The 113,964-nt window shown below is 63.2% G+C and carries 104 protein-coding genes and 3 pseudogenes (2 of these 107 only partly in view); 65 read left to right on the top strand and 42 right to left on the bottom strand.

Going from position 1 to position 113,964, the window contains the following annotated elements; all coding sequences use genetic code 11:
• The 6 genes from HU766_RS10095 to HU766_RS10070 all read right to left on the bottom strand — a co-directional run.
• Positions 1-1,088, bottom strand: partial view of a cyclopropane-fatty-acyl-phospholipid synthase family protein gene (locus HU766_RS10095; RefSeq protein WP_186656045.1) — the 5' portion only. 175 nt of this gene lie to the left of the window's left edge; the window shows 1,088 of its 1,263 coding nt (coding positions 1-1,088); it begins with the start codon at positions 1,086-1,088; its stop codon lies beyond the left edge, outside the window.
• Complete coding sequence (locus tag HU766_RS10090) at positions 1,063-1,872, bottom strand: DUF1365 family protein (RefSeq protein WP_186656042.1); 810 nt, start codon at positions 1,870-1,872, stop codon at positions 1,063-1,065. Before HU766_RS10090 ends, HU766_RS10095 begins: the two co-directional genes overlap by 26 nt.
• Entirely contained in the window at positions 1,869-3,116 is a 1,248-nt protein-coding gene (locus HU766_RS10085) for an FAD-dependent oxidoreductase (protein WP_186656039.1), read from the bottom strand. The genes HU766_RS10090 and HU766_RS10085 overlap by 4 nt, the downstream gene beginning before the upstream one ends.
• Before the next feature lie 6 nt (positions 3,117-3,122).
• Entirely contained in the window at positions 3,123-3,875 is a 753-nt protein-coding gene (locus HU766_RS10080) for an SDR family NAD(P)-dependent oxidoreductase (protein ID WP_186656022.1), read from the bottom strand.
• Complete coding sequence (locus tag HU766_RS10075) at positions 3,872-4,294, bottom strand: nuclear transport factor 2 family protein (protein ID WP_186656007.1); 423 nt, start codon at positions 4,292-4,294, stop codon at positions 3,872-3,874. Before HU766_RS10075 ends, HU766_RS10080 begins: the two co-directional genes overlap by 4 nt.
• Positions 4,295-4,399: 105 nt before the next feature.
• Positions 4,400-4,846, bottom strand: a complete 447-nt coding sequence (locus tag HU766_RS10070) for a PAS domain S-box protein (protein ID WP_186656005.1) — start codon at positions 4,844-4,846, stop codon at positions 4,400-4,402.
• 154 nt (positions 4,847-5,000) lie between these two features.
• Here HU766_RS10070 and HU766_RS10065 point away from each other — a divergent pair, with 154 nt between their 5' ends.
• Entirely contained in the window at positions 5,001-5,888 is an 888-nt protein-coding gene (locus HU766_RS10065) for a MerR family transcriptional regulator (RefSeq protein ID WP_047583150.1), read from the top strand.
• Here the strand turns inward: HU766_RS10065 and HU766_RS10060 are convergent.
• Complete coding sequence (locus HU766_RS10060; RefSeq protein WP_186656003.1) at positions 5,866-7,461, bottom strand: sensor domain-containing diguanylate cyclase; 1,596 nt, start codon at positions 7,459-7,461, stop codon at positions 5,866-5,868. The two genes, HU766_RS10065 and HU766_RS10060, sit on opposite strands and share 23 nt — an antisense overlap.
• Before the next feature lie 313 nt (positions 7,462-7,774).
• On the opposite strand from HU766_RS10060, the gene HU766_RS10055 reads away from it, so the two are divergent.
• Genes HU766_RS10055 through bcsC form a run of 9 tightly spaced genes read left to right on the top strand, consistent with a single transcriptional unit; the run spans position 7,775 to position 21,484 of the window.
• Entirely contained in the window at positions 7,775-9,265 is a 1,491-nt protein-coding gene (locus HU766_RS10055; protein ID WP_186655991.1) for a BcsE family c-di-GMP-binding protein, read from the top strand.
• Positions 9,262-9,447 (top strand): cellulose biosynthesis protein BcsF, encoded by a 186-nt coding sequence (gene bcsF / locus HU766_RS10050; RefSeq protein WP_186655988.1) that lies wholly within the window; start codon positions 9,262-9,264, stop codon positions 9,445-9,447. The genes HU766_RS10055 and bcsF overlap by 4 nt, the downstream gene beginning before the upstream one ends.
• Entirely contained in the window at positions 9,440-11,059 is a 1,620-nt protein-coding gene (gene bcsG / locus HU766_RS10045) for a cellulose biosynthesis protein BcsG (protein ID WP_186655985.1), read from the top strand. The genes bcsF and bcsG overlap by 8 nt, the downstream gene beginning before the upstream one ends.
• Positions 11,056-11,274 (top strand): cellulose biosynthesis protein BcsR, encoded by a 219-nt coding sequence (gene bcsR / locus HU766_RS10040; protein ID WP_033698437.1) that lies wholly within the window; start codon positions 11,056-11,058, stop codon positions 11,272-11,274. The genes bcsG and bcsR overlap by 4 nt, the downstream gene beginning before the upstream one ends.
• Positions 11,271-11,978, top strand: a complete 708-nt coding sequence (bcsQ, locus tag HU766_RS10035; RefSeq protein ID WP_033698435.1) for a cellulose biosynthesis protein BcsQ — start codon at positions 11,271-11,273, stop codon at positions 11,976-11,978. Before bcsR ends, bcsQ begins: the two co-directional genes overlap by 4 nt.
• A complete protein-coding gene (gene bcsA, locus HU766_RS10030) occupies positions 11,975-14,584 on the top strand; it encodes a UDP-forming cellulose synthase catalytic subunit (RefSeq protein ID WP_162525058.1) in 2,610 nt (869 codons plus the stop codon). The genes bcsQ and bcsA overlap by 4 nt, the downstream gene beginning before the upstream one ends.
• Positions 14,581-16,863, top strand: a complete 2,283-nt coding sequence (bcsB, locus tag HU766_RS10025; RefSeq protein ID WP_186655968.1) for a cellulose biosynthesis cyclic di-GMP-binding regulatory protein BcsB — start codon at positions 14,581-14,583, stop codon at positions 16,861-16,863. The genes bcsA and bcsB overlap by 4 nt, the downstream gene beginning before the upstream one ends.
• Positions 16,863-17,978 (top strand): cellulose synthase complex periplasmic endoglucanase BcsZ, encoded by a 1,116-nt coding sequence (bcsZ, locus tag HU766_RS10020; RefSeq protein ID WP_186655965.1) that lies wholly within the window; start codon positions 16,863-16,865, stop codon positions 17,976-17,978. Before bcsB ends, bcsZ begins: the two co-directional genes overlap by 1 nt.
• Positions 17,966-21,484, top strand: a complete 3,519-nt coding sequence (gene bcsC, locus HU766_RS10015) for a cellulose synthase complex outer membrane protein BcsC (RefSeq protein WP_186655962.1) — start codon at positions 17,966-17,968, stop codon at positions 21,482-21,484. Before bcsZ ends, bcsC begins: the two co-directional genes overlap by 13 nt.
• A gap of 66 nt (positions 21,485-21,550) precedes the next feature.
• Here bcsC and HU766_RS10010 read toward each other — a convergent pair whose 3' ends face one another.
• Complete coding sequence (locus HU766_RS10010; RefSeq protein ID WP_186655959.1) at positions 21,551-22,441, bottom strand: LysR family transcriptional regulator; 891 nt, start codon at positions 22,439-22,441, stop codon at positions 21,551-21,553.
• Entirely contained in the window at positions 22,438-22,590 is a 153-nt protein-coding gene (locus HU766_RS10005) for a hypothetical protein (RefSeq protein WP_186656125.1), read from the bottom strand. Before HU766_RS10005 ends, HU766_RS10010 begins: the two co-directional genes overlap by 4 nt.
• Between HU766_RS10005 and HU766_RS10000 the strand changes: the two genes are divergently transcribed.
• The 4 genes from HU766_RS10000 to HU766_RS09985 all read left to right on the top strand — a co-directional run bounded on the left by HU766_RS10000 (position 22,589) and on the right by HU766_RS09985 (position 27,301).
• On the top strand, positions 22,589-23,443 hold the full coding sequence (locus HU766_RS10000) for an NAD(P)-dependent oxidoreductase (protein WP_238338593.1): 855 nt from the start codon (positions 22,589-22,591) through the stop codon (positions 23,441-23,443). The two genes, HU766_RS10005 and HU766_RS10000, sit on opposite strands and share 2 nt — an antisense overlap.
• A 25-nt stretch (positions 23,444-23,468) precedes the next feature.
• Positions 23,469-24,254, top strand: coding sequence for a fumarylacetoacetate hydrolase family protein (locus tag HU766_RS09995; protein WP_186655956.1), 786 nt, complete (start codon positions 23,469-23,471; stop codon positions 24,252-24,254).
• A 147-nt stretch (positions 24,255-24,401) separates the two neighbouring features.
• Positions 24,402-25,526 carry a DUF4062 domain-containing protein gene (locus HU766_RS09990; RefSeq protein ID WP_186655945.1) on the top strand — a complete coding sequence of 375 codons (1,125 nt, stop codon included), beginning with the start codon at positions 24,402-24,404 and terminating at the stop codon, positions 25,524-25,526.
• A gap of 5 nt (positions 25,527-25,531) precedes the next feature.
• Positions 25,532-27,301, top strand: coding sequence for an alkaline phosphatase family protein (locus HU766_RS09985; RefSeq protein WP_186655942.1), 1,770 nt, complete (start codon positions 25,532-25,534; stop codon positions 27,299-27,301).
• Between the two features lie 138 nt (positions 27,302-27,439).
• Here the strand turns inward: HU766_RS09985 and HU766_RS09980 are convergent, their stop codons facing one another.
• The 3 genes from HU766_RS09980 to HU766_RS09970 all read right to left on the bottom strand — a co-directional run bounded on the left by HU766_RS09980 (position 27,440) and on the right by HU766_RS09970 (position 29,336).
• Positions 27,440-27,769 (bottom strand): hypothetical protein, encoded by a 330-nt coding sequence (locus HU766_RS09980; RefSeq protein ID WP_033698419.1) that lies wholly within the window; start codon positions 27,767-27,769, stop codon positions 27,440-27,442.
• Between the two features lie 221 nt (positions 27,770-27,990).
• Positions 27,991-28,632: a 3-oxoacid CoA-transferase subunit B gene (locus HU766_RS09975; protein WP_033698417.1), complete on the bottom strand. Its 642-nt coding sequence runs from the start codon at positions 28,630-28,632 to the stop codon at positions 27,991-27,993.
• Positions 28,633-28,640: 8 nt separating this feature from the next.
• A complete protein-coding gene (locus HU766_RS09970; protein ID WP_186655939.1) occupies positions 28,641-29,336 on the bottom strand; it encodes a 3-oxoacid CoA-transferase subunit A in 696 nt (231 codons plus the stop codon).
• Between the two features lie 685 nt (positions 29,337-30,021).
• Here HU766_RS09970 and HU766_RS09965 point away from each other — a divergent pair.
• From HU766_RS09965 to HU766_RS09900, 14 genes and pseudogenes are all read left to right on the top strand, one after another.
• Positions 30,022-32,376 carry a tetratricopeptide repeat protein gene (locus HU766_RS09965; protein WP_186655936.1) on the top strand — a complete coding sequence of 785 codons (2,355 nt, stop codon included), beginning with the start codon at positions 30,022-30,024 and terminating at the stop codon, positions 32,374-32,376.
• A gap of 105 nt (positions 32,377-32,481) precedes the next feature.
• A complete protein-coding gene (locus HU766_RS09960; protein WP_186655933.1) occupies positions 32,482-33,456 on the top strand; it encodes an AAA family ATPase in 975 nt (324 codons plus the stop codon).
• 13 nt (positions 33,457-33,469) lie between these two features.
• Positions 33,470-34,411 carry a DUF58 domain-containing protein gene (locus HU766_RS09955; RefSeq protein ID WP_186655930.1) on the top strand — a complete coding sequence of 314 codons (942 nt, stop codon included), beginning with the start codon at positions 33,470-33,472 and terminating at the stop codon, positions 34,409-34,411.
• Positions 34,408-34,917, top strand: coding sequence for a DUF4381 domain-containing protein (locus HU766_RS09950; protein ID WP_186655927.1), 510 nt, complete (start codon positions 34,408-34,410; stop codon positions 34,915-34,917). Before HU766_RS09955 ends, HU766_RS09950 begins: the two co-directional genes overlap by 4 nt.
• Positions 34,904-35,896, top strand: a complete 993-nt coding sequence (locus HU766_RS09945) for a VWA domain-containing protein (protein WP_186655924.1) — start codon at positions 34,904-34,906, stop codon at positions 35,894-35,896. The genes HU766_RS09950 and HU766_RS09945 overlap by 14 nt, the downstream gene beginning before the upstream one ends.
• 1 nt (position 35,897) lies before the next feature.
• On the top strand, positions 35,898-37,493 hold the full coding sequence (locus HU766_RS09940) for a VWA domain-containing protein (protein WP_186655921.1): 1,596 nt from the start codon (positions 35,898-35,900) through the stop codon (positions 37,491-37,493).
• Positions 37,493-38,800 carry a BatD family protein gene (locus HU766_RS09935; RefSeq protein WP_186655920.1) on the top strand — a complete coding sequence of 436 codons (1,308 nt, stop codon included), beginning with the start codon at positions 37,493-37,495 and terminating at the stop codon, positions 38,798-38,800. Before HU766_RS09940 ends, HU766_RS09935 begins: the two co-directional genes overlap by 1 nt.
• A 42-nt stretch (positions 38,801-38,842) precedes the next feature.
• The gene (locus HU766_RS09930; RefSeq protein WP_186655917.1) at positions 38,843-39,844 is read left to right on the top strand and encodes an HAD family hydrolase; all 1,002 of its coding nucleotides are present in this window, start codon (positions 38,843-38,845) and stop codon (positions 39,842-39,844) included.
• Positions 39,845-39,944: 100 nt separating this feature from the next.
• A complete protein-coding gene (locus HU766_RS09925) occupies positions 39,945-41,510 on the top strand; it encodes an arylsulfatase (protein ID WP_186655914.1) in 1,566 nt (521 codons plus the stop codon).
• A 157-nt stretch (positions 41,511-41,667) separates the two neighbouring features.
• Complete coding sequence (locus tag HU766_RS09920; protein ID WP_238338595.1) at positions 41,668-44,124, top strand: fused MFS/spermidine synthase; 2,457 nt, start codon at positions 41,668-41,670, stop codon at positions 44,122-44,124.
• A 119-nt stretch (positions 44,125-44,243) separates the two neighbouring features.
• Complete coding sequence (gene aspT, locus HU766_RS09915; RefSeq protein WP_186655901.1) at positions 44,244-45,932, top strand: aspartate-alanine antiporter; 1,689 nt, start codon at positions 44,244-44,246, stop codon at positions 45,930-45,932.
• A 55-nt stretch (positions 45,933-45,987) separates the two neighbouring features.
• Complete coding sequence (locus HU766_RS09910; RefSeq protein WP_186655891.1) at positions 45,988-47,847, top strand: diguanylate cyclase; 1,860 nt, start codon at positions 45,988-45,990, stop codon at positions 47,845-47,847.
• A gap of 47 nt (positions 47,848-47,894) precedes the next feature.
• Entirely contained in the window at positions 47,895-48,563 is a 669-nt protein-coding gene (locus HU766_RS09905) for a DUF3313 domain-containing protein (RefSeq protein ID WP_186655882.1), read from the top strand.
• A 241-nt stretch (positions 48,564-48,804) separates the two neighbouring features.
• Positions 48,805-49,080: pseudogene (locus HU766_RS09900) on the top strand (IS5/IS1182 family transposase); the annotation flags it as partial.
• Between the two features lie 208 nt (positions 49,081-49,288).
• Here HU766_RS09900 and HU766_RS09895 read toward each other — a convergent pair.
• A complete protein-coding gene (locus tag HU766_RS09895) occupies positions 49,289-50,743 on the bottom strand; it encodes a TrkH family potassium uptake protein (RefSeq protein ID WP_186655880.1) in 1,455 nt (484 codons plus the stop codon).
• Between the two features lie 230 nt (positions 50,744-50,973).
• Here HU766_RS09895 and HU766_RS09890 point away from each other — a divergent pair, with 230 nt between their 5' ends.
• Positions 50,974-51,408, top strand: a complete 435-nt coding sequence (locus HU766_RS09890; RefSeq protein ID WP_186655878.1) for a YeeE/YedE family protein — start codon at positions 50,974-50,976, stop codon at positions 51,406-51,408.
• A gap of 2 nt (positions 51,409-51,410) precedes the next feature.
• A complete protein-coding gene (locus HU766_RS09885) occupies positions 51,411-51,842 on the top strand; it encodes a DUF6691 family protein (protein WP_186655876.1) in 432 nt (143 codons plus the stop codon).
• Positions 51,843-51,874: 32 nt separating this feature from the next.
• Here HU766_RS09885 and HU766_RS09880 read toward each other — a convergent pair.
• A pseudogene (locus HU766_RS09880) lies at positions 51,875-52,151 on the bottom strand (transposase); the annotation flags it as partial.
• Positions 52,152-52,512: 361 nt separating this feature from the next.
• On the opposite strand from HU766_RS09880, the gene HU766_RS09875 reads away from it, so the two are divergent.
• A complete protein-coding gene (locus tag HU766_RS09875) occupies positions 52,513-53,343 on the top strand; it encodes a hypothetical protein (RefSeq protein ID WP_186655874.1) in 831 nt (276 codons plus the stop codon).
• Positions 53,343-54,068 carry a hypothetical protein gene (locus tag HU766_RS09870; protein ID WP_186655871.1) on the top strand — a complete coding sequence of 242 codons (726 nt, stop codon included), beginning with the start codon at positions 53,343-53,345 and terminating at the stop codon, positions 54,066-54,068. Before HU766_RS09875 ends, HU766_RS09870 begins: the two co-directional genes overlap by 1 nt.
• 46 nt (positions 54,069-54,114) lie before the next feature.
• Here HU766_RS09870 and HU766_RS26180 read toward each other — a convergent pair whose 3' ends face one another.
• The 4 genes and pseudogenes from HU766_RS26180 to HU766_RS09855 all read right to left on the bottom strand — a co-directional run bounded on the left by HU766_RS26180 (position 54,115) and on the right by HU766_RS09855 (position 56,360).
• Positions 54,115-54,267: a sigma factor-like helix-turn-helix DNA-binding protein gene (locus tag HU766_RS26180; protein WP_346656664.1), complete on the bottom strand. Its 153-nt coding sequence runs from the start codon at positions 54,265-54,267 to the stop codon at positions 54,115-54,117.
• A 110-nt stretch (positions 54,268-54,377) separates the two neighbouring features.
• Complete coding sequence (locus HU766_RS26175; protein ID WP_238338592.1) at positions 54,378-54,824, bottom strand: hypothetical protein; 447 nt, start codon at positions 54,822-54,824, stop codon at positions 54,378-54,380.
• A 7-nt stretch (positions 54,825-54,831) separates the two neighbouring features.
• Positions 54,832-55,171 (bottom strand): annotated as a pseudogene (locus HU766_RS09860) (flagellar biosynthetic protein FliP); the annotation flags it as partial.
• 274 nt (positions 55,172-55,445) lie between these two features.
• Entirely contained in the window at positions 55,446-56,360 is a 915-nt protein-coding gene (locus HU766_RS09855; RefSeq protein ID WP_238338591.1) for a LysR family transcriptional regulator, read from the bottom strand.
• A 204-nt stretch (positions 56,361-56,564) separates the two neighbouring features.
• Between HU766_RS09855 and HU766_RS09850 the strand changes: the two genes are divergently transcribed.
• From HU766_RS09850 to HU766_RS09840, 3 genes are all read left to right on the top strand, one after another.
• Entirely contained in the window at positions 56,565-57,590 is a 1,026-nt protein-coding gene (locus HU766_RS09850) for a zinc-dependent alcohol dehydrogenase family protein (RefSeq protein ID WP_186655868.1), read from the top strand.
• A gap of 513 nt (positions 57,591-58,103) precedes the next feature.
• Complete coding sequence (locus HU766_RS09845) at positions 58,104-59,486, top strand: hypothetical protein (protein ID WP_186655866.1); 1,383 nt, start codon at positions 58,104-58,106, stop codon at positions 59,484-59,486.
• Positions 59,486-60,841, top strand: a complete 1,356-nt coding sequence (locus HU766_RS09840) for an aminotransferase class I/II-fold pyridoxal phosphate-dependent enzyme (RefSeq protein WP_186655864.1) — start codon at positions 59,486-59,488, stop codon at positions 60,839-60,841. Before HU766_RS09845 ends, HU766_RS09840 begins: the two co-directional genes overlap by 1 nt.
• Positions 60,842-60,902: 61 nt before the next feature.
• Here the strand turns inward: HU766_RS09840 and HU766_RS09835 are convergent, their stop codons facing one another.
• Entirely contained in the window at positions 60,903-62,204 is a 1,302-nt protein-coding gene (locus tag HU766_RS09835; RefSeq protein WP_186655844.1) for an MFS transporter, read from the bottom strand.
• Positions 62,205-62,270: 66 nt separating this feature from the next.
• Positions 62,271-63,584 (bottom strand): L-fuconate dehydratase, encoded by a 1,314-nt coding sequence (locus HU766_RS09830; RefSeq protein WP_186655842.1) that lies wholly within the window; start codon positions 63,582-63,584, stop codon positions 62,271-62,273.
• A 101-nt stretch (positions 63,585-63,685) separates the two neighbouring features.
• On the opposite strand from HU766_RS09830, the gene HU766_RS09825 reads away from it, so the two are divergent.
• The 18 genes from HU766_RS09825 (at position 63,686) to ureG (ending at position 83,668) form a co-directional block, all read left to right on the top strand.
• Positions 63,686-64,633 (top strand): LysR family transcriptional regulator, encoded by a 948-nt coding sequence (locus HU766_RS09825; RefSeq protein WP_033698387.1) that lies wholly within the window; start codon positions 63,686-63,688, stop codon positions 64,631-64,633.
• A gap of 34 nt (positions 64,634-64,667) precedes the next feature.
• On the top strand, positions 64,668-65,633 hold the full coding sequence (locus tag HU766_RS09820) for a LysR family transcriptional regulator (RefSeq protein WP_186655840.1): 966 nt from the start codon (positions 64,668-64,670) through the stop codon (positions 65,631-65,633).
• 164 nt (positions 65,634-65,797) lie between these two features.
• A complete protein-coding gene (locus HU766_RS09815) occupies positions 65,798-67,339 on the top strand; it encodes an altronate dehydratase family protein (protein ID WP_033698382.1) in 1,542 nt (513 codons plus the stop codon).
• A gap of 35 nt (positions 67,340-67,374) precedes the next feature.
• Entirely contained in the window at positions 67,375-68,955 is a 1,581-nt protein-coding gene (locus HU766_RS09810) for an aldehyde dehydrogenase (NADP(+)) (protein WP_186655838.1), read from the top strand.
• Between the two features lie 16 nt (positions 68,956-68,971).
• A complete protein-coding gene (locus tag HU766_RS09805; RefSeq protein ID WP_047583135.1) occupies positions 68,972-70,042 on the top strand; it encodes an Ldh family oxidoreductase in 1,071 nt (356 codons plus the stop codon).
• A 26-nt stretch (positions 70,043-70,068) separates the two neighbouring features.
• A complete protein-coding gene (locus HU766_RS09800; RefSeq protein WP_186656122.1) occupies positions 70,069-71,286 on the top strand; it encodes a fumarylacetoacetate hydrolase family protein in 1,218 nt (405 codons plus the stop codon).
• A 99-nt stretch (positions 71,287-71,385) separates the two neighbouring features.
• Positions 71,386-72,693, top strand: a complete 1,308-nt coding sequence (locus HU766_RS09795; protein WP_238338590.1) for an MFS transporter — start codon at positions 71,386-71,388, stop codon at positions 72,691-72,693.
• Between the two features lie 147 nt (positions 72,694-72,840).
• Positions 72,841-74,490: a VRR-NUC domain-containing protein gene (locus tag HU766_RS09790; RefSeq protein ID WP_033698377.1), complete on the top strand. Its 1,650-nt coding sequence runs from the start codon at positions 72,841-72,843 to the stop codon at positions 74,488-74,490.
• Positions 74,487-76,748 (top strand): ATP-dependent DNA helicase, encoded by a 2,262-nt coding sequence (locus HU766_RS09785; protein WP_186655834.1) that lies wholly within the window; start codon positions 74,487-74,489, stop codon positions 76,746-76,748. Before HU766_RS09790 ends, HU766_RS09785 begins: the two co-directional genes overlap by 4 nt.
• Positions 76,749-76,946: 198 nt before the next feature.
• Positions 76,947-77,861, top strand: a complete 915-nt coding sequence (locus tag HU766_RS09780) for a tyrosine-type recombinase/integrase (protein WP_186655832.1) — start codon at positions 76,947-76,949, stop codon at positions 77,859-77,861.
• A gap of 242 nt (positions 77,862-78,103) precedes the next feature.
• The gene (locus HU766_RS09775; protein ID WP_033698371.1) at positions 78,104-78,937 is read left to right on the top strand and encodes an urease accessory protein UreD; all 834 of its coding nucleotides are present in this window, start codon (positions 78,104-78,106) and stop codon (positions 78,935-78,937) included.
• Positions 78,938-78,947: 10 nt separating this feature from the next.
• Positions 78,948-79,250 (top strand): urease subunit gamma, encoded by a 303-nt coding sequence (locus HU766_RS09770; protein ID WP_033698369.1) that lies wholly within the window; start codon positions 78,948-78,950, stop codon positions 79,248-79,250.
• 19 nt (positions 79,251-79,269) lie between these two features.
• Positions 79,270-79,587, top strand: a complete 318-nt coding sequence (locus tag HU766_RS09765) for an urease subunit beta (protein ID WP_186655819.1) — start codon at positions 79,270-79,272, stop codon at positions 79,585-79,587.
• Positions 79,584-81,287 carry an urease subunit alpha gene (gene ureC, locus HU766_RS09760; protein ID WP_186655811.1) on the top strand — a complete coding sequence of 568 codons (1,704 nt, stop codon included), beginning with the start codon at positions 79,584-79,586 and terminating at the stop codon, positions 81,285-81,287. Before HU766_RS09765 ends, ureC begins: the two co-directional genes overlap by 4 nt.
• A 10-nt stretch (positions 81,288-81,297) precedes the next feature.
• Positions 81,298-81,795, top strand: coding sequence for an urease accessory protein UreE (ureE, locus tag HU766_RS09755; protein ID WP_186655809.1), 498 nt, complete (start codon positions 81,298-81,300; stop codon positions 81,793-81,795).
• A gap of 18 nt (positions 81,796-81,813) precedes the next feature.
• Positions 81,814-82,359: a HupE/UreJ family protein gene (locus HU766_RS09750; RefSeq protein ID WP_033698361.1), complete on the top strand. Its 546-nt coding sequence runs from the start codon at positions 81,814-81,816 to the stop codon at positions 82,357-82,359.
• On the top strand, positions 82,359-83,033 hold the full coding sequence (locus tag HU766_RS09745) for an urease accessory UreF family protein (protein WP_186655807.1): 675 nt from the start codon (positions 82,359-82,361) through the stop codon (positions 83,031-83,033). Before HU766_RS09750 ends, HU766_RS09745 begins: the two co-directional genes overlap by 1 nt.
• Positions 83,034-83,044: 11 nt before the next feature.
• Positions 83,045-83,668, top strand: a complete 624-nt coding sequence (ureG, locus tag HU766_RS09740; protein WP_033698357.1) for an urease accessory protein UreG — start codon at positions 83,045-83,047, stop codon at positions 83,666-83,668.
• Positions 83,669-83,700: 32 nt separating this feature from the next.
• Here ureG and HU766_RS09735 read toward each other — a convergent pair whose 3' ends face one another.
• From HU766_RS09735 to mcpP, 11 genes are all read right to left on the bottom strand, one after another.
• Positions 83,701-84,429, bottom strand: coding sequence for a thioredoxin family protein (locus HU766_RS09735; protein ID WP_095064404.1), 729 nt, complete (start codon positions 84,427-84,429; stop codon positions 83,701-83,703).
• A gap of 96 nt (positions 84,430-84,525) precedes the next feature.
• Complete coding sequence (locus HU766_RS09730; protein WP_186655805.1) at positions 84,526-86,727, bottom strand: sulfatase-like hydrolase/transferase; 2,202 nt, start codon at positions 86,725-86,727, stop codon at positions 84,526-84,528.
• A 137-nt stretch (positions 86,728-86,864) separates the two neighbouring features.
• A complete protein-coding gene (locus tag HU766_RS09725) occupies positions 86,865-88,145 on the bottom strand; it encodes a hypothetical protein (RefSeq protein WP_033698353.1) in 1,281 nt (426 codons plus the stop codon).
• A gap of 46 nt (positions 88,146-88,191) precedes the next feature.
• A complete protein-coding gene (locus HU766_RS09720) occupies positions 88,192-88,950 on the bottom strand; it encodes a hypothetical protein (protein ID WP_186655803.1) in 759 nt (252 codons plus the stop codon).
• Positions 88,951-88,995: 45 nt separating this feature from the next.
• Complete coding sequence (locus tag HU766_RS09715) at positions 88,996-89,676, bottom strand: C39 family peptidase (protein WP_033698351.1); 681 nt, start codon at positions 89,674-89,676, stop codon at positions 88,996-88,998.
• Between the two features lie 64 nt (positions 89,677-89,740).
• Positions 89,741-91,240, bottom strand: a complete 1,500-nt coding sequence (locus HU766_RS09710) for a heme utilization protein (RefSeq protein WP_186655800.1) — start codon at positions 91,238-91,240, stop codon at positions 89,741-89,743.
• 51 nt (positions 91,241-91,291) lie between these two features.
• Positions 91,292-91,864, bottom strand: a complete 573-nt coding sequence (locus HU766_RS09705) for an adhesin (RefSeq protein ID WP_186655799.1) — start codon at positions 91,862-91,864, stop codon at positions 91,292-91,294.
• 1 nt (position 91,865) lies between these two features.
• Complete coding sequence (locus HU766_RS09700) at positions 91,866-92,303, bottom strand: hypothetical protein (protein ID WP_033698346.1); 438 nt, start codon at positions 92,301-92,303, stop codon at positions 91,866-91,868.
• Positions 92,304-92,601: 298 nt separating this feature from the next.
• Positions 92,602-93,153, bottom strand: a complete 552-nt coding sequence (locus HU766_RS09695; RefSeq protein WP_186655796.1) for an AAA family ATPase — start codon at positions 93,151-93,153, stop codon at positions 92,602-92,604.
• Entirely contained in the window at positions 93,150-93,716 is a 567-nt protein-coding gene (pnuC, locus tag HU766_RS09690) for a nicotinamide riboside transporter PnuC (RefSeq protein ID WP_033698341.1), read from the bottom strand. Before pnuC ends, HU766_RS09695 begins: the two co-directional genes overlap by 4 nt.
• A gap of 108 nt (positions 93,717-93,824) precedes the next feature.
• Positions 93,825-95,459: a methyl-accepting chemotaxis protein McpP gene (gene mcpP, locus HU766_RS09685; RefSeq protein ID WP_033698339.1), complete on the bottom strand. Its 1,635-nt coding sequence runs from the start codon at positions 95,457-95,459 to the stop codon at positions 93,825-93,827.
• Positions 95,460-95,757: 298 nt separating this feature from the next.
• Between mcpP and HU766_RS09680 the strand changes: the two genes are divergently transcribed.
• Both HU766_RS09680 and HU766_RS09675 read left to right on the top strand, forming a co-directional pair.
• Entirely contained in the window at positions 95,758-96,588 is an 831-nt protein-coding gene (locus HU766_RS09680; RefSeq protein ID WP_186655793.1) for an undecaprenyl-diphosphate phosphatase, read from the top strand.
• A 1-nt stretch (position 96,589) separates the two neighbouring features.
• Positions 96,590-96,994: a DUF1294 domain-containing protein gene (locus HU766_RS09675; protein WP_186655789.1), complete on the top strand. Its 405-nt coding sequence runs from the start codon at positions 96,590-96,592 to the stop codon at positions 96,992-96,994.
• An 8-nt stretch (positions 96,995-97,002) separates the two neighbouring features.
• Here HU766_RS09675 and HU766_RS09670 read toward each other — a convergent pair whose 3' ends face one another.
• Both HU766_RS09670 and HU766_RS09665 read right to left on the bottom strand, forming a co-directional pair.
• On the bottom strand, positions 97,003-97,362 hold the full coding sequence (locus HU766_RS09670; protein WP_033698336.1) for an MmcQ/YjbR family DNA-binding protein: 360 nt from the start codon (positions 97,360-97,362) through the stop codon (positions 97,003-97,005).
• Complete coding sequence (locus tag HU766_RS09665) at positions 97,355-98,257, bottom strand: LysR substrate-binding domain-containing protein (protein WP_033698334.1); 903 nt, start codon at positions 98,255-98,257, stop codon at positions 97,355-97,357. Before HU766_RS09665 ends, HU766_RS09670 begins: the two co-directional genes overlap by 8 nt.
• A gap of 131 nt (positions 98,258-98,388) precedes the next feature.
• On the opposite strand from HU766_RS09665, the gene HU766_RS09660 reads away from it, so the two are divergent.
• Positions 98,389-99,000 (top strand): FMN-dependent NADH-azoreductase, encoded by a 612-nt coding sequence (locus tag HU766_RS09660; protein WP_033698333.1) that lies wholly within the window; start codon positions 98,389-98,391, stop codon positions 98,998-99,000.
• Between the two features lie 45 nt (positions 99,001-99,045).
• On the opposite strand, the gene HU766_RS09655 is transcribed toward HU766_RS09660, so the two are convergent.
• The 4 genes from HU766_RS09655 to HU766_RS09640 form a co-directional block, all read right to left on the bottom strand.
• Positions 99,046-100,251, bottom strand: a complete 1,206-nt coding sequence (locus HU766_RS09655) for an NAD(P)/FAD-dependent oxidoreductase (RefSeq protein ID WP_186655786.1) — start codon at positions 100,249-100,251, stop codon at positions 99,046-99,048.
• A gap of 83 nt (positions 100,252-100,334) precedes the next feature.
• Entirely contained in the window at positions 100,335-101,390 is a 1,056-nt protein-coding gene (locus tag HU766_RS09650; protein WP_186655783.1) for a DJ-1/PfpI family protein, read from the bottom strand.
• A 38-nt stretch (positions 101,391-101,428) separates the two neighbouring features.
• Positions 101,429-102,031 (bottom strand): cupin domain-containing protein, encoded by a 603-nt coding sequence (locus HU766_RS09645; RefSeq protein ID WP_186655777.1) that lies wholly within the window; start codon positions 102,029-102,031, stop codon positions 101,429-101,431.
• A gap of 39 nt (positions 102,032-102,070) precedes the next feature.
• A complete protein-coding gene (locus tag HU766_RS09640) occupies positions 102,071-104,023 on the bottom strand; it encodes an FAD-dependent oxidoreductase (RefSeq protein ID WP_186655774.1) in 1,953 nt (650 codons plus the stop codon).
• Positions 104,024-104,199: 176 nt separating this feature from the next.
• On the opposite strand from HU766_RS09640, the gene HU766_RS09635 reads away from it, so the two are divergent.
• From HU766_RS09635 to HU766_RS09610, 6 genes are all read left to right on the top strand, one after another.
• Positions 104,200-105,243: an ABC transporter substrate-binding protein gene (locus HU766_RS09635; protein ID WP_095064408.1), complete on the top strand. Its 1,044-nt coding sequence runs from the start codon at positions 104,200-104,202 to the stop codon at positions 105,241-105,243.
• Positions 105,224-106,039, top strand: coding sequence for a class II aldolase/adducin family protein (locus tag HU766_RS09630; protein WP_273027699.1), 816 nt, complete (start codon positions 105,224-105,226; stop codon positions 106,037-106,039). The genes HU766_RS09635 and HU766_RS09630 overlap by 20 nt, the downstream gene beginning before the upstream one ends.
• Before the next feature lie 186 nt (positions 106,040-106,225).
• Complete coding sequence (locus tag HU766_RS09625) at positions 106,226-107,113, top strand: EamA family transporter (protein ID WP_047583026.1); 888 nt, start codon at positions 106,226-106,228, stop codon at positions 107,111-107,113.
• Between the two features lie 55 nt (positions 107,114-107,168).
• Entirely contained in the window at positions 107,169-107,489 is a 321-nt protein-coding gene (locus HU766_RS09620; protein WP_186655770.1) for a YbjQ family protein, read from the top strand.
• Positions 107,490-107,627: 138 nt separating this feature from the next.
• Positions 107,628-107,816: a hypothetical protein gene (locus HU766_RS09615; RefSeq protein WP_033698317.1), complete on the top strand. Its 189-nt coding sequence runs from the start codon at positions 107,628-107,630 to the stop codon at positions 107,814-107,816.
• 138 nt (positions 107,817-107,954) lie between these two features.
• Positions 107,955-108,266: a hypothetical protein gene (locus HU766_RS09610; protein WP_047583027.1), complete on the top strand. Its 312-nt coding sequence runs from the start codon at positions 107,955-107,957 to the stop codon at positions 108,264-108,266.
• A 46-nt stretch (positions 108,267-108,312) separates the two neighbouring features.
• On the opposite strand, the gene HU766_RS09605 is transcribed toward HU766_RS09610, so the two are convergent.
• A complete protein-coding gene (locus HU766_RS09605; protein ID WP_033698313.1) occupies positions 108,313-108,645 on the bottom strand; it encodes a hypothetical protein in 333 nt (110 codons plus the stop codon).
• A 297-nt stretch (positions 108,646-108,942) separates the two neighbouring features.
• On the bottom strand, positions 108,943-110,091 hold the full coding sequence (ampC, locus tag HU766_RS09600) for a class C beta-lactamase (protein ID WP_186655768.1): 1,149 nt from the start codon (positions 110,089-110,091) through the stop codon (positions 108,943-108,945).
• 109 nt (positions 110,092-110,200) lie between these two features.
• On the opposite strand from ampC, the gene HU766_RS09595 reads away from it, so the two are divergent.
• A complete protein-coding gene (locus HU766_RS09595; protein WP_186655765.1) occupies positions 110,201-111,193 on the top strand; it encodes a bile acid:sodium symporter family protein in 993 nt (330 codons plus the stop codon).
• A 43-nt stretch (positions 111,194-111,236) separates the two neighbouring features.
• On the opposite strand, the gene HU766_RS09590 is transcribed toward HU766_RS09595, so the two are convergent.
• Together HU766_RS09590 and HU766_RS09585 are read right to left on the bottom strand one after the other, a co-directional pair.
• Positions 111,237-111,830: a DUF4157 domain-containing protein gene (locus HU766_RS09590; RefSeq protein ID WP_047583028.1), complete on the bottom strand. Its 594-nt coding sequence runs from the start codon at positions 111,828-111,830 to the stop codon at positions 111,237-111,239.
• Positions 111,817-112,380, bottom strand: a complete 564-nt coding sequence (locus HU766_RS09585; protein ID WP_186655763.1) for a TetR/AcrR family transcriptional regulator — start codon at positions 112,378-112,380, stop codon at positions 111,817-111,819. Before HU766_RS09585 ends, HU766_RS09590 begins: the two co-directional genes overlap by 14 nt.
• Before the next feature lie 88 nt (positions 112,381-112,468).
• On the opposite strand from HU766_RS09585, the gene HU766_RS09580 reads away from it, so the two are divergent.
• Positions 112,469-113,200 (top strand): SDR family oxidoreductase, encoded by a 732-nt coding sequence (locus HU766_RS09580; RefSeq protein ID WP_186655761.1) that lies wholly within the window; start codon positions 112,469-112,471, stop codon positions 113,198-113,200.
• Positions 113,201-113,228: 28 nt separating this feature from the next.
• The gene (locus HU766_RS09575; protein ID WP_186655757.1) at positions 113,229-113,843 is read left to right on the top strand and encodes a 2-hydroxychromene-2-carboxylate isomerase; all 615 of its coding nucleotides are present in this window, start codon (positions 113,229-113,231) and stop codon (positions 113,841-113,843) included.
• Here the strand turns inward: HU766_RS09575 and HU766_RS09570 are convergent.
• A protein-coding gene (locus tag HU766_RS09570; RefSeq protein WP_346656662.1) for a hypothetical protein crosses the window boundary here: on the bottom strand, positions 113,816-113,964 show its final stretch. 151 nt of this gene lie beyond the right edge of the window; only the last 149 of its 300 coding nucleotides appear in the window; its start codon lies beyond the right edge, outside the window; its stop codon occupies positions 113,816-113,818. The genes HU766_RS09575 and HU766_RS09570 overlap by 28 nt on opposite strands.

The following is a 113,964-nucleotide window of genomic DNA, read 5'->3' as shown; positions in this document are numbered from 1 at the left end:
AGGTTTTCGCGCCAATGCTGCAAGGTGTGGGCATAGTCCAGGCCAAAATCCTCCAGGTGCACAAGGTTGAGTGCAGTCTGCCGGCTGGCGGTGTCCAGCATCACGCTCAGCGAGGGCAGGGCGCCACCGGGGAAGATGTAGCGCTGGATGAAGTCTACCGAGCGCCGTGCCTGGGCATAGCGCTGGTCGCGGATGGTGATCGCTTGCAACAGCATCAGGCCTTCGGGCTTGAGCAGCGAGGCGCACTGACGGAAGTACACCGGCAGGTAACGGTGCCCGACAGCCTCGATCATCTCGATCGATACCAATTTGTCGAAGCTGCCTTGCAGGTCGCGGTAGTCTTCGCGCAGCACCGTCACGCGCTGCGCCAGCCCCAGGGCCTGAACGCGCTGCAAGGTATGGGTGTACTGGGCTTCGGAGAGTGTCGTGGTGGTGACCCGGCAGCCGTACCGAGTGGCAGCGTGGATTGCCAGGCTGCCCCAGCCGCAACCAATCTCCAGCAGGTGATCGTCAGCGCGCAGTTCGAGCTTCTGGCAGATGCGCTCCAGCTTGTGCAACTGGGCGTGCTCCAGGGTTTGCCCGGGGTACTCGAACTGGGCGGCAGAATACATCATGGTCGGGTCCAGTAGCCGCTCGAACAGGGCATTGCCCAGGTCGTAGTGCGCCAGAATGTTGCGCCGGGCGCCGCGTCTGCTGTTGCGGTTGAGCCGGTGCAGCAGGCGCAGGGCAGGGCGACCGAAGCGGGCCAGGCCACCTTCGAGCGCATCGAGCACTTCCAGGTTGGCGACGAACAAGCGCGTCACCAGTGCCAGGTCGGGGCTTCGCCAGTAGCCATGGATGTAGGCTTCGCCCGCGCCGATCGAGCCATTACCGGCGATCAGGCTCCAAGTGGCGTCATCGAGGATCTCCACCTCGGCCTGGAGCAGGCTTTCGGCATCACCGAAGCTCCACTGCTGCCCGTGGCTGAGCAGACGCAGGTGGCCGTGGCGCAGTTTGCCCATCTGGGCCAGCACGGCGCTTCGTGCCAGCCCTCCGAGCAAGGGCGCAAGGCCGGCGAACTTGCTAACGCTCAGGGTGGGATTCGACATGTTCAGGGTCCTCGCAAGGTTGGCCGAGCGCCAGGTCACCCTGGCGGGTGGTGTGGTCATGGACGGGGGTGCGTTTGAACAACAGGCGCAGCGCTTGCCAGTAGATGGCCAGAACGGTGTGCAGGCTCATCCAGGGAAAGGTCAGCACGTAGCGGCGCAGCGCGGGTGCATCCAGTGGCTGGCGCTGCAAGGTGAGGTCGGCCTCGAACACCTTGCGGCCGCCTTGCCAGTTCTGCATGTGAATGCGTACATGCGCCGCGTCCAGGCTGAAGCGCAGGTGATAGTCCATGTCCAGGGGCATGAACGGCGACACATGGAAGGCCTTGGCTACGGTGAAGTGCTTGGCAAGGTTGCCCTGCACCGGCAGCACGTAGTGAAAGCGTTCACGCCACGGCGTGTTGCGCACCTCCAGCAGAATCGCCGCCAGGCGCCCGTCGCGGTCATGGCAGAAGTAGAAGCTCACCGGGTTGAACGACAGCCCCCAGCAACGCAGTTGCGTGAGCAGGCGCACCGGGCCTTCGGGCATATGCCCTGTCGCCTGGTGGACCAGCAAGCGTGCGGCTTGGGCCAACGGCTCGCCTTGGCGGGTCAGCGCGGGCAGGTAGTCGGTCTCGCGCCAACACAGCGGTGCCAGGCGCCAGCGCCCCAGCCAGAGAGACAGTTTCAGCAGCCAGGTTTGCTCGTCCAGGTCCAGGTAGAACATGCCGATCCGGTAACGGAACGCGTGGCGCCGCGGCGTCAGGCGCCGGTGGCTGACCCAGCCCAGGCAAAGGCTGCTGTTCACAGCTGCTCTCCAAAGTGCGCGGCCACTTTCAGCGCGCTGACTACCCCGTCTTCGTGAAAACCATTACCCCAGTAGGCGCCACAGAAGTAACTGTGTTGCTGGCCCTGCAACTGCGCCTGGCACGCCTGCGCGGCGGAGGCCGCAAGGCTGTACTGCGGGTGGGCGTACTGGAAGCGGGCGATGATCTGCGCCGGGTCTACCTGCGCGGTCTGGTTGAGGCTCACGCAGAAGGTGGTCGGCGCCTTGATGCCTTGCAGCAGGTTCATGTTGTAGGTCAGCGCCGCGGGGGCCTGCTCTGGGCCGCCCAGGCGGTAGTTCCAGCTGGCCCAGGCGCGCCGGCGGCGTGGCAGCAGACGGGTATCGGTGTGCAGCACCACGTCGTTGCTGGCGTAGCCAATGGCGCCGAGCACGGCGCGCTCTTGTGGGCTTGGGGTGTCCAGCAGCGCCAGGGCCTGGTCGCTGTGGCAGGCGAACACCACATTGTCGAAGCGTTCGCTGCCGGCAGCGCTGACCAGGGTGACGCCACCTTCGTCGCGGCTGACGCGGTAAACCTTGCAGTTGAGGCGGATGCGTTCGGCAAACGGTCGGCACAGCGGCGCAACATAGCCGCGCGAACCCCCTTTGATCACCCGCCACTGCGGCCGTTGGGTGACCGACAGCAAGCCGTGGTTGCGACAAAAGCGCACGAAGAATTCAAGGGGGAAGCCGAGCATGTCTGCGCGGGACATCGACCAGATGGCCGACCCCATTGGCACGATGTAGTGGTCGATGAACCGCCGCCCATAGCGGTGCGCCTGAAGGTAGGCGCCCAGGGTGGTGTTGGCGTCGATGCGCTGGGCGTCGAGGTCGGCGACTGCCTGGCGGTTGAAACGCAGAATATCCCGTAGCATCCCCCAGAACCCTGGGGACACCAGGTTGCGTCGTTGGGCGAACAGTGTGTTCAGGTCATGACCGTTGTATTCCAGGCCGCTGATCGGGTCATGCACCGAGAAACTCATCTCGGTCGGCTGCGAGGCGACCTTGAGCTGGTCGAGCAACCGGATGAAGTGCGGGTAGGTCCAGTCGTTGAAGACGATGAAACCGGTGTCTATTGCATGGCGCTCGCCTTGCCAGATCACATCGAAGGTATGCGTGTGCCCCCCGACCCATTGCTCGGCCTCGAAAACCGTCACTTCGTGCTTGCGTGACAGCAGATGGGCGCAGGTCAGCCCCGCGATGCCACTGCCGATGATTGCTATACGCATGGATCATCATTCCTGTTCATGACGGGCAAGGCGTTGGCCCAGTGCCAGGCGCAGGCGCGCGGGCAGCGCCCCGAGCAGGCGCAACGCCCAGGTAAAAAAGCCGGGGAAATTGATTTCCAGCGGGCGGCGCTGCAGGCGCCTGGCGATATGCTGGGCTGCGCGCTGCGCGGGCCACAGCTGCGGCATGGGGAAATCGTTGCGCCGGGTCAATGGCGTGTCGACGAAGCCGGGGCTGACCAGGGTGACCGCGATGCCCTCGTGTGCCAGGTCGATGCGCAGTGACTCCACCAGGTAACGCACCGCAGCCTTGGACGCGCCGTAGGCGCCAGCGCGAGGCAAGGCCAGCCAGCTCACCGAACTGCCCATCACCACCAGGTGGGGACGTTGGCCGGCGCGAAGCAAGGGCAGTGCCGCCGCCAGGCAGTAGCTGGCACCCAGCACGTTGGTGCGCAGCACACGTTCGACCAAGGCCGGATCAAAATGGCCCGGCTCCAGGTATTCGCAGGTGCCTGCATTGAGAATGGCCATGTCCAGCCCGCCCCAGGCCTGCTCGATGCGGGCAGCGATAACGGCCACCTGCTGCGGGTCGTCAATATCGCCAATGGCCAGCAATACCTGCCCGGGGAACCGTTCAGCCAAGGGGGCAAGGCGCTCCGCGTGGCGACCCCCCAAGGCAACCTGGTGGCCTTGCTCCAGCAGTATCTGCGCGAGTGCGGCACCGATACCGCTGCTTGCGCCGGTCAGCCAGCAGCGGCTCATGCCAGCCTGCCTTTGAGCCAGCGAATAGCACTGCCCATGACCGGAAGGTGTTCATACAGCAGGGCGCCGGCGTCGAAATAGTCCTGGTGAAAATGCACGCGGTCGTGCCAATGCAAGCAGCTGCAGCCTTGCAAGGTGATCTGCTGGCCGCGGGCCAGGCGTGGGTGGCAGAACTGCAGGGTCCAGCGCAGGTAACCCTGCCCGGGCCTCACCTCGTCGGCGCTGGTGAAGGCATAGCGGATATCGTGGGCGTTGGCGTACAGCTGCTCGAAGTAGGCCCGCAGCGCCGGCAGCCCCTGTATCTGATGCAGGGGATCGCGAAAGGTGACCTCTTCGCTGTACAGTTTTGCCAGCGTGTCGAGGTTGCCCCCATCGAGGCTGGCGAAGCGCTCGGCGAATTGCTGTAGGTACGCTGACATGCTGGGCTCCAGTCAATCCTGTACAACTATGCTTTGTTGTACAGGTATAGCTGAAGTCTAGGTCTTAATCTATACAAATTAACGATCGTGTATAGGTTTTTTGGGTCAGCCCTTGGCCTGGCCCAGTTGCCGGCGCAATTCAGCCACTTCCGCCTCCAGCTCGCGAACCTTCTCCTCGGCGAATACCTGCGCTGTGACATCGCGCTGAATGCCGATGTAGTACGTCAGCTGGTCCGCTTCGTTGTGCACGGGCGTGATGGACAACTCGTTCCAGAACAGGCTGCCGTCCTTGCGGTAGTTGCGCAGTACCTGGCAGCAGGGGCGACCTTCGCGGATTGCCTCGCGGATGGTGGCGATGGCCACCTGGTCATGATCCTCGCCCTGAAGAAAGCGGCAGTCCTGGTAGAGGATGTCGTCGGCGCTGTAGCCGGTCAGGCGCTCGAAGGCCGGGTTGACGTAGATAAGGATGCTGTCATTGCCCTCCTGCTCGGCGACGACGACGCCATCGTTGGAATGCTCGACCATCAGTTGCAGGAGTTTTGCGTTGATCATAGGGCCCACCCACAGAAATCTCGTATGCGATATGCGCAGCGTAGCCTCTGTGCAGAAGGCTTCGGCGCCGTGTGCTGTATGATGAACCAAGGTTGCTCGCCGCAGAAGGTGCAGATGGGTTTAGAATAGGGCACCCCCCGGAAGCCCACTCGCCATGACAGACGCCACCCCACCCGATTTGCTACCCATGCGCGACGTGGTCAGCCTGACCGGCATCAATCCGGTGACCTTGCGTGCCTGGGAGCGGCGCCACGGGCTGATCCGCCCGCAGCGCACCGAGGGCGGCCATCGCCTGTACACGGCCCGGGATGTGCAGCGTATACGTGACATCTTGCGCTGGACCTCCAACGGCCTGCCCATCAGCAAGGTCGGTGACATGCTCGTAGGCCAGCCTGAGGCGTCTGTGCAGCCGCATTCGGCCTTTGACGATTGGCGCGCCGCCGTAGTACGCGCAACCCAGGCATTCGATGCGCAGGCGCTGGAAGGGATCCATGGCCAGTTGTTCACACTCATGCCCAAGGCCACTGTACTGCGTGAAGTGCTGATGCCGGTGTGGCATGAGCTGGCTTCAGGCAGTGCGTTCGGCCAGCGTAGCCAATGGCTGTTTCTCGATACGTTCCTGCGCGCCCGCTTGCTGCTGCGCCTGCAGATGAACCAGCCCGATGCGCCGCGCGTACTGCTGGCGGGCACCGAAGGGCAAGCCGAACTGCAAGTGTTGTGTGCCGGGCTGCTGTTGAGCGGCGAGCAACAACGCATCGAGGTGCTCGGCTGCGGGCAACCGCTGGAAGAGCTGCCCCTGTTGTGTGCGGCGATGCAGCCGGCGGCACTGGTGATTGCGCTGCAGGCACCGGTTGGCCCGGTGTTGGCCAGGCGCCTGCGCGCGTTGCAGATGGAGATTGCCTGCCCGCTGGCGCTGATAGGCGCAGGCCTGGCGGGCTCTCAGGCGGCGTTGCAAGGCATTGCGTTGTGCCTGCTGGACGAGCAAGGCGCCGACGTCGCGGGCAAACTCAACGCCTTGCTCAGCGGCACCCTGGATTTCTGACCCAGGAAGGCACGCGATCTTCAGCTACCACACGGTTACGCCCATTTTCCTTGGCCAGGTACAGGCGCTCGTCGGCACGCTTGAGGATGGCTGCGGCGGTGGGGGTCTCTGTACTGCGGTAAGCCACACCGATAGATAGCGTCAGCGTGCCGACCTGCTTCATGGGCGTGGCGCTCAGCGTCGAGCGAATACGCTCGGCGACCTCTTTCGCAGTACTCGGCCCGGTGTTCGGCAGCAGCAGGCAGAACTCTTCGCCGCCGGCCCTGCAGGGCAGGTCCCCTGCACGGGTACAGTCACGGATCACTTGCGCCACCTGCTGCAGGGCCAGGTCGCCGACATCATGGCCGAAGGTGTCGTTTACCCGCTTGAAGTGGTCGATATCCAACGCCAGTACCGCATAAGCCTGCTGCGATGCATCCAGGGCCTCGAGTGCCGCCTTCATCGCACGCCGGTTGCCCAGGCCTGTCAAGAGGTCGGTTTCGGCGGCGGCGTTCAAGGTGCCGATCTTCTGTTGCAGGTGTTGCGCCTGCATCACCAGTGCCTGGCGGATCGCCGCAGCCTCTGCGTACCAGGCATTGATCGCGGACAGTTCTGCCGTTGCATTGGGCGCCGAAAGGTCGATGGCATGGCCGGCCAGCGCACGTAACGGGCGGGTGATCAGCATTGCGCCGAGCAGTATCAGAGCAAAACCAACCACCCCGGCCGGGATGATCTTGATCAGCATGTCGCGCATCAGCTTGGCCAATGGCGCCAGTGCCTGTGCCCGCGGTTGTTGCACCACCACAGCCCAGTTGGAGCCTTGCACATGGGCAAACCCGGCGAGCATCGGTACCCCTCGGTAGTTGACGGTCTCCAGGGTGCCGTTTTCACCGTGCAGGGCGATGTCCACCGTTTCGCTCCAGCCGAGCACTTCACCGATGCGCTGTTGGTCGGGGTGGTAAAGCAAGCGGCGGTTGCCGTCGGCGACGAAGGCGAAGGTGCCATCGAGGTGATGTTCGCCAATCAGCGAATGCATCACGCCACGCTGCTGCAGGTACACCGAACCGCCCACCAGTCCAAGAAACTGGCCGGCCGGGCTGAAGATCGGCTGCGACACGAAGACGATGAGCTTGCCGTTGGCCGCGGTGAATGCCTGGCTGACCAAGGGCTGCCGTTGTTTGAGTGCTGCGTGCAACTCAGTAGACGCCACCGTCGAACCGATCTGCACCCCGGGCGGGTATGCCTGCAGGATCTTGCCTGCAGGGTCGGTGATCAGCACGCTGTTCAGTTCCGAGTCCTGGGCCTGCAAGCGAAGTGCTTCCTCCTCCAGCAAGGCTGGGTTGGCAATGTCGCGGCCCAGGCGCTGGCTGCTGTATTTCAGGCGTTCATTGACCGAGTACAGGAACCCATCGATGCTGGAGGCCACCTTGAAGGCATAGGCACGGTTGGCTTCTAGCGCCGAGTGGACCAAAGCATCGCGTTGCACGCCGTAGGCCGTGATCAGGCCATTGCACAGGGTGCCCAGCACGGCAAGTAGAACGAAGCTCAAAATCAGGCCACGCAGGCCGATATGTGATGACAGAATGTTGCCCATGAGTACGTCGTAAGCCTCAACTGCTGGAAATGCTGGCAGAAGCTTAGACAGGAATCGGGTTGTGCACCGAAACCAAGCCAGGCCCCCCTTCCCCATACGCCTCACAGGCCTTACCGAACATCTCCTTGCAATTAATTACATTTGCGCGCGCCAGCATTTTGCCTTCGTGCTGTAAGATTGACGGTTATGCTCAATCGCATGCTGATTTGCTATTTTTTTGACGAAGATCAAAGTGCCACTGTAGCGCGCATGCCATATTCCTCCCGAAATCCGTTTCAATTCTTAATTTAGAGCCAGTGTTTTGACGAATGGAATGCCGTTGTTGGCAATCTCCGGCTTAGGCGCCGAAAGCAGCCAGCTTCATCTACAAGGACTGTATTGGTTGGCCTGTGACACCGCAGAAGACGCCACCTTGCTCTGCCGCCAGGTGGTGGAGGGGTTGCCCGAACCAACGCGGGCAGCCCTGATCGCCGATGCGCAAGGCATGGGTGATGTGCTGAGTGCACTGGATGCCGCAAAGGGCCCGGGCGAGCTGGTGCTGTATGAAGCCAACCCTAACGCCACCCTGCACCTGGTCGATGATCTGCCCCGTCTCGATGTTCCTGGCCGTGTGCTTGTCGTGCTGGCGCCTGCCGGTGCTTGGGCAGACGGCAAGGTCGAGCGCTGGTGCGAGGCGCTGCGCCCGCTGTTGTTGGCCGAGGCGGCGCTGCTGCTGGTCATCAGCGGTGGCCAGAGTGCCGGCCTGGTGGAGCGCCTGCGCGTGTTCAACCAGGGCGTCGACGGCCTGGCCCAGGTGTATCGCGGCAAAGGCGGGGTCCGTTACCTGCAGCACTTCTGGAGCAACCCGCTTGGCAAAGCGGGCACCCGGGACATGGAGCTGGTGCGCCTTGACGCGGGGTTTGCCGTTGCCGGTACGCCGCAGGCGCCCACCGATACCGGTGGCGATGAGCTGTTGTGCCTGGCCCAGCGGCCGGTCCTTGAAGGGGCGCCTGCCTTCTCCGAGCACTGGCAGGTCTGCGAAAGCCTCGACGAACTGGCTGACCGCGCCAGCCGAGCGGTGTCCGCCACGGTCATTTTCGCCATGGATGGCGGGCAGCGCCTGGACAGCCTGGCGCGCCAGCTGCACCGCTTGCGCCAGTTGCGTGGCAATGCCTTGAAGCTGGTAGTGCGCGAAATGGCGCCCACCTTGCGCTACCAGGATGAACAACTGCTGCTGGCCTGCGGCGCCACCCAGATCGTGCCGTTTGGCGCCAGCCTGTCACGCTTCCTGACCATGGTGGAAAGCATCCAGGGTTATGTCTGGCGCCGACACCTGCCGACCGACTTCGATGCCTTGCTCACGCGTTTGCGGCCACTCGCGATCTGCGGCTTGGTAGCGCCTGATGCGTTCGCCGAAGCAGTGCAGAACATGTGGCACGGTGTGCGTAACGGCGAAATCGTCCACCAGTTGCTGGTGCTGCGCCCGGCCCCAGGCCTGACTCCCCTGCAGGCATGCTCGCGTACGGTGTTCCGCCGCGACGGCGACATCGCTTGTGTGGTCGGGGAGGTGTTGTTCCTGTTCCTGTTTGCCTGCCGTTCCGAAGGCGTCGAACAGGCGCTTGATCACATCTTCCAGTTGTCATGGAAAGAGCTGTTCATCAGCCAGGAAGTGCTTGCCGGCGTCGACAGCCTGGCCGCCCCGGCCTTCCTCGATAACCGCTCGCCGCAGCCGCCGCGGGTCGATGCAGCGGCGCAGTTGCCCACGCAAGCGCGGCCGGCACTGGCGCCGCGCCGGGTCGCCCTGGGCAAGCGGGGCGCAGTATGAACTTCGCGCAATTGCTGCAAGTGATCGCCCTCACTGCGTTGGTCACCTTGGGCCTGGCCTTGCTGGTGGTGCGCCTGCGCGCAGTGTTGCGCGGCTGGTTGCACCGCCGCCTTTCCCCTCGTTACCTGAAACCGCTGGGCGTACGCCACCGCGCTGCACGCCAGGAACCCCGTAATGACTAATACAACCGTCACGCTCCCGGTTCTGGCCCGATGGCCTGGTCTGGGAGCGTGGAACCTCTATTTTCTGGCCAAGTTCCTGCTGGTCGCTCTGGGCATGCTCGACTTCCAGGCGCTGCCGAACCTGTTGTTCGCAGCGTTTCTGCTGATCCCGTTGCCGGGCAAGTGGTTGCGCATTGCGCGCCAGCTAGCGGCGCTGCCGATTGGCATCGCGTTGTTCTACCAGGACACTTGGTTGCCGCCGTTCAGTCGCCTGCTGGCGCAGCCGGGGGTACTCGATTTTTCGTGGAACTACTTGCTCGAACTGCTGGGCCGTTTCATCAACTGGAACCTGATGGGCGCGCTGGCACTGCTGTTGGTGGGGTATCTGTACCTGCGCCATTGGCTGCGCCTGAGTACCCTGAGCCTGTTAGGGCTGGGCTGGCTGGCCGTCGGCGGGCTGCCGTCACTGGGGTTCACTGCGGGCCAGGCGCCCGGCACGGTGACTACCAGCCCCGCTGCGCAGGCGCAGGCCACGGCGGTTGCCGACAACGCCACGCTCGACGGCTGGCTTGAGCAGTTCTTCGCCAGTGAGCGTGAACGCGTAACGGCGTTCCCTGCCATGAATGCCGAGGAGCAGCCGTTCGACCTGCTGGTGATCAACATCTGCTCGCTGGCCTGGGATGACCTGTCGGCCGTGGGGCTGCGTGACAACCCGCTGCTCTCGCGCCTGGACGTGGTCTTCGATCAGTTCAACTCGGCCACGTCCTACAGCGGGCCGGCCGCCATCCGCGTACTGCGTGCCAGCTGTGGGCAGTCGTCCCACGCGGGCCTGTACCAGAGTGCCCCGGAGCAGTGCCTGTTGTTCCAGAACCTGGCCAGGCTTGGCTTCCAGAGCAATACCTTGCTCAACCACAGCGGGCGCTTCGACAACTTCATCGGCGATATCACCCAGCAGCACATGCCGCAACCTGGCCTGCGCAACACCGATTTCCCGCGGGCACTGGTCGGCTTCGACGGCTCGCCGATTGCCAGCGACCTGGACGTGTTGCGGCGCTGGTGGGGCCAGCGTAAAGGCACGCCGGCCGAGCATGTGTCGCTGTTCTACAACAGCATCAGCCTGCATGACGGCAACCGCATCGTCACCGCCGACGGCGGCACCCGTGTGGCCGACTACGCCACTCGCGCCAACCGCCTGTTCGGCGAGCTGGGCACCTTCCTCGACGAACTGCAGCACAGTGGCCGCCGCGTGGTCGTGGCCATCGTCCCGGAACATGGCGCCGCGCTGCATGGCGACCGCATGCAGCTGTCGGGCATGCGCGAAATCCCCACCCCGTCGATTACCCATGTGCCGGTTGGCCTCAAGTTCATCGGCATGGGGCAGCCTGCGCGCAGCGAGCCGCTGCGGGTCTCGGCGCCCACCAGCTACCTGGCGTTGTCCGAGCTGATATCGCGGGTGTACGCCGGCCTTGGCCAGCAGCAGCCATTGGACGTGCCCAGCCTGCTGAACGACCTGCCGACCACCGAACAGGTCGCGGAAACCTCCGGTGCGCAGGTCTTGAACTACCAGGGGCGCGCCTACATGCGCCTGCAAGGCCAGCCTGACTGGCAGCCTATCCCCGAGGAGAGCCGATGAAGCCTGGCAACGCTGACCCTGCCGACCGTAGTGACGACATTGCCCAACTGCGCCAGCACCTGGATATGCCGGACCTGAACTATCAGGATATTTCCATGCTGGTGGGGGTTCAGCAGGCCTTGCAGCGCTGGCCGTTGCTGGGTGAAAGCTGCCGGTCCAGTGCCCAGGATGGGCTGCTCATGCCTGCACCGAAGCGCGAGGCGGTGTTGCCATGACCAGCCTGGCGTTGCACGGCGTGCGCGGTGGCCTGGGGCGCAGTGCCTTGCTGGCCGCGCTGGGCTATGCGCTGCAGGGCGTGGGTGAGCGGGTGCTGTTGATCGACCTGTGCCCGGACAACCTGCTGGGGCTGCATTTCAACCTGCCGCTGGAGGCGCGCGAGGGCTGGGCGCTTGCCGAGCGGGAAGGGCGGCCGTACACCGACGCTGTATACGAGGTGCTCGATGGGCTGTGCCTGATGCCGTTCGGCAATGCACCTGGCGATGCGCTGCACCCGGCGGCCGACGCTGCAACCTGGGCCGCTCGCCAAGTTGAACTGGCCGAACACTTCGACTGGTTGCTGTTCGACGTGCCGCAGTTACCGGCCGCGACTGCGGGCCACTGCGTCGAGACCGATGTGCAGGTGCTGGTGGCCGAGGCCGAAATGGCCAGCCATCTGCTGCTCGGGCGCCGCCCCATCGAGCGCTACGACCTGCTGCTGATCAACCGTTACGACCCGGCCAGCCGCTTGCAGAGCGACCTTCTGATGGTGTGGCGCGACCTGTTCCGTGATCGCTTGCCCCTGCAGGTGGTGCACCGCGACGAGGCCTTTCTCGAGGCCTTGGCGTGCAAGGCCCCGCTGGGCCATTACGCGCCGCAGAGTCTGGCCTGTCGGGATGTGCAGAGCCTGGCAGTGCGCTGCCTGACGAGGCGGCAGTCGTGACCCTGAACCCTCTGTCGGCTTACGCCTGGTTCACCACACGCGGCGCGCAGCGGCCGGTCGCCTGGCTGTTTACCTTGGGTGTGGCGCTGGCTGTGCTGTTCTTGCGCCTGGAGTCGCCCGCCTGGCAGGCCCTGTTGGCCGAGCGTCAGCGCCTGTACCCGCAGTTGGCGGGCAAGCGCCCGAGCCTGGGCGACCCCGTGCGGGTGTTGATCCAGAGCCTGTGGCTGCTGCTACGGCGCCAACCGCTGCCACGCCAACCAGGGCCGGCCAGCAAGGCCTGGCGTGCCGTGCGCGGCCACTGGCACACCACGCGTCAGAGGGTGCAGCACTACCGTGGCCGGTTGATCGACCGGCTGCAACAGTTGCCCGCGCGCTATCGGGCCAGTGCCTTCAAGCAGGCAGCTTCGGCACGCCTGCGTGGCTTGAGCGTATTCGCCCGCTGGGCCTTCTATGGTGTGCTGACGCTCTGCGCCTTTGGCCTGGCCTTGCTGTGCGTGACCGAGCCGTTCGGCTACCTGGCACAGTTGATGTTCATCTGCCTGCTTCTGGGTATCGCCATGCTGGTGCGGCACATGCCGGGCCGCTTTCCGACCCTGATGTTGATCGTGCTGTCGACCATCATCTCTTGCCGCTACCTGTGGTGGCGTTATACCTCGACACTGAACTGGAACGACACCACGGACCTGGTGTGCGGGGTGATCCTGCTGGCTGCCGAGACCTACTCGTGGTGCGTACTGATTCTGGGCTACATCCAGACCTGCTGGCCGCTGCAGCGCAAGCCAGCGAACCTGCCGGCCAACCCCGGGCACTGGCCGACGGTCGACCTGATGATCCCCACCTACAACGAAGACTTGGCGGTGGTGCGCACCACAGTGCTGGCCGCCCTGGGCCTGGACTGGCCACGCGAGTGCTTGCGCATCTACATTCTCGACGATGGCCGACGCGATGCGTTCCGCGCCTTCGCCGACGAGGTCGGCGTGGGCTACATCGTGCGCCCGGACAACAAGCACGCCAAGGCCGGCAACCTCAACCACGCGCTGGGTGTGACCGACAGCGAGCTGATCGCCATCTTCGACTGCGACCACGTGCCGGTGCGCTCATTCCTGCAAATGACGGTGGGCTGGTTCCTCAAGGACCCGAAGCTTGCGCTGGTGCAGACGCCGCACCACTTCTTCTCGCCAGACCCGTTCGAACGCAACCTGGGCTCGTTCCGCCGCCGGCCCAATGAAGGCGAGCTGTTCTACGGCCTGATCCAGGACGGTAACGACATGTGGAATGCGGCATTCTTCTGCGGTTCATGCGCGGTACTGCGGCGTACGGCGCTGCAAAGCATTGGCGGCTTTGCCGTGGAGACCGTGACCGAAGATGCCCACACCGCCTTGCGCATGCACCGCCAGGGCTGGTCTTCGGCCTACCTGAGCATCCCCCAGGCGGCGGGCCTGGCCACCGAGAGCCTGTCGGCGCACATCGGCCAGCGTATTCGCTGGGCGCGTGGCATGGTGCAAATCTTTCGTACCGACAACCCGATTTTCGGCCGCGGGCTGAGCCTGTTCCAGCGGGTGTGTTACGCCAACGCCATGCTGCACTTCTTGGCCGGCCTGCCGCGGCTGGTGTTTCTGACTGCGCCGCTGGCGTTCCTGTTGCTGCATGCCTACATCATCTATGCCCCTGCCTTGATGATCCTGCTGTACGTATTGCCGCACATGATCCACGCCAGCCTGACCAACTCGCGCATGCAGGGCAAGTACCGGCAAACGTTCTGGGGCGAGGTCTACGAGACCGTGCTGGCCTGGTACATCGCCCGTCCCACCACGGTCGCGCTGTTCGCGCCGAAGAAGGGCACCTTCAACGTCACCGCCAAGGGCGGCCTGATGGAGCAGGGGCAGTTCGACTGGCGCATCGCCCAGCCTTACCTGTGGCTTGCGGCACTCAACGTGGCCGGCCTGGGCTTTGCCGTGTGGCGGCTGTTCACCGGCCCCACGGCGGAAGTCGGCACGGTGATCGTCAGCTCGCTGTGGGTGGTCTACAACCTGCTGATCATCGGCGCCGCCGTTGCCGTGGCCGCCGAGGTGCGCCAGGTACGCCGCGCCCACCGGGTGCAGATGCACTTGCCGGCGGGGCTGGTGCTGGCCAGCGGTCACGCCTACCCCTGCACCCTGGTCGATTACTCCGATGGCGGCGTCGGCCTGCAGTTGCACCAAGGCCTTGCGCTCAAACCCGGGGCGCAGGTACGCCTGCTGCTCAACCGTGGCCAGCGCGAGTTTGCCTTCCAGGCCAGCGTCACCCGTACCGTCGGGCAACACGTGGGCCTGGTGTTCCACGACCTGAGCCAGCAACAGCGCATCGACCTGGTTCACTGCACCTTTGCCCGTGCCGATGCCTGGCTTGGCTGGCACCAGCAACACGAGGCCGATCGCCCGCTGCGCAGCCTGGTCGAGGTGCTGAAGCTGGGCGCTGTCGGTTACCTGCGCCTGGTCGAGCACATGCCGCCGTGGCTGCGGACGTGGTTGCGCCCGCTGCGCGCGCTGGTGCATTGGCTGGCCAGCTACAGGCCCCGCACGCCGCGGCCTATCCCTTTCATGAACCCTGTTGATCGAGACGCATGATGACTGGTTATCCCGCGCGTACCTGGAGCCTGGCGATGGCGCTGTTTGCCGCCTTGTCGCAGAGCGCCGCTGCCGCCTCCGAAGCCCCGCTTGCCGAGCCCGTCGTACCCAAGGTGCCGAGCTGGCCGGTTACGAAAACCTTCGAGCAGCTCGGGCATGCGTCCGACAGCCTGCTGCTGGGGGTGCGCAATAGCGAACACATCGAGTTCGGCCTGCGTCGCGACCGCCTCGCCACCGACGCCACCTTGCAGCTGAACTACACGCCTTCGCCCGCGCTGTTGCCGAACCTGTCACACCTGCGCGTCTACCTCAATGACGAGTTGATGGGGGTAGTGCCGGTTGAGAAGGAGCAACTTGGCCAGCGCGTGCGCCGCCAACTGCCCCTGGACCCGAAGCTGCTCAGCGACTTCAACCGGGTCCGCCTGGAGTTTGTCGGGCATTACACCGACATCTGCGAAGACCCGGCGCACAGCGGCCTGTGGCTGAACCTGAACCGCAAGAGCCAAGTGCAGTTGCACGAGCAGGCACTGGCGCTGGACAACGACCTGGCGTACTTCCCGCTGCCGTTCTTTGACGCGCGCGACACCGGCAAGGTCGAGCTGCCGGTGGTGTTCAGTGGCGTGCCGAGCTTGGGTGAGCAGCGTGCGGCCGCTATCCTGGCGTCTTACTTCGGCAGCCAGGCCGGCTGGCGCAAGGCAACCTTCCCGGTGCTGTACAACCGCCTGCCGGCCAGTGCCGAAACCCCCAAGCCGAGCATCGTGTTTGCCAGCAATGAACGCCGCCCGGCATTTCTCGCCGACCTGCAGCAGTTTCCGCTGGTCGACGGCCCGGTGTTGCAGATGATCGACCATCCGCATGACCGCTTCAGCAAGGTGCTGTTGGTACTGGGGCGCAACGATGACGACCTGATCAAGGCCGCTTCGGCGCTGGCGGTGGGCAACAACCTGTTCCGTGGTGCCCGAGTGCAGGTCGAGCAGATGACCGCGCTGCAGCCGCGCAAGCCCTACGACGCGCCAAACTGGACGCGCACCGATCGGCCGGTGCGCTTCGCCGAACTGCTCGACTACCCCGAGCAGCTGCAAGTCAGTGGCCTGCAACCGCGGCCGGTGACGCTGTCACTGAATTTGCCGCCAGACTTGTTCGTCTGGCGCAACCAGGGCATCCCGTTGCGCACGCTGTACCGCTACACGGCACCGGCAGTGACTGACGAATCGCGCCTGAGCATCAGCGTCAATGACCAGTACATCACCAGCATGCCGCTGGTGGGCAACGACCGGCGCGGCGGCACGCTCGAGCAGGTGCGCCTGGCGGTGTTGTCCGGTGACAGCAGCGCACTGACCGAGAAATCGCTGGTGCCGGCGTTGAAGATCGGTGACCGCAACCGCTTGCGTTTCGATTTCAGCTTTGCCAGCACCCTGGGCAGCGCCCAGCGCGATCATTGCCAGACGTCGCTGCCGGTGGATGTGCGCGCGGCGATCGACGAAAACTCGACCATCGACTTGTCCGGCTACCACCATTACATCGCCATGCCCGACCTGCGCGCCTTCGCCCGCAGCGGCTTCCCGTTCAGCCGCATGGCCGACCTTTCCGAAACCCTGGTCATCATGCCGGCAACGCCCACGGCGATGCAGGTTGGCACCTTGCTCGATGCGGTTGGTGGGCTGGCCGGGCAAATCGGTTACCCGGCGCTTGGCCTGAAGCTGGTCGATGACTGGAAGCAGGCAACGGCCGCCGATGCCGACTTGTTGCTGATTGGCAGCTTGCCCGAGGCCTTGAGCGATGCGCCTAACCTCGGCCTGCTGCTCAGCGCCCAGCGTGACTGGCTGCTGCAAGGCCGTAGCGCAGGGTTGCCAGGCAGCCAGCGCTTCGACACCGCGCCGGTGGCCGCGAGCAGCCGTGTGGCGGTCAGCGCGCAGGCGCCGATCGCGGCCATCACCGGGTTGAAATCGCCGTTCCACGAGCAGCGCAGCGTCGTCGCCCTGCTGGCCAACAGCGACAGCGATTACGCATTGCTGCGCGACGTGCTGGGTGATGTGGGCAAACTCGATGCCGTGGCCGGTTCGGTGACGCTGGTGCGCAGCAGTGGTGTCACCAGCCAGTTCGTCGGCGAGCACTACTTTGTCGGTGCGCTGCCCTGGTGGATGTTGCTGTGGTTCCACTTGTCCGAGCACCCAGTGTTGCTGGCGGCGATCGCGGCCCTTTGCGTGGTGCTGTTTGCCTTCTTGCTGTGGCGGGCTTTACGCTGGGCAGGCCGTCGTCGCTTGGGCGAGCGCGGGTGATGGTGCGTCCGTTGCTGGTAGGGCTGGTCGCCTTGGGCTTGCCCGTTTTCGCCAATGCCGCACCCGCCTGCCCGTGGCCGGCCTGGGAGCGCTTCAAGGCCGAGCTGGTGAGCGTGGACGGGCGGGTCATCGACCCGAGCGATGAGCGCCTGATCACCACCTCGGAAGGGCAGAGCTATGCGCTGTTCTTCGCCCTGGTGGGCAATGACCGGAAGGCGTTCGCGCAGGTGCTGGGCTGGACCGGCAACAACCTCGCCGAGGGCGACCTGGCGCGGCACCTGCCAGCCTGGTTGTGGGGGCGCAAGGGCCAGAACCAGTGGCAGGTGCTGGATGCCAACAACGCCAGCGACGCCGACCTGTGGATTGCCTACAGCCTGCTGGAGGCGGGGCGGCTTTGGGAGATGCCTGCCTATACGCAACTGGGGCAGCACATGCTATGGCGCATCGCCGCCCAGACCGTGCGCAAGCTGCCCGGCCTGGGGGTGATGCTGCTGCCTGGTGACTACGGCTTCGAGGATGCCAACGGCACCCGCTTGAACCCAAGCTACCTGCCGCTGCAGGTGTTGGACCGCTTCAGCCTGGTGGACCCGCTGTGGGGCGAACTTGCCGCCAACACGCGGCGTCTGTGGCTGGCTTCGTCGCCAAAGGGCTTCGCCCCGGACTGGCTGCTGTGGACGCCGGCCGGTGAGCTGGCTGCGGACCCGCAGCATGGCAACGGCGGCGACTACGACGCCATTCGCGTGTACCTGTGGGTCGGCATGCTGGCCGAGGGCGCAGCGCAACGTGCCGAACTGCTGGCTCATTATGCCCCGATGGCGGCAGTGACCGCACACCAAGGGCTACCGCCAGAACGCGCTGATGCGCACAGCGGTAACACCAGCGGCCATGGCCCGGCGGGGTTCTCTGCAGCATTGCTGCCATTGCTGGCCGCGTCGCCAGCGCACGTTGCCAGCCTTGCCGCCCAGCGTCAGCGCCTGCACGAGCAGCCAGTCGAGGCCAAGGCCTATTACGGCCAGGTGCTGGCGCTGTTCGGCCAGGGCTGGGATGAAGCCCGTTACCGTTTTGACCCGCACGGCCGCTTGTTGCCGGCCTGGAGCGCGCCATGCAGCGAATGATTGGTGTGGTGATGCTGGCGACGCTGGCGTGCCAGGCCGTAGCGCAACCCAAGGATGCCGCTGAACAGCGCCAATGGCTGCTGGACCAGGTGCGTCGGGGCGAGGCATTGCACCGTGACGATCTGGTGCGCGATGCACTGGGCCGCCTGCAATTGCTGGAGCCGCGCAACCCGGACGTGCTGCTGGCAGCCCTGAGCCTGGCGTTGCGTGACAAGAACACCACCGAGGCCCAGCAGTTGCAGGCCCGGATCACTGCCCTGGCGCCTGGCAGCCTGCAGGCACGCCAGGCCACGCGCCTGCTTGCGCTGCAGCAGCCAGAGGCCGTGCGACGCTTGCAGCAGGCACGCCTGTTGGCCGTTACCGGGCGCAATGAAGAAGCGCTGGCGGCGTATGAGCACTTGTTTGCGGGTGAACCGCCCAGCCTTGAGCTGGCCCTTGACTACTGGCGCGTGCGCGGCAACCTGCCAGGCCAACGCCCTGAAGCCATCCGCCAGTTGCAGCAACTGGACCGGCAGTACCCCGGCAGCGCCGGGCTGCGCCAGACCCTGGCCGGTTGGCTGTTCGCTGAAAACCGCGACCGCGAAGCGCTGGCGCTGCTCGATCAACTGTCGCGAGACCCTGGCGCACGCGATGCCGCTGCCCAGCGCGAGTTCGACTACCTGTCCGGGCAGGCGGTGAGCACCGCCAGTGCGGCGGCCTGGCAAGCTTTCCTGCAACGCTACCCAGCCTCGCCGCTGCTGGCCCAGGCCAGCGATAACCTGCAACAGCAGCGCAAACTGCTGGCCGACCCGTCCTGGCAGGCTGGCCAGCAGGGCAAGGCGTTGCTCGACAAGGGCCGTAACGCCGAAGCTGAAGCACAACTGCGCCGGGCGCTGCGCCAATATCCGGACGATGCCAGCCTGTACGGTGCCCTGGGTTATGCGCTGATGCGCCAGAGCCGCTACCAAGACGCCAACGCTGCGTTCCGGGCGGCCAGCGTCAAGGAGCAGGACACCTACTGGATCAGCCAATGGAAAGACCTGGAGTCGTCCAGCCAGTATTGGGCGCTGCTCAACAAAGCTGAGCGGGCATTGCAGGCAAACGACCTGCGAGGCGCGCGCGCCCTTTACCTGCAGGCACGCCAGCAGCGTCCCAAGGATGAATACGCCTTGCTGGGCCTGGCGGATGTCGCGCTGGCAGAGGGCGATGCGGCAGCTGCCGAGCGCCAATTCCTGCAGGTGCGGCGCATGGCGCCGGATAACGAAAGCGCTGTGCGTGGCCTGATGCGTGTGTACCAGGCGCAGTCGCCAGACAAGGCGCAGGCATACCTGGACAGCCTGCCGCCACGCCAGCAAGCGCAGTTCGCCAGCCTGCGCCGCAGCCTGGAACTGGCGCGCCTGCGCCAACAGGGTGATGAAGCCCTGCAGCGCGAAGACTGGCAGGCGGCCAGCCAGGCGCTGGGCCAGGCAACTGCCTTGGCCCCCGATGAGCCTTGGCTGGTTTATCAGCTGGCCAACAGCTTGCGTCACCAGGGGCGCACCGCCGAGGCCGACGCAGCATTCGCCAGGCTGGTGCAGCACCAGCCACTCGACCCGGCAACCCGCTATGCCCACGGTCTGTTCCTGGAGTCCAGCGACCGTGATGCCTTGGCTCTGGACAGCCTGGGCGCGGTACCGCAGGCGACCTGGACCCCGGACATGCACGCGCTGCAGCAGCGTATTCAACGGCGCATGACCCTGGCCTCAGCGCAACAGCTGCAGGCACAAGGCCGTGGTGCCGAGGCAACAGCTTTGCTGGAAGCCAGTCTGGCGCGTGGTGAAGGTAGCCCGGATGACGTGATGCTGTTGGGCGACTGGGCAGCAGCGCGCGGTGAACCTGGCAAAGCGCGTGGTTATTACCAGCGTGTACTTGCCGTGCAGCCTGGGCGTGCTGATGCGCGGCTTGGGGTGATGGAAAGCGCCGTGGCCGAAGGCAACCTGGCGCAGGCCCGGCACATGCTGGGCGTGCAGGTGCCACAATTTGCCGCTGATGACAGCAACGCCCAACGGCGTTTGGCGGCGGTCTGGGTCGCCTTGGGCGAGCACGAGCAAGCGGCGAGGCTGCTCGACCGGATTGCCGCGCAGCAGGCGCGCCCCGATCCATTGCTGCGGCGCGACGCCGCCCGCTTGGTGGCGCAGGATGACCCGCAACGGGCGCTGGACCTCTATGCGGCGGCCATGGCCGATGCGCAGTTGCTCGACCGCGCCGCCGTGTCGCCACGCGACGACCGCGCGCTGACACTGGCCAGCCGCGAGCAGGGCGCCGATGACTGGCTGGCGCGCAGCTTGCGCAGCGACGTCGATGCCCTGTATCGCCAGCGCAATACCCACGTGACCCTGATGCATGACTACGGCTGGCGCGAGGATGACGGTACGCCGGGCACGTCCGAGCTGAGCACCCAGTCGACCTTGTTGCATGTCGATACCCCCTGGCAGGACGGCACCGCCTTTGCGCGGGTAGAACGTATCGGCATGGATGCGGGCTCGTTCGAGCAGAACGATCAGGGGCGTTACACCCCCGACTTCGGCAGCTGCCAGTTTGTTGGCCAGACGGCTGACGGAAAATCGCTGCCCGCGTGTACGGGCGGCTCGCAGACAGCCAACGGCAGTGTGCTGGCGCTGGGTTGGCAGGGCAGCCGCTGGGCCTTCGACCTGGGCACCACCCAGGGCTACGCAGTCAACAACTGGCTGGGTGGGGCAACGGTCAACGGCGACCTGGGCCAGGTCGGCTGGTCACTGACCGCTTCGCGGCGGCCAATGAGCAACTCGCTGCTGTCGTTCGCCGGGGCACGTGACCCGGCAACCGGCGTGCGCTGGGGCGGGGTCACGGCCAATGGCGGCACGCTTGGCCTGAGCTGGGACCAAGGGGGCGATAACGGCGTCTGGGCCAGCCTGGGGCACCACTGGCTGTATGGCGAAAACGTCACCGACAACCAGCGCACTCGCGCCATGGCCGGCTACTACCACCGCCTGGTGGAGAAAGCCGACGAGCGCGTACGCGTTGGCCTGACGCTGATGCACTGGCGTCACGACAAGGACCTGGGCGGCTACAGCCTGGGGCAGGGCGGCTATTACAGCCCGCAACGCTACACGTCGGTGGGCGTGCCGGTCAGTTACGCCTGGCGCAACTACGACTGGTCGTTGCTGCTGGAAGGTTCGGTCGGTTGGTCCCAGGCCCACAGCGGCCGCAGCCGCCTGTACCCGGACGCGCACATCAACCACAAGGTACTGGCGCAGTATGACGTGCGCTCGAACATCGATGCCATGAACGACGCCAGCGACAGCAGCGGCCTGGGCTACCGCCTGCGCGGCCTGTTCGAACGCCGCCTGAGCGACCACTGGGTGCTGGGGGGCGGGTTCGATTGGCAGCACAGCGATGACTATGCTCCGAGCCATGGCATGCTGTACCTGCGCTACCTGTTCGAGCCGTGGCGGGGCAACCTGGCGCTGCCGGTGGCGCCGCTTGAGCCGTACAGCGAGTGGCGTTGAGGCACGCTGCCCCTAGTGTGGTGTTTCGGAAACACCACACTAGGGCGACCGTACACCAGGGATGCGCTACTCAGCCGTGCGTTCCAGTGTGCGGTCTTCGCGGACGAATGCAATGAAGCGCTGGCTTGCCAGGGCCAAGTATTCACCGCGTCGCCAGCACAATCGAAAGTCCATGTGCTGCGCGGGTTCGAAGGGAATGCCGACTAGCCCTGGTGTGCATTGCTGCACCGAACGCAGCAGGGTGGCAATACCGACGTTGTCTTGTGCTGCCTGGATCACCAGCGAAACGAAGTTGCTCTGCAGTGCAGTCCGGTACCGCACGCCCTGCGTGGCGACGAATGCGTCGAGCATGTGCCGTTGCAGGAATGTGCTGTCGAATACGGCCATCTCGACGTCCTGCAGATCGCCAGGTTCAAGATGGGGCAGGGTGGCCAGGGGATGGTCCGCGTGCATGCACAGCACCATTTCATCCTTGCCCAGCAGTACTGACTCCCAGGACGGGATGACGCGCCGCGACTCGAGCAGCGCCACATCGATTTCACGCCGCTCCAGGCGCTGGCTGATGTCGTCGGCGCTGCCTTCCAGCACGGTCATGACAACGCCTGGGTAAGCCTTGCGAAAACTACTCAGCAGCCTAGGCAGATAATAGAGGCCGAACATCGGCGGGATACCCAGGCGCACCTCGCCGCTTTGCAGGTCCCCCATGTCGCGCAGTTCTTGGCGAGCCGTGTCGAGTTCTCGCAGCACCGAATCGATGCGGGCGAGGAAGCGTTCGCCTTCTGCGGTCGGCACTACACGGCGGCCAGCGCGGTTGAACAGCATCATGCCCAGCTCTTCCTCCAGGCGGGTAATCGCCATGCTCAATGCCGGTTGAGCGATGTGCAGGCTTTTCGCAGCCTTGGTAAAACTGCCCTGGCGATTGACCTCGACGCAGCAGCGTAGCGCTTTCAGGTTCATGCCACCGCTCCATAACAAAATGTGATCGCGAGCATCATAACAATATATTTTTCATTATGAACAAGCCTGTCTAGGATGTGCTGCTCAACCACCAGGGGCCGCATGATGACCATCGCTTTTATCGGTTTGGGAACAATGGGGCTGCCCATGGCAACCCACCTGCTCAGCGCTTACCCGGGCTTGCTGGTGAGTTCTGCCAGCGGTCAGGCGTATGCGGCGCTTGAGCGTCTGGGCGCGCAGCCGACCGATGAGCGTAAGGCCTTGGCCGCTTGCGACACGGTGTTTCTCTGTTTGCCCGATGACCAGGTTGTCGAGCAGGTGCTGTTTTCTGCCCAGGGCCTGGCGCAATGGATGCGCCCTGGCAGTACGGTGGTCGATACCAGTACCCTCGGGTATGCCCAGACCCTCGACATCGCGCGCCGCCTCGCCTCGCTGGGCGTGCGTTTCATGGACGCCCCTGTCTCGGGTATGGCCCAGCGCGCTGGCGACGGCACGCTTACCGCCATGTGTGGTGGCCAGGCCGAGGTCGTTGAACAGATGCGTCCTTACCTGCAGACCATGGCATCGACCATCCTTCATATGGGCCCGGTGGGCAGCGGCCAATTGGCCAAGCTGATCAACCAGTTGCTCTACAACATCAACATCGCAGCACTTGCCGAAATCCTGCCCATGGCCTGCAAGCTGGGCCTGGATGCCCAGCAGGTCAGCCGCGTGGTCAACACTGGAACCGGGCGCAGCCACGCTTCGGAATACTTTCTGCCGCATATTCTGGCCGGCAGCTTCACCAGCAGCTACCCGCTGCAGGATGCCTACAAGGACATGCGTCACGGTGCACAGCTGAGCGCCGAGATGGGCCTGCCACTACCGGTGTTGGCGGCTGCCACCGCGACCTACCAGACGGCACTGCTGCAAGGCCATGGCAGCCAGGACAAAGGCGCCATGATCAAAGTATTCGAGGCGCTGCTCGATGTGCAATTCCGTACCCCACCTGCAACCCATTGACCCGCCCACTCAGCCAGAGGCCTTGATGACTCCTTCGACGTTCACGCCCCAGCCAACCGCCGATGCCCTGTTGCGCGCATGGCGCAGCGGCGACCTTCTGCAGTGTTTGCCCGCGCACCTGAAACCCGAGACCCTCGACCAGGGATACGACGCTCAGGATCGGCTGTTCAGTACGGCGGGTGGCCAACGTGTCGGTTGGAAACTTGGGGTCGGCAGCCCAGCGGCCATGCACGCCGGCAAGCTGACACGGCCGCTGGTTGGGCAACTCGATGCTGCGCGCTGCCACCCAAGCGGGGTCAGGGTACCGTTGCCGGCGCTGACGCCGGTCACTGTCGAATGTGAAGTTGCGTTCGTGCTTGACCGCGATGTACATCCTGAACCGGGGCGCGCACCGACAGCTGACGATATCCGTGCCACCTGCGTAACCTTCGAGGTCGTCCGCTCACGCTTTGTTGATCGCAAAAGTGTCGGCTGGCCGAGCTTTGTGGCCGACAACGTCGGTTTTGAAGCGCTGGTCATCGGGGAGCACATTTGCAGTGGCATCGACGATAGATTGCTGACTGAACTTGCCGCGACCGCGGTCGTGCATCTGGATGGCGTGCCACGGGCGCGTGGTTTGTTCGGCGATGCCGCGACAGACCCGATGCATTCGCTGGCAGCGTTGTATGCCCATGCGGCTGAGCGCGGGCAGGTTCTGCGTGCGGGCGATATCGTCTCGACAGGCGCCATGTGCGAACCGTTCGACCTGGTTGGCACTGGCCATCATGTCGCGGTGAAGTACTTTGACAAGGAACTGCTGTTCAGTGTTTAGCGGCCAAACTGCATGAGGCTTCACTGATTGCCGATAGGAATACCCTTCGATGCTTTTAGACACGGCCTTCGCCTGATCTATGCTTGGGGCGAAAACCTGTTATCGATCAAAGACTGTTGAGGCCTCGCACGTGGGGCAGGAGCAAGGATGGCCCAGTCAAAGAAAATCAGCGTCATGCTGTCCAGTCGCTGCAACGACCGTTTTCCCGCTGGCAGCGATCAAACCCTCAGCAGTATCCGCGCGCAGCTCAAGCGTGAGATAGAAGGCACGACGCTGTTCGGCAAACAACTGTTCGAAGTCTGGATCAACGAAGATGCCCCCCCAGCCGATGGCATGCAGGACAGTTGGGACGCTTGTTTACAAGCCGTGCGCGATTGCGATGTGCTGTTGGTGCTGTCCAATGGCAATGCCGGCTGGGCCAGTGGTGACGGTGACATCGGCATCTGCCATGCGGAGTATATGGAAGGGCTTGCCACCACGCGCGGGAAGGTGCGCTTCATCGCCATGCCGAATATTCCGATCGGTGATAGCCGGGAAGCTGAGGCAGCACGTAATCAGCGCTTCCAGGCGTTTATCGCGCAACAGACCCCGTTCAGGGGGGGAATGGTCTCTACTGTCGAGCAGTTGCGCGACCGCGTTCAGGAAGCGCTGCTCGACGCGGTGGTGGTTCTGACCCAGCGTGGGGTAACCGCTGCCGCTTCGAGCCGCTTCGACATGGGCCAGGCGCTCGATTGGACACGGATGGACTTTCGTCAGCGCAAACGCGCGATGGAAACGGTGTTGCTGCAGGCGCTTACGGGTGGCGAAGCCCCTGTGGGCGATGCGTATGCCATTGTTCCAATGGCCGACGTGAATATCGCTGTGTTTGTCCATGCAATCCCGGCTGCGTTCACCGTTGCCGCTGCGCGTGAGTTGGTGGGTAAACCCTTTCTACGTGACCATGAGCATGCTCATTTATTGCAAGGCGGGCATGGGCCGTTGCACCTGATTGCCTGCCATCGGGGGGCTACAGAGCATCAGGCCACGGCGTTGCTGGGCTTTGCTGATGCAACCGTGGTCAGCGGACCCTTCGGTGTGTTTGTCGCCGATGATGTACAGAAGGTACAGTTTGCCTTCCTGGCCAACTGCCGCGATGCGTCGCAAACGCGCCATGCGCTGCAGCGCTTCAGAGAATGGCTGGACCAGACCGGTGAAGCGCAGAGGCTGGCCAAGAGAGCCGTTTCGCGCGCCAGAATTGTCAGCGTTATTGCTGCCGAGCTTGAGGGGAGATAACAGGGATGTCCAAAGCACGCTTTACCGTAGGGCCGGTGTTGTCTTTTCGCGGCGTCAGTGAAACCGGGCAGTGGCAAGTGACTGCGTTGGTCGGGGTTGCACAGGGTTCTGCATTCCCCGCGCTGGTTATTGAAGGGCGGGCATGCGCTGCGCCGAAGGTGTTGCTGGAGCATGGCAAGGAAACCATCCTTCGCTATGACCTGAGCTGCGAGCAACAGGCCCAGGAGCGAACGGTGCAATTTGGTGCAGCGCAGGGCGGGCCGCAATGGCAGTTCTCCGTGCCCGGCCGAGACTATGCGCCGAGAATGGCCTACGTCTCTTGCAATGGCTTCTCCGACCCAAGTGGCATGCGCAAGTTGGTGCGCCCTGAAAACGCCGTCTGGGCTGACCTGATCAGTAACCATGACAGTACGCTGCGCGATGCAGGTTACGTGCTGGACAAGGAGCAGCTTTGGCACGAAGCCCGTATCCATGACAAGGGCTTGAAGCGCTTTCAATTGCTGTTGATGGGGGGCGACCAGATTTACTTCGATTCGATCTGGGAAGATATAACAGCGCTCAAGAAATGGGTCGGGCTGTCGCGCAAGGAGCAGTTGGCATTCAAGGTAGGCGTGACGCTGGAGAGGGAGATCGAATCTTACTATTTCGGGCTCTATGCCAAGCGTTGGCTGCCGGATACTCGGCGTGACTGGGGCCAGGCCAAGCCGAACCTGGATGCCGCTGATGCGATGGCGAGAATCCCCACGGTGATGATGTGGGACGACCACGACATCTTCGACGGCTGGGGGTCTTACAGCCCCGCCATGCAACACTGTGAGTTGTTCCAGGTGATGATGCGCCACGCGCGCAAGGCGTTCTGGGTGTTTCAGTTGCAGCATGCCCTGGATGACTTGCCGCCGCTGCAAGGGCTGAAGCGTGCAAATGTTTCCCAGCAGGACCCTCAGTACGAGCCGATAGCATGGGGCACACGGCTGAAAGGGGACCGTTTGGCCTTGCCACTTCTGGATGGCCAACCGGGCTTCAGTTTCGGCTTTCACATAGGGCCGGTATCACTGTTCGTGGCTGATTTGCGCACCGAGCGTTCACGCACCCAGGTGATGGGGGCCGCGACGTGGGCTGCCATGCAGGCTTGGCTCGGCACACTGCGTGACGGTGAGCCTGCTCATCCGGGGAGCAAATGCCAGCACCTGATCTTCATGTCCTCGGTGCCAGTCGCGCACCCCAAACTGTCGCTGGCTGAAGGGTTACTCGATACCTTCGGCCAGGACCATGTGCTCGACAGCAATGCTGACGACCTCAAGGACCATTGGTCGCACGGCGATCACGAGGGCGAGCGCAAGCGCCTGCTGGAATCGCTGACCCGGATTGCCGAGCAGAGGCTGCTGCGGGTATCCATCGCTTCTGGGGACGTGCACGTCGCGGCGTGGGGCAGCTGTTATCGCCGAGACATCCCGCCGACCTCGAACTGGGCGCAGATTCAGCAATTCACCTCGTCGGGTGTGGTGCATCCTTCGTTGATCGGCGTGGCCGAACGGCTGTTTCTGCAGTTGCTGAACCATACCGCGAGCAAGGTCCAGTCCATCGATGTGCAGCACTGTGTCGAGATGATGCTGTTCCCAGGGTTCAATCGCTATGTGATGCCATCCCGGAACTGGTTGGCGTTCGAGTTGGACATGGGCAGTGAGGCCGGTAGCAAGCTGTGGGCGACCTGGCGCTGTGAAACGGAGGCAGGGTTTTCCAACCACTTGCAGGCGGTGCATCCGGCTCAGAAGTAGAGCGTGCCAACAAATCCTGGCCTCAGTGCAGCCGATAGGCATCCTGCGCCATTGCGAGCATCAGATTGGCTCACTCGGCTTTACCCTGATCAGACCAAGGTCGGTGTTTGGGGGCAGGCGAACGCCCGCCCCGCCAGATCAATCTACCCGCACGAACACGTTCTTGGCCATGTCACTGCCACCAACGGCTTCCAGGCGCTTGCCGCCATCCAGTACGCGAACGTTGATCAGGGCTACCCCGTCCTTGTTGCGAGCAGTGACCACATCATCTTTGCGCTCCCACTCGTCAACCTTGACCTTGTTGCCGTTGGCGATGATGTAGTCGCTCGAGAACTCTACCGTCTGCTTGGGACCCTGGAAGCCCATCACGGTGGTGGTTTGTTCGTAAGTGCCTTCCAACGCGTCGCCGCCGCAGCCGGCCAGTACGCAGAACGGCAACGCCATGAGCACGAATTTGAGTTTACGCATGAGATTTCCTTATCGGTTGGTGGTGATGTCGGCGGGTCAACCCATGGCGGCCGTTGATTCAATCAAGACCCGCCATGCGCTGCCTTACAGGGGGCAGAGCTTACCTGAGTGACGCCGAGGTATCACGAAATGTCATCAACGCCTCTCACCAACGCGCACGTGGCCCAGCTTGGCCAAGTAGAGGCGCCCGGGGATTCCAGGCGTCATACGGGCAGGGTGGATTACCTGAACAGCGGCACGCCGCTGAGCTTCTGCAACTCGTCGAAGTCGATGTCGGCGCAGATCTCTATCACCTGCAGCCCATCTGACGTCACCTCCAGCACGGCCAGGTCGGTGTAGATGCGGCTTACGCAACCGATACCGGTCAGCGGGTAGGTGCACTCGGGCACGAGCTTGCTTTCGCCGGACTTGGTCAGGTGGTCCATCATCACGAACACTTGGCGGGCGCCCGTGGCGAGGTCCATCGCACCGCCTACAGCTGGGATCGAACCTTCGGCGCCGGTGTGCCAGTTGGCCAGGTCGCCCTTGACCGACACTTGGAAGGCGCCCAGTACGGCGATGTCCAGGTGGCCGCCACGCATCATCGAGAAGGAGTCGGCGTGATGGAAGAAGGCACCGCCGGTGAGCAGGGTCACGTGCTGCTTGCCGGCGTTGATCAGGTCATCGTCTTCTTCTCCCGGCGCAGGGCTTGGGCCCATGCCCAGCAGGCCGTTTTCGCTGTGCAGGAATACTTCCTTGTCGCCCAGGTAATTGGCCACCAGGGTCGGTGCGCCGATGCCCAGGTTTACATAGGCGCCTTCCTGAATGTCTGCGGCCACGCGCTGGGCCATCTCGGTACGGGAGAGTTTTCGGGTGATGGTCATGGCAGGCCTCAGACAGCGTTGGCGATCGAAGAAGCGGCAGCGCCGGAGACGGCGACCACGCGCTGGACGAAGATACCCGGGGTGATGATGTGTTCCGGGTCCAGTTCACCGAGTTCGACGATCTGGTCAACTTGGGCGATGGCGGTCTTGGCGGCCATGGCCATGATCGGGCCGAAGTTGCGGGCGGCCTTGCGGTAGATCAGGTTGCCCCAACGGTCGCCCTTGTGCGCCTTGATCAGCGCGAAGTCGGCGTGCAGCGGCATCTCCAGAACGTACTGGCGGCCGTCGATTTCACGGGTTTCCTTGCCTTCGGCCAGCAGGGTGCCGTAGCCGGTCGGCGAGAAGAACGCACCGATGCCCGAGCCCGCAGCACGGATACGCTCGGCCAGGTTGCCTTGCGGTACCACTTCCAGCTCGATCTTGCCGGCCCGGTACAGTTCATCGAACACGTAGGAGTCGGACTGGCGCGGGAACGAGCAGACCACCTTGCGTACGCTGCCCGCCTTGAGCAGCGCGGCAAGCCCGACCTCACCGTTGCCGGCATTGTTGCTGATGATGGTGAGGTCGCGGGTACCGGTGGCGATCAGGGCATCAATCAGTTCAGACGGCATGCCGGCAGTGCCAAAACCACCGACCATGATGGTCGAACCGTCGGTGATGCCTTCCACCGCGCTGGCGATGGACTCAAACGTTTTATTGATCAAAGCGAGCTCCTGGTTTTTCCTGGAGTGTGGGTTATCGACCTTGTCTTCGCGTGGCGAAGCGGTGGGCCAATCAGCACCTAGGAATTGTTGGGTGACTGCGTACTAGCGTGCCGCAAGATCGTGCACAAGTAGAGGGAGCTAAGCGGATTTTGTGCGATTATCGAACTGTTGTGCGATGTGTGAGTAGAGTTCAGGCACTGCCGCCGGCCTTCAGGCTGAAGAGGAAGATCTCACCTGAACCCGCTTGGAAGGCATTCACTCGGCGCTCCCGTTCTTTGGTGGCTACGCTGCCATCGAGGAACTGGTAGGCGATGCGCTTTTCCGCGCGCAAGAGCGTCGGGGCAGAGCGGTTGAAGGGTCATCCTGAGCCTCATCGGGGCGCTTGAGCGGTTGTGCGTTATGCCGATTCAGATCAGTCACAGACCAGACGGGAAATGCCGGGTGCCATGGGGATCGTCTACCGGAAAAGTGCTGCAACCTCAGGTGTCGGCGTTGCCCGTCGTGGCTTGTGGTCCAGCCGTTGGCTTGTTTCAAGGCGACAGCGGTTGGCCTGAGGAGCCTGATTTTTCAGCGTATTGACCTTTCGTTGTCGGCCCCATGCGCTAGCCTGATCACGCAGGCATAGGCGCATGGCGCCAGAAGAGCCCAAAGGGCCGATTGTTCGCGTTGACCGTGGAGCTAAGGGATGGGGCGTCGTACCGACAAGAAGGACCTGGGTGGGCAATTGAAGGCTTGGTGGTGTGTGGCGGTGTTGATCACCCTGGTGCTCGGCCCGTCGGGCTTTGCGTTAGCTGCTCAGGAAGCCGGCCAGGCACCCAGGCCTGCGACTGAGCCCGAAGGTTACGTGGCTACCACGACATGCCTTGGCTGCCACGTTGCGCAGGCCAAGGAATGGAAAGATTCAGATCACGGCTGGGCCATGCGCGATGCCACCGAGGCCAACGTACTGGGCAATTTCAAGGGGGCATCGTTCGACGAGGCCGGGGTAACGGCACGCTTCTTCCGCAAGCAGGGTGGTTTTTTCGTCAATACCGAAGGTGAAGACGGTAAACCTGCAGATTTTCAAGTGCTCTACACCTTCGGCCACTACCCGCTGCAACAGTATCTGGTAGCCCTGCCCAGGGGGCGCTTGCAGGCCTTGACCATCGCCTGGGACAGCAGAACCAAGGGGGAAGGCGGGCAACGCTGGTTCTCGCTCTACCCAGGCCAACGCTTTGCCCCCGATGACCCCTTGCACTGGACTGGCCGCTACCAGAACTGGAACGGCATGTGCGCGGATTGCCATTCAACCCGTTTGATGAAGAACTACGACGATCGTCAGGACAGCTTCGCTTCCACCTGGAAAGAACAGAATGTCGGTTGCCAGAGTTGCCATGGCCCCGGCCAGGCGCATGTCGACTGGGCGAACAAAGCTGCGCCTGGCGATCACACCCACGCGTCGGCCAAGGACATCGGCCTGGCGGTCGACTACAAGGCACTGGGCAGTCAGGGCCAGGTCGAACAGTGCGCGTTCTGCCACAGCCGCCGGCAAACGCTGGGCGTGGGCCAACTGCCCGGTCACCCGCAGCTTGACCAGAGCCTGCCGGCGACGCTGCGTAGCGGCCTGTATCACGCCGACGGCCAGATCGACGGTGAGGTGTACGAGTTTGGCTCGTTCACGCAAAGCAAGATGTATAACGCAGGTGTTGGTTGTACCGATTGCCACAATCCGCACACCAGCAAGGTGAAAGTCGAAGGCAACGGCCTGTGCCTGCAATGCCACAACGGCAACCCCCCGGTGGCCCGCTTCGCCACGTTGCAGGCCAAGGATTACGATACCCCCGCCCATCATCATCATGTTGCGGGCAGCCCCGGCGCCCAATGTGTCAGCTGCCACATGCCGACCAAGACCTACATGGTGGTCGACCCCCGTCGTGACCACAGTTTGCGGATCCCGCGGCCAGACCTCGCCAGCAAGGTCGACAGCCCCGATGCCTGCACCGCCTGTCACAAGGACCAGCAACCGGCCTGGGCGGCCAAGGCAATCGAGCAGTGGTTCGGCAAGCAGCAGCGGCCCGCACTGTTTGGTGAATCGTTCCAAGCGGTGCGCAACGGCGAAGGGATACCGTTGAGCTTGTTGAATACGGTCCTGGCAGACAAGAGCAAGCCGACCATCGTTCGCGCCAGTGCCGCCGAACAGATGGCCGACCTTGGCCCGCAGGCGTTGATCAGCCTGGGCTGGGCACTCAAGGATCCGAGCCCGCTGGTGCGCGCGTACGCCGCGTCGGGCTTTTCAAGTGTGCCGCCGGAGCAGCGCCTCAAGCCGTTGCTGCCCTTGCTTGAAGATCCCGCCCTGGCAGTACGCGACGAGGCGGTCCGGGCGCTCGCCGATGTGCCCAAGGCGCAGGTGCCGGTGCAATCGCTGGACACGTTCAGCGCTGCGTTGGCGGACTATGAGGCGCGTCTGCGCGGCAATGCCGACCTGCCCGGTGGGCGCTTGAACCTGGCGGTGCTGTTGAGCCGCCAGGGGCGCCAAGAAGAAGCCATGGACCAGTACCGTCAGGCATTGCGCCTGGACCCGTACTTTGTCCCTGCGCGGGTCAACCTGGCTAACCTAGCAACGGCCGAGCAACAGCTGGATGAGGCGGAAAAGGTGCTGCGTGCAGGCTTGGCATTGGAGAAGATGCCGGCCACCGACCACGGCAACCTGGCCTATATGCTGGCACTGCTGCTGGTAGAGCGACGTCAGCCTGAGGAAGCGCTGAACTGGATGGAAAATGCGGCCGTTGCGCTGCCGGGTAATTCGCGCATCCGCTACAACCAAGGCCTCTTGCTGTCGCGCATGAACCGCCGCGATGAAGCCTTGGTGGCCCTTGAGCGTGGGCTGCAGCAGGCACCGGAGAACGCCGACCTGCTGTACTCGCTGATCTACTTGCATGCCTTGGCCGGTGAACGCAGTGAAGCCTATGCGTATGTCCAGCGCATGCGCAAAGTTGCCCCGGACGATCCTCGATTGCAGAGCATCGAGCCCTATTGGCAAAAGTACGAAAGCACCCAATGAGCTGGCGCGATCGAGGTAAGCGTCTAGATTTACCTCGTCGCCTTCAGCAGTTGCGAACATCCAGGGGGCACCCTGTCGGTGCCCCGGCTGACAAGGAAGGGATCAGTGGATATACGCGAGCAAATAGCCGAGCTTGAAGCCAGTGTGGCGCAGAGCGTGCTGGGCCAGGCGGATACCATACGCCATGTGATCCTTGGCTTGCTGGCCAATGGGCATGTCTTGCTGGAGAGCCTGCCAGGGCTGGCCAAAACGCGCACGGTCAAGGCCCTGGCGACGCATCTGGAAGCCAGCATGCGGCGCATTCAGTTCACTCCGGACCTGCTGCCATCGGACATCACCGGTGGCGAAATCCTCCAGCAGACCGCGCAGGGCAACGAGATCAAGTTTCAACCCGGGCCGCTGTTTGGCAACGTGATTCTCGCCGACGAAATCAACCGCGCCCCGGCCAAGGTTCAGGCGGCCCTGCTCGAAGCCATGGAAGAGCGCCAGATTACCGTGGCCGGCCAGAGCTACCCGATGTCTGGGCTGTTCATGGTGCTGGCAACCCAGAACCCCATCGAACAAGAGGGCACCTATCCGTTGCCCGAGGCGCAGATGGACCGCTTTCTAATGAAGCTGCAACTGGACTACCCCAAAGTCGAGGATGAGACCCAGGTGCTACGCCTGGTGCGCAGCGAGGAACAGCAAGCCGGACACGCGCACCAGGCGCCTCAGCGCTTGCCCCAGGAGGTGGTGTTCGCAGCGCGCAGCGCCATTGCCGGGATTGAAGTTTCGCCAGCGGTCGATCGCTACCTGATCGATCTGATCAATGCCACTCGCCACCCGGCCGAGCATGACCCCGACCTTGGGCGCTGGATCAAGATCGGCGCCAGCCCGCGTGGCGGCATCAGCCTGGACCGGGTGGCGCGCGCCCATGCCTGGCTGGCCGGGCAGGATTTCGTCACGCCGGACGATGTGCGGGCGGTGGTCCACCCCGTGTTGCGCCACCGCCTGCAGCTGTCTTATGACGCCGTCGCCGATGGCATCGGTGCCGACCAAGTGATCGATCGGCTGCTGGACAAAGTGGCGATCCCGGCCTGAGCGGAGTGAGCCCATGCAACCGACCCAGGATGGTTTCGTCTATGCCTCGCTAAGCCAGCTCATGGCGTTCGAACATCGCGTGCGCGGGTTGAGTTTCTTGGCCCGGCAGCCGTTGGCCAGCATCCTGGCGGGCAATCATGCCTCACGCCTGCGGGGTCGCGGCCTGAGTTTCGACGAGCTGCGTCGCTACATCCCTGGCGATGATCTGCGCCACCTCGACTGGCGTGCCTCGTTGCGTTTCGGCAAACCGTTCGTGCGCACCTTCACCGAGGAGCGGGACCGGCCGACGCTGCTGCTGGTGGATCAACGCATGAACATGTACTTCGGCTCACAGCGCAGTTTCAAGTCGGTTACCGCCGCCGAGCTTGCGGCGTTGTCGGCATGGATTGCCCTGCATGCCGGCGACCGGGTAGGCGGTTTGGTCTTCGATGATAAGCAGGTGGTGCATATCAAGCCGCTGCGCAGTCGCGCACGGGTACAGCAGTTTTGCGCGGCCGTGGTGCGCAGCAACAACAGCCTAAGCGCAGCAGGCCCGGACAGTGAACAACAGGTGCAACTCGATAACATGCTGCGCGACGCCATCGGCATCGCCGGGCATGATGCCCTCGTGTGCATCATCAGTGACTTTGCCGGGGTTACCGAACAGACCCTGAAACTGCTGCGCCAGCTCAGTGCGCACAACGATGTGATCGCCATGCAGGTGTACGACCCCATCGCCCTGGAAGTGCCAGACAAGGGGCGGCTTACCGTGACCCAAGGTGAATTGCAGGTCGACCTTGAAGTTGGCCGTCGCCACGTGCAGCGGCCGTTGAGCGATTATCTCTCCGGGCGCTTGCAAGCGGTGGCCGAACTGCTGCGGCGTAGCCAGATTCCGTTGATGCTGATCAGTACCGGTGAAGAGGTGCTGGACCAACTGCGGCGCGAGCTTGGCCGGCTTGCGGGAGGTGCCCGATGAACGCGCCTGCGCCTGCGGCAACGATCGACCAGCTCAAGGAGCTACCGCTACCGGTATCCCCGTTCAGCTATGCCCCGCAAACTTGGGGCTGGTGGGTATTGCTGGCGATTGCCTTGGCGGCGGCGCTTGCCTATGCCGTGCTTGCCTGGCGGCGCTGGCAGCGTGAACGTTACCGGCGTGAGGCGTTGCAACGGCTGAACCAACTCGATGTGGCTCTGGCTATCCCCGAGCAACGCCTACAGGCCTTGCGGGAACTACCCGAATTACTCAAGCGCGTCGCGCTGTCGATGCCCGATGCACCGCCCGTGCACAGTTTGTCAGGCTCGCACTGGCAGGCTTTTCTTCAGCAACGGGCACGCTTTGCGCTGCCCGAACAGTTTGCCGAGCGCCTGCAGACCCTGGCCTATGCGCCTGATGCGCGGGTGCAATCGCTCGGCGCCGAAGAACTCAGCACCCTGGTGCACACCTGCCGACGCTGGATCGAGGCCCACCATGTGGCAGTTTGACTACCTCTGGGTGTTTTTGCTGCTGCCGTTACCCTGGCTCGCGTACCGGTTTCTGCGTCCGTATCACGAGGCGCACAGTGCGTTGCGGGTGCCGTTTTTCTTTGCCATGAGCCGGGCGGTCAATCAATTGCCGAGCACCTCACAAGGTTCGGGCGGTCGCTGGCAAGTGGTTATCAACCTGCTGGTGTGGGGGCTGCTGCTGGCGGCCTGTGCGCGGCCGGTGCTGGTGGAGAAGGCCATCGAGCACGACCAGCCGATCCGCGACATGCTGCTGGCCATCGATATCTCCCAGTCCATGCAGGCCAAGGACTTCACAGATGGCAATGGCCAGCAAGTGGACCGCTTGAGCGCGGTCAAAACAGTGGTGCGTGACTTCATCGACCAGCGCAAGCAAGACCGCATTGGCTTGATCGTCTTCGGGACCGGTGCCTACCCCCAGGCACCCTTGACCCTGGACCATGCCAGTCTGTTGCTGCTGCTCGATGAGGTAGGGGTGGGCATGGCCGGGCCGAACACCGCGATCGGTGATGCCATTGGCCTTGCCATCAAACTGCTGGACCAGGCCAAGGAACAGGAGAAGGTGCTGATTTTGCTCAGTGACGGCAATGACACCGGCAGTGCGATCACGCCGGAGCACGCCGCAGCCCTGGCACATGCACGCGGCATCACGGTTCATACCATCGGCATTGGCGATCCTCAGGCCAGCGGTGAGGACAAGGTCGACCTGCAGGCGCTGGAAAATATCGCGCGCACCACTGCCGGTCGGTTCTTCCGCGCCGACGACCGCAGTGCCTTGGCCCAGGTGTACGCCACGCTCGACCAAATCACGCCGCACACGGTCAAGACGTTCAGCCACCAACCCAAGCGGGACCTGTTCTGGTGGCCGTTAGGCGCGGCTTTGCTGTTGCTGGCCCTGAGTCACGGCCTGGCAGCGATAGCCGGCCCGTTGCGGGCAAAGCCCGCGCCGGCGAGGCCTTGATATGGACATCGACCTCAACGCGCTGCATCTGCTTCGCCCTTACTGGCTGTTGCTGTGGGTTCCGGCCGTGTTGCTGCCTTGGGCCTGGCAGCGGCGCAATGATCTGAAGCGGCAATTGCAGGGCATCATCGCCCCGCACCTGGTCGCGCATTTGATCATCACCCCAGAAGAACAGCAGCGCGTACGGCCGGTCCATCTGCTCGCTGCACTGCTCGGCATCGGGGCGCTGGCCGCTGCCGGGCCGACCTGGCAGCGCGATGTTCCGGCGTTCGTCGACAATCGAGCACCGTTGATCCTGGCGCTGGACCTTTCGCCCTCGATGGATGCCGACGATGTGCCGCCCTCGCGCCTGCAGGCCGCCAAGCACACGCTGCACGACCTGGTCATGCGCAGGGCAGGGGCGCGAACCGCGCTGGTCGTCTATGCCGGTAGCGCGCATCTGGTCTTGCCGGCGACGCAAGACCCGCAACTGCTCGACACCTTCCTGCAGGCGTTGTCCACCGATCTGATCAGCCAGCCAGGCAAGGACGTGCTGGGGGTGATCGAGGTGGCCAAGCGCTTGCTGGCCGCCGAGCAAGTACCTGGCACTCTGGTCCTGCTTACCGATGGCGCCGATGCCGGGCAGTTCGCAGCAATCCCAAAAGCGCTCGAGGGCAGTGATCTGCAAGTGATGGTGTTGGCGGTCGGCAGCCGCGATGCCGGCGTGCTGCGGGATGCTCAGGGCCGTACACGGATCGGCGCCGATGGGCGGCCGCTACAGGCGGTTTTCGACGAAGACGCTTTGCGAAAGCTGGCCAAGGCCAGCAATGGCCCGTTGGGCAGCCTGACCTTGAACGACGATGACCTCGATTGGGTCGAGTTGCATGCGCAGCAGCATTTTCAGGCGGCCCAGGGCGACCCGCAGCAGGTGCACTGGAAGGACGCCGGCTATTGGCTGTGCTGGCCATTGGCGCTCATTGCACTGTTGTGCCTGCGCCGTGGTTGGAAGGTGCAGTGGATGGCTAGCGTACTGGTGGCAGTGCTACTAGGCGCCCAGCCACAAAACGCCCAGGCCGGGCTTGTGGCCGATGCGTTCTTCACCGCCAACCAACAGGGGCGCTGGGCCTTCGAACATGGCCACTACCCTCAGGCCGCTGCGCATTTCACCGACCCCTACTGGAAAGGCCTGGCTGCCTACAACGCTGCCGACTACGACGTCGCCTTGGCCAGCCTCGGCAAGCTTGACAGCGCGCAGGCCTACTTCTATCGGGGCAACATCTACGTGCGCCAGTTCAAGTTTCCCCAGGCGGTCCAGGCCTATCAGCAGGCTTTGAAGCAGCAGCCCGTATTTCCTGAGGCCACCGCCAACCTGGCGCTGGCCGAGGCGTTGCTCAAGGACTATGAAGATCAGCAAAAAGCCGGCACCCCGGATGAGAAGGCTGACAAGGTGGTAGAGGACCAGACGCCCTCCAAAGGCGCCAAGCAAAAGCAACAGCAGACGCCGCAGGCAGCTTCCGATCAGGTCTGGTTGAACAACCTGACCACCTCGCCGGCCCAGTTTCTCAGGCGCAAGTTCCTGCTGCAGGACGCCTCGCGACAAACTGCGGAGGGCAGCTGATGAGACACTTGCTGTTACTGCTAGGGCTGTACCTGCCGTTGCTTGCAATGGCGGCGCCCGAGGCTCGGGTGCAGGCGCGTCTGGTGCCTGGCGGCGACACGGTGGTAGGCGCCACCGTCGAATTGCAGGTCGATCTGCTGGTCGATACCTGGTTCACCCAACCGCCAGTGCTGCCTTTGATCGACTTACCGGGCGCCACCGTGAGTGCGCCGAGCGGCGAGGCCCAGCACCTGAACCAAGAGCACGATGGCAAGACTTTCTTCGGCCTGCGCTACACCTACCAGATCACCCCGCAGGCAGCCCAGACCTTCACCCTCCCGGCGCAATCCTTTCAGGTGTTCCCAGGGCAGTCGGATGGCCCGTTGACGCTCACCAGCGAACCGCTGTCGTGGGTGGCCAAGGCACTGGCGGGTGACACGGGTGGGCATCGCCTGGTGGCGCGCAAGGTTAGCCTCGAGCAACAGACGCAGCTGTCGCATTCGCCACTGAGAGCAGGCGACAGCATTACCCGGCGTGTACTGACCCGCGCCGAGGGCGCCCAGGCAATGTTGCTACCGCCGCCGCCCTTGAGCGAAGTTGCCGGCCTCAAACGTTATGTGCAAACGCCCAGAGTGACACCTCTCAGTGATGGTCGGGGTGGCACGAGCGGTGGCCAGCGTGAAGACAGCGTGACCTACGTGGTGTCCGCCGCCGGGCACTACCAACTGCCTGCGATGGAACTGCAGTGGTGGGACGCCGCCAGCGGCCAAGCCAGGCAGGCAACGCTGCCGCCCATCGATTTGAACGTCACCGAAGGCACTTATAAAGCCCCCTTTTCCATCGACGAAGACTTGCGGGCGCTCGGTCGCCAGGCACAGTTGCGCCTGTCAGCGCAGTGGCTGTGGTTGATCGGCCTGTTGCTGTTAGGTGGGGGACTGATTTATCTCTGCAGGCCTTGGCTGTACGCGGCCTGGCGTCGGTTCGAAGGTTGGCAGGCGGCGCGCCGCACGGCACGCTTGCAGTCTGCGGACTACGCCTGGCAGTTGGCCCGCAAGCAACTTGCACAAGACCCCCCTGAGCTTGGCGGGCTGTACCTGTGGGTTCGACGCCGTACCGGGTACTACACGTTGTCTGATTTTTCCCAGCGTTTGCCCCCCTCATCAGGAATTCGTCTACTAGACTGGCTCCAGATCCGCTACGGCAAGCCAAGTGGCTCCGCTCAAGTGACGCCGCCGCTGGGCCCGACGCTTTCGCAGGCCAGGCGGGTGCTGGCACCCGAACACGTCCGCAGCAGTCAGCGCAACGGTTTGAAACCACTCAATCCATGATACGAGTCGAACAGGGTAGGTAGTACAGAGGAGGGATTCTGCATGCTTGACCTACAACGCGTACGCTGGTGGTGGGCGCTGTTGCTCATGCTGCCCTGGCTGGTGCAAGCCGCGGACCCATTACCGTCGTGGCGTGATGGGCCGTCACGCCAGGCCATCGAAGCCTTTGTCACGGCTGTGACCACCGAGGGCGGCAAGGACTTTGTGCCAGCGGTCGAGCGGGTTGCTGTCTTCGACAATGACGGCACCTTGTGGAGCGAACAGCCGTTGTATTTCGAAGTGCTGTTTGCCCTGGATGAGGTGAAACGACTCGCGCCTCAGCACCCTGAGTGGGCAAGCCAACAGCCGTTCAAGGCAGTTCTGCAGGGTGATCAGAAGACGCTGAGCGATAGCGGCATGGAAGGCCTGCTGAAGATCGTTGCCGCGACCCATGCCGGGGTCAGTACCGAGGCTTTCATCGCCAACACCAAGCGTTGGCTGGCATCGGCCGTGCACCCCCGCAGCCACAAGCCGTACACCGAAATGGTCTTCCAGCCCATGCTCGAACTCTTGCAGTACCTGCGGGCCAACGGTTTCAGAACGTACATCGTGTCGGGCGGCGAGGTGGCCTTCATGCGTGCCTTCGCTGAAGAGGTCTACGGGGTGCCGCCGGAGCAAGTGATCGGCACCACCCTGGATGCGCGTTTTATCGATGACAACGGCAAACTGTCGATCGAGCGGCTGCCCAAGTTGCTGCACAACGATGACGGGCCCGGCAAGCCGGTCAGCATCGACGCGCGCATTGGCCGTCGACCGATCTTCGCTTTCGGCAACTCCGATGGCGACCTGCAAATGCTGCAGTGGACCATGGCCGGCGACGGCAAGCGTTTTGCCGGCCTGGTCCACCACACCGATGCAACACGCGAATGGGCATACGACCGCGACAGCAAGGTCGGGCGCCTGGACAAGGCTCTGGACGCCGCCAGGCGCGCGAACTGGACCGTGGTGGACATGGCCCGGGAATGGCAGCGCATCTACCCATTTGAAAAGCAGCAGGCTCAATGAAAGAGACACCGCAGGGGCACAGGGAACCAGCCGAGTAGTAGGTCGATCGTGCGCGTAGTCGTGGCAATTGCCAGTAAACGTGATACGGAGAGATCGCCTTATGAAGTCCAGTAGAAGATGGATATCCACCCTCGCGCTCGCCGCCACTGCGGCGATGGGCGTGTGCGCGGCGAATGCCGCAGAAAAGCCCAATATCCTGGTGATTTTCGGTGATGACATAGGCCAGACCAACATCAGTGCCTATGGCCAGGGGGTGGTCGGCTACCAGACACCGAACATCGACCGCATCGGTAAAGAAGGGATGATGTTTACCGACTATTACGCCGAAAACAGTTGCACCGCCGGCCGTTCGAGTTTCATCACTGGCCAGACGCCGCTGCGCACTGGTTTGTCGAAGGTTGGCATGCCCGGTGTGCCGGTCGGCCTGCAAGCCCGTGACGTGACCATCGCCCAGGCATTGAAGGCGCAAGGTTATGCCACGGGCCAGTTCGGCAAGAACCACCTCGGCGACCGCGACGAGTACCTGCCCACCAACCACGGTTTTGATGAGTTCTTTGGCAACCTTTACCACCTCAATGCAGAGGAGGAGCCTGAGCGCGAGTTCTGGCCCAAGGATGACGCGGAATTCGTCAAGGCCGCCTCACCACGTGGGGTGATCAAATCCAGCGCCGACGGCAAGATCGAGGACACTGGCGCCTTGACCAAGAAACGCATGGAAACCATCGACGACGAGACCACGCAGGCGGCGATCAACTTCATCGACAAGCAGGTCAAGGTAGACAAACCGTTCTTTGTCTGGATGAACACCACGCGGATGCATGCGTTTACCCATGTGCGTGAATCCATGCGGGGCCAGAGCGGAATGGTCGGCAATGAATACGCCGATGGCATGCTGGAGCATGATGGCGATGTAGGCAAACTGTTGAAGACACTGGATGATCTGAAAATCACCGATAACACCATCGTGGTCTACACCACAGACAATGGGCCGAACCAGTGGTCGTGGCCGGACGCCGCCACTACGCCGTTCCGCAATGAGAAAAACTCCAACTGGGAGGGTGCTTATCGGGTGCCGGCGATGGTCCGCTGGCCAGGCAAGGTCAAGCCGGGAACGGTGTCTACCCAGATGTTCTCTGGATTGGACTGGTTCCCGACTCTGCTGGCCGCAGCAGGGGATACCGACATCAAGGACCGCTTGCTCAAGGGCACTGATGTGGCAGGCAAGAACTTCAAGGTCCACCTCGACGGTTTCAACCAACTCGATTACCTGACGGGCAAAGCCGACAAGAGCGCGCGTAACGAGTTCTATTACTTCAACGATGACGGTGTGCTGGTCTCCATGCGTTTCCAGGATTGGAAACTGGTGTTCTGCGAACAGCGCGCCCCTGGCGGGCTGCAAGTCTGGAGCGAGCCATTCACCTGTTTGCGCGTGCCGAAGATGTTCAACCTTCGCATGGACCCCTACGAGCGAGCTGATATCGTCTCGGACCAATACTACGATTGGTTGACCAAAAACGATTACTTGATCTTCCAAGGTACTCGCAAAGCAGCGGCATTCTTGCAGACCTTCGTCGAGTATCCGCCGAGCCAGCGTCCAGCGAGCTTCAGCATCGATCAGATCCGTGCTGACGTGGACAAGAAAATCGAAGAGAAGATGAAGAACTGAGCGTACGGCCCCGCGCCCGCCGTTGGCGGGCGCATTTTTTCTACATCCATTGCGGACTTGGCAACAGGTCCGCTAAGGCTTATCGATGCCAGCAGCTGTGAATTGCGCCCGCGTTCATACCCCTGAATCCACCGAAAACCGGACACCGCTGCAACTGATGCTGCCAGCGGCGCTGCTGTTCGTTTCTGGCGGTGCAGCGCTGATCTACCAAGTGCTCTGGGTCAAGCAGCTGTCCTTGGTGGTTGGGGTGGAGGTGTACGCCATCACCGCAGGCATCAGTGCATTTTTTGCCGGCCTGGCGCTGGGCGGGCTGGTGTTCGGCCGCTGGGCCGACCGCCTGCGGCGTCCGGTCAAGCTCTATGCCGGCCTAGAGCTGGCGGTGGCAATCGTTGCGGTGGCGGCGACCTTGGCCCTGGCGCAGAGTGCGGCGCTGTTTGCCCGCCTGGAGGCGAGCGTCGGCCTGTTGGCTTGGCTGCTGCCATTCAGCCTGGTCGGGCTGCCGGCGTTCCTGATGGGCGGCACCTTGCCGGTGCTGGTTCGGGCGCTGACCCCAAGCGAAGGGCAGATGGGCGAGGCGGGTGGTCGGCTGTACGCTGCCAATACCGCCGGGGCAATCCTCGGCACCTTGTTGGCGGCGTTCGTCCTGTTGCCCCAGCTCGGCGTAACCGGGGCCGCCGGTGTGGCCGCCTTGTTGAATCTGCTGGCGGCGCTGGGTGCATGGGTTGGGCGCGCCAAGGATGAGCGGGCACTGCCCACTGCTACGGATACTGCGCCAACACGTTCCCCGCAGGCGCGCTTGGCCCTCACCTTGTATTGCCTGGCGGGGGGCGTGGCGCTTGGTTACGAGGTGGTGTGGACGCAATCGATCGTGCAGTTCATGAGCACCCGCGCCTTTGCTTTCTCCGTGGTGCTGGCCACCTATCTGACCGGGTTGGTACTGGGCAGTGCCGTGTACGCCCGGCGTGCCGACCGCATCCGCGACCCGTGGGGGTTGTTCGGCCTGCTGATCGCGGCCGCTGGGCTACTGGCCTTGCTGCAGATCGCCGGGCTCGGGCGTTGGCTGGTGATCCTGCAGACCACGTTGGAAGGCCATGTATTGCAATTGACCGGTAGTCAGCTGGCAGGTATGTGCGCGCGCTTCGCCGCTGCCGCGTTGTGCGTGGTGTTCGTACCCACCACGTTGCTGGGTGCGGCATTCCCGCTGGCGTTGCGCCTGGCCGTGGACAGTGGCCAGGTGGGACGGGACGTGGGTGTGGTGGTCGCGCTAAACACCCTGGGCGGGATTGTCGGTGTCATGCTTACCGGGTTTGTTCTGGTGCCAGAGGTCGGGCTGGTACGCACCTTGGTCGTGCTCGCCTGTGTGGCGGCAGCCATCGGCGCAGTGGCGGCGTGGCGTGGCCACGCCGTGCACAAGGGGATGCGCGTAGCGGTCCTGCTGGTTGCCGTCGCGACCCTGGTCAGCGGCGCGCTGACTCCGCCACAGCGCCTGGCGCAACTGTTGCCCGGGGCGCGCAGCGGCGAGCTGGTGTTCTACCAGGAGGGCCGCGGCGGCACGGTGGCGGTGGTCAACCAGCAGCGTCAGGGCCAAGCGTTCAACCGCCTGTACATTCAAGGGGTTTCCAACACCGGCGATGCCATGCCGTCACTGCGCTATATGCGCCTGCAGGCGTTGCTGCCGTTGCTGATCCATCGCGGTGAGCCGCGCTCAGCGCTGGTGATCGGCTTCGGCACTGGGATCACCGCCGGCGCGATGCTGCGCTACCCGGGCCTGGATCACCCGGTGGTCGCCGAACTGCTGCCGCAAGTTCTGGCAGCGGCGCCGCTGTTTTCCGGTAACTACGACGCTGTGAACGACCCACGCCTGGACATCCGCCTGCGTGATGGGCGCCGTGAGCTTCTGCGCAGTGAGCAACGCTACGACGTGATCACCCTGGAACCACCACCGCCGTCTGCGGCAGGGGTGGTGAACCTGTACTCGCGCGACTTCTACCAGTTGGCGGCGTCGCGTCTGCAAGAACATGGGCTGGTCGCCCAATGGCTGCCGCTACCAACCCAGAACGACGAAGACAGCCGCTCGTTGGTGCGCAGCTTCCTTGACGTGTTCCCGCATGCCTCGTTGTGGACCACCGAGTTTCACGAAATGCTGCTGATCGGCTCGGCCACGCCCATGGTGCTGGATGTGCCGCGTATCCGCCAACGCTTCGAGCAGCCTGAGGTGTCAGCTGCGCTGTCACAGGTCGGTGTGAGTTCGCTCGGCGCCTTGCTGGCCACTTGGGTCACCGATAGGCAGGGCCTGGAGCGCTATGCCGGCGATGCTCAGCCGGTTACCGATGATCGACCACGCATCGAATACGCCCCGTGGGTCCGGCCGCGTGAAATCACCCGCGTACTGCCAGCGCTGCTGGCATTGCGGGTAGCGCCGCCGTTGGAAAACGCCAGCCCTTCAGTGCGGGCGGCGGTGAACGATGAGTGGCAACTGTTGCGACGTTTCTATGGCTTGTCGCTACTGGCTTACAACGGCGATCGCCAGGGCTGGATGCGCGAGGCGCGGGCCTTGGCGCCGATCAGCGCACAGAATCCTTACATGCGCTGGTTTACGGGTGGCGAGCGCTGAAGGGGTGGCGCACTCGCCGAAGCTGCAGCTTGGCTGATCAGGGCCGCTGGCGAGCCGTTCAGGCGACAGCTATCCTCCAGCGCACAGCGTTGCGTGGACGCGCCCAGGGATGAACGGCAATGATCGAGTTTGTGCTCCATGCCTTGCGTGCAAACCCAGAAATTGCAGTGTTCCTGGCCATCGCATCGGGCGTTCTGATCGGCCGGATACGCGTGGGCAGCTTTCACCTTGGCTCGGTTGCCGGGGCGCTGCTGATGGGCTTGGTCATAGGCCAGATCGGGCTCGAAGTGCCACATGAACTGAAGTCGGTATTTTTCGCCTTGTTCATCTACGCCGTCGGCTTCAAGAGTGGGCCGGAGTTCTTCGGTAGCCTCAATCGAGGCACCTTGAAACTGGTGCTGCTCTCGGTGGTCCTGTGCGGTACTGCGCTGGCCACGATACTGGCGATGTACAGCGTGTACGGTTTCGATGCGGGTTTCACGGCCGGGCTCGGAGCCGGGGCTTTGACGGACACGGCCATCATGGGCACGGCCAGCAGTGCCATTGCCCAGCTGTCTATCGACGAGGCGACCAAGGCGCAACTCAACAGCCATATGGCAGTGGCCTACGCCATCACCTACGTGTTCGGTACCATCGGCCTGGTGGTCTTCGTTGGCAGCATCGCACCGCGGCTGCTACGCGTGGACCTGGCCAGTTCTGCGCGGGAATTGGAGCGTTCGCTGGGGATCGAGCAGGAGGACGCTGCGTTGAGCATCCCCTATACGCGTATCGTGGTGCGTGCCCATCAATTGACTGCATCGGCGGCCGAGGGCATGCGCATTGCCGATATCGAGGCAGTGCACCGCAACCTCAGTGTCGAGCGGGTTGTGCGTGACGGCCGGGTGCTTGAGCGGGACGCGCAATTGCGCCTGCAGCGTGGCGATGTGCTAGGCGTTTACGCGTTACGCGAAGCCGTTGCCCAGCTCAACCCGTGGATCGGCCCCGAGGTGGATGACCCGCTCTCGATGTCGTTTGCCACCCGCACGGCGCACATCGTGCTCACCTCGCGCAAGCTGGCGGGCAAAACCCTGAAGCAGATCAAGCATGAACTGGTCGGCGCCATGCGCATGGGCTGTTACATCGTCGGTATTACGCGCCAGGGGCTCGATTTACCGCTGCTGCCCGACACGGTATTGCGCCGTGGCGATGTGATTACCCTGACCGGTCGCACCCGCAGCGTCGAAGCGCTGGCCGAGCAGTTGGGGCGGGTGCGCGAGGACCATCACAAGAGCGATATCGCGATCCATGCGTTGGGGTTGGTGGTCGGGTCGTTGCTCGGCATGTTGTCTACCCACATCGGCATCATTCCGGTCGAGTTGGGTGTGGGTGGCGGGGTGCTGCTGGTGGGCCTGCTGATTGGCTGGTACAACTCGCGTCATCCTGATTTCGGCGCGCTGCCGCCGGCCGCGCAATGGGCATTTTCAGAGTTTGGCCTCACCGCATTCGGTGCAGTCGTCGGGCTGCTCGCAGGCCCTGCCGCGCTGGCCGCGATCGAAACGCAAGGCCTGGCGTTATTGATCTCCGGGGCCGCAGTCACGCTGATCCCTCCCGTGGTGACCTTGTACTTTGGCTACTACGTGTTGCGCCTGCACCCGATGATCCTGTTCGGTGCCCTGGCCGGAGCGCAAACCGAAGCGGCGTCGATGAACAAGATCCTCGAGCAGTCCGGTAGCAATACGCCGGTCATCGGCTTTACCGTGTGCTATGCCATCTCCAATGTTCTGCTGGCGGTCTGTGGGCCTGTGATCATTGCGTTGACCACTACCTGAGGGTGCACTGCTCAGGTGAGGTTCAGGGTTTGGATGGCGCCCCATGGGAGTAGGTATGTCGTTACGCACTAAACTGCTCTGGCTGTTCGCGCCGCCGCTGTTGCTGGTGCTGCTCCTCAGCTACGTTGCCGCTCATGCCTTGCTGCTCGAACGGCTGGACAAGCAGGACGAGCGACTCCTGGTCATCGAGGCAGGCCGCATGCGCGCGCTGTTGGGCAGCATCTTCGAACGCGATGCCGATCGCTTGCAGCAGTTGGCCGAGTCACTGCCTCGCCCCCTCGGCCTGGCGTTCCCTTTGCCCGCGCAAATTTTCAGCCGGACCGGTTTCGACTTTTTCGTACTGGCCACCGATACAGGGCAACTTGCGGCCTGGAAACCCCTGGACCCTGCGACGTTCAGGGCCACAAGCAACAGTACGCCTTTGTCATTGGCAGCACTCCAGCGCGAAGTGTCGACGCAGCTTGAGCGCTTGACCAGGGCCATGGCGTCAGCGCCAGCGCCTCAGCTGATGCTGGTGAACGGCCAGCCGTTCATTCTTGTGGCTGTTGATGGCGGCCCGGCCGGCGCAAAAGACGTCTTGTTTGCAGGCACGTTTCTCGATGCCGCGCGGATCGCCGCCCTGCAACGGCAACTGGGCGCAGTGCTGCAGTGGAATGCTGCCGGCGCTGAACGCAATGCCTCGCGAGCGGATGGCGAGTTCATCAGTATCGGCAATCGCCAGATCAGTGACGCGCGCCAGCACAGCATCGAGCTGATCTTCCATGACAGCCTGGGCGAGCCGCAGGTGAAGTTGCAGTTGCAGCGTGAGCGGCACCTGTATATCGAGGGCAGCGAACAACTGAAGCTGTTGCTGGGGGCTATGGCCGCGATCATCTGCCTGGCCTGGGCGCTGATCTATCTGGCCTTGGACTTCACAGTGCTCAGGCGGATTTCTACCCTGCATCGAGAGTTTCATGCCATAGGCGCAGATTCAACGGGCGGGCGTTTGTCGGATGCAGGGCATGACGAGTTGGGCCTGCTGGCGCAGGAAGCCAACCGCACCCTGGACCGTCTGGAGCAGAGTGAGAGCCGCGGGCGGGTAATCCTGGACGGCATGGAGGATGGCTACTTCGAACTCGACCAACAGGGCAGGATCCAGTCGGTAAACCCTGCGTTCTGCAAAATACTTGGCTACGCTGCGGCGGATGTCATCGGCCACAGGTTCGCTTCACTGCAAGGCAGTACGCAGGCCAACTCGACCACCCCAGCTGTGGTGTTCGACACCGAAGCAGGTGCGCCGCTGTCGGCCCGGCTGCAGCGTGCGGATGGAAGCGTGGGCCATTACCAAACGCGATTTACCAGGATCAGTGGCCCAACTGGCAGCGTGATCGGCTACCGCGGCATCCTGCATGACGTGAGCGAGCATGTTCAGTACCAGCAGGCGCTGCTGGACATGGCCTACCATGACGCACTGACCGGCTTGGGCAATCGCAAGGCTTTTCACCAGCAGTTGGAGCGGCAACTCGATACGCAGCGCTGGCCGCTGGCGCTGGTTTTTCTCGACCTGGACCGTTTCAAGCAAGTCAACGATCGCTTTGGCCACGATGTCGGCGACGCCTTGCTGTCCTGCATGGCCGAACGCCTGCACAATGCCATGCGCGAGCAGGACTCGGTCTATCGATTGGGTGGCGATGAGTTCACGGCGATCCTGCCTGGCATCGACGAGGCGGCGGCCAGAGCACTGGCCGAGCGGCTATTGGCGGTGTTGAGTGCACCGGTGAGTATCGGCGACGTGCTGATCGATTTCGTCACACCGAGCATCGGCCTTGCGTTCGCGCCTGCGCATGCCACCTGTGCGGACATGCTGGTCAAGGCGGCAGACCAGGCGATGTACCACGCCAAGCAGCAACGTGGGCGAGTCTGTTTGGCTGGTTGAGGGCAATGCTAGCGGCAACATCATAATCGTATGGAAGGAGAGCCTGCATGAAGATCAAAACGTTGGCTGCAACGATGTGCCTCAGCACATTGCTGTTGCAGGGCTGTGCGAGCAAGTATGTGGAGTCCGATCAGTACTCGGGCTTTCTCAAGGATTACAGTGTCTTGAAGGAAGACAAATCCCCATCAGGGGCTCCGGTGATGCGCTGGATAAAGCCGGGCACCGATGCGAAGCGGTATACCAGCGTGTACCTGGAACCCAGCCAGCTCTATCCCAAGCCGCAACCGACGGAAAAGATCCCGCAATCCACGCTGCAGGGCATCACCCAGTATTATGACCAGACGCTGAAAAACCACTTCTCCCAGGTTTTGCCGTTGGCGACAAGCCCGGGCCCAGGGGTGCTGGTGGTTCGCCCGGCGATCACCGCTGTCAGTGCAAAGACCAAGAGCCTGCGGCCTTATGAGGTCATCCCGATTGCCCTGGTAGCCGCCGGCATCAGCACCGCCACTGGCATCCGTGACCAGGACACCAGCATTGCTACTGAAGCTGCGTTTCTGGATGGCGATACCAACCAAGTGGTCGCTGAGGTCGTGCGCAAGGGAGCGGGGACGGAACTGGATAACGCGTCTCAGGTCATGCAGGCCAAGGACGCAAAAGCAGTGCTCGATGGTTGGGCCAAGGACATGGTGAGTTCTTTCCAGGCACTCAGGAAGTGACCCAGACCGCCCCACTGAGACACAGCGTGGGGCGGTTTCATGAACACAGACGGCATCGACGATGCGACCGGCCACAGCATGTGCGATGCCAGTGGCGGGCAGAGGTCAGGGAACGATATTCCATTCGTCCATCAGTCGGCACTCCGCCGAGGGACAGGCGCTCAACTGTTCACCTAGAGCCCTTCAGGAGTGACGGCCATGCCACGTGGAGACAAAGACAAATACACCGACGAGCAAAAGCACAACGATTTTGCGCCAGTTTTTCGGCCTGAGCCTGGAGCGAATCCTTGAGAAACCACCATTCTCAACTTCCGTCGCCTGCTGGAAAAACACGCGTTGGCCGCTGGTATTTTCGGTGTGATCAATGGCTATCTGGGCGACCGTGGCTTGTCACTGCGACAAGGCACCATCGTCGATGCCACGCATGATTCATGCACCCAGTTCGACCTAGAACAAGGACGGTAAACGCGGCCCAGAAATGCACCAAACGAAGAAGGGAAACCAGTATTCCTTCGGCGCCAAAGCTTTTGAACGGCAACCGTTTTTGAAAGCGCCGATGGCTCAATAGCCGAAAATAGCGGTCTACTTCAGACCCTCCCTAGGAGGGTGCGCTTGTCCAATGCAACGCTGCGATAGTCCTGTCACCGTACAGTAGACCTTCACACTTGATCACGCCTAAGAAACAACGGCCAAGCAAGTAAAAGTCGATGTGATCTAGGCGCAATTCAGAACCTCCAAAAAGCAGGAGAAACGAGGACTAACACGGTAAGAATTTCAAGTCGGCCAAGGAGCATTCCGATGGTCAGCAGCCATTTCGCAGCGTCGGGTATAGAGGCGAAGTTCCCGGCAGGCCCAATCACTGTACCTAGCCCTGGCCCAACGTTACATACAGCCGTTGCTGCACCACTGAGCGCTGTGGTCCAGTCAAGCCCTATCAAGGATAACCCCAGTGCGATCATGGCAATGGTGAAAGAGAAGAAGAACGAAAAAGTCAGCAATGAGCGCACGATCTCTTCATCAATGGGGTGACCATTGTACTTTTTCGAGATCATCGCCCGTGGATGGATCAACTGCTTCAAACTGCTAACCAGAAGCGACGCGGCCACCTGAAAGCGAAATATTTTCAACCCGCCGGCTGTAGACCCTGAACACCCTCCTATAAACGTAAGGTAGAAGAAGAGCAGTACTGCGAAGCTGCCCCAAAGAGTGTAGTCCCCTACAGCAATGCCTGTGGTGGTTACCACCGACGTCACATTGACTGCGACGATCCTAAATGCATCTGTCCATGACAGGTCGCTATGCAAGTATAGCCAAGTGCCCACGGCTACCCACACCACTACAAGAAATCCAAGGAAGCCGCGTACCTGGTGGTCTTTCAGCAGTGCTCGCCGGTGACCACGCAGTGTCGCCACGTACAAGGTAAAGGGCAGGCTGCCCAAGATCATAACCACCACTGCCACCCAGTGCACAGCGGGCTGCCGCCAGTGGCCGAGTGAGGCATCGGACGTTGAAAAGCCACCGGTTGAGATGAGTGACATCGAGTGATTGATGGCTTCGAAGGGTGTCATACCAGCAGCCCACAGTGCCACTGTGGCCAAAGCTGTCAGCCCTAGATAAATCACCAAGATCATCTTGGCCGCGACATGGGAACGAGGCGTCACCTTATCAGACCAGTCCGAAGACTCCGTCTGAAACAGGCGCATCCCGCCGACACGCAGCAGCGGTAAAATAGCAACGGCCATGCCGATGAAGCCTATACCACCAAGCCAATGCAACAAGGATCGCCAGATCAGCAGCCCCGGCGACGCGCTGTCGAGTCCGGTCAGCACGGTCGAACCAGTAGTGGTGATTCCCGACATCGTTTCGAAGAAAGCATCCGTGTAGCTGATATGTCTGATGAACACCATAGGCAAAGCCGCAAAGGCGCAGACGATGACCCAACTGACCGTGGTCAGGAAATACATATCTCGGGCCCTCAGTTGCGGCGCCTCGGGCATCCCGCGAGCGATCAGCGCAGTGCCCGCACAGAGGGCAATGAGGCTCGACCATACGAAGGACTCGAGGTCATCGCTACGGTCATACAATAGCAGTGTCGCCATCGGAATAACCATGCTGACGGCCAGGGTAATCAGGAAGACCCCGAGGATGAATGCAATGAAGTGCAATGCAGGGAGAGGCATCGAGCAAACTCATCATGTGGCGGTACCGGGCAGTATCAATTTCACCAAGAAGATGTCGAGTAAAAAAGTCGTAAAGGAGAAGTCTGTGCCGTGAGTGCTGAAATGAGATGCAGTAAACCGCAAAGCTCTGAAGCCTGCAGGGGCCACTTGTGCTCAGATGGTTGCTATGTAGGTGATGATGCTTTGCTGACAGTCACCCTTTGCCAGACTTTTTTCTCAGGAGATGCAAGATGAGCATTGATTGGATCAATTTCACACCATGGTCATCATTATGTGGAGGTGCCTTGATAGGGCTGGCGGTCAGCTTGTTCGTTCTCGCAAATGGTAGAATTGCAGGCATCAGTGGCTTGCTTGGAGGTGTGCTGCAATTTGGCAGTGAGGGTTGGAGCGAGAAGGCTCTGTTTCTGCTCGGTTTGGTGATTTCGCCACTGCTTTGGGGGGCTTTCACCGTCTTACCAGAAATTGAAATCGATACAGAATGGCCCGCCTTGATTCTAGCGGGCTTACTCGTCGGAGTTGGAACCCGTTACGGGTCGGGCTGTACGAGTGGTCATGGCGTGTGTGGGATCTCCCGACGCTCTCCTCGCTCCCTCTTGGCAACGGCGTGTTTTATGACCTCCGGTTTTGCAACGGTGTACGTCACTCGTCATATATTAGGAGCCTGAAGATGCTCAAGTTGACCGCATTTATTGCAGGACTCATGTTTGGCTTGGGTTTACTTCTAGCAGGCATGGCAAACCCTGGCAAGGTGCTGGCTTTTCTTGATGTTAGCAAAGCCTGGGATCCGTCACTTGCTCTTGTGATGCTCGGCGCCATCTCGGTAGCGGCTATCCCGTTAAACTGGGCACGTAGGCATAGTCGATCTTTGCTGAATGCCCGTATGCAGTTACCAGTCAAAAGCAGTTTAGACGTCCGTTTGATGGGGGGCAGTCTAGTGTTTGGTGTGGGATGGGGAATTGCGGGAATCTGCCCTGGGCCAGCGGTTGCTCTTCTACTCACCTGGCACTGGCAAGTCGTCATATTCTTTTTAGCGGTAGTGGCCGGCATGTACGCTTTTTCCTTTCTGGAAAGCCGACATGCTTCGCGATCAGAAGGTTAGCAACAGACAACGCGCTCATAGCCATAACTGGGATAGCCATTCAGCAGGTGCACGGGCACCTCCTGCGCTCGGCTGGTTGCGTAGTCGAAAAGGATCACCGGGCGATCAGGTGGGCCGCCGGTTTGTACCCACATCCAGGTTTGGCTGCTGGGCTCACGACCCGGCTCTTCAACGGCAGCCACAAGCGCAGGTCAGTTCATGCTCGGGCAGTTCGTGGACAACTTCGATACGCGGCAAATCAGCCGGCAGCGGCTTGCGCTTGCCACGGCGTTTGGTCGGCGCAACGACTTCCTCGTCGCCAACCGCATCGTCGGCCTGGACAGTGCCTTCAGCTGGGGGGGCATGGCGGCCTCGGCGCTGGCGGCCAATGTCAGTGGGCAGATCGTGCAGCCGGGTGTAGGGGGCATGGTCGTCAGAGGCCAGGTCGCCGCTCACGCCAATGCGTTCATGAACGACAAGTGGTTTGGTGGCGACAAACCGGATTACTCCAGGGTTGCGGCGGATGCCTTTGGCAACGTCCTGGCCAACTTCGCCTTCGGTGCCGCTGACAGCTTCCGGACCCAGGCCGCTCGATACGGCACAATGGCTGCGTCACTGGCGGACGGGCTGGTGGTGGATCTGCCGGCGAGCCTGGTCACACCGGACCAGCAGGAACCTCTGTTCGACTTCGATGCCGGACAGCCAGGCAGAAGCGCTGTCTTGGCGTGCCGTACGCGGGGTTTCCAATGCGGCGCTGGACATGCTCGACAGTACGGCGATCATGGCCGGGCTGGTGACCGATGCACAACTTCGCGACCAGGCGCTGGAAGGCTTGTCCCGACTGAGCAGCGAGGTAAGGAATGACCCACAGGGCGTCTTCGACAGAACGGTCAGCGCGGCGGATCGCTACCTGACGCAAACAGAGGGGGCGCAGATCGCCGAAGATGGCCTGCGCCTGCTCACCAGTACGCTTGCTGGTGGGGTGGCGTTGCGTGCGACCACCGATGCCGCGGGCTCGGCGGTGCGGGCGGGGGCATTCTACTACCGCAATTCGGTGTACGTGCCACCGGCACTGTCATACGGCACCCTCGGCGGCGGGATCTTTATCCCAAGCCTTGGCAAGCGGATCACCACGGTCACCAAAGCGATGAGCAATAGATTCCAGGGCAATGGCTACCGAGATCCGCTGAGCGACCTTATCATTGCTCCACCAGCTGGCCAGGTTCTGGCGGTTGATCATATTTTCCCTGTCAGTAAGCTCATTGAGCTGCCGGGATTCAATAGGCTCACCCGTTCGCAGATGACCGACATCATTCAGGACCGTGTTGGACTTGGAAATCTGCAGCCGCTGCCACAGTCGCTCAATGCGTCGAAGGGCGCCAACTTGGGCTGGAAAACTTACGACGGAGAAGATCTGAAGGGTAGCTACATACGCTACCTGGAGAGAGATCAGGTCCTGTTGCAGAGACGAATTGTCGAGCAGATACAAGCTTTTGATAAACTGAACGCGGGAGGGCGCTGATGCTTGATAAGAATATGTATGATCTGGTGTGCACGAGCGCAGCCGATGTTGGCGATGCCCTGCGACCGCACCTCCACAGCGTGGTTGTGAATGGGCTGGGTACACCCGTCGGCACAATGTTTCCTGGCTTTGCCGCAGCTTTCCCTAATACCGTAGCGGCTATCGAACGCGAGTACGCGGAGCCGTTAGTGCTGTTCGAACGCTATGCGGGTACCTGGATAGCGTCGCTGGTAGCTGAAGCGCAAGCGCGGAACATGTTTTTCAATTTAGTGCCGGAAACGCTTGAAACAGAGGGGCCAGCGTTCGAAAGGAACTGTGCGATGCTGCCGCCCCGCTGGAAAGAGCTGTATCGCTATTTCTGGTCTTTCATGCTTACCGAGCGCTCATATTTATCCAACGATTGGACCAACTCGCCGTTCTCTTACAGCGGGCGTCTGACGATCGAGCGCTATCGTGTGCTGCGCGGCGTTAAAAAAGCGTTGATCAAAGACTTCGTCAACAGTACCCAGGCAAACTCCGTGCACTCCCTGTATTGCTGGTTGTTGACGGACGCGGGTGATGCCCTGTTTCTTGACGAGGACAAGTGCGACGGCAAGGTCTATCACGTCAAGAACAATGACTTTGCCGATTACCGACTGCTCGAAGATGCAGAGAACGTGCTGGATAACTACCTGGCGCACTACGTGACGACGCAATCCCCGGCAGGCTTCGACTTCAGGGCATAGGGCAGCAACAGGGGGCGCTCTTTGCGTCACCCCCTTGCCAGAATCCTCACCACTCCCATTCCATTGCATTTGTCTCCTCGTACATCCCCCTGATCCGCCGCAACGCCTGCCCATGCAACTGCGACACCCGTGCCTTGCCCACCCCGAGCAGTCCCGCCAGTTCCACGAAGCTCATCTGCTGGTAGTAATGCTCAACGATGATCTGCCGTTCTCGCTCCGGCAGGCGCTCTACCAGCAGGCCGAGGCTTTCATCCTTGTCTTCCTAGACATACGCGCTGAGAGGGTTGTTGTCTGGCGGTTCTTCATCGATCACCCCCAGTTCAAAGAAGTAGCCGAAAGCGAGGTCGACGGCGTTGTTGACCACCAGCTCGAAATCGCTGTCGGTGGCGCCGAACCGCTGCTCGCTGCCGATGCCTTCCAGGCGTTCGCGGGCGATTGAGCGCTGATCCTTGATATAGGCAGACAGCCCCTTGAGTACTGTGCCCTTGAGGAATGCTCGGCGTAGGTGCGAAAGCGTACCTGGCGCAGTGGGTCGAAGCCGTCGATGGCCTGCAGCAGCCCTTGGGAGGTGAGGCTGAGGTAGTCGTGCCATTGCGGCAGCGGGTGCGGATAGCGGTTGTAGTAGTACCCGGCGACGGTGCGCGACCAGGGGCTATGGAAGAAGAACAGGCGTGTGCGGGTGTCTGCCTCACGCAGGCACAGCCATTGCTGCCAGAGCAGGCGTTCTTCGTCACTGAGCACTTGCGGGTTGTCCATGGACAGCTCACACCACGCTGCGCACGAGCGTCTGGGTTATCAGGCCCCAGCCATCGATCAGCAGAAACAGCATGATCTTCAGCGGCAGCGAAAGCGTGATCGGCGGCACCATGATCATGCCGAGCGACATCAGGATAGGAGACGATAAGGTCGATGATCAGGAACGGCAGGAAGATCATGAAGCCGATCTGGAAGGCGATCTTCAGTTCACTAAGCATAAACGCCGGCACTAAGTGCACCGGCGTGAGTTCATCCACCGAGGCCGGCAGCGGTGCCTTGGCCAGTTCGTGGATCAGGCGCAGGTCGGACTCGTGGGTCTGGCGCACCATGAAGTCGCGTACCGGAACCCAGCCCTTCACGGCGGCCTGCTCGCTTTCGGTGGGAAATAGTTTTTTGTACCCCCAGTCATACTGGTCTCGCGCTTCCCGGTAGTGCCGGACAACCCATGTATTGTCGACTGTAGACGTATCGCTGACATTACAGTGCGGGCGATGGTGTTTTGGCGGCCTCTGAAGGTGATTCCCGCAATATCTGTAGCCGTCAAGAACACCACGATCACCACTTGAAGTGATGGTGGCCGCCTAATTTGAGGGGAGAGAGTTTCAGGCCTCGATGTGCGATTCAAAGACTCTCAGGGTCGCCAAAAAACATCTGTATCCGCGACCGCAACCATCGCTCAGCCGGGTCGTTATCCTGCGCCCCGCGCCAAGCCATGTGCAGCTCGAAACTGCGCACTTCAATCGGCAGATCTTCCGCCCGCAAGCCCCCCGCAGCCGTCAGTGCATCCGCCGTGTAGTCCGGTACCGTGGCAACGATATCGGTCCCCGCCAGCAAACTCCCCAGCCCGTTGAACTGCGGCACCGCCAGCACCACGTGGCGCTTGCGGTCAATTTCTTCGAGCGCTTCATCGATGAACCCGGACAGGTCGCCGGCGAACGACACCAACGCATGCGGCCGGGCGCAGAAGTCATCCAGGGTGATGCTGCCCGGCACGCTGTCGGCACGCAGCAGTTTCGGCTTGCTGCGGCGCAGCACCTTGCGCTTGGCGTTGGCGGGCAGCTCGCTGGTGTAGCTGACCCCCACCGAGATTTCGCCCGAGGCCAGCAAGGTAGGCATCAGCAGGTAATTGACCCGGCGCACCACCAACACGATACCCGGCGCTTCGGCGCGGATACGCTTGAGCAGTTGCGGCAGCAGGGCGAATTCGGCGTCGTCCGACAGGCCGATGCGGAACACCGCATTGCTGGTGGCCGGGTTGAACTCGGCGGCGCGGCTGACGGCGGTGGAGATGGAGTCCAGCGCCGGGGAGAGCAGGGCAAAGATCTCATGCGCCCGTGCCGAAGGCTCCATGCTGCGGCCGGTGCGCACGAACAACGGGTCGTCGAACAGGTTGCGCAGACGCGACAGGGCCGCGCTGATGGCCGGCTGGCCGAGGAATAGCTTCTCGGCAGCACGGGTCACGCTGCGCTCGTGCATCAGCGTTTCGAACACGATCAGCAGGTTGAGGTCTACACGACGCAGGTCGTTTCGATTCATCGGTGCGCTTCGCCTTAAGTGGGGCAGGGGTGAATCTTAAGGCCAAAGGCTGTTACCCTGCACCGATTTCCGGGTGCCAATTCATAGGAATGTCAGGTGCCCAATCGATGACAAGCATGTCGACTATTAATGACCACTGATGGTCTAACGGCCAAAGCCCGGATAAAGTCCGTGGTATTAGAGGTTCACAAGGCGAGGTATGCGATGTCCCGCATGATCCGATTCCACAAGTTCGGCGCTGCCGATGTGCTCCGTTGCGAGGAGCAGGCCGAACCGTCGCCCGCCGCCGACGAGGTGCAGATCCGCGTCGAGGCAATCGGCGTCAGCTGGTATGACGTGCTCTGGCGTCAGAACCTGGCCCCCTCCCAGGCCCGCCTGCCGGCGGGGATCGGTCATGAAATGGCCGGGGTGGTGACAGCTGTAGGCGAAGGGGTCGAGGACATTGCGGTGGGTGACCGGGTCGCCAGCTTCCCGGCCACCAGCGCCAATGATCACCCGGTATACGGCGACGTGATCGTGCTGCCACGCACGGCAATCACCCGGTATCCGGATATCCTCACGCCTATCGAAGCCAGCGTGCACTACACGCCGCTGCTGATCGCCTACTTTGCCTATGTCGACCTGGCCCGCGCCAAGGCCGGGCAAACGGCGCTGGTCACCGATGCCAGCCACTGCGCAGGGCCTGCGTTCGTGCAACTGGGCAAGGCCCTGGGGCTGAAAGTGTTTGCCGCCACCAAGGCGCCCGAGCAACGCGAGTACTTGCTGGGGCTGGGGGCGGACAAAGTGATCGTCACCGAGGAGCAGGACCTGCTGCTGCAAATCGGCAAGTACACCGACGGTCGCGGCGTGGACATGGTCCTCGATGGCATGGGTGGGCCGCAGATGTCGCTGCTCGGCGATGTCCTGGCACCCCGAGGCAGCCTGGTGTTGTATGGCCTGCAAGGTGGCAACCAGACGCCATTCCCGGCTTGTGCGGCGTTCCAGAAGAACATCCAGTTCTATGTGCACTGCATCGGTAACTTTACCGGCAAACCGGAACTGGGCATCAGCCAGGACCAGGTTGCGCTGCAGCGTGCCTTGCGCGATATCAACCAGTTCACCGCCGACCAACTGCTGACGCCGCAGATCATCAAGGTGTATCCGTTCGATCAGGTGGTCGAGGCACATCGGTATATGGATGAATGCCCTTGCGGGGGGCGGGTGGTGCTGGATATGGCGCAGCCTGCGTGATCTGACATTGACGACAACAGGAACCCGGGCACAGTCCCGGGTTTTTGTGTTTTGCGGCTGCACATTTTCAGCGTGATACTTGTAGATAATCAGATGCATCCTACAAATTAATAATACGTGGACTACATACTTCAAGGGGTTACCGTTTATTGCGGTAATATCCTGGAAGAGATTTGAAGTTGAACGCTTGCAGTGTTCCATTCATTGTGTGTTGATGCACTGGCTGAATGGTTTTTTTACCCTTATCTGTATCTTCTATTCGATGTACAACTCTCGATAATGGCCTAGTGATAGTTTGCGCAAGGAGCGTGGAATGAGCATGGCTATGCCCGAGCCAGGGCAGTGTATGGCGGCAGCCTGTCATCAGTGTGGGGCATTTTTTTCGATGGCTTGGCGACAGAGCATGTCACATCGTTACTTCCCAAGACTTGTAGGAAAATTCTTCAGGATCGATGCACTACACGGTGTGCAGTTGACCGTGTAATGAATGCATGAAGTTGATGAGGTGATTACGTGAGCGCTATTCACGAACAGGCGATGCACTATATCTACCAGCAAGTGTTGGAACGCTTGTTGAGCCATATGTCCCAGGCGCAGCGCGCGTCTGTGCAGTTGCTGATACAGCGGCTGCTGGTGGCTGCCGGTGGCCCCGAATACATCGGCACATTCCGTTTGCTGGTACTGCAGGGCAATGACCGCCGAAGTGCCCACCTGTTGGCCATTCTGCGCGCCGCCCAGTTGAGTATTGCCTTGCGCGCCCCGGTGACCTTCCAGTTGCGGGTACTGGTGGTCAACCTGCCGACTGCCGGCAATGCCGCGCTGGACAACCATGAGCGCAGCTTCAACGCCTTGTTCATGCAGGATGACCCGCGGGTACAACTGCAGATGACCGAAGGCTGCGAGGTGGTGCCGTTCAATCGTCGGCCCTCGGCGTCGACCGAGCGCTGGGCCCTGGCACGCAATGCCATGCTGATGTTCGGGCACGGGGTCGATGCCCGGCCCGAAGCCCTGCTGGGCAGCCGGCTGCATCTGGAGCTGGCGGGTGCCGTGGGTGTTGCGCTGCAGGCGCAGTCGCGTGCGGATGTGCTGATTACCGCCGTACCTGCCCGGCAGCGACGCCGTTACCTGGCCTGGGCCCGGCGTAGCCTGTGCCAGGCAGGGGAGCGCGGGCCCCATCTGCTGCATCAGTGCCTGGCGACATTGGCCAGCGGGCTGGGCAGGTTGCAGGGGGTTGCCGGGTCACCCCTGGAGCCTGTGGGCGACCCCTGCCGCGTAGTCGCGGAGGATGCCACGTTGCGGGTGATCGCTATCGATGACTTGCTGCCGCATCTGCTTGAACAAGAGCAGCTCGACCTCATGCTCGGCTGCCGCCTTGACCCTGACCAGGACGCCTGGCCGCTGGCGGCCTTCATCGACCCTAAGGCCCTGGCACAGCTGCACGAACTGCGCGCCCGTTGCAGCGAGCCAATGGGCCATCGACAGGCGTTGCGGCTGGCCGGCCCTTGCGCTTTCGATGGGCAGCGCGAGCCAGCTTCGGGGCATCCGGGCAAAGCCTACGGCATCAGCCAGACCCAGCTGGTATGCCTGTTGTTCAGCCCCTTTGCCAGGCAGGGCAAGGGCCTTGAGCGTTTTCTGCAATGCCGTCATCCCGACATGCAGGTGGCGTTGCCCTACCTGCATCGGGCCTTGCAAGGTAAACCGTGCCCCGATGCGGTGAAGGACTGGCTGGTGAATACCAGTGGCTTGGCACTTGTGCAACTGCGGGCGATTTATGAGGGGCGTCTGCAACCCGCGTCCAGGCGCTTGATGGCGAACCTGGCCCGGCGTGATGTGCACCTGAAATTGTTGCCGGCGCCGTTCGTAGCGGGACGACCTGGCCTAGAGGGCTTGCCCTGATGGGGCGATCGCTGCCGGGCGACTACGCCTATCGCAAGGTGTATCACTACCTCGAATCGCTGATCGACGAGGCCCAGGGGCTTGAGCCATGGCGCCTGCCCTCGTTGCGCACGCTGTCCCGGCGCTTGCGCGTATCGCTGGCCACTGTGCAGAGCGCCTACAGCCTGCTTGAAGAGGAGGGCCGTGTGCATTGCGTGCCGAGGTCGGGCTACTTCGTGCGCGTGGATGTACAGCCGGATGGCCCGCCGTTGCCAGCACCGAGCGGGCTAAGCAACGTACCGACGCAGCCCATGCTGGAACGTTCATTGTTTACCCACGAGCGGCGCCTGGCACGCCAGCGGGCTTGGGCGGCTGCCCCGCTGGAGGAGGTCGGCAGCGCGCGGCTGCGTAATGCGCTGGCCGAACGCTATACCCGCTCATCCAGCCATTACTGGCGTGCCGAAGAGGTGCATCTTGCCCCCGACGTACAGGCGTTGCTTGAGGTTGTGCTGGCGGCGCTGGCCCTGCGCGGGGGCACCGTGCTGGTGTGCTCGCCGTGCTGCTGGCAAGTGCTGCGCGCGTTGCAGCGTTGCGGCATGCGCGTGCTTGAGGTGCCACTGAACGCATACGGCGCTGCAGACCTGCAGGCGTTGGCGGGTTTGCTCAGCGCGGAGCCGGTGGGCATGCTGATCATGCCGTCCTGCCTGAGCATGCCCCAGGGCCGGCTGATGTCGCAGCACGACCAGCAGCAGATAGGCCAACTGCTGGGCGAGTACCCGGTGTGGTTGCTGGAGAATGACCTGGACAGCGAGTTGTGCTTCAGCGGGCCGCCGGCTGCGCGCTTGCGCGATTGGGTCGACCCGCGCTGGCTGTTGATGATGGGCTCGTTCGAAGCTGCGGTGGGCGGCGAAGCGCCCTACGCCTATGTGCTGGGGCGGCATGCAACGCTGACCGAGGCCTTCGCCCAGCGTGCGTTTCAGCTTGCGCCCTTGCGGCTGCAGGCGCTGGCGCTGATGCTCGGCAAAGGCGAAATCGAACGCCAGTCAGAAAAGCTGCGCGCAGAACTGCAATGGCGCATGGAGTGCCTAGGCCAACAACTCAGGTTGCAACTGGGTGAGCAGGTCTCCTTCCAGATGCCGGAGGGTGGCTGGACCCTGTGGCTGCGGTTACGCCGGCCAGTGCCGTTGGATGGCATCGTGGCGGCGCTGTCAGGCACCGCCTTGCGTGTGGTCCCGGGCGGGCAACACAGCCTGCAGGTGCGTCATCAGCAATACCTGGCGCTGCGGTGGGTGGGGGAAGGGCTCGATGCGCTGCAACAGGCTCTGGAGAAGCTGGCGCAGGCGCTGGAGCTGCGTTGCGGCCGGCCAGTGGGGTAGCAGTCGAGGGTGAATGGTAACAGGGGCCACTTTACGGCCCCTGTTGCGGGTGCCCGTCTGCCTACTGTTCCTGCCCCTGGCGCAAGCGGGTGCTGATCAATGCCGCCAGTACCAGCATCGAGGCGATGATCCACAAGCCGTTGCGGGTGCTGCCGGTTGCCTGCTCGATCAGGCCCATCACCGACGGCCCGACGAAGCCGCCAAGCAGGCCGCACGTGGTGACGAAGGCCAGGCCCGCCGCCAGCGCGTTGCCGCTCAAGCGGCTGGAGGGGAAGACGAAGATGATCGACTGCACCACGAACAGCATCAGCGCGGTCAGCGAAAACCCGATCAGGCCGATGAACGAACTGGACAGCGAGGCGAGCAGCAGCCCGGCCGACATGGTCAGCAACCCGAAGAACAGCAGGGTGCGGCAACGATTGGGCGAAGTCGCCAGGCGGGGCAATGTCGCAGCGCCAATGGCGGCGGCAATCCACGGCACCGAGGTCAGCAACCCGACCTGGAAGGGCGACAGCGCGGCATAGGTGCCGATGATGCCAGGCAAGAAGAAGATCACCGTGTAGATGGTGATCTGGTGCACGAAGTACACCGCGATCGCCAACCAGATCTGCTTGTCGCGAAACATCTGCCCCAGCTTGCTTTGTTGCGGCGCCGCAGCCCGTTCGGCGTTCAGGCGGCGCTCGATGTCCTGGGCATCGGCGGCTGACAGCCAGGGCGCCGATGCCGGGCCATCGGGCAGTTTTTTCCACACCACGTAGGCCAGGGCCACCGCAGGCAGGCCTTCGAGCACGAACAGCCATTGCCAGCCGTGCCAGCCCAGCACGCCGTCCATTTCCAGCAGGGCGCCGCCCAGCGGCCCGCTGAGGATGTTGGCCACGCATACCCCCAGCAGGAAGTAGCCGGTGGCACGGGCACGCTGTTCGCGGTCAAACCAGTACGTCAGGTACAGCATGACGCCAGGGAACAGGCCGGCTTCGGCCACCCCCAGCAGCAGGCGCATGATGTAGAACGAGGTTTCGCCCTGGACGAACGCCATGCCCGCCGAGAGCAGGCCCCAGGTGATCATGATGCGGGTGATCCAGAAGCGCGCGCCGACCCGGTGCATGATCAGGTTGCTCGGCACTTCGGCCAAGGCATAGGTCAGGAAGAACAAGCCCGCGCCCAGCCCATAGGCCGCCGCCGACAGGCCCAGGTCGATGCCCATGCTGGCCTTGGCCAGGGCGATGTTGGTGCGGTCGAGAAAGCTCATCACGTAGACGACGATAAGCAGCGGCATCAATTTGCGCAGCAACAGGCCGTTAAGGCGCTGTTCGGTAGCGACGGCAGGCGCGGCGGCCGCTGTCGTGCCAGTGAGGATTGTCATTGTTTTTTCCCCGTGAAAAGTGCTGGTGGTGTGCCGCGCCAATGGCGGCACACCGAGGTGGGTAGGTCAGGAACGGTTGATGTCGAGCCACACCGCGCCATTGGGGTACTGGTAGCGCTCCAGGGTGTCAGCGTGCATTTCTATGCTGTAGCCCGGGCGCTGCGGTGGCATGTAGCGACCGCGGCGGATCACCACCGGGTCGAGGAAGTGTTCGTGCAGGTGATCGACGTATTCCAGCACCCGATTGTGCAGCGAGGCCGACACGGCGATGTAGTCGAACAAGGCAATGTTCTGCACATATTCGCACAGCCCGACCCCGCCGCCATGCGGGCAGACCGGCACATCGTACTTGGCGGCCATCAGCAGCACGATCAGCACCTCGTTGAGGCCACCCAGGCGGGCTGCGTCCAGCTGGCAGAAGTCCAGCGCGCCGGCCTGGAACATCTGCTTGAACATCACCCGGTTGTGGCAGTGCTCACCGGTGGCCACGCCAATGGGTGCGATGCGCTCGCGGATGGCGGCGTGCCCGAGGATGTCATCCGGGCTGGTGGGTTCTTCGATCCACAGTGGCTCGAACGCCGCCAGACGGCGCATGTTGGCCACCGACTCATCGACGCTCCAGACCTGGTTGGCGTCCATCATCAGGGTGCGTTCCCAGCCAATTTCGTCGCGCAGGATGCTGGCGCGGCGGATGTCTTCCTCAAGGTCAGCGCCGATTTTTTGCTTGATGTGGGTCCAGCCCTCTGCCACCGCCTCACGTGCCAGTTGGCGCATCTTCTCTTCGCTGTAGCCGAGCCAGCCGGGTGCGGTGGTGTAGCCGGGGTAGCCTTCGCGCAGCATTTGCGCTTCGCGCTGGGCCTTGCCTGGCGCCTGGCGGCGGAGCAGGGCGATGGCCTCTTCGGGGGTCAGCACGTCGGTCACGTAGCTGAAGTCCAGGCAACGTACCAGTTGCTCAGGGGTCATGTCGGCCAGCAGCTTCCACACCGGTTTGCCTTCGTGCTTGGCCCACAGGTCCCAAATGGCGTTGATGATGGCCGCCGTGGCCAGGTGGATCACGCCTTTTTCCGGGCCCAGCCAGCGCAGCTGGCTGTCGCCGACGGTGAAGCGGTGCCAGAACGCGCCCATGTCGGCGGTGATGTCTTCCAGGGTCTGGCCAACGATCATCGGTGCCAGCGACTGCACCGCCGCCGCGCAGATCTCGTTGCCACGGCCGATGGTGAAGGTCAGGCCGTGGCCTTCCAGGGCAGCGGCGTCGGTGTGCAGCACGACGTAGGCGGCCGAGTAGTCAGGGGCGCTGTTCATGGCGTCGGAGCCGTCCAGCGACAGCGACGTCGGGAAGCGGATGTCACGAACGCTCAGGTGGGTAATGCGTATGCTCATGGCGGACTCTTGTTCTGGTCGGGCAGTGGGAGACCTGACTGTAGGTTGTCGAGCGATACAGGCATAATCGCCAATTCCTAAGTAGGGATATCGAAATTGATATGTCTCAGATGCCCCCGGACACGCCGCCGCTGACGCCATCGCTCGGCACATTGAAGATTTCCAGCCGCCAGATCACCTTGCTCAACGCGCTGGGCGAATTTGGCAACCTGCGCCGCGCCGCTGCGGCCATGCACACCACGCAACCGGCGGCCAGCCTGCTGTTGCAGCAACTGGAAGAACGCCTGGGCGTGCGCCTGTTCGAGCGCCTGCCGCGCGGCATGCAGCCGACGCTGTATGGCGAGGTGATGATTCGCTATGCGCAGAACGCGCTGCACGAGTTCGAGCATGCCCAGGCACAGATCGCCGAGCTGGCCCGCGGTGCCTCGGGCCTGGTCCGGGTGGGCAGTGTCATGGGGCCGGTGCCCGGCCTGCTGACCAAGGCGGTGCTGGCCTACAAGCGCGACCACCCCAAGGTGCGGATCTCCCTTGAAGTCGGGACCAGCGACACCTTGCTGCCGGCGCTGTTGCGCGGTGATTTCGACATGGTGGTCGGGCGCCTGCCAGACCAGAGCGACAGCCAGGACCTGAACATCGAACTGTTCGAAGGGGGTGAGCAGATGCGCGTGATCGCCCGCGCCGGGCACCCGTTGGCCAACGCCAAGGCATTGCAGCTGGCAGACCTGGTGGCCCTGACCTGGATCCTGCACCCCATCGGCAGCCCCATGCGCCGGCGGGTCGAGAGCGCCTTGCAGGCGGGCGGCATGGTGCAGTCGCTGGACATCGTCGAAACCGCCTCGATCCTGGCCACCACCGCCATGCTCGAAGCCTCCGAAATGATTGCCGTGGTGCCCAACGATGTGGCCCAGCACTATGCGCGCTACGGCATGGTCGCCATCCTGCCGGTGGAGCTGCCGATCACCATGGCCAACCTGGGCTTGCTGACCCTGCGCTCGCGGCCCAATTCCGTGGCCCTGGACCGCTTGCTGCAGTACCTGCGGGCGCAATAGCCATGCCTTCACACCTTTTCGAGGTTGCCCTCTGATGCCGTCGGACATTACCCATTCCAGCTTCTGCAACTGGGTCCGCTTCAAGCACCTGGTGCTGATCGACACCCTGGCACGTACTCGCAACATGCACGCCACCGCCACCCGCATGAACCTCAGCCAACCTGCCCTGAGCAAGATGCTGCGGGACCTGGAAGAGCAGTTCGGCTTTGCTTTGTTCGAGCGCCTGCCACGCAGCATGCCGCCTACCGAGCTTGGCGAGTACGTGGTGCGCTACGCCCAGGGGGTGCTGGCCGACTCGCAGCAGTTCGTCGACCAGGTCAACCGGCTGCGCAAAGGCGGGCATGGGTTTATCCGGGTTGGCGGTATTTTCGCGGCTACCCCCGTGGTGCTGCCCCAGGCGATTGCCGCCATCAAGGCGCGCAGCCCGTTGCTGTCGATCGAGGTGGTGGAGCACTCCAGTGACCATCTGCTGGCCATGCTGGAGCAGAACAAGCTCGATATCATGATCGGCCGCTTCACCGAAGAGCGCTTCAGCCAGTTGTTCGATTATCAGCCCCTGGAGCCCGAGCCCTTCAGCCTGGTGGTCAACAGCCGCCACCCGCTCAATGCCCTTGCCAGCACCCCGTTGGAGGCCCTGGGTGACTGGCCATGGGTGCTGTACCCCGTGGGTACGCCGATCCGCAACCGCCTGGAGCACGCGTTCAGGGTTGCCGGCATTGCCACGCCGGCGGACAGCGTCGAGACCATTTCGATGCCGATGTTCCTGCAGTTGCTGCAGTCCGGCCCGATGATCGCCATGCTGCCCAGGTCAATGGTCGCCGCGCAACTGAACAGCGGCCAGTTCAAGGAGTTGCAAAGCCCCTTGCACTTGCCGGCACTGGAATACGGCATCGTCACCCGCAAGGACGAGCCGCTGACCCCGTCGGCCCGGGAGTTCGTCGACATTCTGCTCGACTTCGCGCAGCAACGGCGTGACGCGCCAGGGGCGCCAAGCGATTGATAAATCACCGCTGACAGGCAGTATCGATAACCCAGAGTTATCGCGTGATCGGATCATCTCATTGGGAATGTTGCGCAAGGCTTCTTACAGTGGTCGCAGATTCGCCCGGCATCGAACGGGCGTCGCCATAACAAGAAGTCAGCCGCACCGCCCTGAGAGGTCCCATGCAACTGATTGCCCGATCCGGTGACCTTGCCGTCATCCGCCTCAACCCGCTGGACAACGTCCTAATCGCCCGCCAAGCCTTGCCTGAAGGCCTGCACCTGGACGCCGAGGCGATCACCGTGCGCCAGGCGATCCCCTCGGGGCACAAAGTGGCCACGCAGCGTGTGGAGCAGGGCCAGCCCCTGCGCCGCTATGGCCAGATCATCGGTTTTGCGTCCCAGCCCATCGACGCTGGCGACCATGTACACGTCCACAACGTGCAGATGGGCGATTTCGCCCGTGACTACGCCTTTGGCGTCGATGCCCGCAGCACGCCGAGCCGCGAGGCGGTGTTCGAGGGCATCGTGCGTGCCGATGGGCGGGTGGCCACCCGCAACTACATTGGCATTCTCACCTCGGTGAACTGCTCGGCGACCGTGGCACGGGCCGTAGCCGACCACTTTCGCCGCGACATTCACCCCGCAGCCTTGGCCGACTACCCCAATATCGATGGCGTGGTGGCATTGACCCACGGCGCCGGCTGCGCGGTCGACCCCTCTGGCGAGGCGCTGGGCTTGTTGCGTCGCACCTTGGCGGGTTACGCCGTACACGCCAATTTCGCTGCCGTGCTGATCATCGGCCTTGGCTGTGAAACCAACCAGATCGAAAGCCTGCTCGAAACCCAGGGGCTGACCACCAGCACCCAGTTGCGCGCCTTTACCATCCAAGGCATCGGTGGCACCTCGAAGACCATCGCCGCCGGCATCGAGCAGGTCAAGGGGCTGCTGGCCGAGGCCAACCAGGTGCAGCGCGAGCCGGTCAGTGCGCGCCACCTGATCGTCGGCCTGCAATGTGGTGGGTCCGATGGCTACTCGGGGATCACCGCCAACCCGGCGTTGGGCAATGCCGTCGACCGCCTGGTGGCCGCCGGTGGTACGGCGATCCTTTCCGAAACACCTGAAATCTATGGCGCCGAGCACCTGCTGACCCGTCGCGCGGTCAGCCGTGAGGTGGGCGAGAAGCTGGTCGCCCGTATCCACTGGTGGGAAGACTACTGCCAGCGCATGAATGCCGAACTGAACAACAACCCTTCGGCCGGCAACAAGGCCGGTGGCCTCACCACCATCCTCGAGAAGTCGCTGGGCGCGGTGGCCAAGGCCGGTTCCAGCAACCTGGTCGATGTCTACCAGTACGCAGAAGCGGTGCGGGCCCAGGGCCTGGTGTTCATGGACACGCCGGGCTACGACCCGGTCTCGGCCACTGGCCAAGTTGCCGGCGGCGCCAACCTGATCGCCTTCACCACCGGCCGCGGCTCGGCCTACGGCTGCGCGCCGGCACCGTCCATCAAGCTGGCGACCAACAACCGGGTGTTCGAGCACCAGGAAGAAGACATGGACGTCAACTGCGGTGGCATCGCCGATGGCTCCACCAGCATCGAAGAGCGCGGCGCGTACATCTTCGAACAGATGCTGCGCATCGCGTCCGGCGCGCGCAGCAAAAGCGAACAGCACGGCTACGGGCAGAACGAGTTCGTGCCCTGGCAGATCGGCGCCGTGACCTGATCGACAGCCCATTCCTGATTTTTGAGGCAACCCCTATGCACGTTAGCGGATACAACTTCATTGCCGGCCAGCGTAGCGCTCAGGGCCAGACCCTGGTCTACAGCGTCGATGCCCACACCGGTGAACGCCTGCCGGTCGCTTTCCACCAGGCTACCCTGGCCGAGGTCGACAACGCCGTGAATGCTGCCTCTGCGGCCTTCCCGCTGTTTCGCAACCTGGCATCCGTGCGCCGCGCCGAGTTCCTGGAGGCCATTGCCGATGAACTCGACGCCCTCGGCGAAGACTTCATCGCTTTGACCTGCCAGGAAACGGCCCTGCCAACGGCCCGTATCCTCGGCGAGCGCGGCCGTACCAGCGGGCAGATGCGCCTGTTCGCCCAGGTGCTGCGCCGGGGTGACTTCTATGGCGCCCGCATCGACCAGGCACTGCCTGCCCGTACGCCTCTGCCACGGCCTGATTTGCGCCAGTACCGCATTGGCGTAGGCCCGGTGGCGGTATTTGGGGCTAGCAACTTCCCCCTGGCGTTCTCCACGGCGGGGGGTGACACCGCAGCGGCCCTGGCGGCCGGTTGCCCGGTCGTTTTCAAGGCCCACAGCGGCCATATGGCCACCGCCGAGCGGGTCGCCGAGGCCGTGATCCGGGCCGCTGAACGCACCGGCATGCCGGCCGGTGTGTTCAACATGATCTTCGGTGGCGGCGTTGGCGAGGCACTGGTCAAGCACCCTGGCATCCAGGCAGTGGGCTTCACCGGTTCGCTCAAGGGCGGGCGTGCGCTGTGCGACATGGCGGCGGCAAGGCCACAGCCGATACCGGTATTCGCCGAAATGTCGAGTATCAACCCGGTGCTGGTACTGCCTCAGGCCTTGGCCAACCGCGGCGCGCAACTGGCCAAGGAACTCACCGCTTCGGTGGTGCAGGGCTGTGGCCAGTTCTGCACCAACCCGGGCTTGGTCCTGGGCATTCGCTCACCGGCGTTCAATGCTTTCATCGAGCAGTTGGCCGGGCACATGGCTGACCAAGCGCCACAGACCATGCTCAACGCCGGCACCTTGAACAGCTACGGCAAAGGCCTGCAGGCCTTGGCTGCCCACCCGGGGGTGAAGCGGTTGAGTGGCCTGGCGCAACAGGGTAATCAGGCCCAGCCGCACCTGTTCGAGGCCGATGTCAGCCTGCTGCTGGAGCAGGACGAGCTGCTTCAGGAAGAAGTGTTCGGCCCTTGCACGGTAGTGGTTCAGGTAGCCGACGACGCCGAGCTGCTGCGTGCGGTCGCGGCCTTGCGCGGGCAATTGACCGCCACGCTGCTGGCGGACGATGCGGACCTCGCGGGCTACGGCCATCTGCTCGGTGCGTTGGAAGAGAAAGTCGGTCGCGTTCTGCTCAACGGCTACCCCACCGGGGTCGAAGTGTGCGATGCGATGGTGCACGGTGGCCCGTATCCGGCCACTTCGGACGCCCGTGGCACCTCGGTCGGCACCCTGGCCATCGACCGCTTCCTGCGCCCGGTGTGCTACCAGAACGTGCCGGATGCCTTGCTGCCCGCCGCCTTGCAGAACGCCAACACGCTGGGCATACAGCGCCTGGTCGATGGCAAGCCAAGCCGCGCGGCCCTGAACTGATCGTGGAGTGCCAGGCATGACTCAAACCAGACGCTACGACGTGCAGGTAATCACTGCTTTCGTCGAGCAACTGTTCGAAAAAGCAGGTGCCGATGCCGAGGTCGCCCAAGTGGTGACCCAGGTGCTGCTCGAAGGCGAAGTGCTGGGCCATCGCACCCATGGCCTGAACCTGGTCAGCCGCTATATCGGCGGTATGCTCAGCGGGCAGGTCAAGGCGCAAGCCCAGGCGCTGGAGCAGGTGTCGGACAGCGGGGTCTCCAGCCTGTTCGACGGCCATTACCTGCTCGGCCCGTACTGCGTCAGCCGCGCACTCGACTGCGCGGCCACAGGGGCCAGTGCACAGGGCATCGGCATTGCTGTGGTGCGCCGGGCCGCGCACATCGGCTGCCTGGCAGCGTACCTGAAACCCTACACCGACCGTGGCCTGGTGGCCCTGGTGTATTCGTCGGACCCGTCGGTGGGGCTGGTCTGTGCCCATGGCGGGGTCGACCCGGTGTTCACGCCCAACCCGATTGCCGCCGGCATACCGACCCAGGGCGAGCCGATCCTGCTGGATGTGAGCATGTCCACCGTGACCCTGGGCCTGGTCGGCCAGTGCCGTGATGCCGGCAGCAAGCTGCCGCACCCGGTGCTGATGAGCAACGACGGCCAACTGAGCGATGACCCGCGCGACTTCTTCAGCCAGCCGCAGGGCAGCATCCTGCCGCTGGGCGGCCAGGCCTTTGGTCACAAGGGCTTTGCCTTGGCGATTCTGGTCGAGGCGCTGACCTCGGGGCTGGCTGGCCATGGTCGCAAGGACGCCCCGGACCAGTGGGGCGCGTCGGCCACCGCCGTGGTCATCGACCCGCGCTTTTTCGGCGGCCTGCAAGCATTCACCGACGAAACCAGCTTCCTCGGCCAATTGGTCCTCGCCAGCCGCCCGGTAGACCCCGAACGCCCGGTACGCCTGCCAGGCCAGGCCGGCCTGGCCTTGCGCCGACACGCGCTGGAGGAGGGGGTGAGCCTGTCGGCGCACGTGCTCGATGACCTCGACCAGTTGGCTGGGCAGTTGCAACTGGCGCCACTTTCGCAGGCGCTGGCTCAATGAATGACAATGACAACAAGGGTACCCACATGACCGACCAATCGAATGCCACGCCACCGCTGCAACTAAGCCACGACATCGCCGTGTTCGACAGCGGCACCTGGGTCGGCCGGGTCTGGCTGCCCGATCAGGGCCCCGCCGTGGTGCTGGTCAAAGCGGGCGCCGTGCACGATATCAGCGCCCATGTAGCGACCGTTTCGGCCTTGCTCGAAGTGGCCGACCCGGTTGCTTATCTGCGCGCGCTGCCGTTGCCCGAGGCGTTGATCGCTCTGCCGGCGTTGCTGCGCAACAGCGACCCCAGCCAGCGTGACGCACGTTTGCCCTGGCTGCTGGCGCCGATCGACCTGCAAGCGGTCAAGGCCGCCGGTGTGACCTTTGCCGCCAGCCTGCTGGAGCGGGTGGTGGAAGAGCAGGCCAAGGGCGACCCGGCCAAGGCCGATGCCATCCGCGACACCCTGGCCAGCCGCATCGGTGCGGACCTCTCGCAGATCATCCCGGGTTCTGCCCAGGCCGAAGCGCTGCGCAAGGTGCTGGTGGAGCAGGGCCTGTGGTCGCAATACCTGGAAGTGGGCATTGGCCCGGACGCCGAAGTGTTCACCAAGGCGCAGCCGCTGTCGGCGGTCGGGCATGGCGCCGACATCGGCATCCATCCCAAGTCCAGCTGGAACAACCCGGAGCCGGAAGTGGTGCTGGCGGTATCGAGCGACGGCAGCATCAAGGGCGCCATGCTGGGTAACGATGTCAACCTGCGCGACTTCGAGGGACGCAGTGCCTTGCTGCTGTCCAAGGCCAAGGACAACAACGCCTCCACCTCGCTGGGGCCATTGCTGCGCCTGTTCGATGAAAGCTTTGGCCTGGACGATGTGCGTAACGCCGAAGTGGACTTGCGTGTCGAAGGCCAGGACGGCTTCATTCTTTCTGGCCGCAGCTCCATGCGCCAGATCAGCCGTGACCCGCAAGACCTGGTGCAGCAGACCCTCAACGAAAACCACCAGTACCCCGACGGGCTGGTGCTGTTTCTCGGTACTCTGTTCGCCCCCAAGCAGGACCGCGACCAGCCCGGCAACGGCTTCACCCACAAGCCAGGCGACCTGGTAGCCATCAGCAACGCGCAACTGGGTACCTTGTGCAACCGTGTGACCACCAGCGACCAGGCGCCGCAATGGGGCTTCGGCCTGCGCGCGCTGATCGACAGCCTGAGCCGGCGCGGCCTGCTCGAAGCAGCGGTGACGGCACGCCAGCCTTGACGGCTGCCGTGCCCCAGGGATGAACGTAACAGGATAGATGGACCGCCAAGGCGCTGAAGGCGCTGCAACAATAATAATAAAGGCCACCCAATGAACCCTATGAAGAAGTATCAGCGCCTCACCGTCGTGTTCCTGCTGTTGATCGGCATCGTCAACTACCTGGACCGCAGCGCGCTGTCGATCGCCAACACCTCGATCCAGAAAGACATGATGATCAGCCCCTCGCAGATGGGCATTCTGTTGTCGGCGTTCTCCATCGCCTACGCCTTTGCCCAGTTGCCGATGGGCATGATCATCGACCGCCTGGGCAGCAAGATCGCCCTGGGCGCCTCGTTGCTGGCCTGGTCGGTGGCCCAGGCCACTTTCGGCATGGTCAACAGCTTTGCCGGCTTCATGGGCCTGCGTGTGTTGCTGGGGATTGGCGAGGCGCCGATGTTCCCGTCGGCGGCCAAGGCCTTGTCCGAATGGTTCGATGCCAATGAACGCGGTACCCCGACTGGCATCGTCTGGTCCTCGACCTGCCTGGGCCCATGCCTGGCGCCGCCCTTGCTGACCCTGTTCATGGTCAATTTCGGCTGGCGTGGCATGTTCATCATTACCGGCCTGATCGGCGTGGTGCTGGCGCTGTGCTGGCTGACCTTCTACAAGAGCAAGGCGCAGTACCTGGCCGAGCTCGCCGCCGAAGGCAAACCGCTGCCGAGCGCGCACAAGCAATCGCCAGCCACGGCCATCCCGCAGGCGGCGAAGCCTTCGTACTTCGCGGGCTGGCTCGACCTGTTCAATCACCGCAGCACCTGGGGGGCGGTACTGGGCTTCATGGGCGTGATCTACATGCTCTGGCTGCACCTGACCTGGTTGCCCGGTTACTTCGAACGTGAGCACGGGCTGGACCTGTACAAGACTGCCTGGGTGGTGTCGCTGGCCTATGGCTTCGGTGCGGCGGGCACGATCGTAGCCGGGCGCTTCTGCGACCTGCTGGTCAAGCGGGGCATGAGCATCCTTGGCAGCCGCAAGTTCAGCGTCATCACCGGCCTGGTGCTGGCCGCGCTGTTCACCCTGCCGTTGTCCTACGTCAGCGGCCTGACCGGCTGCGTGATCCTGCTGTGCCTGGCGCTGTTCAGCATCAACATGGCCAGTGCCACCGCCTGGATGATCGTCAACACCATCGTCGACAGCCCGCGGGTGGCGTCCTTCGGCTCGATCCAGAACTTCGGCGGCTACATTGCAGGCTCCGTGGCACCGATCGTCACCGGCTTCAGCATTCAGTACTCGGGCTCGTTCAACACGGCGTTCATGATCAGCGCGATCGTGGCGCTGTGCTCGGCGGTGGCTTACTTCCTGCTGCTGAAGGCGCCGATCGGCAGTGCCAAGGTCGAGTCGGGGACACTGGCAGGTGTGACCGAGTAATCGATCCGGTGTGCGCAGATCCCTGTGGGGCGGCCTTTCGCGACGCAAGCCCGCCCCCCATACAACAGAACGGACCTACGGCTATTGCCAGGTCCGTCTATCTGTATGTATAACCAGTATCCTTTCTCCACTGCCCGACCTCGCCCCGTGATTGCCCATTCCGTCGACGACCCGTTCTATTACCTGCACAACTTCCGCCAGGTGCTGTCATGGGTCGAACAGCGCTATGACGACCTGCTCGACGAGCAGGAGCTGGCGTTCATCCAGGCCTTTGCCCAATTGGACAGCCGCGCCCAGGCCCTGATGGTGCGTATGGTTATGCGCAAGGGCGAGCTGTTTCGCAGTGACAAGCTTGTGTACGCCGAAGTCGGCGATACCGAGCAGGCCTTGCAGCCGCTGCAGGCCTTGGGATGGGTGCGGGAGCCTGCACAATTGGCGCTGGAACAGCTGTTCACCATGCTGCGCAAGGACGAGCTGGCGCAGTGCTTCGCCGGGCAGTTGAGCCGCCCACGGGCCGCCAAGCACGACCTGCTCGCACAGCTGCAACCCCTGGGGCTCGCGCCCCGGCCGTTGACGCAGTGGTTTGCCGACAGCGACGTGCGCATCTTCCAGTGGTGCCTGCAACCGTTGTGTGACCGCATGCGCCTGTTGTTCTTCGGCAACCTGTACCAGGACTGGTCGGACTTCGTGCTCGCCGACCTTGGCCTGTTGCGCTACGAGCGCGTGCCTTTCAGCAGCGATTCGCGGGCCCTGCGCCATCGCGCCGAGGTCGACCTGGCCATGGCTTTGCACCAGTGCGCCGAGCGGCTGGAGCAAGGTGACGAGCCGCTGTCGATCCTCGGCGCGATGACAGGGCTGCACAGTGACAACCCGTGGTTGGCCCGGCGCCATGCCCGCCTGCTGTTCGCCCTGGGCCAGCAATGCGAACGCCAGGGTGACTGGGACCAAGCCATGGCCGTGTATGGCCAGTGCAGCCATGCCCAGGCGCGTATCCGCCAGGTACGCGTGCTGGAGCGCAGCGAACAGTGGCCACAGGCACATGCGCTTGCCCTGCAACTGGCTGCGGCCCCGGCCAACGCGCTGGAGGTGCAGGCGCTCGAACGCATGCTGCCGCGCCTGGCGCGCAAGCTCGGCGGGCCGCCGCAACGGCGCCAGCGCGCAGCGCAACTGCAACTGATCGAACTGGAGCTGCCCCGCGAGCACGCCGCCTTGGGCGTCGAGGAGGCCGTGCGCCAACACTTGGCCGAGGCCGGAGGGCAGGTTCATTACGTGGAAAACACGTTGTTCAACAGCCTGTTCGGCCTGTTGTGCTGGGAAGCGATTTTCGCGCCGGTACCGGGCGCGTTCTTCAACCCGTTTCAGGCCGCCCCCCAGGACTTGCACGACAGCGACTTCCAGCAACGGCGCAGTGCCCAGTTCGAGCGTTGCCTGGGGCGGTTGGACGATGGCAGCCATCGGCAGGCCATTCTCGACTGCTATGCCGCCAAGCAAGGCCTGCAGTCGCCGTTCGTGTTCTGGCCCATGCTCAGCGAAACCTTGCTTGAACAGGCGCTGGCCTGCCTGCCGCCCGCCCATCTGAAGCAATGCTTCCTGCGGCTGTTGCAGGACATCCGCAACAACCGCGCCGGCATGCCCGACCTGATCCAGTTCTGGCCCGACCAGGGTGGTTATCGCATGGTCGAGGTCAAGGGGCCGGGCGACCGCCTGCAAGACAACCAGTTACGCTGGCTGGAGTTCTGCCGTGCGCAGGGCCTGCCCGTTGCGGTGTGCCATGTGCGCTGGAGCGAGGCGGCGTGAGCTACAGCGTAGCCGTGCGCGCCTTGTGCGAGTTCAGTGCCAAGGTCGGCGACCTGGACCTGCGCTTTACCCCATCGCCCACCGCCCAGGAGGGTATGGAAGGGCATCGGCGGGTGGTGGCGCGGCGCGCCGCCGACTATGAGTCGGAAGTTGCCCTCGAAGGCCAGTTCGAAAGCCTCAGGGTGCGAGGCCGCGCCGACGGTTACGACCCCAGCTGCAATCGCCTGGAAGAGATCAAGACCTACCGCGGCGACCTCGCGCGCCAGCCGGCCAACCATCGTCAGCTACACTGGGCGCAGGCCAAGGTCTATGCCTGGCTGATGTGCCAGGCGCGGCAATTGCCGGCCATCGATGTGGCTTTGGTGTACCTGGACGTGGACAGTGACGGCCAGACGCTGATCAGCGAGCACCACAGTGCTGCCGAGCTGCAAGCCTTCTTCGAGACCCAGTGCCGGCGCTTTCTGCGCTGGGCCGAGCATCAGCAACAGCGCCTGGCCGAGCGCGACCGCGGTCTGCAGGCCCTGGGCTTCCCCTATGCACAGTTCCGCCAGGGCCAGCGCCAGTTGGCCGAGACCCTGTACAAGGCGGTGAGCACAGGCCGCTGCCTGATGGCGCAGGCCAGTACCGGCATCGGCAAGACGCTGGGTACCTTGTTCCCGTTGCTCAAGGCGATGGTGCCGCAGCAACTCGACAAAGTGTTCTTCCTCACCGCCAAGACACCGGGCCGGGCGCTGGCCCTCGATGCCATGCGCCAGATTACCGATGCCACACCGCAACCGGCCTTGCGCACCCTGGAGCTGATTGCCCGTGACAAGGCCTGCGAGCACCCCGACAAGGCCTGCCATGGCGAGTCCTGCCCCTTGGCGCAGGGTTTCTACGACCGCCTGCCCGCTGCCCGCGAGGCGGCGGCAGGGTTGCCCTTGCTGGACCGTGCCCAGCTGCGCGAAGTGGCCTTGGCGCATCAGGTATGCCCGTACTACTTAGGCCAGGAAATGGCCCGCTGGGTGGACCTGGTGGTGGCCGATTACAACTATTACTTCGATGCCCATGCCTTGCTGTTCAGCCTGGCCCAGGCCAACCAATGGCGGGTGGCGGTGCTGGTGGACGAAGCGCACAACCTGGTCGAGCGCGGTCGCGGCATGTACAGCGCGAGCGTGGATCAAGGCCAGTTGCTTGCCTTGCGCCAGAGCAAGCCACAAGGGTTGAGCAGTGCGCTGGACCGCCTCAACCGGCAGTGGAACGCGTTGTACAAAGAGCAGCGGGCGCCGTATCAGGCCAGCGAGCAGTTGCCGGATGCCTTCTTGCGTGCCTTGCAGCAATGCATCGGGCTGATTCAGGAGCGCTTGAATCAGGCACCTGCCGAGGTGGATGCGCAGGTGCTGCAGTTTTTCTACCAGGCGTTGCAATTCAGTCGGGTCGCTGAACTGTTCGACGAGCATTTCATCTTCGACATCACCGTGCGCGACAGCCTGCGCAAGCGGCGGCTGGCGACCCTGTGTCTGCGCAATATCACCCCGGCGCGGCTGTTGGCGCCTCGCATGCAGGCGGCGCGCAGCGTAACGCTGTTTTCCGCCACGCTGAGTCCACGGCATTTCTACAGTGACCTGCTCGGCATGCCGGCCGACACGGCCTGGCTGGAAGTGGCGGCGCCGTTCCGCGCCGAGCAGCTCGAAGTGCGCATCGCCAGCCAGGTGTCGACCCGTTATCGTGAGCGCCACGCCTCGCTGGCACCGATTGTCGAACTGATCGCCGAGCAGTATCAGCGCAAGCCCGGCAACTACCTGGCGTTTTTCAGCAGCTTCGAATACTTGCAACAAGTGGTCGCTTTGTTGGCTGAGCGTTACGGCCACATTCCCCACTGGGCCCAAGCGGCGGGCATGGACGAAGCGGCGCGTCAGGCATTTCTCGATCGTTTTGTGCTGGACGGCTGCGGCGTTGGCTTTGCGGTGCTGGGCGGGGCGTTTGGGGAAGGGGTGGATTTACCCGGCACACGGTTGATCGGGGCGTTTGTCGCCACACTCGGCCTGCCCCAGGTCAACCCCGTCAACGAACAGTTCAAGCAGCGCCTGGGGCGCCAGTTTGGCGCCGGTTTTGACTATGCCTATCTGTACCCAGGCGTGCGCAAGGTCATTCAGGCGGCGGGCAGGGTCATACGCGGGGATCAGGACCAAGGCGTGCTGGTGCTTATCGACGAACGCTTCGCCGAGGCGCGGGTGCAGCAGATGTTTCCCGGATGGTGGCAGACGGCTATTAACTAGTGTGGTGTTTCAGAAGTGCCAATGAAACACCACACTAGCCGGCAGTCCTTCTTTCATTCAGCGGCTGTCAATTGGGGTAAGATCACGCCCCGAACCTTCGCACATCTCCTTGAATATCAAGGTGATGGCCATGCACCGACTCGCTTAGCGCTGTGCCTGTCCCCGTACCGGTCCAAGCGTCGCTACAGGATTCACGTTGTGACCGACTTCTCGAAAAACCCCCTGCTGCAGTACATGGCCCGCCTGGCCCCCTCCAGCCAGCAAACCATGCGCTACATCCTTCAGGACGCCGCTGACCGGCTGGGCTTTGCCGACTGCAATATCGTCGATGTGCCGTGGCACCGGCTCGACCCTGGCCACGTGATCGCCCTGGTGGCTGCGTTGCGTGAAGATGGCTATGCCCCCAACAGTTCGTCGCTGTATGTGAATGCAATACGCGGGGTGATGAACGAGGCGTGGCGCCAGGGCCTGATCGACCACGAACAGTTGCTGAGGATCCGCGAGGTCAAGCCCGCCACCGGCAGCCGCCTGCCACCGGGGCGCAACCTGCGCCGAAGCTTGATCCGCGAGTTGATGGAGGTCTGCGCCGCCGATCCCCGGCCGCAAGGCGTGCGCGACGCGGCGATCATCGCCTTGCTGTATGGCACCGGTATGCGCAAGTCGGAGTCGGTGGACATCGACCTGAGCCAGGTAGACTTCGAAGCCCGCAGCCTGCAGGTGCTGGGCAAGGGCAACCGGCAGTTGATCAAGTACGCGCCACCTTGGGCGTTCGAAAAGCTGCAGGCGTGGCTGGACCTGCGCCGTGATGACTTGCCGGAGGGCGCACCCGACGACCCATTTCTGTTCAACCGCATTCGCCGCGGCAATCACATTACCCGCGCACGCATCACCAAGCATGCGATCTATTACATTGCCCGCCAGCGGGGTGCGCAGGTTGGCGTGAAGATCATGCCTCATGATTTTCGCCGTGCGTTCATCACCCGGGTGATCGAAGAGCACGACCTGTCGATTGCCCAGAAGCTCGCGCACCATGCCAATATCCAGACCACCGCCAGTTACGACCGCCGCGATGACAACGAACGCCGGCGGGCCGTAGACCGCTTCGACTACTGAAACCGCTGGCCGGGCACCGAAACAGGGCCTGCGCGCGCCCCCGCTTTGTGCGCCGTAGCCCCGTGTGCCCGATGCCAGAGCGGCTGCGCTGACGGTTTCATCTTGGTTCACCTGCGTAGTTGGCCCGCAACCTGCTATATCCAGCCTGAGAATTTGATCGAGTGGTCAGGCTGGCAGCGCTTCAGTGCCGCCTGCCTGACCCTCTAAACGGCCGTCAGGTCACGGATTTCAGGGGCCGCAGGATGTCGCTCGCGGAGCAGATCGAACAACAGCAAGACGATGCGGGCTGGAGCGCCTACCTGCAGTTGCGTTTTAGCCGACGCGACGATGTGACCCGCCTTGGTGCGCGGCGGCATTTCGGACCTCTTTTGGTGCAGCGGCCTTTCTATCCTGAGGGGGCGCCGTGCCATGTGTATGTGCTGCACCCGCCTGGTGGCATCGTCGCCGGCGACCGGCTGGAGCTGGATATCCACCTTGAGCCTGGCAGCCATGCGTTGCTGACCATGCCTGGCGCCAGCAAGTTCTACCGCAGCATCGGCCCGACCGCGCGCTTGGCCCAGCGCTTTCACCTGGGCGCCGACAGCACCCTGGAATGGTTGCCCCAGGACAGCATCTTCTTCGCCGGTGCCCGCGCCAGCCTCGACAGCCGTTTCACCCTGGCGCCAGGCGCCCGGTTGCTGGCCTGGGAAACCTTGTGCCTGGGCCGCCCGGTCATGAACGAACGCTTCGATCACGGCGCCCTCGACAGCCGCTTGCACATCGAAATGCCCGACGACCCCGGCCTGTACGAACGGCTGCGCATCGAAGGCGGGCAACTGGACAAGCTCGCCGGCCACCCGCTGCTGGCCACCTTCTGCGCCACTCCGGCCGACCCCGCACTGCTGGAGCACGTCCGGGCCTTGCTCGACGAACTGGACAACCCCGCTGGGGCGACCTTGCTTGGGTCGCTGCTGGTGATCCGCCTGCTCGACCACGACAACCAACACCTGCAACACACCTTGCAACGCCTGTGGCATGTCCTGCGCCCGGCCGTTATCGGCCTGCCTGCTTGCCCGCCGCGTATCTGGGCTACCTGAGAGAAGCGCCATGGAGCTGACCCCGAGAGAGAAAGACAAACTGCTGCTGTTCACCGCCGCGCTGCTGGCGGAGCGGCGCCTGGCCCGCGGCCTGAAACTCAACTACCCGGAAGCGGTGGCGCTGATCAGTGCCGCCGTGCTCGAAGGCGCCCGTGATGGCCGCACGGTGGCCGAGCTGATGAGCCTGGGCCGCGAAGTGCTGAACCGTGAGCAGGTCATGCCAGGCATCGCTGAAATGATCCACGACGTGCAGGTCGAGGCGACCTTCCCGGATGGCACCAAGCTGGTGACCGTGCATGACCCCATCGTCTGAACCCGGCCAGGAGCCCCGCATGATCCCAGGTGAAATCCAGGTCGCCGCCGGCGACATCGAACTCAACAGCGGCCGCGCGACGGTGAGCGTCCGTGTGGCCAACCATGGCGACCGACCGGTGCAGGTCGGCTCGCACTATCACTTCTACGAAGTCAACGACGCACTGGTGTTCGAACGTGCGCCCACCCTGGGCTTTCGCCTGGACATCCCGGCCGGCACCGCCGTGCGCTTCGAACCGGGCCAGGCCCGCACCGTGCAACTGGTGGCCTATGCCGGCAAGCGTGAGGTGTATGGCTTCCAGGGCAAGGTGATGGGCGCACTGGAGGGCAGGGTATGAGCCGTATTTCCCGTCGCGCCTATGCCGACATGTTCGGCCCTACCGTCGGCGACCGCGTGCGCCTGGCCGATACCGCGCTTTGGGTCGAGGTCGAGAAGGACTTCACGGTGTATGGTGAAGAGGTCAAGTTTGGCGGTGGCAAGGTCATCCGTGACGGCATGGGGCAGGGCCAGATGCTGGCGGCTGAGGCCATGGACCTGGTGCTGACCAACGCGTTGATCATCGACCACTGGGGCATCGTCAAGGCCGACATCGGCGTCAAGCACGGGCGTATTGCCGCGATAGGCAAGGCCGGCAACCCCGATGTGCAACCGGGTGTCACTGTACCGGTTGGCCCGGGTACCGAAGTGATTGCTGCTGAAGGCAAGATCGTCACGGCCGGCGGTATCGATTCGCACATCCATTTCATCTGCCCGCAGCAGGTGGAGGAGGCACTCACCAGCGGCGTAACCACCTTCATTGGCGGCGGCACGGGGCCGGCCACCGGCACCAATGCCACCACCTGCACGCCCGGGCCGTGGTACCTGGCGCGCATGCTCCAGGCGGCCGACAGCCTGCCGATCAACATCGGCTTGTTGGGCAAAGGCAATGCGTCGCGCCCCGAGGCGTTACGCGAGCAGATCGCCGCCGGTGCCGTGGGCCTGAAGCTGCACGAGGACTGGGGCTCGACCCCGGCGGCCATCGACTGTTGCCTGGGCGTGGCCGAGGAGATGGACATCCAGGTGGCGATCCACACCGACACCCTCAACGAGTCCGGTTGCATCGAAGACACCCTGGCGGCCATCGGTGACCGCACCATCCATACCTTCCACACCGAGGGCGCTGGCGGCGGCCATGCGCCGGACATCATCCGCGCTGCAGGGCAGGCCAACGTGCTGCCGTCCTCGACCAACCCAACCTTGCCGTACACCATCAACACGGTCGACGAACACCTGGACATGCTCATGGTCTGCCACCACCTGGACCCGAGCATCGCCGAGGATGTGGCGTTCGCCGAGTCGCGCATCCGCCGCGAAACCATCGCTGCCGAAGACATCCTCCACGACATGGGCGCTTTCGCCATGACCTCGTCCGACTCGCAGGCCATGGGCCGGGTCGGCGAGGTGGTGCTGCGTACCTGGCAGGTAGCCCACCAGATGAAGTTGCGCCGTGGGCCACTGGCCCCCGACAGCAGCTACAGCGACAACTTCCGGGTCAAGCGCTACATCGCCAAATACACCCTCAACCCGGCGCTGACCCACGGCATTGCCCATGAGGTGGGGTCGGTGGAGGTGGGCAAGCTGGCCGACCTGGTGCTGTGGGCGCCGGCCTTTTTCGCGGTCAAGCCCGCGTTGGTGATCAAGGGCGGGATGATCGTCACCGCGCCGATGGGCGATATCAATGGCTCGATCCCTACGCCGCAGCCGGTGCATTACCGGCCGATGTTCGGCGCCCTGGGGGCGGCGCGCCATGCCACGCGCATGACGTTTTTGTCTCAGGCCGCCATGGATCGCGGCCTGGCCCAGGAGCTGAACCTGCGCAGCCTGATTGGCGTGGCCCATGGCTGCAGGCGCGTGCGCAAGGCCGACATGGTCCACAACACCTTGCAGCCGGTCATCGAAGTCGATGCGCAAACCTACCAGGTGCGTGCCGATGGCGAACTGCTGGTCTGCGAACCGGCCCGCGAACTGCCGCTGGCCCAGCGTTACTTCCTGTTCTGAAGGAGCACAGATGATAGTCCTTAATCGCCGGATCACCGCGCTTGGCGCGCTTCCCGAAACCGTTACCGGCACCGTCACCCTGGATGTGGACAGCCGCATCAAGAGCCGTTTGCGGGTGACCCTGGACGATGGCCGCGACGCCGGGTTGATGCTCGCGCGCGGCCACTTGCTGCGCGGCGGTGAACTGTTGGCCGATGCCGACGGCGGCCAGGTTATCCGGGTGCTGGCCGCGCCCGAGACGGTCTCGACGGTGCGTTGCGTCGACCCGCACTTGCTTGCGCGCGCGGCCTACCACCTGGGCAATCGCCATGTACCGCTGCAGATCGAGCCCGGCCTGTTGCGCTACCAGCACGACTATGTGCTCGACGACATGCTGCGTGGCCTGGGCCTGACGGTGGTCACCGAGCAGGCGCCGTTCGAGCCCGAGGCCGGCGCCTACCAGAGCGCACCGCATAGCCACAGCCATGGCCACGATCACCCGTTCGTGCGCCTGCCTGCCCATTCCTGAACTGCCCTGGAGCAACCGATGAAAAAGACTTTCGCCCTGTTTCTGCTGATGCTGGCGCTGCCGGCCTTCGCCCACCCGGGCCACGACAACAACCCCTTGCAGGATGGCCTGTTGCACCCGCTGACCGGCCTCGATCACCTGCTGATGCTGCTGGGCACCGGCGTGCTCGCCGCGCTGACCCGACGCAACCTGGCGTTGCCCTTGGCGACCCTGGCGGCGATGTTCGCGGGCGCGGTGTGCGGCCATCTGTTTGGCGATGTGCTGGGCATGGAGGCAATGATCAGCGTGTCGTTGCTGGTGGCTGCAGGCGCCCTGTTGCTGCCCAGCCGCCAGCTTTTGCTGGCGCTGGCCATGCCGGTGTTCGCCTTGTTCCACGGTTGGGCGCATGGCGTAGAGGCCACGCCCAGCGCGTTCTGGCAGTTCAGTGCGGGCTTTGTGGCGGTCAGTGGCCTGCTGCTGGCGGCCGGGTTCGCGGTCGGTTGCCTGTTGCGCCGCCACAGCGGCCTGCAAAAAGCCTTTGGTGGTGGCCTGCTGGCCGGCGCCGCACTGGTACTGGCCGGTTGATGGACAGCGACCTGGCGCTGCTGCGCCTGCTGCAACTGGCCAGCCCAGGTTTGCCGGTGGGTGGGTTCACCTACTCGCAAGGCCTTGAGTGGGCGGTCGAAGCGGGCTGGGTACGGGATATCGGCAGCTTCAGCGCCTGGCAACGCGAGCAACTGCACGACACCCTGGGCTGCATCGACTGGCCCGTGCTGGCGCGCCTGTATCAGGCCTGCCAGGGCGCAGATGCCGATGCGTTCAGCCACTGGAGCCGCTTTCTGCTGGCCAACCGCGAAACCGCCGAGCTGCGCCTGGAAGAACAGCAACGCGGTTCGGCGCTGGCGCGCCTGCTCGATGGCTGGCAACTGGGGCAGGCGCCGGCCTGGCGGGCCAGCCTTGAACTCACACAACTGGGCGGCATGGCCTGGCTTGGCGCGCACTGGTCGATCCCGCTGCGCCAGTTGGCGTTGGGCCTTGGTTTTGCCTGGCTGGAGGGCGCGGTCATGGCCGGGGTCAAGCTGGTGCCGTTCGGCCAGCAGGCGGCGCAAACCTTGCTCCGCGACCTTGGCCAAGCGCTGCCTGCTGTGCTCGACCATGCCCTGGCCCTGAGCGATGACCAGCTCGGTGGCGGCCTGCCATTGCTGGCAATCGCTTCATCGCGTCATGAAACCCAATACACCCGTTTGTTCCGCTCCTGAGGACTGCCTTCATGCAAAGCTATCAACAACCCCTGCGCGTCGGTGTCGGCGGCCCGGTCGGCTCTGGCAAGACCGCGCTGCTCGAAGCCCTGTGCAAGGCCATGCGCGATCATTACCAGATCGCCGTAGTGACCAACGATATCTACACCAAGGAAGACCAGCGCATCCTCACCGAAGCCGGCGCCCTTGAGCCCGAGCGCATTGTTGGCGTGGAAACCGGTGGTTGCCCGCACACGGCGATACGCGAAGATGCCTCGATGAACCTGGCGGCGGTGGAAGCCTTGGCACGCAAGTTCGGTAACCTTGAAGTGATCTTCGTGGAGAGCGGTGGCGACAACCTAAGTGCCACGTTCAGCCCGGAGCTGGCCGACCTGACCATCTACGTGATCGATGTTGCCGAGGGTGAAAAGATCCCGCGCAAGGGCGGGCCTGGCATTACCAAGTCCGACTTTCTGGTGATCAACAAGACCGACCTCGCGCCGTATGTCGGCGCTTCGCTGGAAGTGATGGAGCGCGATACCCAGCGCATGCGCCCGCAGCGGCCCTGGACCTTCAGCAACCTCAAGAAGGGTGAGGGCTTGCAGGCGGTGATCGATTTCATCATCGAGCGCGGCATGCTTGGCGTGCGGGGCTGAAAATACAGGGGGCCGCTTTGCGGCCCCAACACTCAATCGTGACAGCAATGCGCCGTGCCAGGCTGCCCTTCATAGCGATCATGGTGCCGTACCCAGTCCATGGTCCCGGCTTCATTGCGCCCCAATGGCGCGATGTCGAGAAAGTTGTAGGTATTGACCAGAATGTCCAACCCACGGGCATAGGTCGAGTAGGTGTGGTAAACGCTGCCGTCATCGTCCCGATAAAACGCGCTCAGCCCTGGCAGCTCGCTTTCACTGCCGGCGTAGGGCTCATAGTTGTATTGCCGAGGGCCTTCGCTGCCAACGCTGACCCCAAAGTCCTCGTTGAAGCCGCTGCCCGCCGACGAATACCAGGGAAACTGCCAGCCCATGCGTTGGCGGAAGGACTGGAATTCAGCGTAGGGTGCCCGCGACACGGCCACCAGTGACACGTCGTGATGCGCCAGGTGCAGGTTGGCGCCGTCAAAATGGTCGGCCAGGAACGAGCAGCCTGGGCAACCTTCATCCCAACCCTCGACAAACATGAAGTGATAGAGCAGCAATTGGCTGCGGCCCGCGAACAGCTGAGTCAGGCTCAGCTCGCCCTCGGGGCCTTGGAAGCGATAGGGTTGTTCGACCTTGACCCAAGGCAGGGCGCGACGGGCTGCGGCCAACGCGTCGCGTTGATGGGTGAAGGCTTTTTCGTGCAGCCACAGTTGCCGGCGTGCGGCCAGCCACTGGCTGCGGGATACCACCTCATGCCTGTTTTCATGCGTGCTCATGGCGCTGACTCCGCGAAAGGGTTTCAGCACTAGTCGAGCAGCGCTCGGCCGGATCGACAGGCAGCGATGGCCGAGCGATGAACGGTGGGCTTGCCGTCAGCCCGAATGCGCGATATGCCCTTCGGCCAGTTCGTCCTGCACGTTGTCTTCCCCGGGCAATGCGGTAATCACGCTGAAGTCACTGACCTCGACCGCACCGCCGCCGTAGCCCAGCAAATGGAAGGAAAACGCCTTGCGCTCGATCGGATTGTCGAAGCCGAACTCCATTTCCAGCGGCTGGTCCGCCGTCACCCGAATCTCTTCGGGCAGCCCCAATGGCACGTCCTGTTCCAGTTGCTTGGCCTTGAGCTTGATGTAGGCCGCACGTCGCGGGTCCAGTGAACGTACCTTGACCCGTACACGGGTATGCGAGCCCTCGGGCATCTCCAGGTACTGGGCACCGATCAGGTTGTCGGCCCAGTCATCGTGAATGCGCTTGCGCAGCTGGATCGGCGAAGGGCCGCCAAACTGGTAGCGCAGGTTGAGCGGCGTTTGCAGCAGCGACTGGTCGAGTACCCCGGCCAGGCTTACGATTTGCTGGCCGAGCATGTTGTCGCCAGGGCCGAGGTAGCGCGCCTGGTCGGCGATGAAGCGTTCACTGGCATAGCGCCGGCAACGCTGCTGGAAGTCGCACTCGGTGAACACCCCCTGGCCGTTGTGGTAGCGCAGCATGCCGTTGGTGTAGGAGATCATTTCGCGGCCCGAGTCGTAGTCGCGGTACAGCGAGCGCCCGCCCAGCGCGACCGGGATCGGCAAGGCGAAGTAGTCGAGCAGGGAGGTGGTCAGGTCGATATGGCCATAGGTGCCACGCTTGATGTGCGGCAGTTGCGCCTGCTCCGGTGCCAGGGTGAGGTTGAAGCCCCAGGACGACGCCAGGCGCACACCGTCGATGCCGTGGGACTCGTCGGAGGTCACCACCACCAAGGTGTCCTTGAGCACACCCTGGCGTTCGAGGTTGTCGAGAAACGCGCCGATCGCGTCGTCCAGGTAGGCGACCGCAGCCTGCTTGGGCGTGTCGTAGCGCTCAAGGTAGTCGGCCGGTGCCGAATAGGGCTGGTGGGTGCCGACGGTGAGCAAGGTCAGCATCCAGGGTTTGTCCTGTTTTCGAAGCTGGCCGACGTAGTCCAGGGCGCCTTCGAAGAAGGCACGGTCGTCTTTGCCCCACGGGAAGTCCAGGTAGTTCTTGTTACGGAACCATTCCAGGCCATGCACCGAGTCAAAGCCGATGTGCGGCATGATGCGGTCCTTGGCCATGAAGCGCAGGCCGGCACCCTGCAGGTAGTGGGTGGTGAACCCGGCCTGGCGCAATTGCGCCGGCAGGCAGGCCTGGTTACGTTCGTTCTGGGTCAGCAGTTCGACACCCTTGGGCGTACCGTTGGCCAGTTTGTCGTAGTCACCGCAGAGCATCGCGTAGAGGCCACGGATGGTCTGGTGGGTATGCAACACGTAGTCCGGGGTGTTCATGCCACGCTCGGCCCAGCGGCTGAGCTTTGGCATCAGGTCTTCGTCGAAACGGCTGTGCAGTGCCTGGCGGTTGGGGCGAATGTAGGCCCCGGGTATGCCTTCGACGGTGATCACCAGCAGGTTGCGGGCGCTGCCCGGCGCCTTGAGCAGCTTCTGGCCATGCAGGTCGGACTGGGTCAGGCCGCTGCTGGCCAACGGCGTGGTCACCTGTTCGTGGCCCATCCAGCCCTGTACCTGGCGCTGCAGGTTACCGACGCCGGCAGACAGCAACTGATGGGAGAGGTTGTATTGCCGCCATTGGTCGGCGTCGGAGGGCAGCAGGTGTTGGCTGCCCCAGTGCGCACCAAACAGCAGCAGCGGGACTGACCAGGCCTTGCGCGGCAGGGCAGGGGCAGGTTGGCTGCGGCTGCCCCAGACACTGAGCAGCCAGGCCAGCAGGCCGACCGCCAACACGCCCGGCAACCAGCCGTGGGCGAGGCCGCCGCCGGTGGAATTCTCCATGAATTGTGGGTCGGCGAGGTAACCGAGGTCGGCGCTGGTGGGCAACCTGCCCACCGCGCTTACCAGCTCGGCCGAAGCCACCCAGAGTGCGGCCCAGGCCAGCAACACCGGTAAGGCCAGCCACCACGGCCGGCGGTGCAGCAGCAAGACCAGCAGGCTGCCGAGGGCGAGGTCGGACAGATAGCCGAGCGGGTTGGACCAACCCAGCATGGCGCGCGTACCCAGTGGGATCACCAGCACCAGGCCCGTCAAAGCGACAAGCCGGGTGCGTGGGTGGTCGAACAGGTTCTTCACAGAAAACTTCCCTTTAGCCATTAAATCGTCATACATCTGTGCTGAATGATAACAGGCTGGGCCAGGGAAGGCGGGCCACTACAAGGCTGGTAACCAAAAGCGGGCGCGCTTGCGCAGGCCCGGCTGGTGGGTTCAGGTCAGAAGTAGTAGGGGAATTTGAGGCTGAAGGAGAAGTCTGGGGCATCGTCGGTCAGGCCAATGGATAGGTTGGGGACGATGGTCAGGTTGTCACTGGCAGCAAAGGTCATGCCGATGTTGAAGTTGGCCGCGTTGTAGTCACTGTTGCTGATCGACTGCCAGTCGCCGCCATCTGGCTTGATCTTGCTCTTGCGGGCAAACTGGTCGGAGAAGGAGAACGACATGCTCATCTTCTCGTTCAAGGCAAAGGCGATACCGGCGCCGATCTGCCAGGAGTCACCGAGCTTCACGTCACCCGGCACCTTGCTGTTGACCTGGGGGCTGATGTCGCTGAACGAGTCCTCCATGTTGTAGGTGTAGGACAGGCTGCCGAAAAGTACGGCGGGGTCGAAGGTCTTGACCAGCGAGATGCCCGGCGTGATCGCCCAGACGCCGTTGCCTGTGGGCAGGCTTTCCGGTACCGACAAGTTGTCGTTGCCTGGCACCTCGCGCAGCTTGATGCCGTAGGGGTCCTTGCCGGTTGGCGCCTTGATCCGCAGTGTCGCCACCGCATCGGGCCAGTTTTCTGATTCGTCCATGAATTTGTAGGCAACGCCCACGTTGATATCGCCGATTTCCGGGTCACGGGTGACGGTTTCGTCGCTGGTAACCGGGGCCGCACCGCCTGCACCGCCTGATGAGTAGGTCGATTCGCGGTAGACCACCGGGACGTTGATGTCGAACTGCCAACGCTGCGCCAGGTTATAGCGGGCGGTCATGTCCAGGGTCCAGTTGTCGGCCTTGATACGGTCGAGGTTGATGTTGCCGAGGAAAATCGAATCCAGTGCCAGAAAGCCATTGAGCACCAGTGCGCGGGTATCGTAATGGGTGTAGGTAACGCCGGTTTCGAAGCTGAACTTGCCGCCACCAAAGAAGCCGCTGGCCTCGTCGTACAGGTTGGACACACTCTGTGCGGGCTCGGCGTCTTCCTTGAGTGATTGGCCGTAGGAGCTGCCGGTGGTGCCCGGCGCCCCTGCAGCGACGGTCTGGCCACCTTTGACCGTTTCGGCCGGGGAGCGGGTCAGGCGTTTGGGGGGCGGCGCCGCAGGCGCTTCCTCGACCTGACGAACACGCTGTTCAAGCACCATCAACGCTTGCTGCTGTGCTTCGTAGCGCTGTTTCAACGCCATCAGTTCTTGTTTCAGCGCTTCGACCTGTGGGTCTGCTGCTGCGTAAAGGGAGGTGGCCGGGGCCAAGGTAGCCAAACAGACAAAAGCTCTGAACGTTAACGATCGGTGCATGGGTTTGCCGTCCCTTCCGACTACTTTTGATGAGACTGAGCGTAGATCAGTATCCGAGAGTGCGAAGACCTTTGAGCTGGTCGAGGCTACCGTTCAGTGAAGCGGCGGTGGGTACGTTCTCGCGCATGACGACATTGAGCGACGTGAGGTTGCTGACCTGGTTGCCGTTGCCGAGCAACGTCGAGTTCTGCATCAGGCCACCTTGGGCCAGGCGCTGCACGCTAGTGCCCTGGTTGTTGGCGGCATTGATGTTGAGTTGCACACCCACGCCGGTCGAGGAAACGCTCAATGCCCCTGCGCCGTTTTCGCCGACCAAGGTCGAGCCGGCGGTCAGGGCCTGGCCCTGTGGCTGCGACACGGGCGCCTGGTTGGCCTTGGTGACGTTGATGTCGACGTTGTTGTAGGCGGTGTTGTTGTCGCCCGCTGCGCGCACGACCTGGGTCACGCCTTCGGTAGTGTTGAGCCCGCCACCGCCGGTGACCGTGCCGGTGCCAGCGGCGCTGCTGGCGCTTTGCGAGTGCGCCGCGCCGGTGCCTTTCTCGTCAATCATCGACACGTAGAACTGCGGCTTGATGGTGTTTTGCTGCACTTGCAGGGTGGACGATGCGCCGATCACGTCGCCCTTGGCATTTTGCCAAGTGCTGGTCATGACAATGCCAAAGCTGACGATCCGCCCCGGCATCACATAACGACCGCGCAGGTTGGCCAGTTCATGGTCCTTCAGCTCGATGGGTTTGAACGTCTCGGCATGGGTCGGCAGGCTGGCGGCCAGGCATGCCACGACTAGCCAGAGTGGAGTCTTCATTGATTGCTCCCGGAGCGTCATGCTCCCTTATCGTTAGAAGAGTCGTTAGAAGAAGTCGCTTTTGATGAAGCCGAAGTCCATCAGCTCTGCGTCCTGCACCGGGGCGAAATTGTTGACGCGGCCCTTGGCGGTCAGTGGCAGAGGCGGGTCGAGCAAGACATTGTTCTTGTCATAGCCCTGGCCGATCACGGCGAAGATGATGCCGTTCCAGCCTTTGACGAAGTCGTCGACCTTGAAGCGCTTGTGGCCCAGTACCGGGTCGCCGATGTACACCCAGCCCTTGTCGACCTTTTGCATGACCACGAAGTGCTTGTAGCCGCGGATGTCCATCAGGACCACGACCGGGATACGTATGCTGGTCAGGGTTTCGGGGGCCACCCGGTAACCGCGGGCGCGCATGCCCAGGCTTTCCACGTAGCGTTTCATGTCCAGCATCGAGAAGCCCTGGGTACGCACCAGGTCCTGGTCCGCGTGCGCCAGCATGCCTTCGATGATGTGTTGTTCGTCCACGTCCAGCCAGTAGGCCTGGCGCAAGATGGTCGCCAGCGCGGCGGCGCCACAACTGAAGTCGGTTTTCTGTTGCACCAGGTCGGCGAACTTGCGCTCGCGAATGCTCTGGATCGGCTTGAACACCACCGCGCCGCCCGGCAGCACGGACAGTGGCATTTGTGCAGCTTCGCTCACGCTGGCCAGGCACAGCAGCAACGCCAGGGCAATAATGCGCATGATCGGATGCCTTCTTGTTCTGTTGAAGAAAGGCCCCCCGAGGGGGGCCTTGCGTGCACAGCCGTCAGAACGAGGTGTTGGAGATGGCCAGCGAGTTGCTTTGCTGGTTGCCCACACCTGCGGCCACGTTGACGCCGAGGTTGCCGCTGCCACCATTCACCGAACCGCTCAGGGTTGCAGTGTTGGTCACAGGGTTAGCCCAGCCAGTTGGGGTCAGCACCTGGAACGAGACGGTATTGCTCAGGTCGTACGAGCTGCTTTCGCTGTAGGCCTTGGCAATGTCGTTCGAGGATTGCTTGGCTTTTTCGCCGGATTTTTCGTACGCAGACTCCGAAGCGTTTGCGTAGGAAGAATCGTGGGCTTTCTCATACGAACGGTCGCGCGACTTCTCGTACGAAGAGTCGCGAGACTTGTCGTACGAAGAGCTGCGGGTTTTGTCGTAGGAAGAGTCGAACGCTTTCTCGAACGAGGAGTCGTAGGCGCTTTCATGCGATTTGTCGATCGAGGCATCGAGCGATGCATTGAGCGAACCATCGAAGCTGTCGGTACGCGTACGTTCACGACGGCCATCGTCGGTGGTCACGGTGCGAGTGGCATCGGCGGCGGCAGCAAGCGTAGCGTTCAGGCTGGCACTGCTGGACGAGCTAGCACTGCCGCTGTTGGACCCGCTCGCATTCCAGCCATTGGAGCCGCTGGCACTCGAGTTGTGGGACCCGCTTGCACTGGAGCTATTGGAGCCGCTGGCGTTCGAGCTGCTCGAGCCACTGGAGTTCCAGCCACTGGAGCCGCTGGAGCTTGCGCTTTGCGAACCTGCCACACTGAAGCTTGAGGACGAGCTTCGGTCATCGCTCGAAGTGAACGTGCCATCGCGCGAGCTCGAACCGCTGGCTGACGTGGTGAAGCTCAGCGTATCGACACGGTAGGTGCGGTCGGCGCTGTTGTTCACGATCAGGCCTGGGCCGTTCTGGTCGGCAGAAGCGGTGGCGGTGGCATTACCCAATGGCGCGTTGGTGTTGGCGATCGCCATGGTGTTTTTCTGTTGGTTGAGGTCGCCGCCCGCAATGTTGACGCCGACGTTGCCGGAGGCGCCATCACCCGATCCGCTCATCACTGCGGAGGATTGGGTAGACCAGTTGTCGACCCGGTTGTTGTCGCTGTGCTGACGGACGTCGGCAGTGGCTTCGGCGGTGCCGAACACGAAGCTGTTATCCAGGCTCGAGTCGGACGCTGCGTTGGCGATGGCGGCGGCGTTGTCTTGCTGGTTGCCGTTACCGGCTGCCACGTTGACCCCGACGTTGCCACTGGCGCCGGTGGCCGAGCTGCTCATTTCAGCTTCGTTGACGGTACCTTGGTTGGTGATCCTGTTGTCGGTGCTGCTTTGGCTGTCGAAGGCATTGGCGGTGGCGTACACAGGGATCCTCGTAGGAGGGGGAGTGTGTTGCCCGTTGTTATGGTGACCATTGTGGTGCCCGCCACGCCGGTCGTTCTGATCAGCTTGTACAGCAACAGCCATGACCGCAGCAATTGCGAAAACCAGAGGCTTGATTGCCATCGAGGGTTTCATGGTGATTCTCCGTACTTTATTTAGGTTAAGTGTTGTTCTTAACTGATTGGGTCAGTCCGCGACCCGTATGCTCAGGGTGTTGGCCATTCGGTTTCCCACCCCGGCACTCTGATTCACCTGAATCACCCCACGGCTACCGGTGAATGCCTGGTCACTGGTGGTGACCTGGCGATGGCCGGATGCGGCGTCAGTTGGATCGGAGTTGTTGAGCAGCGCCACGTTCTGTTGCATGAGGACGCTGTCGTCGATGCTTTGCGGTTGAGTACTGAGGCTGATGCGCAGTGCATTGGCTTGCTGGGTGCCAGCCCCGGCGCTCTGGTTGACCCCCAGCGCGCCGCTGCCTTGGCTGAAAGCATCGCCCTGGATGCTTGAGCTGGCATCCATGGCGCGGTCGACAGGGGTGCCGAGCCGTTGCCTTATCTGGGTGGTGGCGCTGGCCTCGTGCCCCACGGCGATGGCGCGGGCGTTGGCCTGCTGCTGCAGGTCGCCGGCAGCCTGATTGACCGTGAGGTTGCCCTGGTATTGGCTGCCCGAGCTGTCGATGCTGGCGTTGTTGATCACGGGGGACTGAGCGAAGGCTGGCGCACTGCAGAGCGTGGCCAGAAGCAGCAGCGTAGGCCTCATCTCATTTGCCTCCGGTCAAGATTTGCAGCGGGGCCAGGCCGCGCTGGACGCTTGAATTGACCATGTTCGAGATGCCGTTGCCGGAACCTGAGCCACGCCCCCCAGCGAGGTTGGGCAGTTGAGTCTGGTTGGTAAGATTGCCGCCCAGGTTGTTGGTCTGTTGATTGACCAGGGCACTGATGCCAGCACCGCTGCTGATGCTGGCGAAGTCACCGTCGCTCAGTTCGTGGGTCTGTCTGAGGATCTGCGCGGAGGGGTTGGCATTGACGGTGGTCGGGGTGGGGTCGGGAATCATCGGCGGGATGACTGCGTTGCGCGTCTGCACATCGCGGGTAATGATGATGATCCCGTTTTCAGCCTGGGCAGGCTGGGTCAACCCTGACCCCACAACGCATGCGATTAGCAGGAGGCGATGGACGCCTTTATCAAGTATCCCCACGACGGCAATTCCTTCTTTGGCGTGCTGGTCCGATTCAGCGATGCGAAGAAGAGAGCAGAAGCTGTGCCGTGTTTTGAATTTGATTTTGAATCAATGAGTTAGCTCAACACGCTGGGAGTGTTTCGCATTTTCTGTATCAGGGCTGATACAGATTATTCAGGCCGAAGGGGCTGGAGCCAGCATGGGCATGGCTTGGAGGGATTTTTGCAAGGGTGTTTCACGGACTTGACACTGCCCCCGAAACGGGGGAAACCCCCGCATTTGCGGGGACTATCACCCACCTGGGTGTGTCAGGGGCTTAACACTCGGTCGGGCAGGCTGGCGTATCGCTATCAAGCAGCGTAGCCACCGTTTGCAGCGCCTGCAACTGGCGTTGCGGCCAATTGCCATCAATCACCTGAAAAGTGTGCCGGTGGTGCTGCAGCCAGTGCAGGCTGTCGTCGAAAAAGCGCTGGCGATCGGCCAGGTCAGGGTGACAGCGCTGGCCATCGGCAACCCAGTCCACCCCTTGCGGGCTCAGTAACAGGTGCAGATCGTAGTGCCGGGCAAGCAAGGCCTGTTCCAGCCAGGCCGGGCAGTCGTCGAACAGGGCGCGGCTCCAGAGCATGTTGCTGAGCAGGTGGGTGTCGAGTATCAACAGCTCTGGAGCTTGCGCGCGGGCGCGGTCTTCCCATTCAAGCTGGCCGCGGGCGATAGCGGGGATGTCGGCGTAACAGGTATCACGGCCTTCCTGATCGATGAAATGGCGCACGTATTCGGCCACCACCCGCCCACCGAAATGCGCCTGGAGCACACCACTGAGCCAGCTCTTGCCACTGGATTCCGGCCCGCACAGCACCAGCACCTTCATGCTTGCACCAGTGCCGGGTCACGCCGCCATTCCAGCCAGCCTCGCACGGCGATCAGGGTAAGCACCGCGAAGAAGCCAGCGGTGAAGTACAGCTGCTGATGCAGGTACTGGCCGACATAGACGATGTCCACCACTACCCACAAAGCCCAGCACTGCAGGCGCTTCTGGGCCATCCATAGCTGCGCGACCAGGCTGAAACCGGTCAGCGTGGCGTCCAGCCAGGGCAGGGCGGCGTCGGTCCAGTTGGCCATGGCAGCACCCAGGGCGGCGCTGAGCAGCGCGCCGACCGCCAGGCCCGTGAAGAGCGCCTGGGTTTGCAGGCGCGAGACCTGGCGGGCGTCCTGCGAGCGGCCCGGGCGCTTCCACTGCCACCAGCCGTACAGCTGCAATATGGCGTAGGCCACCTGCAGCAACATCCCCGAATACAGTTTTACCTCGAAGAACAGCCAGCCATAGATCAGTACCATGACCAGGCCGATTGGCCAGCACCAGGCGTTCTGCTTGACGGTGAGCCAGACGGCGGTAACGCCGAGTACGGCGGCGATGAGTTCAAGGCCGGACATCGGCGATCCTTGGCGAGGCGAGAAGAGGGGCGCGATTGTAGCTTGTCGATTGTCCCAGGAGTAGGTGCAGCGCACTTACAACGCGGCACCCTCAAGGGCAAGGCCTCTCTATACGCGGAACTGCCGCAACAGTTGCTCCAACTCCTCGCTCAACCGCCCCAGCGCCGCCCCGGCATCACTCGACTGGCGCGCCGCTTCGGCGGTTTGCTGGGACAAGCCCGCAGTGTCCAGCACATTGCGGTTGATCTCTTCGACCACATGCGACTGTTGCAAGGTTGCACTGGCAATGGACGCATTGAGCGCAGTCAGGTTATGCAGCGCCTGGCTGATGGCATCCAGGCTGGCACCGGCCTCACGGGCCTGCTCGACAGTCTGGCGCGAGGCCTCGCTGCTGGTGTCGATCGCCCTGACCGCAGCGTCCGACTGGCCTTGCAGGTGCTCGATCATGGTGTGGATTTCAGCCGTGGACTGGGCCGTGCGCTGGGCCAGCAGGCGCACCTCGTCGGCGACCACGGCAAAACCTCGGCCTTGCTCGCCGGCGCGGGCTGCTTCGATGGCCGCGTTCAGGGCCAGCAGATTGGTTTGTTCGGCAATCGAGCGGATCACGTCGAGCACGCCACCAATGCGCGTGCTGTGCCCGGCCAGGTCACGAATCACCTGGACTGCCTGATCGATGGTCAGCGACAGGCGATCGATCTGTTCGAGGCTGCCGTGAATGGCCTGCTGGCCATGCTCCACCTGTTGCTGCGCCGCGCGCATTTCGCCCGCAGCCTGCTCGGCCGTCTTGGCCACGTCTTGCACGGCATAGGTCACTTCGTTGACGGCCGTGGCAACCTGGTCCATCTGTTGTGACTGCTGGGCACTGTGCTGCTGCGCGGCACCGGCGTTGTCACCGACGTGGCCGGCGGACCGGGCCAGGTCGTGGGCGGCGCCCTGCAATTGGCCGACCACGCCCTGCAGCTTGCCGTTGAAGCGGTTGAAGTGCTCGCCCAGGTGGGTGATTTCATCGCGACCGTGGGTGTCCAGGCGCCGGGTCAGGTCGCTTTCGCCACTGGCGATGTTGCCCATGGCCTGCACGGCCTCTTGCAAGGGGCGGGCGATACTGCGGGCAATCAGCATGACCAGCAGTGCCATCAGCAGGGCGATGCCCAGGCCCGCCAGTGAGGCATCGCGCAATTGCCGGGCAAATTCGGCCTGCACGTCATCGATGTACACGCCCGAGCCGATGACCCAGCCCCACGGCTTGAACAACTGGATATAAGAGGTTTTCGCTACCGGCTCGCTGGCGCCGGGTTTGGGCCAGCGATAATTGACCGGGCCGGCGCCCTGGCTGCGGGCCAGGCTGACCATTTCGTTGAACACGGCAAAGCCGTCGGGGTCGCGAATGGCAGACAGGTCCTGGCCGTCGAGCTTGGGGTTGGCCGGATGCATGATCATCTTCGGCCCCAGGTCGTTGATCCAGAAATAGTCGTCGTGGTCGTAACGCAGCGCGCGCACCACCTGCAACGCCTGTTGCTGGGCAGCATCGCGGCTCAAGCTGCCGGCCGCTTCCAGGCCCTGGTAGTAGGCCAGTACACCGGCTGCAGTCTGCACCACATGGCGGGTCTTTTCCGCCTTGGCCTGGTACAGGTCGCCGTGGATCTGGCGCAGCATCAGCAGGCCCAGTACCACCAGCATGGCAACCGCCACCAGCAGGATCAGCCATAGACGACGGCTGATCGACATCGATCTCAGGGTTTTCATCCAGGCACTCCCGCCTTGTTCTTGTTCTTCAGGTGCATCCAAGCATGCTTTGCGGCAGGCCCCCACCCGACTAATGGCTAAGTGCTAGTCTAGGCGTACTCTGCAGCAGGCGGCGCAAGCCATTGCAAAGCCGCTCTGATAGGATTTCGGCCGCGCAAGATGAAACCTTTAGGCAGCGTGAACTTTTCCACTGGCATTGCGCCCAACTGTCGCTGTAAAACAGCCGGGCCGCGTGCGGCAACTTCAAGCAAATCAAGAACAAGGGGCCTGCAAGCAGCAGCGCTCCATCGGGGGAATGATGGATTTTTGGACTGCCATACAGGCAATCATCTTAGGCGTGGTCGAAGGGTTGACGGAGTTCTTGCCGATCTCCAGTACCGGGCACCAGATCATTGTCGCCGACCTGATCGGCTTTGATGGCGAACGGGCCATCGCCTTCAACATCATCATCCAGCTTGCCGCGATCCTGGCCGTGGTGTGGGAATTTCGCCGCAAGATTCTGGACGTGGTGTTCGGCCTCACCAGCCAGCCCACGGCCCGGCGCTTCACCGGCAACCTGCTGCTGGCGTTCATGCCGGCGGTGGTATTGGGCGTGCTGTTCGCCGACCTGATCCACGAATACCTGTTCAACCCGATCACGGTGGCAGCGGCCTTGGTAGTGGGCGGTGTGATCATGCTCTGGGCCGAGCGCCGCGCCCACCGCGTGGAGGTTGACCACGTTGACGAGATGCGCTGGAGCCATGCCTTGAAGATTGGCTTTGTCCAATGCCTGGCCATGATCCCTGGCACCTCGCGCTCCGGTTCGACCATCATCGGTGGTTTGCTGTTCGGGCTGTCGCGCAAGGCGGCTACCGAGTTCTCATTCTTTCTGGCGATGCCGACCATGGTCGGCGCGGCGGTGTATTCGGGCTACAAGTACCGCGACCTGTTCCAGCCAAGTGATTTGCCGGTGTTCGCCATCGGTTTCGTGACCTCGTTCATCTTCGCCATGATCGCCGTGCGTGCGCTGCTCAAGTTCATCGCCAACCACAGCTATGCGGCGTTCGCCTGGTACCGCATTGCCTTTGGCCTGCTGATTCTGGCGACCTGGCAGTTTGGCTGGGTCGACTGGTCGACGGCGCACAGCTGACATGGCCAGGGCGCAAAACGAGGAGGGCGTACGCAACGTGCGCCTGAAGTTGCTGGTGTTGGGCGTGCTGTGCCTGCTACCGGGCCTGGGTGCGGCGCAGATGGCCTGGAACGATCAGTCCTGGCTGCCCTTGGCGCTGTACCCGGCGGTGAGCCTGATCAGCCTGCTGCTGTACTGGCAGGACAAGCAGCAGGCCCGCACCCAAACGTGGCGCACGCCAGAGAATGTGCTGCATGCCAGCGAACTGTGCGGCGGCTGGCCCGGCGCACTGGTTGCCCAGCAGCTGTTTCGGCACAAGACGCGCAAAGTGTCGTATCAGCTGATGTTCTGGGGGATTGTGCTGCTGCATCAGGTGTTCTGGCTCGATTACCTGTTCCTCGGGTGCCACCTGTCATCTTGGCTCTGACGCCTCGATCAGAGCAGCAGCCCCACCTGCAGGCGCTTCGCCAACCGCCGCACCACCAACTGGTGCGAGCGCTGCAGCAGGTCGCACAGTTCGTCGCGCCCCATGGGGTAAGGGGGCGCCATGCTGATCCATCGCGCCCGCGCCAGATACGGCGCGGGTCGCACGCCAGGGCGGTCGCAATAGCCTAGAAACAGCTCATCGGCGACCTTGAACGACAACCCTGCACCCGCCAGGTCGAGCACGGCGAACATCTTGTTGCCTGCCACCGAAAACACCCGGATACCGCCCCATTTATAGTCTTCTCGAGCACCCGGCAGGCTCAGGCAGAAGGCTGCCACCTGCGCTTCAGTCATTTTTCGCTCAGACATAACGCTCTCCACAGGCCTCGAACGACGCCGCCAGATGATCGATCCACACGCGCACTGCGGGCAATACACCGCGCCGGTGTGGGTACACCGCCTGCAGATAGCCACCCGGCAGTTGCCAGTCCGGCAGCAAGCGCACCAACTCGCCACGTTCCAGTTCCTCTTCGCAGAACATGCTGGGCAGCGCAGTGAAGCCCAGCCCGGCGCGTACCGCGGCGTTGCGCACCACGAAATCGTCGATGGCCAGGCGCGGTTCCAGGGCGATTTCCTGTTGGCGGCCATTGGGCCCGAACAGGCGGAAGTGCACCAGCCGGTCGGCCTCGGCAGCACCCAGCACTGGCAACGAGGCCAGCTCGCCAGGCTCGCGAATGTGATCGGCAAAGCCCGGCGCGGCGACCAGTTGCATCTGGGCCTGGCGTAGCCGGCGCGTGACCAGGGCCGGGTCCTCATCGCCCAGGTCGCGCACACGCAGGGCGACGTCGATACCCTCGGAAATCAGATCGACTCGGCGGTTGAGCAGCACCATGTCCAACTGCACCAGCGGGTACTGTTCGAGAAAGCGGCTGATCACGTCTGGCAAAAAGGCGTGGGCCAGTGCCACCGGGCAGGAGACTCGCAAGCGCCCGCGCGGCTCGCTGCTCATGCTGGCCACGGCCTCGTCGGCAGCTTCGGCTTCCAACAGCATGGCCTGGCAATGGTGCAGGTAGCGCTCGCCGACGGCGGTCAGTTTCAGTTGCCGCGTGGTGCGCTGCAGCAGGCGTGTGCCCAGGCGTTCTTCAAGTTCGGCGATACGCCGCGACAGGCGCGACTTGGGGATGCCTAGCTGGCGCCCGGCCGCAGCAAAGCCACCGGCCTCGACGACGCGGGCGAAATAGAAGAGGTCATTGAGGTCTTGCATGGGAGTTTCTCACTGTTCCATCAGTGGGACAAACTAACGCATTTTTGCCTGCTTATCAGCTATTAGTCATCCCGGTAGGATTCTCCCCATCATGATCGCCCACGCCGCGGTCTTCATTACAGGAGAGTCCCATGAAACTGTTGCACATCGATTCGAGCATCCTGGGCGACAATTCCGCCTCCCGCCAGCTGAGCCGCGAAGTGGTCGAAGCCTGGAAGGCCAGCAACCCGAGCCTGGAAGTGGTTTACCGTGACCTGGCTGCCGATGCCATCGCCCACTTCTCCGCCGCGACCCTGGTGGCCGCCGGCACGCCTGAAGATATGCGCGATGCGGCTCAGGCCTTCGAAGCCAAGCTGAGCGCCGAAACCCTGGAAGAATTCCTCGCCGCCGATGCCGTGGTGATCGGTGCGCCGATGTACAACTTCACCGTGCCGACCCAGCTCAAGGCCTGGATTGACCGGGTTGCCGTCGCCGGCAAGACCTTCCGTTACACCGAAGCTGGGCCTGAAGGCCTGTGCGGTGACAAGAAGGTGGTGCTGGTGTCCACCGCCGGTGGCCTGCACGCTGGCCAGCCGACCGGTGCCGGCCACGAAGACTTCCTCAAAGTGTTCCTGGGCTTCATCGGCGTCACCGACCTGGAGATCGTTCGCGCCCACGGCCTGGCCTACGGCCCAGAGCACCGCAGCCAGGCCATCGACGCTGCACAGGCGCAGATTGCCAACGAGCTGTTCGCCGCCGCTTGATTGCACCAGCCTCAAATCGCCGGCTTGCCGGCGATTTGAGGCGTATCAGGCTACCGGTATCGTCGGGTCAGCCGCCGCCAAGGCTGCCGCACGATCATTGGCAGCGGGCGGGTAGATCCAGACCGTGTTGATCTGCGACTTCAGCAGCTTGGCCTCGGCCTTGTCTTCCGGGGGCGATACCTGGCGCTCCCACCCTTCGGTGTACACCGCGCCCCAGGCGCCCAGGTCAAGGCAGGTGACGTACTTGGGTTGGCTGTAGGTCATCGGTGCCACGCCAATCAACTCGGCAACCGCATTGTTGCCGGCGTAGCGGCCCAGTGGGATGGCATGCTGGCACGACATCACCGCATGGTTGCCCACCTCGTCGCACGCTGCGTAGGCCACGTCGCCCGCCGCATAGACCGCGTCGTTGCCCTTGACCTTGAGGTTGCCGTCCACGTGCAACCGGCCTTGGCGGTCTCGTTCGCCGCTGATCTGCTCGGTCAACGGGTTGGCCTTGAAGCCCACGGTCCAGATCACTGTGCTGGCATCGATGCGTTGCCCGTTGTCCAGCAGAACGCCGTCGGGGTCCACCGAGGCCACCGTGGCGCCACAGATCCATTCCACCCCCAATGCCTCGCAGGCCTGCTCGATCGCAGGGCGGATGCCGTCACCCAGGGCTGCGCCGACCCTGCCGCCACGGTCGATCACCACCACCCGCAGTGTTGCCTGTTCACCGAGAATGCTGCGCAAGCGCGCCGGCAGCTCGGTGGCAGTCTCGATACCGGTGAAGCCACCACCGGCGACCACCACGGTGTTGCGGGCAGGCGTGTCTGGCAGGTTGGCCAGGGACTTGAGGTGCGTCTCCAGCCGTGCGGCGCTGTCAATCTTGTCGACATCGAAAACATGCTCGATGCCGACCATGTCTGGCCGGTTGAGCACACTGCCGCAGGCCATGATCAGGCGGTCATAGCCCAGTTCGCACTCGGTACCGCTTTGCGTGCGATAGCGCACGCGCCGGGCTGCTTCGTCGATGTGAAAGGCGGTGCCTTGCACGAAACGCACGTTGACCGCTTCGAACAGCGCCTGCAGTGGAGCGGCCATGGTGTGCACGTCAGGTTCGTAGAAGCGCGGGCGCACATGCAGTTCGGCCTGCGGCGCCAGCAGCGTTACCTCGACATCCTTGCGCGCGTTAAGGTCCAGCTGGCGTACGGCGCTGAGGGCGCTCCACAGGCCAGCGAAGCCCGCGCCAATGATCAGGATATTTTTCATCGTTGTGCTCCTGGAATGTCCGGGTAAACAAAAGTAGCCCGTCTTTGTGGACAACGATGTTACGAGTGACGAAGCGCTACACCCTAGGCCAAAGAACCCTGAATTTCGGCCAACGATAGATTGCGCGCAAAGCGCGCGCGGTAGTCGCGCGGGGTGACCGCAAGGTGGCGCTGGAACGCCAGGCGCATGCGCTCTTCGCTGCCAAAGCCGCATTGCCGGGCAATCTGCTCGATGTGGCTGTCGGCGCTTTCCAGCAGGCGGCGGGCGGCTTCCAGGCGGAACACTTCAATGGCCTTGGCCGGGGTGCGGCCGGTCTTGAGCTTGTACACCCGGGTGAAGTTGCGCACGCTCATGTGCGCCTGCTCGGCCAGGTGCTCGACGGTCAGGCGTGGGTCGCCGAGGTGCGCGTTCAGCCACAGGTGCAGTGCTTCGAATTCGCTGCAATCGCGCCCCTGCAGCTTGAGCAGTTCACTGAACTGCGCCTGGCCGCCGGGCCGCTTGAGAAATACCACCAGCTCGCGGGCCACTTGCATCGCGACTTCGCGGCCGCAGTCCTGCTCGACCAGAGCCAGGGCCAGGTCGATGCCGGCGCTGACGCCGGCAGATGTCCACAGCGTGCCTTGCTGAACGAAGATCGATTCATGGTCCACCTGCACCGCAGGGAAATCGCGGCGCAGCACCTCGCACATCGCCCAGTGGGTGGCGGCGCGGCGCCCGTCGAGCAAGCCTGCGCTGGCCAGCAGAAAGGTACCGCTGCACACCGAGGCCGTGCGCCTGGCCTTTACCGCGGCGCGGCGCAACCAGGCGACCAATGCGGCGTGGTCGGGGAGGGTGCGGATGATATCCGGTGCGCCCGGTACTACCAGGGTGTCGACGGCCTGAGCCATCACGTCGTCCAGTGTTTCAGTCGCCACCACCAGGCCTTCGGCGGTTGGCTGCAGGCCGCCGTCGAGGCTGGCGGTGTGCAGTCGATAGCCCGGCCGGCCCTGTGCAGCCATGGCTTTGGTGGCAGCCCAGAACACCGTCTGCGCACCCGTGAGGTCGAGCAGCCCCATTTGGGGGTAGGCGACGAAGACCACGGCGCGCGGGTGGTCGACCGGTTGCAACGCAGGCTCGAGCTGCTGGGCGTGTTCAGTCATAGGCAGATGACCTGATCGAAAGGGGCCGCGTGGCGGCTTCAGAACGTCGGCGGGGTGATGACCCAGATCACCACGGCATCCACGTCACCGGAGTTGCCATAACGATGGGGTTCCTGGCTGGAGAAGCTGAAACTGTCGCCTTCGCCAAGCTGAAAGTACCGCTCGCCTACCCACAATTCAAAACTGCCGCTGAGCAAATAGCCAGCCTCTTCGCCATCATGGCTGTAACTCTGCTGGCTATAGGTGCCCGGCGGAAAGCGCGAGTGAAGGATTTCCAGCTGGCGGTTGGGTTGTGGCGTGAGCAGTTGGTCGACGATGCCGTCTTCGTAGTGCACGCTGAGGCGGCTGTTACGGCGTACCACGTAGCCCTGGTCTTCTGGGGCGGTAACGGCCTCGCTGGCAAAGAACCACTGGATGGTCACCCCCAGGCTGCGGGCGATATTGAACAGCGCCGGGATCGACGGGTAAGAGAGGTTGCGCTCCAGCTGGCTGATGTAACCGGCCGTCAGTTCGCTTTGTGCGGCCAGCTCCGCCAGGGTCATGCCGCGGCGTTTGCGCAGGCCGCGGATGCGGGTGCCCAGGAACTGCGGGGCGGCGCCGCCGTCTTCGGTGGCGCAGGGGGGCTGCGAGGGTTGGCTCATGCGCATCGGTCCATCGGGAAAGCGGCAGTATGTACAGCCTCAGAGCGCCCAGGCAACCGTCAGGCCATCGTGAATCGCCTCTTCTGCAGTACGCGGCGCCAGGCAGTCGCCGACGCGCCGCACTTCCACCAGGCCGTCCAGTTCCGCCGCCAAGGTGTCATTGGGCTGGTGGCCCAGGCACAGCACCAGGGTGTCGATGCCTTCAAAGATCATCGGTTCGCCGCTGGCCGTGTGCTGCAGGTACACGGTGTTGTCGTCGCAGCCGTAGAGGCGGGCGTAGGGGGTGATGGGGATGCTCAGGCGATGCAGTTCGCCGGCCAGTTGATCGCGTACATACAAGGGCAGGTTCTCGCCACAATGGGTGCCGTTGACCGCCAGTTGCACCTGATGCCCCTCGCGCATCAGGCGCTCGGCGATGCCAGGGCCTATCCAGTCGCAGCGCCAGTCGATGACCAGTACCGAACGCCCGGGTTTGACCTCGTTGCGCAACACTTGCCAAGCATCCACCACCTGCAGGTCACCGGCGCGCTCGAACGCCGGCCAGTAGGGCGTGGCGCCGGTGGCGGCGATCACCAGGTCAGGGCGCTCGCGCTCGACCAGTGCGCGGTCGACCCGCGTGTTGCGCACCACCTCCACGCCTGCCAAGGCCATTTCCCGTTGCAGGTTGGTGCTGGCGCCGCCGAACTCGCTGCGCCGTGGCAGCAGTTGTGCCAGCAACACCTGGCCGCCCAGTTGCGGGCCGGCTTCAAAGAGTGTGACGTGGTGCCCGCGCGCGGCGGCGACGGCTGCTGCCTTCATGCCGGCCGGGCCGCCGCCTGCCACCAGGATCCGTTTGGGCGAAGGGGTTGGCGTCAGGTGGCCGTATTGCAGTTCGCGGCCGGTTTCCGGATGCTGGATACACGAGATCGCTAGGCCGCGATGGAAGTGACCGATGCAGGCCTGGTTGCAGGCAATGCAGGCGCGCACGTCTTCGACCTGGCCGTGCTCGGTCTTGGTCGGCATCAGCGGGTCGCAGATCAGTGCGCGGGTCATGCCACACACGTCGGCCTGGCCACGCGCCAGGATCAGCTCTGCCTCCTGCGGCTGGTTGATGCGCCCGGTGACGAACAGCGGAATGTCCAGGCGCTGTTTGAACGTGCCGGCTTCGCGTGCCAGGTACGCAGGCTCGATGGCCATGGGGGGGACGATATGCACCGCACCGCCCAGCGACGCTGAGGTACCGGCGACGATGTGCAGGTAGTCGAGCTGGCCTTGCAGCGCCTCGGCGGCGGCCAGCGACTCGTCCTCGCTCAGGCCTTCGCTGTCACGTTCGTCGGCGCTGATGCGCAGGCCGACGATGAACTGCTCGTCGGTGGCAGCACGCACGGCCGCCAGCACTTCGCGCAAAAACCTCAGGCGCTGCGCCAGGTCGCCGTTGTAGCCATCGGTACGCAGGTTGACCCGCGGGTTGAGAAATTGCGCGGGCAGGTAGCCATGGCTGGCCACTACCTCGACGCCATCCAGCCCCGCCTGGTATAGGCGCCGCGCCGCGCTGGCATAGCCCTGGACGATTTCATCGATCATCGCCTGGTCCAGCGCGCGCGGCATCACCCGGAAGCGTTCATTGGGCACCGACGAGGCTGAGTAGGCGACCGCCAGCAAGCCATCGGCAGACTCCATGATCTCCCGCCCAGGGTGGAACAGTTGCGAGAGCACCACCGTACCGTGCTCATGGCAGGCTTCTGCCAGGCGCCGGTAGCCTTCGATGCAGGTATCGTCGGTGGCCATCAGTACGTGCGAGGTGTAGCGGGCGCTGTCGTGCACACCGGCCACCTGCAGCACGATCAGGCCGACGCCGCCTGCAGCCCGTGCACGCTGGTAGGCGATGAGCTTGTCGTTGACCAGGTTGTCGGTGGGCAGGCAGGTGTCATGTCCCGTGGACATGATGCGGTTTTTCAGGCGTTTGCCGCGAATCTGCAAGGCTTCGAACAGGTGGGGGAAGGCGGTTTGCATACAGGCGGCTCCGGTGTGGTGTTGTTCTTGTTTTGGTTATGAAAGTGTAGCGACAGTAAAAAATCAACTTGTTTTTTTACTTGGGCGCAGCTAGGTTTTCATCACCCTCCGAGGAGGGCGTGACCTCACAACAACAAGAAATCGGGCCCCACGGGCACCGGCAGGAGGAAACCTCGATGCATGCATTCCCTCGCAGTACCGGCCTTTGCGCAGCGCTTCTGGCTTTGGGGCTAGGCAGTGCGCAAGCGGCGCCGCAAATGGTTGTAGTCGGCTATGGCGGCGCCGGTCAGAAAGCCCAGGATGAGGCGATCTTCAAACCGTTCAGCGCCAAGGACGGCAGCCAGTTGATCCAGAGCGAGTACAACGGCGAAATGGCCCGCATCCAGGTGATGGCCGATACCGGCAACGTCGACTGGGACGTGGTGCAGATCGAAGGGCCCGACCTGATGCGCGGTTGCGATGAGGGCATCTACGAGCACCTCGACTGGCAGCGCTTGGGCCATGCCGCCGAGTTGATCCCGGACGCCGCCCAGGACTGTGGGTCTGCCGCGTTGGTGTGGAGCGTGGCGATCGCCTATGACCGCAACAAGCTGGCCCAGGCCCCGGCCTCGTGGGCCGACTTCTGGGACGTGCAGAAGTACCCGGGCAAGCGCGGCCTGCGCAAGCGTGCGGTGTACAACCTGGAGTTCGCCTTGTTGGCCGACGGGGTCAAGGTCGAGGATGTCTACACGGTGCTGTCAACGCCGGCGGGTGTCGACCGCGCCTTTGCCAAGCTCAGTGAGCTCAAGCCCTATGTGCAGTGGTGGGACGCCGGTGCCCAGCCGGCGCAGTGGCTGGCTGCCGGCGATGTGGTGATGACGTCTACCTACAGCGGGCGCATCGCCGTGGCGGCCCAGCAGGGCAGCCCGCTGGCACTGGTGTGGCCGGGCAGCCTGTATGGCATGGACTATTGGGCGATCATCAAGGGTTCGCGGCATGTCGACCAGGCCAAACGGCTGATCGCCTATGCCAACCAAGCCGATACCCAGGTGCGTTACGTCGAGCAGATCCCTTACGGGCCGACCAATACTCAGGCAGCGGCCAAGCTCGCGCCGTCCTTGGCCAGCTGGGTGCCGACATCGCCGCAGAACCTGGAAGGGGCTTTGGCGATGAATGTGGAGTTCTGGGTTGACCATGGTGAAGAACTGGAACAGCGATTCAATGCTTGGGCCAGCAAGTAACCTGACGTTCAATGCTGCCTCTCTACAGGACCAACGATACATGACCCTTACCGAACAGACTCTGCGCCAGGAGCTGGCTGCCTGTTATCGCCTGGTCGCCCACTTTCGCATGAGCGACCTGATCTTCACCCATATATCCCTGCGTGTGCCGGGGCCGGAGCACCACTTTCTGATCAACCCGTACGGTTTGCTGTTCGACGAGATCACGGCCTCCAACCTGGTAAAAATCGACCTGCATGGGCAGCCTGTAGCGCCGACCAAGCACCCGGTCAACCCGGCCGGGTTCGTCATCCACAGTGCTATCCACGCAGCCCGTGAAGACGCCCACTGCGTGCTGCACACCCACACGCGTGCCGGTTGCGCGGTGGCGGCGCTGGCGTGCGGCCTGTTGCCGGTGAACCAGATGTCCATGGAGTTCCATGGCAAGGTGGCTTACCACGATTATGAAGGTATTGCCCTGGACCTGGATGAGCAGCAGCGGTTGGTCGCCGACCTGGGGGACAGGCCGGTGATGATCCTGCGTAACCATGGGCTGCTGACAACCGGCCGTAGCGTTGCCGAAGCCTTCTTGCGCATGTACTACCTGGAAAAGGCCTGCGAGATTCAGTTGGCGGCGCAGAGTGCCGGGCAGCTGATACTGCCGCCTGCCGCCGTGTGTGAACGGACCGAGCGGCAGTTCAATGCACCGATGCAGGGGCTGAAACAGGGGGAGTTGTCGGACCCGGATGCAGTGGCGCTGGCATGGGGGGCATTGCTGCGGATGCTCGAGCGGGTGGCGCCGGGTTACCGGGACTGAGGCCTGGCGGGCCAGCGCGGTTCCTGTAGGCGCGGCCTTGCCGGGGCGCCGGACCGGTCGGAAGGGGGCGCAAAGCGCCCCCGCACTGTTGCGCAACCCTGCCCCCTAACTGTGCTGGTCCCTCGAAAAGGAATAGCCTTATGCTGTAACGAAATATGTCTAGCTCGCCTGAAGAAGGATGTCGCAATGCCGCTCAAGGACCTGCTGATCGCCCTGGTGGTGATTGTTGCGTGGGGAGTCAACTTCGTGGTCATCAAGGTAGGCCTGGATGGCCTGCCGCCGATGCTGCTGGGGGCATTGCGCTTCTTGTTGGTGGCCTTCCCGGCAGTGTTGCTGGTCAAGCGGCCGAAGCTGCCGTGGCGCTGGCTGATCGCTTATGGCGTGACGATTTCCCTGGGGCAGTTCGCCTTCCTTTTCCAGGCCATGTACAGCGGCATGCCGCCTGGGTTGGCGTCGTTGATCCTGCAATCCCAGGCATTCTTCACGCTAGGGTTTGCCGCGCTGTTTCTGGGCGAGCGACTGCGCCTCGCCAGCCTGCTGGGGCTGCTGGTGGCCGCCAGCGGCTTGGCGCTGATCGGCAGCGAGGATGGTGGCCATGTGCCGATGCTGGCGCTGGTGCTGACCCTCTGCGCGGGCGCGATGTGGGGCGTGGGCAACATCATCACGCGGCGTTTCGGTTCGGTCGACCTGGTGGCGCTGGTGATCTGGGGTGGGTTGATTCCACCGCTGCCGTTTCTGGCGTTGTCGTGGTGGCTGGAGGGGCCTGAGCGCATCGGCCATGCCCTGGCCAACATTGGCTGGAGCTCGGTACTGGCGTTGGCGTACCTGGCATTTGTCGCCACCATGCTCGGCTATAGCCTGTGGAGCACATTGTTGTCGCGCCACCCGGCCGGCAAAGTGGCGCCGTTCTCGTTGCTGGTGCCGGTTATCGGCCTGAGTGCTTCGGCGTGGTTGCTCGGCGAGCGCCTGACCGAGTTGCAGGGCTGGGGGGCGCTGCTGGTGATGCTTGGGCTGCTGGTGAACGTGTTTGGCGCCAAGATCGGCCAACGGTTGCGGGCGGCTAGTGCGCACTGAGGGCCGGGTGCTCTGTTAGAATCGGCCCTTTTCGCCAGGCCAACGGAGCACCGTCATGATTATCTCTACCACCAGCCAGCTCGAAGGCCGTCCTATTGCCGAGTACCTGGGCGTCGTCAGCTCCGAATCGGTGCAGGGCATCAACTTCGTGCGCGATTTCTTTGCCCGTTTTCGCGACTTCTTCGGTGGCCGTTCGCAAAGCCTGGAAAGCGCCCTGCGCGAGGCCCGCGAGCAGGCCACCGAGGAGTTGAAGGCGCGGGCGCGGCAGTTGCACGCCGATGCAGTGGTGGGCGTGGACTTCGAAATCAGCATGCCGTCGGTGCAGGGTGGCATGGTCGTGATATTCGCCACCGGCACGGCGGTCAGGTTGAAATAAGGCATTGTGCCACTGGTCGGCTCCAGGGTTTTAGTCTGGGCGGTCCGCAAATGACCAGCTAGTCTCACTTTTACCGGGCGCGTTCACCTAGGCAACGTATCTGCTTGCCGACGCGACCTCACTGGAGGGAGACAGGGCATGAGCGAATCCTTTTTCGAAGACCTGAACGACGCATTCCCGATCAACAGCCAGGTGCGTTGCGGCCAGTCGGCATTTCGCCTGGGTTTCGCCCACATGACGCTGGATGATTCGGAACAGCTTCAGCCTGCACATCTGCAGCGCAGCAAAAAGGGCCGCTTCATGCCGCGGGTTCCGCTGAAAAAGTGATCCCGCTCCAGCAACCCCGCCGAACGGCGGGGTTTTTGTTGATATTCGTTGACGCTGCTCATGGCATCGCCGGGTTGCACTCGCCGGATAGCCGTGGATGTGGTTTTCTGGCGCGGCATTTCAGCAAAGGGAGATCGAATGCTCATGCGAGTCAGGGAAGAGACCTATTGGCAGTGGGCGGACGCTCAACTGCACAGCCGCAGCCACGATGAAGCGCTCAGTGACGGCACCACGCTCGACGTGCAGGTGCGCCTGTCGCGCCTGGGCGCTACCCAGCTGTTTCTCGGTATCTATGCTGGGAATGGCCGGGCATTGCTGGAAGAGTATTACCCAGCGCGCCCGGGTGAGACCATGACCCGGGCGTTGGTCTGGGGCGTCGAGCGGGCCCGCGCGCTGGCCACCGGCGCATTGCCCTTGCCAGCGATGGCGCGCACGCGTCGGCGGGCATGAAAAAGCCCGGCCTTTGCGGGCCGGGCTCGATGGTGGGTGAGGCCACTCAGTTGAGTGGTTCGATCACCTTGACTGCCCCCCGCTCACGGGCGGCGGGCCATTCTTGTTGCAGGGTCTGCAGGACGCGGCCAACGAACTCGGTGTCGGCGGCGGCCTTCTTGCCGACGTAGCCCTGGCCACGTCGGTAGACCTTGAAGCGTGCACGCATGCTTGGCAGGTGCTCTTCGAATTCATCTTCGATGGTGTTCGGTGGCAGGCGGTCGAGACGCACCTCACCGGTCTGGCTGACCCACAGCAGATGGTCGTCGAGGCTGTCTTTGCGCACGGCGAACAGCTGGGCCAATTGGTCGATTGTGGGATTGTTGTTCAAGTTCATCATAAAGCCCCCATTACCCATTCGTAGGTGATTTTCACAGTTGGCGCTACCACGGTGTAGCGCACTACCAACGCTGCTACAGCAGCATCGCAACAGGGGCTTTCACACGCTGCCTTTTGGACAGTTCCCTCTCCACGGACGGCCTGCGTTACCGCGCAGGCCGTCTGGAACACCCTTGCCACCGCTCCCGATCGGGGAGACAGCCTCATCATGCCCAAGGGCGATGAACGGCGTCAACCGTTTTGTAGTGAATATTTTTTGTCACTACATCTTGTCCGACAATCCTGCCGGAAGGGCCTGTCAGTGGTCGAGGGACGAGAGAATCCGGTACGCGGCGCGCACGCGTGCCTCGTTGGGATAGTTGCGGTTGGCAAGCAGTACGATGGCTTTGCCTTGCGCCGGAATGAACGCCACATAGGCACCGAAACCGTTGGTGGCGCCGGTCTTGTTGTACCAGGCGTCAGGCACGGCCGGGAGCTCGGGGTCGAGGCGGCGGGTGGCCTGTGGCGCAAGGGCGAACTTGGAGCTGTTGCCATTGACCAGGGTGTCGAGTGACGCCGGGTAGGGGTAACGTTCCCAGCCCAGGCCTTGGGTCATGCTACCGACCTGGAAGTAGCCGGCCTGGGTAATGGCGGCAGCCTTTTGCAGGGTTGGCGCAAGTTCGGCCGGCTGCATGTGCAGGCGCACGTAGCGCAGCAAGTCGGTGGCGTTGGTCTTGATGCCATAGGCCGCATCGGCAAAGGGCCCCGAGCTGACGCGCACCGGCTGGTCATGCGCGTCGTACCCTTGCGCATAAAGCCGCTGTGCATCGGCCGGTACGTGCAGGTAGGTGTGCTTGAGGCCCATTTGCGGGAGAAGCCCCTCGGTCATCAGCTCGGCGAAAGGGCGCTGCTGCGCGCGCGCCGCCAGGTCACCGAACAACCCCAGGCTGGGGTTCGAGTAGCAGCGCTGGGTGCCGTGTTTGGCAACGGGTTGCCAGTGGCGGAAGAAGGCCAGCACCTGTTCGTCTGTGTGCACCGCGTCGGGGAACTGCAATGGCAGGCAGTCGGCGCTGTAGGCACCGAATTCCAGCACGCTGGCTTCGCCCAGCGGTGTGCCGGCCAGGGCGGGCTGGTAGCGCTGGGCAGGGGCCTGTAGGTCAAGCTTGCCTTCGGCGCTGGCCAGCGCCGCAAGCGTAGCGGTGTAAGTCTTGCTCAGCGAGCCGACCTCAAACAGGGTATCGGCGCTAACCGGCGAGTTATCCGCCTTATTGGCCACGCCATAGTTGAAGTAATGCGCCTGGCCATCGGCGTACAGCGCTACCGCCATACCGGCGATTTGGTGTTCCTGCATGAGCGGCTGGATGACCTCGTCTACCTGGGCCTGCAGCGGATCGGCCGCCTGCGCGTTGATTGCACTCATGGCCAGTGCAGCCGCGAGAGGGAAGGGCGCAAGGCGATAGCGTGGCATCAAGTAGTCCTTTGTCCGTTGAGCGATACCGGTGGGGGTTCCGGCGTTAGCGAAAAATAAACCGAGACCTTATCGTCTGCCGTTGCATAACGACAAGACGGAAACTGTTATGAAGTATTTGCGCATGTTATTCGACAACTTCACCCTGGCCTTGCTCGGGGTGGTGCTCATCGCCACTGTGCTGCCCTGCTCGGGCGACGGGGCGGTGTATTTCGGCTGGCTGACCAACCTGGCTATCGGCCTGCTGTTCTTCCTGCACGGTGCCAAGCTGTCGCGCGAAGCGATCATCGCCGGCGCCGGGCACTGGCGCCTGCACTTGCTGGTGTTCTCCTGCACGTTCGTGCTGTTCCCCTTGCTGGGGCTGGCGTTCAAGCCGTTGTTCGTGCCGCTGGTGGGCAACGAGCTGTACCTGGGCGTGCTGTATCTGTGTGCGTTGCCAGCCACGGTACAGTCGGCCATTGCCTTCACCTCGCTGGCCCGCGGTAACGTGCCGGCAGCCATTTGCAGCGCGGCGGCTTCCAGCCTGCTGGGTATCTTCCTCACGCCACTGCTGGTGATGATGCTGCTGGGCGCCAGCGGTGATACCGGCTCGGGGCTGGATGCGGTGCTGAAGATTACCCTGCAGCTGCTGGTGCCCTTCGTAGCCGGGCAGATCGCCCGCCGCTGGATTGGCGCGTGGGTCAAGCGCAACGCGCGCTGGCTCAAGGTCGTGGACCAGGGCTCGATCCTGCTGGTGGTCTACACCGCCTTCAGTGAGGCGGTGGTTACCGGACTGTGGCACACGGTGTCGCCACAACACTTGGCGGGGCTGTTTGTGGTGTGCGGGATCTTGTTGGCGGTGGTGCTGTACGTTACCCGCTTGCTTGGCAAACTGCTTGGCTTCGACCTGGAGGACCGCATCACCATCCTGTTCGCCGGCTCGAAGAAGAGCCTGGCCACTGGGGTGCCGATGGCTCAGGTGCTGTTCGTGGGCAGTGGCATTGGCGCGATGATCCTGCCGCTGATGCTGTTTCATCAGATCCAGCTGATGGTCTGCGCGGTGCTGGCGCAGCGTTATGCCAGCCGTGAGGGGTTGGCCGAAAAGGCTCCTGCGGCGTCATGATGTGTGTGTAGGAGCGGCCTCGCCGGGAGGTCGCTCCTGCACGTTACCTTGCCTGGCCGGAACTGCGCTCTCGGAGCGCCTTGGCCACTTCGGCCTCTATCTTGTAAGCGGGCCCTTCAAGCTCATTGAAATCACGCGTGTAGCGCCGGGCGAATTCTTCTAGCCCCAGCGCCTGGTATTGCTGCACGTGCATGAGCTCGTGCGCCCACAGGGCCACATTGTCTTGCGCATCGCTGGCATGGCGAAAGATGATCGTGTCGATCAACGTCACCGCATTCACGTCGGGGTTCTGCAGCATGGCATTGGCTGCGCTCATCTGCTGTTCGTCGCCCACCCTGAAGCGGACGGCATCGAGCACGGCGAAGTCATACCAGGGCTCGAGCTGGGCGCGGATGTGCAGGGGGATCGGTTCACTACCGCTGGCATTGGCTTCGTCGCGGGCCTGGCGCAATGCGTAGGCCAGGCTGGTCGACGCCATGGCTTCCACGTCCTTGAGGATCTGCCCGGCCTGCCCTGGGTCGACCGGGGCGCAAAAACACCCCATCAGGCATACCTGATACTGCCCCGGTGGGCAGGCTTGCTCGGCCAGTACCGGCGCACTCAGGCATAGGCCAAGCAACAGGTTAACGGGTTTCATTCAAGGCCTTTTCAACGAAGGTGCGGCTGGCGTCCAGCACCTGCGATTGCACCGCCTCACTGGCCAGCATGCGCCCGACCAGCAACGCGCCGACGCATTGGCTGATCAACACCCAGGCCAACGCTTCATCCTCCAGTGTGGCAGCCCAGGCCTTGTGCAGGTCGACCAGCCAATGCTCGGCCACCTCTCGCACTGCAAGGTCTGCCCGGGCGATTTCCACCCCTAGCGGCGGCAACGGGCAGCCACCTTCGGCATTGTGCAAGTGAGCCATGCTCAGGTACTGCTGCAGGCAACGGCCAAGGCGTTCGCGGCTGGCGCCTTGGCTGGCCAGGCGTGCCAGTGGGCTGTTGCAGAGTTCCTGACGCACCACTTCGGTGAACAGATCATCCTTGGACGGGAAGTGGTTGTAAAAGGCACCGCCGGTCAGCCCGATGGCCTTCATCAGCCCGGCCACGCCGGTGCTGGTAAAGCCACCGCGTTTGGCTAGCGCACCGCTGGTGGCCAACAGCTTTTCGCGGGTTTGTTGCTTGTGCTCGCTGGAATAGCGCATTCATGAACCTCTGCGCGCTGGCTTGACGATGGGGCCGATCATAACATAGCGTTCGTTTACTAAACGATCATTCACCAAAGAGGCGCACATGACTCGACAACAAAAAGTAGTGCTTGTGATCGGCGCGGGGGATGCCACCGGGGGCGAGATTGCCAAACGGTTCGCCAAGGAGGGCTACGTCGCCTGCGTCACCCGCCGACAGGCTGACAAGCTGCAACCGCTACTGGACGAAATACGCGCAGCAGGCGGCCAGGCCCATGGCTTTGGCTCCGATGCGCGCAAGGCAGATGAGGTGGCTGCGCTGGTGGAGACCATCGAGCGTGATATTGGCCCGATCGAGGCGTTTGTCTTCAATATCGGCGCCAATGTACCTTGCAGCATTCTCGATGAAACGCCACGCAAGTACTTCAAGATCTGGGAAATGGCCTGTTTTGCCGGGTTTCTGACCGCTCAGGCAGTGGCCCGGCGCATGGTGGTGCGTGAACGCGGCACGATTCTGTTTACCGGCGCTACCGCAGGTACACGGGGTGCCGCTGGCTTTGCCGCATTCGCCGGCGCCAAGCACGGCCTACGGGCGTTGGCGCAGAGCATGGCGCGCGAGTTGGGGCCGCGCAATATCCATGTGGCCCATGTGGTGGTGGATGGTGCCATTGATACCGCGTTCATTCGTGACAGCTTCCCCGAGCGCTACGCCCTGAAGGACCAGGATGGCATCCTTGACCCGGCTCATATTGCCGACAGCTACTGGTTCCTTCACGCCCAGCCGCGAGACGCCTGGACATTCGAACTGGACCTGCGCCCCTGGATGGAACGCTGGTAAGCCCCCTCATCGATCAAGGACCGTACCCATGACCAATACCGTCGAATTCTTCTTTGATCTTGGTAGCCCGGCCAGCTACCTGGCGTGGACGCAACTGCCGGGTATGTGCGCCCGCCAAGGCGCAACGCTGCACTACCGGCCCATGCTGCTGGGCGGGGTGTTCCAGGCCACCGGCAATGCGTCCCCGGCAATGATCCCGGCCAAGGGTCGCTACATGTTCACCGACCTGGGGCGCTTCGCTGCCCGCTACAGTGTACCGTTCGGGCTGCCGCCGGGGTTTCCGCTCAATACCTTGATGCTGATGCGCGGGGTGATCGGCACGCAGTTGCAAGACCCGCAGCGCTTCGAGGCGCTGTTGAGGGCATTGTTCACTGGGATGTGGGGCGAGCGGCGCAATCTGGGTGACGCGGCAGTGTTGCAACAGACCCTGGAACAGGCGGGCTTCGACATTGCCGCATTCAGTGCGCTGGCCGGCGATGTGCAAGTGAAGGCTGCGCTCAAGCAGGCGACGGAGGATGCGGTGGCGCGCGGCGTGTTTGGCGCACCGACCTGCTTTGTTGGTGATGAGATGTTCTTTGGGCAAGACCGCCTGGACTTTGTCGAGGACGCGCTGCGTCAGCGTGCCAGGCGTGTTTCCAGCTGAGTGCGCTCCCACAGGCTGAGCAGGTCGGCCGGGTTGGTGCCGTAGCGGTACCAGTCTTCAAGCCCGGCCTGATCGCCGTTGGGTGACTGGCAGTGGACGCAATGGGCAAGGCCTTCAGCGT

Origin of the sequence: Pseudomonas sp. SWRI77 (assembly GCF_014269105.1) — a bacterium.
In the GTDB taxonomy this organism is placed as follows: Bacteria; Pseudomonadota; Gammaproteobacteria; order Pseudomonadales; family Pseudomonadaceae; genus Aquipseudomonas; species Aquipseudomonas capeferrum.
Note: the sequence above shows the minus strand (reverse complement) of the source record. Positions and strands in the feature narration are given on the sequence as shown.

Coding starts and splice junctions, on each gene's coding strand:
- HU766_RS09610 (WP_047583027.1), top strand. CDS start 107,955: ATGCTCATGCGAGTCAGGGAAGAGACCTATTGGCAGTGGGCGGACGCT.
- HU766_RS09625 (WP_047583026.1), top strand. CDS start 106,226: ATGCCGCTCAAGGACCTGCTGATCGCCCTGGTGGTGATTGTTGCGTGG.
- HU766_RS09930 (WP_186655917.1), top strand. CDS start 38,843: ATGCTTGACCTACAACGCGTACGCTGGTGGTGGGCGCTGTTGCTCATG.
- HU766_RS09695 (WP_186655796.1), bottom strand. CDS start 93,153: ATGAAGGTGCTGGTGCTGTGCGGGCCGGAATCCAGTGGCAAGAGCTGG.
- HU766_RS10080 (WP_186656022.1), bottom strand. CDS start 3,875: ATGAGCCGCTGCTGGCTGACCGGCGCAAGCAGCGGTATCGGTGCCGCA.
- HU766_RS09635 (WP_095064408.1), top strand. CDS start 104,200: ATGCATGCATTCCCTCGCAGTACCGGCCTTTGCGCAGCGCTTCTGGCT.
- ureG (WP_033698357.1), top strand. CDS start 83,045: ATGCAAAGCTATCAACAACCCCTGCGCGTCGGTGTCGGCGGCCCGGTC.
- HU766_RS10010 (WP_186655959.1), bottom strand. CDS start 22,441: ATGAACCTGAAAGCGCTACGCTGCTGCGTCGAGGTCAATCGCCAGGGC.
- HU766_RS09590 (WP_047583028.1), bottom strand. CDS start 111,830: ATGAAACCCGTTAACCTGTTGCTTGGCCTATGCCTGAGTGCGCCGGTA.
- HU766_RS09890 (WP_186655878.1), top strand. CDS start 50,974: ATGAGCATTGATTGGATCAATTTCACACCATGGTCATCATTATGTGGA.
- HU766_RS09660 (WP_033698333.1), top strand. CDS start 98,389: ATGAAACTGTTGCACATCGATTCGAGCATCCTGGGCGACAATTCCGCC.
- HU766_RS09910 (WP_186655891.1), top strand. CDS start 45,988: ATGTCGTTACGCACTAAACTGCTCTGGCTGTTCGCGCCGCCGCTGTTG.
- ampC (WP_186655768.1), bottom strand. CDS start 110,091: ATGCCACGCTATCGCCTTGCGCCCTTCCCTCTCGCGGCTGCACTGGCC.
- HU766_RS09735 (WP_095064404.1), bottom strand. CDS start 84,429: ATGAGCACGCATGAAAACAGGCATGAGGTGGTATCCCGCAGCCAGTGG.
- bcsG (WP_186655985.1), top strand. CDS start 9,440: ATGACTAATACAACCGTCACGCTCCCGGTTCTGGCCCGATGGCCTGGT.
- HU766_RS09745 (WP_186655807.1), top strand. CDS start 82,359: ATGGACAGCGACCTGGCGCTGCTGCGCCTGCTGCAACTGGCCAGCCCA.
- HU766_RS09825 (WP_033698387.1), top strand. CDS start 63,686: ATGTCTCAGATGCCCCCGGACACGCCGCCGCTGACGCCATCGCTCGGC.
- HU766_RS10000 (WP_238338593.1), top strand. CDS start 22,589: ATGGCAACCCACCTGCTCAGCGCTTACCCGGGCTTGCTGGTGAGTTCT.
- HU766_RS09705 (WP_186655799.1), bottom strand. CDS start 91,864: ATGAGGCCTACGCTGCTGCTTCTGGCCACGCTCTGCAGTGCGCCAGCC.
- bcsB (WP_186655968.1), top strand. CDS start 14,581: ATGATGACTGGTTATCCCGCGCGTACCTGGAGCCTGGCGATGGCGCTG.
- HU766_RS09980 (WP_033698419.1), bottom strand. CDS start 27,769: ATGCGTAAACTCAAATTCGTGCTCATGGCGTTGCCGTTCTGCGTACTG.
- HU766_RS09820 (WP_186655840.1), top strand. CDS start 64,668: ATGCCGTCGGACATTACCCATTCCAGCTTCTGCAACTGGGTCCGCTTC.
- HU766_RS09840 (WP_186655864.1), top strand. CDS start 59,486: ATGGGGCGATCGCTGCCGGGCGACTACGCCTATCGCAAGGTGTATCAC.
- HU766_RS09940 (WP_186655921.1), top strand. CDS start 35,898: ATGGACATCGACCTCAACGCGCTGCATCTGCTTCGCCCTTACTGGCTG.
- HU766_RS10070 (WP_186656005.1), bottom strand. CDS start 4,846: ATGATCAACGCAAAACTCCTGCAACTGATGGTCGAGCATTCCAACGAT.
- bcsC (WP_186655962.1), top strand. CDS start 17,966: ATGCAGCGAATGATTGGTGTGGTGATGCTGGCGACGCTGGCGTGCCAG.
- bcsF (WP_186655988.1), top strand. CDS start 9,262: ATGAACTTCGCGCAATTGCTGCAAGTGATCGCCCTCACTGCGTTGGTC.
- HU766_RS09855 (WP_238338591.1), bottom strand. CDS start 56,360: ATGAATCGAAACGACCTGCGTCGTGTAGACCTCAACCTGCTGATCGTG.
- HU766_RS09985 (WP_186655942.1), top strand. CDS start 25,532: ATGTCCAAAGCACGCTTTACCGTAGGGCCGGTGTTGTCTTTTCGCGGC.
- HU766_RS09645 (WP_186655777.1), bottom strand. CDS start 102,031: ATGAGCCAACCCTCGCAGCCCCCCTGCGCCACCGAAGACGGCGGCGCC.
- HU766_RS09800 (WP_186656122.1), top strand. CDS start 70,069: ATGACCGACCAATCGAATGCCACGCCACCGCTGCAACTAAGCCACGAC.
- HU766_RS09710 (WP_186655800.1), bottom strand. CDS start 91,240: ATGAAACCCTCGATGGCAATCAAGCCTCTGGTTTTCGCAATTGCTGCG.
- HU766_RS09765 (WP_186655819.1), top strand. CDS start 79,270: ATGATCCCAGGTGAAATCCAGGTCGCCGCCGGCGACATCGAACTCAAC.
- HU766_RS09955 (WP_186655930.1), top strand. CDS start 33,470: ATGCAACCGACCCAGGATGGTTTCGTCTATGCCTCGCTAAGCCAGCTC.
- HU766_RS09885 (WP_186655876.1), top strand. CDS start 51,411: ATGCTCAAGTTGACCGCATTTATTGCAGGACTCATGTTTGGCTTGGGT.
- HU766_RS26175 (WP_238338592.1), bottom strand. CDS start 54,824: ATGGACAACCCGCAAGTGCTCAGTGACGAAGAACGCCTGCTCTGGCAG.
- HU766_RS09950 (WP_186655927.1), top strand. CDS start 34,408: ATGAACGCGCCTGCGCCTGCGGCAACGATCGACCAGCTCAAGGAGCTA.
- HU766_RS09850 (WP_186655868.1), top strand. CDS start 56,565: ATGTCCCGCATGATCCGATTCCACAAGTTCGGCGCTGCCGATGTGCTC.
- HU766_RS10075 (WP_186656007.1), bottom strand. CDS start 4,294: ATGTCAGCGTACCTACAGCAATTCGCCGAGCGCTTCGCCAGCCTCGAT.
- HU766_RS09580 (WP_186655761.1), top strand. CDS start 112,469: ATGACTCGACAACAAAAAGTAGTGCTTGTGATCGGCGCGGGGGATGCC.
- HU766_RS09585 (WP_186655763.1), bottom strand. CDS start 112,380: ATGCGCTATTCCAGCGAGCACAAGCAACAAACCCGCGAAAAGCTGTTG.
- HU766_RS09615 (WP_033698317.1), top strand. CDS start 107,628: ATGAGCGAATCCTTTTTCGAAGACCTGAACGACGCATTCCCGATCAAC.
- HU766_RS09870 (WP_186655871.1), top strand. CDS start 53,343: ATGCTTGATAAGAATATGTATGATCTGGTGTGCACGAGCGCAGCCGAT.
- HU766_RS10005 (WP_186656125.1), bottom strand. CDS start 22,590: ATGGGCAGCCCCATTGTTCCCAAACCGATAAAAGCGATGGTCATCATG.
- HU766_RS09810 (WP_186655838.1), top strand. CDS start 67,375: ATGCACGTTAGCGGATACAACTTCATTGCCGGCCAGCGTAGCGCTCAG.
- HU766_RS09620 (WP_186655770.1), top strand. CDS start 107,169: ATGATTATCTCTACCACCAGCCAGCTCGAAGGCCGTCCTATTGCCGAG.
- bcsZ (WP_186655965.1), top strand. CDS start 16,863: ATGGTGCGTCCGTTGCTGGTAGGGCTGGTCGCCTTGGGCTTGCCCGTT.
- HU766_RS09990 (WP_186655945.1), top strand. CDS start 24,402: ATGGCCCAGTCAAAGAAAATCAGCGTCATGCTGTCCAGTCGCTGCAAC.
- HU766_RS09830 (WP_186655842.1), bottom strand. CDS start 63,584: ATGAGCATACGCATTACCCACCTGAGCGTTCGTGACATCCGCTTCCCG.
- HU766_RS09630 (WP_273027699.1), top strand. CDS start 105,224: ATGCTTGGGCCAGCAAGTAACCTGACGTTCAATGCTGCCTCTCTACAG.
- HU766_RS09875 (WP_186655874.1), top strand. CDS start 52,513: ATGCCGGACAGCCAGGCAGAAGCGCTGTCTTGGCGTGCCGTACGCGGG.
- ureE (WP_186655809.1), top strand. CDS start 81,298: ATGATAGTCCTTAATCGCCGGATCACCGCGCTTGGCGCGCTTCCCGAA.
- HU766_RS09965 (WP_186655936.1), top strand. CDS start 30,022: ATGGGGCGTCGTACCGACAAGAAGGACCTGGGTGGGCAATTGAAGGCT.
- HU766_RS09815 (WP_033698382.1), top strand. CDS start 65,798: ATGCAACTGATTGCCCGATCCGGTGACCTTGCCGTCATCCGCCTCAAC.
- HU766_RS09715 (WP_033698351.1), bottom strand. CDS start 89,676: ATGCGCATTATTGCCCTGGCGTTGCTGCTGTGCCTGGCCAGCGTGAGC.
- HU766_RS09720 (WP_186655803.1), bottom strand. CDS start 88,950: ATGAAGACTCCACTCTGGCTAGTCGTGGCATGCCTGGCCGCCAGCCTG.
- HU766_RS10085 (WP_186656039.1), bottom strand. CDS start 3,116: ATGCGTATAGCAATCATCGGCAGTGGCATCGCGGGGCTGACCTGCGCC.
- ureC (WP_186655811.1), top strand. CDS start 79,584: ATGAGCCGTATTTCCCGTCGCGCCTATGCCGACATGTTCGGCCCTACC.
- HU766_RS09605 (WP_033698313.1), bottom strand. CDS start 108,645: ATGATGAACTTGAACAACAATCCCACAATCGACCAATTGGCCCAGCTG.
- bcsR (WP_033698437.1), top strand. CDS start 11,056: ATGAAGCCTGGCAACGCTGACCCTGCCGACCGTAGTGACGACATTGCC.
- HU766_RS09770 (WP_033698369.1), top strand. CDS start 78,948: ATGGAGCTGACCCCGAGAGAGAAAGACAAACTGCTGCTGTTCACCGCC.
- HU766_RS09750 (WP_033698361.1), top strand. CDS start 81,814: ATGAAAAAGACTTTCGCCCTGTTTCTGCTGATGCTGGCGCTGCCGGCC.
- HU766_RS09920 (WP_238338595.1), top strand. CDS start 41,668: ATGCTGCCAGCGGCGCTGCTGTTCGTTTCTGGCGGTGCAGCGCTGATC.
- HU766_RS09945 (WP_186655924.1), top strand. CDS start 34,904: ATGTGGCAGTTTGACTACCTCTGGGTGTTTTTGCTGCTGCCGTTACCC.
- HU766_RS09895 (WP_186655880.1), bottom strand. CDS start 50,743: ATGCCTCTCCCTGCATTGCACTTCATTGCATTCATCCTCGGGGTCTTC.
- HU766_RS09640 (WP_186655774.1), bottom strand. CDS start 104,023: ATGCAAACCGCCTTCCCCCACCTGTTCGAAGCCTTGCAGATTCGCGGC.
- pnuC (WP_033698341.1), bottom strand. CDS start 93,716: ATGTCCGGCCTTGAACTCATCGCCGCCGTACTCGGCGTTACCGCCGTC.
- HU766_RS10060 (WP_186656003.1), bottom strand. CDS start 7,461: ATGGGCAACATTCTGTCATCACATATCGGCCTGCGTGGCCTGATTTTG.
- HU766_RS10065 (WP_047583150.1), top strand. CDS start 5,001: ATGACAGACGCCACCCCACCCGATTTGCTACCCATGCGCGACGTGGTC.
- HU766_RS09680 (WP_186655793.1), top strand. CDS start 95,758: ATGGATTTTTGGACTGCCATACAGGCAATCATCTTAGGCGTGGTCGAA.
- HU766_RS09975 (WP_033698417.1), bottom strand. CDS start 28,632: ATGACCATCACCCGAAAACTCTCCCGTACCGAGATGGCCCAGCGCGTG.
- aspT (WP_186655901.1), top strand. CDS start 44,244: ATGATCGAGTTTGTGCTCCATGCCTTGCGTGCAAACCCAGAAATTGCA.
- HU766_RS09595 (WP_186655765.1), top strand. CDS start 110,201: ATGAAGTATTTGCGCATGTTATTCGACAACTTCACCCTGGCCTTGCTC.
- HU766_RS09655 (WP_186655786.1), bottom strand. CDS start 100,251: ATGAAAAATATCCTGATCATTGGCGCGGGCTTCGCTGGCCTGTGGAGC.
- HU766_RS09775 (WP_033698371.1), top strand. CDS start 78,104: ATGTCGCTCGCGGAGCAGATCGAACAACAGCAAGACGATGCGGGCTGG.
- HU766_RS09675 (WP_186655789.1), top strand. CDS start 96,590: ATGGCCAGGGCGCAAAACGAGGAGGGCGTACGCAACGTGCGCCTGAAG.
- HU766_RS09925 (WP_186655914.1), top strand. CDS start 39,945: ATGAAGTCCAGTAGAAGATGGATATCCACCCTCGCGCTCGCCGCCACT.
- HU766_RS09995 (WP_186655956.1), top strand. CDS start 23,469: ATGACTCCTTCGACGTTCACGCCCCAGCCAACCGCCGATGCCCTGTTG.
- HU766_RS09835 (WP_186655844.1), bottom strand. CDS start 62,204: ATGACAATCCTCACTGGCACGACAGCGGCCGCCGCGCCTGCCGTCGCT.
- HU766_RS09795 (WP_238338590.1), top strand. CDS start 71,386: ATGAAGAAGTATCAGCGCCTCACCGTCGTGTTCCTGCTGTTGATCGGC.
- mcpP (WP_033698339.1), bottom strand. CDS start 95,459: ATGAAAACCCTGAGATCGATGTCGATCAGCCGTCGTCTATGGCTGATC.
- HU766_RS09905 (WP_186655882.1), top strand. CDS start 47,895: ATGAAGATCAAAACGTTGGCTGCAACGATGTGCCTCAGCACATTGCTG.
- HU766_RS10055 (WP_186655991.1), top strand. CDS start 7,775: ATGCCGTTGTTGGCAATCTCCGGCTTAGGCGCCGAAAGCAGCCAGCTT.
- HU766_RS09665 (WP_033698334.1), bottom strand. CDS start 98,257: ATGCAAGACCTCAATGACCTCTTCTATTTCGCCCGCGTCGTCGAGGCC.
- HU766_RS09805 (WP_047583135.1), top strand. CDS start 68,972: ATGACTCAAACCAGACGCTACGACGTGCAGGTAATCACTGCTTTCGTC.
- bcsQ (WP_033698435.1), top strand. CDS start 11,271: ATGACCAGCCTGGCGTTGCACGGCGTGCGCGGTGGCCTGGGGCGCAGT.
- HU766_RS09725 (WP_033698353.1), bottom strand. CDS start 88,145: ATGCACCGATCGTTAACGTTCAGAGCTTTTGTCTGTTTGGCTACCTTG.
- HU766_RS09575 (WP_186655757.1), top strand. CDS start 113,229: ATGACCAATACCGTCGAATTCTTCTTTGATCTTGGTAGCCCGGCCAGC.
- HU766_RS09935 (WP_186655920.1), top strand. CDS start 37,493: ATGAGACACTTGCTGTTACTGCTAGGGCTGTACCTGCCGTTGCTTGCA.
- HU766_RS09650 (WP_186655783.1), bottom strand. CDS start 101,390: ATGACTGAACACGCCCAGCAGCTCGAGCCTGCGTTGCAACCGGTCGAC.
- HU766_RS09670 (WP_033698336.1), bottom strand. CDS start 97,362: ATGTCTGAGCGAAAAATGACTGAAGCGCAGGTGGCAGCCTTCTGCCTG.